The 113777-nt window shown below is 59.5% G+C and carries 110 protein-coding genes and 2 tRNA genes (1 of these 112 only partly in view); 64 read left to right on the top strand and 48 right to left on the bottom strand.

Going from position 1 to position 113777, the window contains the following annotated elements:
• Positions 1-48: 48 nt before the first annotated feature.
• Positions 49-1293, bottom strand: coding sequence for a PQQ-dependent sugar dehydrogenase (locus NLK60_RS03745; protein ID WP_254809554.1), 1245 nt, complete (start codon positions 1291-1293; stop codon positions 49-51).
• A 49-nt stretch (positions 1294-1342) separates the two neighbouring features.
• Here NLK60_RS03745 and NLK60_RS03740 point away from each other — a divergent pair, with 49 nt between their 5' ends.
• Positions 1343-3526, top strand: coding sequence for a thioredoxin domain-containing protein (locus NLK60_RS03740; protein WP_254809553.1), 2184 nt, complete (start codon positions 1343-1345; stop codon positions 3524-3526).
• 60 nt (positions 3527-3586) lie between these two features.
• Here NLK60_RS03740 and NLK60_RS03735 read toward each other — a convergent pair whose 3' ends face one another.
• On the bottom strand, positions 3587-3967 hold the full coding sequence (locus NLK60_RS03735) for a TlpA family protein disulfide reductase (RefSeq protein ID WP_254809552.1): 381 nt from the start codon (positions 3965-3967) through the stop codon (positions 3587-3589).
• 180 nt (positions 3968-4147) lie between these two features.
• Between NLK60_RS03735 and NLK60_RS03730 the strand changes: the two genes are divergently transcribed.
• Positions 4148-5134, top strand: a complete 987-nt coding sequence (locus tag NLK60_RS03730; RefSeq protein ID WP_254809551.1) for a PLP-dependent cysteine synthase family protein — start codon at positions 4148-4150, stop codon at positions 5132-5134.
• Positions 5135-5394: 260 nt separating this feature from the next.
• Here the strand turns inward: NLK60_RS03730 and NLK60_RS03725 are convergent, their stop codons facing one another.
• Both NLK60_RS03725 and NLK60_RS03720 read right to left on the bottom strand, forming a co-directional pair.
• Entirely contained in the window at positions 5395-6255 is an 861-nt protein-coding gene (locus tag NLK60_RS03725; RefSeq protein ID WP_254809550.1) for an alpha/beta fold hydrolase, read from the bottom strand.
• Positions 6252-6896: a DUF5804 family protein gene (locus tag NLK60_RS03720; protein WP_254809549.1), complete on the bottom strand. Its 645-nt coding sequence runs from the start codon at positions 6894-6896 to the stop codon at positions 6252-6254. Before NLK60_RS03720 ends, NLK60_RS03725 begins: the two co-directional genes overlap by 4 nt.
• Positions 6897-7114: 218 nt before the next feature.
• Between NLK60_RS03720 and NLK60_RS03715 the strand changes: the two genes are divergently transcribed.
• From NLK60_RS03715 to NLK60_RS03705, 3 genes are all read left to right on the top strand, one after another.
• Positions 7115-7936 (top strand): hypothetical protein, encoded by an 822-nt coding sequence (locus tag NLK60_RS03715; RefSeq protein ID WP_254809548.1) that lies wholly within the window; start codon positions 7115-7117, stop codon positions 7934-7936.
• A 133-nt stretch (positions 7937-8069) separates the two neighbouring features.
• Complete coding sequence (lwrS, locus tag NLK60_RS03710; protein WP_254809547.1) at positions 8070-8486, top strand: LWR-salt protein; 417 nt, start codon at positions 8070-8072, stop codon at positions 8484-8486.
• A gap of 236 nt (positions 8487-8722) precedes the next feature.
• Positions 8723-9127, top strand: a complete 405-nt coding sequence (locus NLK60_RS03705; protein WP_254809546.1) for a hypothetical protein — start codon at positions 8723-8725, stop codon at positions 9125-9127.
• Between the two features lie 70 nt (positions 9128-9197).
• On the opposite strand, the gene NLK60_RS03700 is transcribed toward NLK60_RS03705, so the two are convergent.
• Positions 9198-10376 carry a tRNA sulfurtransferase gene (locus tag NLK60_RS03700; protein ID WP_254810421.1) on the bottom strand — a complete coding sequence of 393 codons (1179 nt, stop codon included), beginning with the start codon at positions 10374-10376 and terminating at the stop codon, positions 9198-9200.
• A gap of 129 nt (positions 10377-10505) precedes the next feature.
• The gene (locus NLK60_RS03695) at positions 10506-11183 is read right to left on the bottom strand and encodes a glycerophosphodiester phosphodiesterase (RefSeq protein WP_254809545.1); all 678 of its coding nucleotides are present in this window, start codon (positions 11181-11183) and stop codon (positions 10506-10508) included.
• On the opposite strand from NLK60_RS03695, the gene NLK60_RS03690 reads away from it, so the two are divergent.
• Positions 11094-11432, top strand: a complete 339-nt coding sequence (locus NLK60_RS03690; protein WP_254810532.1) for a hypothetical protein — start codon at positions 11094-11096, stop codon at positions 11430-11432. The genes NLK60_RS03695 and NLK60_RS03690 overlap by 90 nt on opposite strands.
• A gap of 212 nt (positions 11433-11644) precedes the next feature.
• Here the strand turns inward: NLK60_RS03690 and NLK60_RS03685 are convergent, their stop codons facing one another.
• The 4 genes from NLK60_RS03685 to NLK60_RS03670 all read right to left on the bottom strand — a co-directional run bounded on the left by NLK60_RS03685 (position 11645) and on the right by NLK60_RS03670 (position 16055).
• Positions 11645-12769, bottom strand: coding sequence for an ABC transporter ATP-binding protein (locus NLK60_RS03685; protein WP_254809544.1), 1125 nt, complete (start codon positions 12767-12769; stop codon positions 11645-11647).
• Positions 12770-12773: 4 nt separating this feature from the next.
• Complete coding sequence (locus NLK60_RS03680) at positions 12774-13652, bottom strand: carbohydrate ABC transporter permease (RefSeq protein ID WP_254809543.1); 879 nt, start codon at positions 13650-13652, stop codon at positions 12774-12776.
• A 3-nt stretch (positions 13653-13655) separates the two neighbouring features.
• Positions 13656-14564 carry a carbohydrate ABC transporter permease gene (locus NLK60_RS03675; protein ID WP_254809542.1) on the bottom strand — a complete coding sequence of 303 codons (909 nt, stop codon included), beginning with the start codon at positions 14562-14564 and terminating at the stop codon, positions 13656-13658.
• Positions 14565-14669: 105 nt separating this feature from the next.
• Complete coding sequence (locus NLK60_RS03670) at positions 14670-16055, bottom strand: ABC transporter substrate-binding protein (RefSeq protein WP_254809541.1); 1386 nt, start codon at positions 16053-16055, stop codon at positions 14670-14672.
• 364 nt (positions 16056-16419) lie between these two features.
• Between NLK60_RS03670 and NLK60_RS03665 the strand changes: the two genes are divergently transcribed.
• From NLK60_RS03665 to NLK60_RS03655, 3 genes are all read left to right on the top strand, one after another.
• Positions 16420-19245: a DEAD/DEAH box helicase gene (locus tag NLK60_RS03665; RefSeq protein ID WP_254809540.1), complete on the top strand. Its 2826-nt coding sequence runs from the start codon at positions 16420-16422 to the stop codon at positions 19243-19245.
• A gap of 91 nt (positions 19246-19336) precedes the next feature.
• Complete coding sequence (locus NLK60_RS03660) at positions 19337-19654, top strand: thiamine-binding protein (protein WP_254810420.1); 318 nt, start codon at positions 19337-19339, stop codon at positions 19652-19654.
• A 78-nt stretch (positions 19655-19732) separates the two neighbouring features.
• Positions 19733-19933, top strand: a complete 201-nt coding sequence (locus NLK60_RS03655) for a dodecin (RefSeq protein WP_254809539.1) — start codon at positions 19733-19735, stop codon at positions 19931-19933.
• A gap of 254 nt (positions 19934-20187) precedes the next feature.
• Here the strand turns inward: NLK60_RS03655 and NLK60_RS03650 are convergent, their stop codons facing one another.
• From NLK60_RS03650 to NLK60_RS03640, 3 genes are all read right to left on the bottom strand, one after another.
• Positions 20188-20556: a HesB/IscA family protein gene (locus tag NLK60_RS03650; RefSeq protein ID WP_254809538.1), complete on the bottom strand. Its 369-nt coding sequence runs from the start codon at positions 20554-20556 to the stop codon at positions 20188-20190.
• An 82-nt stretch (positions 20557-20638) separates the two neighbouring features.
• Positions 20639-21925: a histidinol dehydrogenase gene (gene hisD, locus NLK60_RS03645; RefSeq protein ID WP_254809537.1), complete on the bottom strand. Its 1287-nt coding sequence runs from the start codon at positions 21923-21925 to the stop codon at positions 20639-20641.
• A 79-nt stretch (positions 21926-22004) separates the two neighbouring features.
• A complete protein-coding gene (locus tag NLK60_RS03640; protein WP_254809536.1) occupies positions 22005-22229 on the bottom strand; it encodes a hypothetical protein in 225 nt (74 codons plus the stop codon).
• Between the two features lie 83 nt (positions 22230-22312).
• On the opposite strand from NLK60_RS03640, the gene NLK60_RS03635 reads away from it, so the two are divergent.
• Complete coding sequence (locus NLK60_RS03635) at positions 22313-22774, top strand: MaoC/PaaZ C-terminal domain-containing protein (RefSeq protein WP_254809535.1); 462 nt, start codon at positions 22313-22315, stop codon at positions 22772-22774.
• 124 nt (positions 22775-22898) lie between these two features.
• Positions 22899-23918, top strand: coding sequence for a DHH family phosphoesterase (locus NLK60_RS03630; protein ID WP_254809534.1), 1020 nt, complete (start codon positions 22899-22901; stop codon positions 23916-23918).
• A 15-nt stretch (positions 23919-23933) separates the two neighbouring features.
• Here NLK60_RS03630 and NLK60_RS03625 read toward each other — a convergent pair whose 3' ends face one another.
• Positions 23934-24389 carry an Hsp20/alpha crystallin family protein gene (locus tag NLK60_RS03625; protein WP_254809533.1) on the bottom strand — a complete coding sequence of 152 codons (456 nt, stop codon included), beginning with the start codon at positions 24387-24389 and terminating at the stop codon, positions 23934-23936.
• Between the two features lie 185 nt (positions 24390-24574).
• Between NLK60_RS03625 and NLK60_RS03620 the strand changes: the two genes are divergently transcribed.
• The 3 genes from NLK60_RS03620 to NLK60_RS03610 all read left to right on the top strand — a co-directional run bounded on the left by NLK60_RS03620 (position 24575) and on the right by NLK60_RS03610 (position 27191).
• Positions 24575-24787 carry a DUF1918 domain-containing protein gene (locus NLK60_RS03620; RefSeq protein ID WP_254809532.1) on the top strand — a complete coding sequence of 71 codons (213 nt, stop codon included), beginning with the start codon at positions 24575-24577 and terminating at the stop codon, positions 24785-24787.
• Between the two features lie 61 nt (positions 24788-24848).
• On the top strand, positions 24849-25295 hold the full coding sequence (locus tag NLK60_RS03615; RefSeq protein WP_254809531.1) for an RNA-binding protein: 447 nt from the start codon (positions 24849-24851) through the stop codon (positions 25293-25295).
• Positions 25296-25424: 129 nt separating this feature from the next.
• Positions 25425-27191 (top strand): YcaO-like family protein, encoded by a 1767-nt coding sequence (locus NLK60_RS03610; protein ID WP_254809530.1) that lies wholly within the window; start codon positions 25425-25427, stop codon positions 27189-27191.
• Between the two features lie 94 nt (positions 27192-27285).
• On the opposite strand, the gene NLK60_RS03605 is transcribed toward NLK60_RS03610, so the two are convergent.
• The 6 genes from NLK60_RS03605 to paaA all read right to left on the bottom strand — a co-directional run bounded on the left by NLK60_RS03605 (position 27286) and on the right by paaA (position 30793).
• Positions 27286-27762 (bottom strand): hypothetical protein, encoded by a 477-nt coding sequence (locus tag NLK60_RS03605; protein WP_254809529.1) that lies wholly within the window; start codon positions 27760-27762, stop codon positions 27286-27288.
• 118 nt (positions 27763-27880) lie between these two features.
• Positions 27881-28051: a 1,2-phenylacetyl-CoA epoxidase subunit PaaE gene (gene paaE, locus NLK60_RS03600; RefSeq protein ID WP_254809528.1), complete on the bottom strand. Its 171-nt coding sequence runs from the start codon at positions 28049-28051 to the stop codon at positions 27881-27883.
• A gap of 1 nt (position 28052) precedes the next feature.
• Complete coding sequence (paaD, locus tag NLK60_RS03595; protein WP_254810419.1) at positions 28053-28502, bottom strand: 1,2-phenylacetyl-CoA epoxidase subunit PaaD; 450 nt, start codon at positions 28500-28502, stop codon at positions 28053-28055.
• A gap of 153 nt (positions 28503-28655) precedes the next feature.
• Positions 28656-29513, bottom strand: coding sequence for a 1,2-phenylacetyl-CoA epoxidase subunit PaaC (gene paaC / locus NLK60_RS03590; protein WP_254809527.1), 858 nt, complete (start codon positions 29511-29513; stop codon positions 28656-28658).
• On the bottom strand, positions 29510-29848 hold the full coding sequence (gene paaB / locus NLK60_RS03585; protein WP_254809526.1) for a 1,2-phenylacetyl-CoA epoxidase subunit PaaB: 339 nt from the start codon (positions 29846-29848) through the stop codon (positions 29510-29512). Before paaB ends, paaC begins: the two co-directional genes overlap by 4 nt.
• Before the next feature lie 3 nt (positions 29849-29851).
• Positions 29852-30793: a 1,2-phenylacetyl-CoA epoxidase subunit PaaA gene (paaA, locus tag NLK60_RS03580; RefSeq protein WP_254809525.1), complete on the bottom strand. Its 942-nt coding sequence runs from the start codon at positions 30791-30793 to the stop codon at positions 29852-29854.
• Positions 30794-30878: 85 nt separating this feature from the next.
• On the opposite strand from paaA, the gene NLK60_RS03575 reads away from it, so the two are divergent.
• Positions 30879-31517 carry a helix-turn-helix domain-containing protein gene (locus NLK60_RS03575; protein ID WP_254809524.1) on the top strand — a complete coding sequence of 213 codons (639 nt, stop codon included), beginning with the start codon at positions 30879-30881 and terminating at the stop codon, positions 31515-31517.
• Between the two features lie 152 nt (positions 31518-31669).
• Here NLK60_RS03575 and NLK60_RS03570 read toward each other — a convergent pair whose 3' ends face one another.
• A complete protein-coding gene (locus NLK60_RS03570; RefSeq protein WP_254809523.1) occupies positions 31670-32359 on the bottom strand; it encodes a helix-turn-helix domain-containing protein in 690 nt (229 codons plus the stop codon).
• Positions 32360-32445: 86 nt separating this feature from the next.
• Here NLK60_RS03570 and NLK60_RS03565 point away from each other — a divergent pair, with 86 nt between their 5' ends.
• Positions 32446-33852 (top strand): cytochrome P450, encoded by a 1407-nt coding sequence (locus tag NLK60_RS03565; protein ID WP_254809522.1) that lies wholly within the window; start codon positions 32446-32448, stop codon positions 33850-33852.
• Position 33853: 1 nt separating this feature from the next.
• Here the strand turns inward: NLK60_RS03565 and NLK60_RS03560 are convergent, their stop codons facing one another.
• Together NLK60_RS03560 and guaB are read right to left on the bottom strand one after the other, a co-directional pair.
• Positions 33854-34237, bottom strand: coding sequence for a PaaI family thioesterase (locus NLK60_RS03560; RefSeq protein ID WP_254809521.1), 384 nt, complete (start codon positions 34235-34237; stop codon positions 33854-33856).
• Positions 34238-34430: 193 nt separating this feature from the next.
• Positions 34431-35930: an IMP dehydrogenase gene (gene guaB, locus NLK60_RS03555; protein WP_254809520.1), complete on the bottom strand. Its 1500-nt coding sequence runs from the start codon at positions 35928-35930 to the stop codon at positions 34431-34433.
• An 806-nt stretch (positions 35931-36736) separates the two neighbouring features.
• Between guaB and NLK60_RS03550 the strand changes: the two genes are divergently transcribed.
• Together NLK60_RS03550 and NLK60_RS03545 are read left to right on the top strand one after the other, a co-directional pair.
• Positions 36737-37666: a DUF5794 domain-containing protein gene (locus NLK60_RS03550; protein ID WP_254809519.1), complete on the top strand. Its 930-nt coding sequence runs from the start codon at positions 36737-36739 to the stop codon at positions 37664-37666.
• Positions 37667-37794: 128 nt separating this feature from the next.
• A tRNA-Trp gene (locus NLK60_RS03545) sits at positions 37795-37969 on the top strand.
• 385 nt (positions 37970-38354) lie between these two features.
• Here the strand turns inward: NLK60_RS03545 and NLK60_RS03540 are convergent.
• Positions 38355-38564, bottom strand: a complete 210-nt coding sequence (locus NLK60_RS03540; protein WP_254809518.1) for a ribbon-helix-helix domain-containing protein — start codon at positions 38562-38564, stop codon at positions 38355-38357.
• 134 nt (positions 38565-38698) lie between these two features.
• On the opposite strand from NLK60_RS03540, the gene NLK60_RS03535 reads away from it, so the two are divergent.
• On the top strand, positions 38699-39028 hold the full coding sequence (locus tag NLK60_RS03535) for a DUF5789 family protein (protein ID WP_254809517.1): 330 nt from the start codon (positions 38699-38701) through the stop codon (positions 39026-39028).
• A 216-nt stretch (positions 39029-39244) separates the two neighbouring features.
• Here the strand turns inward: NLK60_RS03535 and aglJ are convergent, their stop codons facing one another.
• Positions 39245-40306 (bottom strand): S-layer glycoprotein N-glycosyltransferase AglJ, encoded by a 1062-nt coding sequence (aglJ, locus tag NLK60_RS03530; RefSeq protein ID WP_254809516.1) that lies wholly within the window; start codon positions 40304-40306, stop codon positions 39245-39247.
• A 330-nt stretch (positions 40307-40636) separates the two neighbouring features.
• The gene (locus tag NLK60_RS03525) at positions 40637-41245 is read right to left on the bottom strand and encodes a DUF7504 family protein (protein WP_254809515.1); all 609 of its coding nucleotides are present in this window, start codon (positions 41243-41245) and stop codon (positions 40637-40639) included.
• A gap of 744 nt (positions 41246-41989) precedes the next feature.
• On the opposite strand from NLK60_RS03525, the gene NLK60_RS03520 reads away from it, so the two are divergent.
• Both NLK60_RS03520 and NLK60_RS03515 read left to right on the top strand, forming a co-directional pair.
• Positions 41990-42349, top strand: coding sequence for a HalOD1 output domain-containing protein (locus NLK60_RS03520; RefSeq protein WP_254809514.1), 360 nt, complete (start codon positions 41990-41992; stop codon positions 42347-42349).
• A 175-nt stretch (positions 42350-42524) separates the two neighbouring features.
• The gene (locus NLK60_RS03515) at positions 42525-43322 is read left to right on the top strand and encodes a protein sorting system archaetidylserine decarboxylase (protein ID WP_254809513.1); all 798 of its coding nucleotides are present in this window, start codon (positions 42525-42527) and stop codon (positions 43320-43322) included.
• 415 nt (positions 43323-43737) lie between these two features.
• Here NLK60_RS03515 and NLK60_RS03510 read toward each other — a convergent pair whose 3' ends face one another.
• Positions 43738-45948, bottom strand: coding sequence for an AAA family ATPase (locus tag NLK60_RS03510; RefSeq protein WP_254809512.1), 2211 nt, complete (start codon positions 45946-45948; stop codon positions 43738-43740).
• Positions 45949-46082: 134 nt separating this feature from the next.
• Here NLK60_RS03510 and NLK60_RS03505 point away from each other — a divergent pair, with 134 nt between their 5' ends.
• The 5 genes from NLK60_RS03505 (at position 46083) to asd (ending at position 50212) form a co-directional block, all read left to right on the top strand.
• Positions 46083-46985 carry a triphosphoribosyl-dephospho-CoA synthase gene (locus tag NLK60_RS03505; RefSeq protein WP_254809511.1) on the top strand — a complete coding sequence of 301 codons (903 nt, stop codon included), beginning with the start codon at positions 46083-46085 and terminating at the stop codon, positions 46983-46985.
• Entirely contained in the window at positions 46982-47635 is a 654-nt protein-coding gene (locus tag NLK60_RS03500) for a DUF447 domain-containing protein (RefSeq protein WP_254809510.1), read from the top strand. Before NLK60_RS03505 ends, NLK60_RS03500 begins: the two co-directional genes overlap by 4 nt.
• 51 nt (positions 47636-47686) lie before the next feature.
• Positions 47687-47878 (top strand): 30S ribosomal protein S17e, encoded by a 192-nt coding sequence (locus NLK60_RS03495; RefSeq protein WP_254809509.1) that lies wholly within the window; start codon positions 47687-47689, stop codon positions 47876-47878.
• A 144-nt stretch (positions 47879-48022) separates the two neighbouring features.
• Positions 48023-49006 (top strand): aldo/keto reductase, encoded by a 984-nt coding sequence (locus NLK60_RS03490; RefSeq protein WP_254809508.1) that lies wholly within the window; start codon positions 48023-48025, stop codon positions 49004-49006.
• Positions 49007-49177: 171 nt separating this feature from the next.
• Positions 49178-50212: an aspartate-semialdehyde dehydrogenase gene (gene asd, locus NLK60_RS03485; RefSeq protein WP_254809507.1), complete on the top strand. Its 1035-nt coding sequence runs from the start codon at positions 49178-49180 to the stop codon at positions 50210-50212.
• A 90-nt stretch (positions 50213-50302) separates the two neighbouring features.
• Here the strand turns inward: asd and NLK60_RS03480 are convergent, their stop codons facing one another.
• From NLK60_RS03480 to NLK60_RS03470, 3 genes are all read right to left on the bottom strand, one after another.
• Positions 50303-50587, bottom strand: a complete 285-nt coding sequence (locus NLK60_RS03480; protein WP_254809506.1) for a hypothetical protein — start codon at positions 50585-50587, stop codon at positions 50303-50305.
• Between the two features lie 206 nt (positions 50588-50793).
• On the bottom strand, positions 50794-51654 hold the full coding sequence (gene pstB, locus NLK60_RS03475; RefSeq protein ID WP_254809505.1) for a phosphate ABC transporter ATP-binding protein PstB: 861 nt from the start codon (positions 51652-51654) through the stop codon (positions 50794-50796).
• A 78-nt stretch (positions 51655-51732) separates the two neighbouring features.
• The gene (locus tag NLK60_RS03470) at positions 51733-52845 is read right to left on the bottom strand and encodes a thiamine pyrophosphate-dependent dehydrogenase E1 component subunit alpha (RefSeq protein ID WP_254809504.1); all 1113 of its coding nucleotides are present in this window, start codon (positions 52843-52845) and stop codon (positions 51733-51735) included.
• A 193-nt stretch (positions 52846-53038) separates the two neighbouring features.
• On the opposite strand from NLK60_RS03470, the gene NLK60_RS03465 reads away from it, so the two are divergent.
• Complete coding sequence (locus tag NLK60_RS03465) at positions 53039-53650, top strand: VOC family protein (protein ID WP_254809503.1); 612 nt, start codon at positions 53039-53041, stop codon at positions 53648-53650.
• A gap of 29 nt (positions 53651-53679) precedes the next feature.
• On the opposite strand, the gene NLK60_RS03460 is transcribed toward NLK60_RS03465, so the two are convergent.
• From NLK60_RS03460 to NLK60_RS03445, 4 genes are all read right to left on the bottom strand, one after another.
• The gene (locus NLK60_RS03460) at positions 53680-55314 is read right to left on the bottom strand and encodes a spermidine synthase (protein ID WP_254809502.1); all 1635 of its coding nucleotides are present in this window, start codon (positions 55312-55314) and stop codon (positions 53680-53682) included.
• 177 nt (positions 55315-55491) lie between these two features.
• Positions 55492-56691: a redox-regulated ATPase YchF gene (locus tag NLK60_RS03455; protein ID WP_254809501.1), complete on the bottom strand. Its 1200-nt coding sequence runs from the start codon at positions 56689-56691 to the stop codon at positions 55492-55494.
• Between the two features lie 153 nt (positions 56692-56844).
• A complete protein-coding gene (locus tag NLK60_RS03450; protein ID WP_254809500.1) occupies positions 56845-57918 on the bottom strand; it encodes a pyridoxal-phosphate-dependent aminotransferase family protein in 1074 nt (357 codons plus the stop codon).
• Positions 57919-58095: 177 nt separating this feature from the next.
• Positions 58096-58764 (bottom strand): class I SAM-dependent methyltransferase, encoded by a 669-nt coding sequence (locus NLK60_RS03445; protein ID WP_254809499.1) that lies wholly within the window; start codon positions 58762-58764, stop codon positions 58096-58098.
• 122 nt (positions 58765-58886) lie between these two features.
• Here NLK60_RS03445 and NLK60_RS03440 point away from each other — a divergent pair, with 122 nt between their 5' ends.
• The 3 genes from NLK60_RS03440 to ppc all read left to right on the top strand — a co-directional run bounded on the left by NLK60_RS03440 (position 58887) and on the right by ppc (position 63302).
• Entirely contained in the window at positions 58887-59513 is a 627-nt protein-coding gene (locus tag NLK60_RS03440; protein WP_254809498.1) for a phosphoribosyltransferase, read from the top strand.
• 590 nt (positions 59514-60103) lie between these two features.
• Positions 60104-60433 carry a transcription factor S gene (locus NLK60_RS03435; RefSeq protein ID WP_254809497.1) on the top strand — a complete coding sequence of 110 codons (330 nt, stop codon included), beginning with the start codon at positions 60104-60106 and terminating at the stop codon, positions 60431-60433.
• Between the two features lie 178 nt (positions 60434-60611).
• On the top strand, positions 60612-63302 hold the full coding sequence (gene ppc, locus NLK60_RS03430; protein ID WP_254809496.1) for a phosphoenolpyruvate carboxylase: 2691 nt from the start codon (positions 60612-60614) through the stop codon (positions 63300-63302).
• Positions 63303-63441: 139 nt separating this feature from the next.
• Here the strand turns inward: ppc and NLK60_RS03425 are convergent, their stop codons facing one another.
• Together NLK60_RS03425 and NLK60_RS03420 are read right to left on the bottom strand one after the other, a co-directional pair.
• Positions 63442-63615 (bottom strand): DUF1059 domain-containing protein, encoded by a 174-nt coding sequence (locus NLK60_RS03425; RefSeq protein ID WP_254809495.1) that lies wholly within the window; start codon positions 63613-63615, stop codon positions 63442-63444.
• Positions 63616-63920: 305 nt separating this feature from the next.
• The gene (locus tag NLK60_RS03420) at positions 63921-64871 is read right to left on the bottom strand and encodes an AAA family ATPase (protein ID WP_254809494.1); all 951 of its coding nucleotides are present in this window, start codon (positions 64869-64871) and stop codon (positions 63921-63923) included.
• 173 nt (positions 64872-65044) lie between these two features.
• Between NLK60_RS03420 and NLK60_RS03415 the strand changes: the two genes are divergently transcribed.
• Positions 65045-65129 (top strand) — tRNA-Ser (locus NLK60_RS03415).
• Positions 65130-65271: 142 nt separating this feature from the next.
• Here the strand turns inward: NLK60_RS03415 and NLK60_RS03410 are convergent.
• Positions 65272-65472 (bottom strand): hypothetical protein, encoded by a 201-nt coding sequence (locus NLK60_RS03410; RefSeq protein WP_254809493.1) that lies wholly within the window; start codon positions 65470-65472, stop codon positions 65272-65274.
• A gap of 57 nt (positions 65473-65529) precedes the next feature.
• Here NLK60_RS03410 and NLK60_RS03405 point away from each other — a divergent pair, with 57 nt between their 5' ends.
• Complete coding sequence (locus NLK60_RS03405; RefSeq protein WP_254809492.1) at positions 65530-65751, top strand: hypothetical protein; 222 nt, start codon at positions 65530-65532, stop codon at positions 65749-65751.
• A gap of 25 nt (positions 65752-65776) precedes the next feature.
• Here NLK60_RS03405 and NLK60_RS03400 read toward each other — a convergent pair whose 3' ends face one another.
• Positions 65777-67261: a (R)-citramalate synthase gene (locus NLK60_RS03400; protein ID WP_254810418.1), complete on the bottom strand. Its 1485-nt coding sequence runs from the start codon at positions 67259-67261 to the stop codon at positions 65777-65779.
• 176 nt (positions 67262-67437) lie between these two features.
• Between NLK60_RS03400 and NLK60_RS19655 the strand changes: the two genes are divergently transcribed.
• Positions 67438-67683, top strand: coding sequence for a PGF-CTERM sorting domain-containing protein (locus tag NLK60_RS19655; RefSeq protein WP_425499063.1), 246 nt, complete (start codon positions 67438-67440; stop codon positions 67681-67683).
• Between the two features lie 45 nt (positions 67684-67728).
• Here NLK60_RS19655 and NLK60_RS03395 read toward each other — a convergent pair whose 3' ends face one another.
• Positions 67729-68076: a DUF192 domain-containing protein gene (locus tag NLK60_RS03395; protein WP_254809491.1), complete on the bottom strand. Its 348-nt coding sequence runs from the start codon at positions 68074-68076 to the stop codon at positions 67729-67731.
• A 135-nt stretch (positions 68077-68211) separates the two neighbouring features.
• Between NLK60_RS03395 and NLK60_RS03390 the strand changes: the two genes are divergently transcribed.
• Complete coding sequence (locus NLK60_RS03390; protein WP_254809490.1) at positions 68212-68787, top strand: DUF7097 family protein; 576 nt, start codon at positions 68212-68214, stop codon at positions 68785-68787.
• 65 nt (positions 68788-68852) lie between these two features.
• On the opposite strand, the gene NLK60_RS03385 is transcribed toward NLK60_RS03390, so the two are convergent.
• Complete coding sequence (locus NLK60_RS03385; protein ID WP_254809489.1) at positions 68853-69050, bottom strand: DUF5800 family protein; 198 nt, start codon at positions 69048-69050, stop codon at positions 68853-68855.
• A gap of 176 nt (positions 69051-69226) precedes the next feature.
• Between NLK60_RS03385 and NLK60_RS03380 the strand changes: the two genes are divergently transcribed.
• The 5 genes from NLK60_RS03380 (at position 69227) to NLK60_RS03360 (ending at position 74689) form a co-directional block, all read left to right on the top strand.
• Entirely contained in the window at positions 69227-70081 is an 855-nt protein-coding gene (locus tag NLK60_RS03380; protein ID WP_254809488.1) for a polymer-forming cytoskeletal protein, read from the top strand.
• Between the two features lie 196 nt (positions 70082-70277).
• On the top strand, positions 70278-71141 hold the full coding sequence (locus NLK60_RS03375; protein WP_254809487.1) for an electron transfer flavoprotein subunit beta/FixA family protein: 864 nt from the start codon (positions 70278-70280) through the stop codon (positions 71139-71141).
• 2 nt (positions 71142-71143) lie between these two features.
• A complete protein-coding gene (locus tag NLK60_RS03370; protein ID WP_254809486.1) occupies positions 71144-72553 on the top strand; it encodes an electron transfer flavoprotein subunit alpha/FixB family protein in 1410 nt (469 codons plus the stop codon).
• Positions 72546-74243: an FAD-dependent oxidoreductase gene (locus NLK60_RS03365; protein WP_254809485.1), complete on the top strand. Its 1698-nt coding sequence runs from the start codon at positions 72546-72548 to the stop codon at positions 74241-74243. Before NLK60_RS03370 ends, NLK60_RS03365 begins: the two co-directional genes overlap by 8 nt.
• A gap of 2 nt (positions 74244-74245) precedes the next feature.
• Positions 74246-74689, top strand: coding sequence for a DUF8055 family protein (locus NLK60_RS03360; RefSeq protein WP_254809484.1), 444 nt, complete (start codon positions 74246-74248; stop codon positions 74687-74689).
• Positions 74690-74700: 11 nt separating this feature from the next.
• On the opposite strand, the gene NLK60_RS03355 is transcribed toward NLK60_RS03360, so the two are convergent.
• Positions 74701-75132: a hypothetical protein gene (locus NLK60_RS03355; RefSeq protein ID WP_254809483.1), complete on the bottom strand. Its 432-nt coding sequence runs from the start codon at positions 75130-75132 to the stop codon at positions 74701-74703.
• 231 nt (positions 75133-75363) lie between these two features.
• Here NLK60_RS03355 and NLK60_RS03350 point away from each other — a divergent pair, with 231 nt between their 5' ends.
• Positions 75364-76095, top strand: a complete 732-nt coding sequence (locus tag NLK60_RS03350; protein WP_254809482.1) for a GNAT family N-acetyltransferase — start codon at positions 75364-75366, stop codon at positions 76093-76095.
• A gap of 1 nt (position 76096) precedes the next feature.
• Here the strand turns inward: NLK60_RS03350 and NLK60_RS03345 are convergent, their stop codons facing one another.
• Entirely contained in the window at positions 76097-76759 is a 663-nt protein-coding gene (locus tag NLK60_RS03345) for an HAD family hydrolase (protein ID WP_254809481.1), read from the bottom strand.
• A 290-nt stretch (positions 76760-77049) separates the two neighbouring features.
• Here NLK60_RS03345 and NLK60_RS03340 point away from each other — a divergent pair, with 290 nt between their 5' ends.
• The 8 genes from NLK60_RS03340 to yqeC all read left to right on the top strand — a co-directional run bounded on the left by NLK60_RS03340 (position 77050) and on the right by yqeC (position 86060).
• A complete protein-coding gene (locus NLK60_RS03340; protein WP_254809480.1) occupies positions 77050-78477 on the top strand; it encodes an ABC transporter substrate-binding protein in 1428 nt (475 codons plus the stop codon).
• Positions 78478-78481: 4 nt separating this feature from the next.
• Entirely contained in the window at positions 78482-79342 is an 861-nt protein-coding gene (locus NLK60_RS03335) for an ABC transporter ATP-binding protein (protein ID WP_254809479.1), read from the top strand.
• A complete protein-coding gene (locus NLK60_RS03330; protein WP_254809478.1) occupies positions 79342-80040 on the top strand; it encodes an ABC transporter ATP-binding protein in 699 nt (232 codons plus the stop codon). Before NLK60_RS03335 ends, NLK60_RS03330 begins: the two co-directional genes overlap by 1 nt.
• The gene (locus tag NLK60_RS03325) at positions 80037-81101 is read left to right on the top strand and encodes a branched-chain amino acid ABC transporter permease (RefSeq protein WP_254809477.1); all 1065 of its coding nucleotides are present in this window, start codon (positions 80037-80039) and stop codon (positions 81099-81101) included. The genes NLK60_RS03330 and NLK60_RS03325 overlap by 4 nt, the downstream gene beginning before the upstream one ends.
• Positions 81091-82446, top strand: coding sequence for a branched-chain amino acid ABC transporter permease (locus NLK60_RS03320; protein ID WP_254809476.1), 1356 nt, complete (start codon positions 81091-81093; stop codon positions 82444-82446). The genes NLK60_RS03325 and NLK60_RS03320 overlap by 11 nt, the downstream gene beginning before the upstream one ends.
• 36 nt (positions 82447-82482) lie before the next feature.
• Positions 82483-84120: an AMP-binding protein gene (locus NLK60_RS03315; protein ID WP_254809475.1), complete on the top strand. Its 1638-nt coding sequence runs from the start codon at positions 82483-82485 to the stop codon at positions 84118-84120.
• Positions 84117-85139, top strand: a complete 1023-nt coding sequence (locus NLK60_RS03310) for a 3-oxoacyl-ACP synthase (RefSeq protein WP_254809474.1) — start codon at positions 84117-84119, stop codon at positions 85137-85139. The genes NLK60_RS03315 and NLK60_RS03310 overlap by 4 nt, the downstream gene beginning before the upstream one ends.
• A gap of 126 nt (positions 85140-85265) precedes the next feature.
• Complete coding sequence (gene yqeC, locus NLK60_RS03305) at positions 85266-86060, top strand: selenium cofactor biosynthesis protein YqeC (protein WP_254809473.1); 795 nt, start codon at positions 85266-85268, stop codon at positions 86058-86060.
• A 35-nt stretch (positions 86061-86095) separates the two neighbouring features.
• Here yqeC and NLK60_RS03300 read toward each other — a convergent pair whose 3' ends face one another.
• On the bottom strand, positions 86096-87112 hold the full coding sequence (locus NLK60_RS03300; protein WP_254809472.1) for an NAD-dependent epimerase/dehydratase family protein: 1017 nt from the start codon (positions 87110-87112) through the stop codon (positions 86096-86098).
• A 383-nt stretch (positions 87113-87495) separates the two neighbouring features.
• On the opposite strand from NLK60_RS03300, the gene NLK60_RS03295 reads away from it, so the two are divergent.
• Positions 87496-88350 carry a hypothetical protein gene (locus NLK60_RS03295; protein WP_254809471.1) on the top strand — a complete coding sequence of 285 codons (855 nt, stop codon included), beginning with the start codon at positions 87496-87498 and terminating at the stop codon, positions 88348-88350.
• Positions 88351-88377: 27 nt separating this feature from the next.
• Here the strand turns inward: NLK60_RS03295 and NLK60_RS03290 are convergent, their stop codons facing one another.
• A complete protein-coding gene (locus tag NLK60_RS03290; protein ID WP_254809470.1) occupies positions 88378-88977 on the bottom strand; it encodes a hypothetical protein in 600 nt (199 codons plus the stop codon).
• A 165-nt stretch (positions 88978-89142) separates the two neighbouring features.
• On the opposite strand from NLK60_RS03290, the gene fdhF reads away from it, so the two are divergent.
• Together fdhF and mobA are read left to right on the top strand one after the other, a co-directional pair.
• Entirely contained in the window at positions 89143-91221 is a 2079-nt protein-coding gene (gene fdhF, locus NLK60_RS03285; RefSeq protein ID WP_254809469.1) for a formate dehydrogenase subunit alpha, read from the top strand.
• Positions 91222-91382: 161 nt separating this feature from the next.
• On the top strand, positions 91383-92036 hold the full coding sequence (gene mobA, locus NLK60_RS03280; protein WP_254809468.1) for a molybdenum cofactor guanylyltransferase: 654 nt from the start codon (positions 91383-91385) through the stop codon (positions 92034-92036).
• Between the two features lie 50 nt (positions 92037-92086).
• Here the strand turns inward: mobA and udk are convergent, their stop codons facing one another.
• Positions 92087-92728 carry a uridine kinase gene (gene udk, locus NLK60_RS03275; protein WP_254809467.1) on the bottom strand — a complete coding sequence of 214 codons (642 nt, stop codon included), beginning with the start codon at positions 92726-92728 and terminating at the stop codon, positions 92087-92089.
• Between the two features lie 103 nt (positions 92729-92831).
• On the opposite strand from udk, the gene NLK60_RS03270 reads away from it, so the two are divergent.
• Entirely contained in the window at positions 92832-93641 is an 810-nt protein-coding gene (locus tag NLK60_RS03270) for an AAC(3) family N-acetyltransferase (RefSeq protein WP_254809466.1), read from the top strand.
• Positions 93642-93707: 66 nt separating this feature from the next.
• Here the strand turns inward: NLK60_RS03270 and glpK are convergent, their stop codons facing one another.
• A complete protein-coding gene (glpK, locus tag NLK60_RS03265; protein ID WP_256530390.1) occupies positions 93708-95246 on the bottom strand; it encodes a glycerol kinase GlpK in 1539 nt (512 codons plus the stop codon).
• 424 nt (positions 95247-95670) lie between these two features.
• On the opposite strand from glpK, the gene glpA reads away from it, so the two are divergent.
• From glpA to NLK60_RS03240, 6 genes are all read left to right on the top strand, one after another.
• Positions 95671-97419, top strand: a complete 1749-nt coding sequence (gene glpA, locus NLK60_RS03260) for an anaerobic glycerol-3-phosphate dehydrogenase subunit GlpA (RefSeq protein WP_254809465.1) — start codon at positions 95671-95673, stop codon at positions 97417-97419.
• 1 nt (position 97420) lies between these two features.
• The gene (gene glpB / locus NLK60_RS03255; protein ID WP_254810416.1) at positions 97421-98701 is read left to right on the top strand and encodes a glycerol-3-phosphate dehydrogenase subunit GlpB; all 1281 of its coding nucleotides are present in this window, start codon (positions 97421-97423) and stop codon (positions 98699-98701) included.
• Positions 98698-98826: a hypothetical protein gene (locus NLK60_RS19480; RefSeq protein ID WP_256530389.1), complete on the top strand. Its 129-nt coding sequence runs from the start codon at positions 98698-98700 to the stop codon at positions 98824-98826. The genes glpB and NLK60_RS19480 overlap by 4 nt, the downstream gene beginning before the upstream one ends.
• Positions 98823-100187, top strand: a complete 1365-nt coding sequence (locus NLK60_RS03250; protein ID WP_254809464.1) for an anaerobic glycerol-3-phosphate dehydrogenase subunit C — start codon at positions 98823-98825, stop codon at positions 100185-100187. Before NLK60_RS19480 ends, NLK60_RS03250 begins: the two co-directional genes overlap by 4 nt.
• A complete protein-coding gene (locus tag NLK60_RS03245) occupies positions 100187-101353 on the top strand; it encodes a Cdc6/Cdc18 family protein (RefSeq protein ID WP_254809463.1) in 1167 nt (388 codons plus the stop codon). Before NLK60_RS03250 ends, NLK60_RS03245 begins: the two co-directional genes overlap by 1 nt.
• A gap of 79 nt (positions 101354-101432) precedes the next feature.
• The gene (locus NLK60_RS03240) at positions 101433-103592 is read left to right on the top strand and encodes a hypothetical protein (RefSeq protein WP_254809462.1); all 2160 of its coding nucleotides are present in this window, start codon (positions 101433-101435) and stop codon (positions 103590-103592) included.
• Positions 103593-103669: 77 nt separating this feature from the next.
• On the opposite strand, the gene NLK60_RS03235 is transcribed toward NLK60_RS03240, so the two are convergent.
• Positions 103670-106570, bottom strand: a complete 2901-nt coding sequence (locus NLK60_RS03235) for an oligosaccharyl transferase, archaeosortase A system-associated (protein WP_254809461.1) — start codon at positions 106568-106570, stop codon at positions 103670-103672.
• A gap of 128 nt (positions 106571-106698) precedes the next feature.
• Between NLK60_RS03235 and aglG the strand changes: the two genes are divergently transcribed.
• Entirely contained in the window at positions 106699-107631 is a 933-nt protein-coding gene (gene aglG, locus NLK60_RS03230; RefSeq protein ID WP_254809460.1) for a glucosyl-dolichyl phosphate glucuronosyltransferase, read from the top strand.
• Here aglG and NLK60_RS03225 read toward each other — a convergent pair.
• Positions 107628-108374 (bottom strand): class I SAM-dependent methyltransferase, encoded by a 747-nt coding sequence (locus tag NLK60_RS03225; protein WP_254809459.1) that lies wholly within the window; start codon positions 108372-108374, stop codon positions 107628-107630. The two genes, aglG and NLK60_RS03225, sit on opposite strands and share 4 nt — an antisense overlap.
• A 143-nt stretch (positions 108375-108517) precedes the next feature.
• On the opposite strand from NLK60_RS03225, the gene NLK60_RS03220 reads away from it, so the two are divergent.
• The 5 genes from NLK60_RS03220 to NLK60_RS03200 form a co-directional block, all read left to right on the top strand.
• Positions 108518-109135, top strand: a complete 618-nt coding sequence (locus NLK60_RS03220; protein ID WP_254809458.1) for an NAD-dependent epimerase/dehydratase family protein — start codon at positions 108518-108520, stop codon at positions 109133-109135.
• Positions 109132-110157 carry a glycosyltransferase gene (locus tag NLK60_RS03215; protein ID WP_254809457.1) on the top strand — a complete coding sequence of 342 codons (1026 nt, stop codon included), beginning with the start codon at positions 109132-109134 and terminating at the stop codon, positions 110155-110157. The genes NLK60_RS03220 and NLK60_RS03215 overlap by 4 nt, the downstream gene beginning before the upstream one ends.
• A 277-nt stretch (positions 110158-110434) precedes the next feature.
• Positions 110435-110881, top strand: coding sequence for a DUF6653 family protein (locus tag NLK60_RS03210; RefSeq protein ID WP_254809456.1), 447 nt, complete (start codon positions 110435-110437; stop codon positions 110879-110881).
• 666 nt (positions 110882-111547) lie between these two features.
• On the top strand, positions 111548-112282 hold the full coding sequence (gene aglF, locus NLK60_RS03205; protein WP_254809455.1) for a UTP--glucose-1-phosphate uridylyltransferase AglF: 735 nt from the start codon (positions 111548-111550) through the stop codon (positions 112280-112282).
• A 1169-nt stretch (positions 112283-113451) separates the two neighbouring features.
• On the top strand, positions 113452-113777 hold the beginning of the coding sequence (locus NLK60_RS03200) for a GTPase family protein (RefSeq protein WP_254809454.1). The gene runs 925 nt beyond the window's last position; 326 of the gene's 1251 nt are visible here — the first part of the coding sequence; the start codon lies at positions 113452-113454; its stop codon lies beyond the right edge, outside the window.

Raw genomic sequence — 113777 nt, 5'->3', positions numbered from 1 at the left:
TAATAATGATTTACTATCCCAATCGTCAAATAAGTTACCCTGTCGAACTCACTCCTGCGGGACGAGGCGAACGAGTGGTCCAGTTTCGTCGTCGACAGCCACGTACAGATACCCGGTTCCGGGCTCTACTTCGACGTCACGGACTCGCCAGCCCCGGCCTTCGAGCAGCGCTTCGACGCCTTCGACGACGGTTCCCTCGAGCGTGAACCGGCCCATGTACTGGCCGGCCAGATTACCAACGAACAGGTCCCCGTGCCAGTCCGGAAACGCCTCGCCATCGTAGATGGTCATACCGGCCGGGGGGAACCCACCGGTACCACACTCCCAGAAATAGACCGGGTCGACGACGTCGTCCAACTCTCTTGGATCCGCCCCGACCGGCTCATCAGTGTTGTATTCACAGCCGGTGTGTGCGATGGGCCATCCATAATTGCCACCCGCTTCGATAACGTTGATTTCATCACCGTCTTCTTCGCCGTGTTCGCTCTGCCAGATGTCGCCAGTCTCTGGGTGGACGACCATCCCCTGTGCGTTTCGATGACCGTAGCTGTAAATTGCGTCGAGGACGTCCTCGTCTTCGACGAACGGGTTGTCGTCCGGGACCGTGCCGTCCGGCTCGAGTCGAAGGGTCGTCCCGATGGCGTTCGTCGTCTCCTGTGAGACGTGGTCAGGGCCGAAGTCTTTGAACCCGCGATCACCACTCGTCAGATACACCATCCCATCGTCGCCGAAGACGACGCGCGAGCCGAAGTGGGCGGTGCTGTCGACGAACGGCTCGACGACGAAGAGCTGTTCGAACGACTCGAGAGCGGGGTCGGATTCCTCAAGGCGGCCACGGCCGAGATGTGTGGCTGACGCGCCGTCGTCATCGCTGGCGGCGTAGGTGAGATACACCCACGTTTCGTCGGGATACGCCGGGTGAAACGTGACATCGAGGAGTCCGCCCTGACCGCTTGCGTAGACGTCTGGCGTCCCGTCAACCGATCGGTGATCGCCGGTATCGCGGTCGACGAGGGAGAGTGTTCCTTCGCGTTCAGTGACCAGTATCGTCGAACCGTCGTCAGAAAAAGCAATTCCCCAGGGATACGCCAGATCGTCGGCGACTATCTCGACATCGAAATCGACTTGCTCACTCGTTTCGGGAGCCGTCTCCTCGACTTCGGCACCGTTCTCCAGCAGCCCGAGACAGCCAGCGAGTGCGAGGAATCCTCCGGTGGCGGTACTCGAGAGAACGGTACGACGATCCGGGAACCGACTCGTGGAGTTGCGTTCAGCTGATGTGCGGGGTGGCATCGGTGTGTCGTACGTGGCCCTTTTACAAATTCCCCCAGTATAAGATACTGTGAGCGATTCAACCCAACGCAACCGACTGGACGAGGAGGCAAGTCCCTACCTGCGCCAGCACGCTGATAATCCCGTCAACTGGCAACCTTGGGACGACAGTGCGCTCGAGGAAGCCCGGGAGCGGGACGTGCCGATCTTTCTGTCGATCGGCTACTCGGCGTGTCACTGGTGTCACGTCATGGAAGACGAGAGTTTCGCCGACGAAGCGGTTGCCGAACGACTCAACGAGGACTTCGTCCCGATAAAAGTCGACCGCGAGGAACGTCCGGACGTCGATAGCATCTATATGACCGTCTGTCAGCTAGTGACAGGTCGGGGCGGCTGGCCGCTCTCAGCCTGGCTCACGCCAGATGGGCGGCCATTCTACGTCGGGACCTACTTTCCGAAGGAACCGAAGCGTGGAATGCCCGGATTTCTCGAGTTACTCGACAACATTGCTAACTCCTGGGAAGAGGACCGCCAGGAGATGGAAAACCGGGCAGATCAGTGGACTGCGGCGGCAAAAGATCAACTCGAAAATACGCCGGACGCCCCGCAGTCCCTCGAGAGCGGCCTGCTCGAGTCGGCGGCCAAAACTGCGCTCCGAGGCGTCGATGATCAACACGGCGGCTGGGGATCGGACGGACCGAAGTTCCCACAGCCAGCCCGGATTCACCTGTTGTTACGGGCTGCAGATCGCACTGGACGCCAGGCGACCCTCGAGGCGGCGACGAAGACGCTCGATGCGATGGCTACCGGTGGACTCTACGACCACGTCGGCGACGGCTTCCATCGTTACTGCGTCGACCGCGACTGGACGGTCCCACACTTCGAGAAGATGCTGTACGACAACGCGGAATTGACTCGCGCGTATCTGGCCGGGTACCAACTCACCGGAGACGCCACGTACGCCGACGTCGCCCGCCGAACGCTCGAGTTCGTCGAACGCGAACTCACCCACGATGCCGGCGGCTTTTTCAGTACGCTCGATGCCCAGAGCGAGACGCCGGATGGCGACCACGAAGAGGGAGCGTTCTACGTCTGGACGCCCGACCAGATCGAGGCAGCCCTCGAGGACGTGGAACTCGAGGAAGCGGACAACGACGCGCCATCGAGCGAGTTCGACACCGAGACGCTCGCGTCGCTCGTTTGTGACCGCTACGGCATCACGTCGAGCGGTAATTTCGAGGGGAAGACTGTCTTGAACGTCACGCAGCCGGTCGACGACCTTGCCGACGCTTACGACTGTTCGAGCGAGGCCGTAGAAAGAGCCCTCGAGGTTGCCCGAACCCGGCTCCGAGCGGTTCGAGAGGAGCGCCCACGTCCACGTCGCGACGAGAAGGTCCTCGCGGGCTGGAACGGGCTGATGATCAGCGCGTTTGCGGAGGGTGCAATTGTCCTGGAGGAAGACCACTATGCCGAAATGGCTGTGGACGCCCTCGAGTTCGTCCGTACCCGTCTGTGGGATGAATCGAACGGATGCTTACGGCGTCGCTACAAAGACGATAGTACCGATGCCATCGGTGGTGCGGAAATCGACGGCTACCTCGAAGATTACGCCTTCCTCGCCCGTGGAGCGCTCAACTGCTACGAAGCCACCGGCGACGTGGAGCACCTGGCGTTCGCCCTCGATCTTGCCCGCGAGATCGAGGACGAATTCTGGGACGACGCCGAGGAGACGCTGTATTTCACCCCCGAGAGCGGCGAATCCCTGGTCACGCGTCCCCAGGAGTTCAGCGATTCGTCCACGCCTTCCTCTATGGGGGTAGCCACAGACGTCTTGCTCGCGCTCGATCATGTCGCGACGGAACCTTTCGGCGACATCGCCGAGGCCGTCATCGAAACCCACGGTGGCCGGCTCAGAGCGAGTCCCGTCGAATACACGAGCCTCTGTCTCGCCGCGGACAGACTCGAGACTGGCTCACTCGAGCTAACGGTCGCAGCCGACTCCGTACCCTCGGCGTGGCGGGCAACGATCGGGGAAACGTATCTTCCAGATCGTTTGTTGAGCCGCCGACCAGCGACCGACGACGGCCTCGATTCCTGGCTCGAGACACTGAACCTCGAGTCCGCTCCACCGCTGTGGGCCGGTCGTGAAGCCCGAGATGGGGAGCCGACCGTCTACGCGTGTCGAAATCGGGCCTGCTCACCGCCGACCCACGACGTCGACGAGGCGCTCGAGTGGTTCGTCGGGAATGCATAGGAATCGGTAGCCGTCGAGACACTCAGTGGGTCTCGAAGTAATCTGTGCCTCTCGGGACGTTCAGTGCGTCTCGAAGGCCTGTTGGACCGCTTCCCCAAGATAGACCGCAGGCGGGAGCTGTTCACTTTCGACGAAGCGAGCGACTTCCTCGCCGTCATCGTTCTCGACGATGATCGTCGGAATGTATTCGATGTCGTACGCATCGACTTTTGGGCCCTGTTTATCGGTATCCACGGCAATCTCTTCGATTCGCTCGTTCGGAACCTCGGCGGCCTCGAGTGCAGCGCCGAAATCCGGCAGCAGCGCTCGGCAGTCCTTACACCAGTCACCACCCCAGACGAGATAGGTTAGCTCGTCGCGATGGGCCGCGAGTACGTCGACGGTATCTTGGTAGGAGGCACTATCCCAGGTCGGGTTGGGTCGCATCGTCTCGAGTGTCATACGTGGTGTTCACGTGGCCAGTCGCTTAACCGGTGCGTTCGTGACAACCGTCTCGAGGGAGTTCGAATCTGCCACCTGCCCGCCGATTGAGGACACCCGCACATTCTGCCGAGAGCAGACGCCGGCACATCCTGCCGTTGCCCGCTATGACTTTCCGTCTCGAGTCCATACCTGTGTCCAATGAAAGCGAGCATTCTGGACACTATCGGCTCGCCACTGGTCCGGATGGAATCGCCCGAAGGGGCGACTGTCGCGGCCAAGATCGAGTCGTTCAACCCCGGCGGCTCCGCGAAGGATCGCCCGGCGCTGGCGATGGTCCGGGAGGCCGAACGCGACGGCCGCCTCGAGCCGGGCCAGCGGATCGTCGAACCGACGAGCGGAAATACGGGCATCGGACTGGCGCTCGTTGCCGCGGCGCGTGGCTACGACCTGACGATCGTGATGCCGGCGTCGAAGTCGAAAGAGCGACGCCAGATCATGGCCGCTTACGGAGCCGACCTCGAACTCGTCGACGGGAATATGGAAACCGCACGTGAACGGGCTGACGAACTCGAGGCCGAGGGAGCCGTCCAGCTCGGACAGTTCGACAATCCGGCGAATCCGGAGGCCCATTATCGAACTACGGGCGAGGAAATCGTCGAACAGGTCGGCGACCGCTCGATCGACACGTTTGTCGCAGGCGTCGGAACCGGTGGAACCCTTTCGGGAATCGGTCGACGACTGCGCGAGGAGTTTCCGGACATCGACATCGTGGCCGTCGAGCCGGAACGGAATCCGGTCCTCTCGACGGGCGAATCCGGAGCCGACGAGTTCCAGGGGATGGGTCCTGGCTTCGTTAGTGATAACCTCGACGTCGAGTTGATCGACCGCGTCGAAACAGTCGCGCTCGAGGACGCCGAAACGGAGTGTCGTCGATTGGCACGGGGGGAAGGGGTGTTAGTCGGCCAGTCGAGCGGGGCCACGAGCCTGGTCGCCCAGGCGGAAGCCACCCGCATCGCCGACCCGGGACAGCCCTGTCCGGAAATCCCGGGCGTGTTCGACGGCGAGGACTCGGCGGTGACGAGCACCGATGGGGGCAACACTGAGGAAGATTGTCCGCTGGTCGTCACCGTCTTCTGGGACAGCGGCGAACGATACCTCTCGACGGGGCTGTTTGACGAACCCTGAAGCGGAGTCATCACTGTCTGGCCAAGTGAACGCAGGTGAACGGTATCGGGCTCGGCGAATCAGTAGCTTTTTGACTCGAATCAACAGCCAGACTCGAGGAACGAACAAAAGCGGAATCAACAGCCAGACTCGAGGAACGAACAAAAGCGGAATCAACAGCCAGACTCGAGGAACGAACAAAAGCGGAATCAACAGCCAGACTCGAGGAACGAACAAAAGCGGAATCAACAGCCAGACTCGAGGAACGAACAAAAGCGGAATCAACAGCCAGACTCGAGGAACGTACCGAGGCGGTCGTTGAACTGCACGGGCTCTTCTATTGGAACCCAGTGGCCACAGTTGTCGAATACGGCGAGCTCTGCCTCTGGTATCGTGCTGGCTGCTCGCCTGGACCACGCGACCGGAAATAGTGGGTCTTCCTCGCCGTGAACGAGAAGTGTTGGGGCCTCGAGCGTCGACAGCTCACCTGTGAAATCGGTTCTGGCCGTTCCCCTGATGCTGATTTCGTTGCGCTGAAACGCTTCGAATGCCTGCCCCGATCCCGCACGTTTTGCACGGGTACGAAAGTCCTCGAGGAACTCGTCCGAAAGGCTCGATGGGGTCGCAACCACCGAACTGAGCCCTAGTAACGCGCTCTCTCGCGTACTGCCGAGTGCGGCCCAGCCAAGGTCGTTCATGCCGGGAATCATCGCGAGTGTCTTCCAGACGGAGCCGACCGGCACTCTCGGTCCAAGTCCGTAACTCCCGACGAGCGCCAGTTTGGCAACCCGATCGGGTTGCTCGAGCGCATATCCCAACGCGGTAGCACCTCCCATCGAGAGACCGACCAGTGTCGCTTCCTCGAGATCGAGCGCGTCGAAAACGGACTCGAGGAGGTCGACGTACGCCGGGATGGTGTGGTCGATGTGACCACGGCTGTCGCCATATCCGGGCCAGTCAATGGCATAGACCTGGTGGGTTCTGGCGAGACGGGGGATCGTTTCGTGCCAGGAGAGCTGTGAATCGTCGATGCCACCACCGTGAAGTAACACGATAGGCGAGCCGTCAGTTCCGGCGCGGCGATACGCGAGCCGGCAGTCATCGACGGTAACCCGGCCGGTGCCACCGACGCGAGACCTCATGGTGAAAACTCGTCCTCGGTGAGACGGACGACCAGCGTCTCGTCGACTGGCCTGAGGTCGTATTCCGGGACGTCGCCGTCGACCCGTTTGACGTACAGCGGTTCGACCAGTCGGGGTGCTGTCTGTGAATCGGTTGCCGTCTCCGTCGATTCAGCTTGCTGTGATTCTTGTTGTACCGTCTGCGCCTGTCTTCCCCCGCCCGATTTATTGGCGGTGGGTGTATCGGTGTCGTCCGTCGGTTGGTCGTCACTCGAGGCGTCTGCTGTGTCAGCACCTGTGGCGTCTACTTTGTCGGAGGTCGGATCAGGACGCTCGAGACCGTATACCTGGAGATACGTGCCGGTGTCGGCTGGCTCGAGGTGACCGTCACGGAGCGCTCTGGCGAGCGAGCGAGACAACCACTCGTCGTCGCTCACGCTTGGCTCCTGGATCAGAACGGTGTCGACGAACCGAACGAGATACCACTGCAGATCGTTACACAGCGAAATCGCCGCACCGAGGCTGATAGTCCGCACCTCGAGGCTGTTCTCGAACGGCCGGCGAAGGTCGTACGTGGCAAGCGCCTCTCGAGACGTTTCTCGGGAGAGCAGTTCGTACTGGAGGTTGACGTCGGGCGAGCCAACGAAGCAGACGCGCGTCACGACTGTTTCTGGGAGCGTCCGGCTAAAGTGGGTTTCGGGTTGGTATTCACCGCAATAGCCTGCGGTTATGGGATGAACAGGCGGAAAACCTCGCGAATTAGCGCGGGAAGAGGTCAATGGCAACACCCGTTTCTCCGGTTGCGCACCCAAAATGTTATATTGCTACTAATTAACTTGCACAAATAACGAGCGCTATGAATAAAAAACAGTCTCGTGGAATGACGCGGCGTGCAGTTCTCGGTGGGATGGGCACGGTAGGTGTCAGTGGATTTGTCGGCGGGGCAACCGCGAACCCGGGGAACGGCTACGGATTTCCACCGCGGGGGCGGACCGATTACAGTGACCCGGAGCAGCTCGGCGACGGCGAAGTGAAAGCCTTCTTGGCTGACCATCCACAGGACAAATGGACGTACCTTGGGGTGGAAATGACCGCCGAGGCAGCCACGATAGACGAGACGGAATATCCCGACCGGGATCTCGTTTCGATCGAATTTCCCGGCGACACCCAATTCGAGTGGCTCGGTCTAAACTGGGAACCGGCGGGACACGGCCCGCCAGACGTATACGGCGTCCCACACTTCGATATCCACTTTTATCTCGAGCCGGAGGATGTCATCAACCAGATCGAACCGGTCAACTACCCGCCCGGGACTGGTGACCCATACGCGGTCGAACTGGCCGACGATCAGTTCCCAACGGGGTACTTCAGAACCAGGGCTGTCGTAGCCAATATGGGTGAACACCTCTTCGATGCGACGTCCCACGAGTGGGAGGCACCCGGCGTGCCAAGCGGAGAGCAGTTCACTGAAACGTTCGTCTGGGGTCACTACGACGGGGATGTTAACTTCTTCGAACCGATGATTACCACCGAGTTCTTCGCGGGCCTCGAGGGCACGGTGACGGAGCCGATCAGTATGCCCGAGCGGATGCCCGAAGCCGGCGAGTATCCGACAGAATATCGGATCGCCTATCACAAAAACCGGGACGCGTACACGGTGACGTTGGCAGCGTTTGAGTCGTTCGAAGAATCTGAGGGGTAGGGACGACTTTTCCCACGTCGAGCCAAACCTCGTCTTTTCTCGCACCCTGTCTGTGTTGTGGCGATGAAACCTCGCATCGTCAGTGGTGTTTAACGGGGCCGTTATTTGCGGATGGGGAGCCAAGTAGACAGGTATGGACGTCAGCGACTCGTCGAAAGGAGGCGCTCGCTACAAACTCCGGGTCCGGTTCCGCATTGAACCCGCACAGCCGGAGGTGTCGGTTGCCCCAGACGAATTCGAGACAACGCTGTATCGGGCGGCTGACCCACCGGGAGCGGACGGTTGGCTCTTTTTCCGCGATCATCTCTGGCGCGGAAACCTCGGTGACGAGACGTACTTTCGAGAGGTTGCAGCGGACGCACTTGGGGTGCCAGTGGTCTCGATATCGTTCAGTGAACTCGAGACGAACCAGGCATATCTAGACGCGTTGCGAGATGCGATTGGGGACCAACTCGGAACGTTCAAAGCGGATACGGTCGATGAGGCGCTAAAAAAGTACTTCGGGAGCTCTATCCACGTCGTTGATTTTGACGACCGTGGTGGGCGGTAGCGGGTGGACGGTACCTGGCCGTTTCACTCTATAGTAGCCAGTGAAAGTCATTGCACACCCTCTCGAAAGCGGGTGTCGCGGTAGGTGTATAAATCGTTTCACTGGTTACTATAGCCAGTGTTCTTCACTACACAAGGTATCGAACAGCCCCATTGCGATATCTGCTCGAGAATATAACAACACCCATATCGTTAGGTAGTCAGTTTAAATATGCTGCTCTCGAGACAACTACTACTATGAGACTCGAGGCACGGGTCAAGAACGGTCGACGCGTGGTGAACCGTTGGAACACTGTTTTCGAAGCTATCACCGCAGAGCCACGCCGACAGCTGGTCGTCTCGCTACTCGACGCCCCCGCTGACCAGGCTGTCCCCCTTCCGGAAAGCGCAGTCAATCCAGACGTTCCTGTCGATTTTGAACGGCTTCGGCAGGAACTGCTCCACGTACACCTTCCCAAACTCGAGGACCAGGGATTCATCCACTGGGACCGGGACCCGTTAACTGCATCCCGTGGGCCCAGATTTGAGGAAGTGGCGGTCGTCTTTTCCGCGCTTCACGCGAACGCGGTCGACATCCCTGATTCGATGGTAATCGGGTGTCACCGCCTCGAGGCAGAGCGACAGGAACGTGCCGAGAGCTGACCGCAGAGCAATCTGACACCATCGATCCACATCTGTTGGTTTCTCCAGCCAGCTATCGTCAACGCCTGGCCTACACTTCGATAATCGTCGCTTCTGCAGCCGCCGTTTTCGCCCGTTCGAACAGGTCGTCGGGTTCGAACTCGAGCAGTCGCTCGAGGTTCGCGTTGGTCTCCGCTCGTTCCGGTGCGATGCGGTTACAGCCCGCGTTAATCGTCGAGTCGTCGAACGTGCCAATAGCTCGAGCCTGGGAGACGATGTCCTGTTTGTCTCGCGTTAGCAGCGGCCGATGAATCGGTAGACGGGTTGCCCGACTCGTAACGCCGATGTTCTGGGCGGTCTGACTCGATTTCTGACCGATGGCCTCGCCGGTGACGATGCCGTGTGCACCGACGGTGCCGGCGATGTGCTCGGCGACGCGATATAGGAACCGACGCATCGACAGCATACGGCCTTCTTCCATCGCTTCGGCGAGTAGCCGCATCGTCTCGCCTCCCGGGACGCGGTACACGCTCATATCCGTGTTTGGAGCATAGGTTGCGAGCGTTCGTACTGTCTCGAGAGCCCGTGCCTCGTGGTCCGGGCCGCCGTAGTCGCCGAGGCCGACGTAGACTGGTATCACGGGCGATCCTCGACGCATGAGTTCGTAGGCCGCGACGGGCGAGTCGATACCGCCGCTGATCAACGCGACCATCGGTGCTTGCGATCGAAGGGGGAGTCCCCCGGGGCCCTGGATACTGTCGGTGTAGATGTAGGCAGCTTCTTCGCGAATCTCGACGCTGAACGTGTAATCCGGCTCCTCGAGGTCGACGCTCGGTTCGAACTCGCCTTCGACGGCCTCCCAGATTGCGGTCCCACCAGCTCTCGCCACGTCCTCGCTCGTGTAGGGGTGTCGTTTGTCCGCCCGACGCGCATCGACGGCGAACGTCCCTTCGGTGTACGTTTCCAGGGCAGTCGTTGCGAGAGCGTCACAGATCGTGTCGAGGTCGGTTTCGACGGTCAGCGCAGGACTGGTCGAGACGATGCCAAAGACGTCTGCGGCGGTTTGGGCCACCTCGAGGACGTCCGCTTCGGACGTGTGAATCAACGGCCGGTTCCAGGCCGACTCGACCGTTCCCGGTACGGACCGGTCTTCGAGAACTGCTTCGAGGTTCTCGACCAGGAGGTCCACCATCTGGCGCTTGACGACGTTGCTCTTGGTGTTGAGGTCCCCGTGGCGAACGAGGACGGTCTGCGCGCCGGGTGGGTGCATGGACATGGATAGATGGTCGGAGCTATAAGGGGGTTACGAGAGTGTTTTCGGAGTTCAGCAACCGTTCACACACCTGCGCCTGCCAGGGGGACGACGGTAAACTGATCGTCGCCGCGAGAAATTTCTTCTTCACAATAGACCGGCACGATCTGCGATCAGTCCGTCGATCCCAACGGCATCGAGTTTATTGGCTGTGTCTCGCTCGGCGATCGTCCAGGCGTTCACCCGGATGTCTGCCTCTCGAGCGCTCTCGAGGAGAGACGTCCGGAGGCATAGTTCGTATCGGGGCAGAATGGCCGTACATCCCAGTTGCTTCGCGTTTGCCACCATCGAATCGACGTCTTCCGGGCCGTACAGCCACGGCAGTGCGCCCGGAATCCACGATCGGAGTCGCCGGTTCACCCACCGCGACTCCCGAACAATGAGACCGGTGGAGACCGCCGTCGGAAGATCGTTTACCGCCTCGATGATAGCTGGATCGAACGCGGTCACGAGCAGTTTGTGATCGAAGGACGTCCCGATCGAAACGGCATCAGACGCGATACCGCGTTCCTTGAGATCGAGCACGATCCCGACCGACTCCGGAGCAGTTTCGAACACCTCTTTGAGGAGCGGGATGCGTTGATCGGTACCCAGCACAGAGAGTTCCGCTAACTGATCGTAGGTTAAGTTTCGAACCTCGCCGTTCCCATCAGTCACGCGGTCAACGGTCGAGTCGTGGATGACAACGAGTTCGCCACTCCCACACCGACGGACGTCGACTTCAACGGCATCGGCAGTGGTGGCAGCAGTGCTAACAGCACGCAACGTGTTTTCGGGAGACTCCAGAGCGTACCCTCGATGACCAATTATACCTGGGGGATCGTTGTTGTATTCAGCTGGTCGACGATCTGCCAGGCGAAATCCGCTATTGATTCCGATCGCCATGCCACCGAAAGCGCCGAATCGGACGGTCTGGCGAAGCACAGATCGCCTGGTTTGGATGGACTCGTCCGCCGATTGGCCGGACTGCTTGTTGTCCATACGCTGTTCGACCGTTCGTTGTCTATTCACTAATCGATTACTGTCAGAACAGTAACTACTGTCAGAAGGCGGCCGTCGGGGGCACCAGTACGAGTGCAGAGGAGGGTTAAAGCAGACTGTTCGCGGATTGTGGGTGTGCAGTACTCCTGCTCGAATAGATTATTAGCATATACTTACTCGAAAAGCGACTGCAGTAGCAACCCGCGACGACTCGAGACGTGACTCCGAGCAATGTTCTCGAACGTTCAGTTCTCTTCTGGCCCGGTCGCTATGGAGGCGTCGGTGGTCTCTTCTGCGTGGTAGAACGCCTCTCCCGTCTCCAGGTCGAACAGGTGGAGCCGTTTCGGGTCGTAGGTCAACTCCACCACGTCGTCCGGACGGATCGAACTGCGTGGTTCGGCCTGCACCTTGAATTCGTTGTCGCCGATGAGACAGTACAGAAGGAGACTGTCACCGAGTGGTTCGGTGACGGTCACCGTCGCGTTAAACGTCGTTTCTCCGAGGGTTGGATTTTCGGTGGCCAAATAAAAGTCCTCAGGACGGACGCCGAGGGTGGCCGTTCGGTCGTTGAGTTCGGCACCACCCGGTAACGGAATAGTGAAATCTTGATGAACCGCCGCGCCGTTCTCGACGGCAACGTCGATCATATTCATCGCCGGGTCACCGATGAACTCCGCGACGAATCGGTTCTTCGGAAAGTCGTACAGATGCTGTGGCGCGTCGACCTGCTGGATCTCCCCCTTATCGATCACGGCGACGCGATCACCGAGCGTCATTGCTTCCGTCTGGTCGTGGGTAACGTAGATCGTCGTGGTCTGCAGTTCGTCGTGGAGCTTCGACAGTTCAGCGCGCATCTGGACGCGAAGTTTCGCGTCGAGATTGCTCAGTGGCTCGTCCATCAGGAACACTTCCGGATCACGACAGATGGCTCGTCCAAGGGCAACCCGCTGACGTTCCCCGCCAGAGAGTGCGGCGGGTTTTCGATCGAGGAGGTCGGTGATGTCGAGCGTTTCGGCGGCCGCCGTAACTCGCTCTTCGATCTCCTCGTCGGTGAAGGATCCCGCCGATTTCATCCCGAACGTCATGTTCCGTTTGGCGGTCATATGCGGGTATAGCGCGTAATTCTGGAAAACCATCGAGATGTTCCGTTCGTTGGGTTCGAGTCCGGTAACATCGCTATCACCGATTTTGATCACCCCGCCACTAACGCGTTCCAGTCCGGATATGAGACGGAGTGTGGTACTTTTTCCACAGCCAGATGGGCCGACGATAACGAGGAATTCCCCGTCGCGTACCATCAGATCGATTCCGTTTACTGCGACGACATCGTCGAAGCGTTTCTCCACGTTACTGAGTTGTATTGTTGCCATATGTCTACTTTTGCTGGAGTCCGAACGTTTCGAGGAGCGGTTTGTGCAAGACGATCAGCACGACGAGCGGTGGAATGAGTGCGATCATCGCACCGGCCATGATGAGTCCCCACTCGATCTGTCCAGCGGCCGCCGTTCCCTCGAGACTCTTCAGTCCAACCTGAACGACCTGCTGATCCTGACTGCTGATGATTGCGAGCGGCCACAGGTACTGGTTCCATGCGTAGATGTACGTAATCACGGAGATACCCGCAATCATCCCTTTCGACATCGGTATTAGCACGAATATCAGGAACTTTAGTCCGCCTACGTCGTCGAGTTTCGCCGCCTCGACGATCGACGCGGGGATCGACATGAAGTGCTGACGGAACAGGAAGACGGCGGTCGCACTTGCCAGATACGGCATGGTGATCGCGAGCATGCTGTTCGTCCAGTCCAGCGTCACCATCAACTCGAACAGCGGGACGATCCGAACCGGAACGGGAAGCATCAACGTAAAGAGAACGAACATGAACATCGCGTTCTTGTACGGGAAGTCGTAGTAAACCAGCGCCAGAGCGGCGAGCAGGGAGAGAACGACCTTCCCGACGACGATCGCGATGGACATGATGAACGAGTTGATCATGAACGTCCACATGTTGTAATCGGTCATGACCCGGTAGTAGTTCTCGTAGGCGTTGCTTCCCGGCGAGAGATCGGTCACGTCGTAAATCTGGGCAACCGACTGGGTACTCATAATCGCGGCGAGAACCAGTGGTAGGGCCATCAGCGAGATGGATACGATGAGGCCGATGTGCATCAGCCACTCGTCGGGGAGGTATTCCTCCAGTGATCGCCGTTTCTCGTGCTCTACGTTCGCCTCGGTGATAGTCGATTCTGCCATGAGTTATCCTCCGTAGTGGGCGTATCTGTCTGAGACTCGTAACTGGACGTACATGAGCACTCCAACGAGAAGGAACAACACGAGCGACTGCGCGGAGGCGTAGCCGAGGTTGAAGTTCTCGAACGCGTCGATATACAGGTTGAAGATCAGGATGTTGGTCGCCCCGCCGGGCCCGCCTTGCGTCATCAGGTCGATCAACGGGAACGTTGCGAAGAACGCGTAGATCGTGTTGATGACGATCAGGAACACCAGCGTCGGCGACATGAGCGGGACGTAGATGCGGAACAGTCGATTGAGCCGACTTACCCCGTCGAGTTCCGCGGCTTCGTGGATCGTTTTTGGGATGTTGTTCAGTGCGGCGATCATGAAGATGATGTTGTAGCCGAGCTGTTTCCAGATCGCAGCGACAGAGACCACGGCGAACGCGAGTGGTCCGTTTCGACGCCAGTTGAACTGGATATCGTAGCCAAATACCGATCCGATCGCCCTAATGTAGTAGGTGAAGATGCCCAGATCCGGCTGCAACAAGAACAGCAAGACCAGCCCTGCAACCGCTGGCGGGAGCGCGTACGGCCAGATCGCGGTGATGAGATACACCGACGTCCCCGTGTTCACCTCGTACATCATGAAGGCGATGATGAGTGAGATGAGCATCGTCCCAAACACGACGACGCCCGCGAATCCGAACGTGACGAAGAGGCTATTACGATAGCTCTCCGACGCGAAGAGTCGCGTATAATTGTACAGACCGGCAAACGATTCGTCGACGAGCGTTGTCTGGTACAGGCTCAAACGGAACGTATCGATGGCTGGATAGTACAGGAACAGTATGCAGACAGCCACCGTCGGCAACAGGAGGAACGCTGCCTCCTTGTTGTTTTTGAAGACGGCTCTCGCTGACGATTCAGACATCGGTTCGGTTTACCCCCAGAAGTATAGTAGGTTTCATGTAAAACTGGTTTGTGTGCCTCTCAATAGCTCGACCGGAACCGGGATGGTGCCGGTCGAACTCCGCACTCAGTTCTGGCGTTCGATATAGTCCTCGAGTGACTCTTCGATGTCATCGGCCGCACCCTGGAGCACTTCTTCTACCGGTTGCCCGTCGAGTACCGAGACGGCCGACTCCGCAACTGTCGTTCGAGCGTCGAGGAACGGCCCCATCAGGGCCCCTCTCGTTGCTGGCGTGTCCTGCCCTTCCTGAAGCTGATCGAGGGCCACTCGGAAGTCGGGATTCTCGTCGTAGAACCCCTCACTCTCGAGGTTTTCGATCGATTCCTCACGAACCGGGAAGTACCCCGTTCCGCGGTGCCAGCGTTCCTGCTGTTCCGGTTCGGTAAGCCAGACCAGGAACTCCGCGGCGGCTTCCTGTTCTGCCTGTTCCTGTCCGTCGGGAATCCAGACCGAACCGCCACCAATGGTGACGCCCGCGCGGTCGCCTCCGGGCGAGGGAATCCGAGCGGCGGCCGCCTCGAAGTCGTTGTCTTCGGCACCCTGTAGCATCGGGTTGATGCTCGAGGTCGAGTAGAGCACCATCGGGGCTTCCTGGGTGAAGAACCCTTGCTGAGCCTCGCCCCACGCCTCGATACCCGTCGACAGATACGCGCCCATCTCGTCGAGTTCTTGCCACCACTCGAAGACGGTCATCCCAGCGTCGCTGTCGATGTACGTCTCAGTCGGGTTGCCATTTCGGCCGTTGCTCTCGTTGACGAATTCTTGATCTTGCAGCGCGAACCACTGCTCAACGAACCACGAGTGGTTCGGCCACGTGATCCCGTAATTATACCCGGCATCCATCAGTTCCTCGGAGTAGTCGATGACGTCCTGGAACGTTTCCGGTGGAGACTCCGGATCGAGACCGGCCTCCTCGAAGGCGGTCTTGTTGTACATCATCAGCGCGTTCGAGGAGTTAAACGGCATCGAGTTCAGCGTTCCGTCGACACGGTAGTAGTCGAGGACAGGATCAACGAAATTATCGAAGTCGATTTGATCTTCAGGAATGATGTCTTCGACCGGAACGAACGCGTCACTGTCGAGCGCCTGTTTGGTTCCAACTTCGAAAATCTGCGAGAGTCCGGGTGGGTTTCCGGCCCGAACTGCGTTGATCGTCTGATTCATCGTCTCCCGGTACGTCCCCTGCTCAATCGCATCGACAGTGATGACGTCTGACTGGTCGCTAAAGTCCTCAGCCAGGTCGGAAACCATCTGTCCGAGGTCGCCTCCCAGACCGTGCCAGAACTCGATTTCGACGCTGTCGACGTCATCGAGCCCTTCGCCATCGTCGTCGCCCAGGCACCCGGCAACTGATGTGAGGCCTGCGACTGACGTAACAACACCAGTCTGTTTAAGCACCCGCCGTCGTGATACCGGCAACCTGTCGGTTACACGGCCACTGTCATTCGACATAGTCAATCAGCCCTTCTTGACTATCATTAATAAATGTACTGAACGACTGGAACAAGAAATGTCTCAAGAGATGAGTGTTGTAACAAGATTAACCCAAACCAGTGACTGTTATCAGTAAAATCACTGTTCGAATTGTTTCGGGCAGACGATGGTGACAGGCGCTGCTTTTAGTATTCGATTGCAACCGTTATCCTCCATAGTTGCAGTGCCAACCGGTGATTGTAACTGATATCGCTGCTTCAGCGTCCAGCGATGTCACGTCTTCCAGTGGTACTGGGGATGAAATGGGAATGTTGATCTATTGGAATGGCACAGTCTCCGACAAGCGAGTGCCTTATCGGATCGTCGTCCGTAACCATGGCTGATGACCGACGGGGACGTCGCCGCGTTTACCCACCTCGGCTCGAGCGTCCGCTCGGCGCTCTCAGAACGCGGGTTTTCGACGCCGACAGCCCCACAGCGACTGGCGATTCCCCCGCTGGCTGCCGGCGAGCACACGCTGGTAATCGCACCCACAGGTAGCGGGAAAACCGAGACGGCGATGTTGCCCGTCTTCGACGGACTGGTGGAAGATCGACCGGACGGATTTGGTGCGTTATATATCACGCCCCTTCGCGCCCTCAACCGCGATATGCGCGACCGCCTCGAGTGGTGGGGCGAGACGCTCGACCTCGAGGTCGACGTCCGCCACGGCGATACGACCCAGTATCGGCGGAGCCAGCAATCCAAAAACCCGCCGGACGTGCTCGTCACCACCCCCGAGACGCTCCAAGCGATGCTCACGGGCGAGCGATTGCGTGAGGGGCTCGAGGACGTGCGCCACGTCGTGGTCGACGAAGTCCACGAACTGGCAGCCTCGAAACGAGGGGCCCAGTTAGCGGTGGGCCTCGAGCGACTACAGGAACTGTCTGGCCCGTTCCAGCGAATCGGCCTCTCGGCAACGGTTGGGGAACCCGAAGCTGTCGGGCAGTTCCTCACCGGTGGCCGGCCATGTACGGTTCGAGAGATCGACGTTGGCAGTCGAATCGACGTCGAAGTGTGTCGGCCGACGATCACCGACGAAGACGAACGCCTCGCCGGGGCTCTCGCAACGGATGCGACCACGGCCAGCCACGTCCGGTGCATTCGCGATATCGTCGACGCCCACGAGTCGACACTGATTTTCGTCAACACCAGACAGACAGCAGAGGCGCTCGGTTCTCGGTTCACCCGCCTCGAGTTGCCCATCGGCGTCCACCACGGTTCACTGTCGAAAGCCGCCCGTATCGAGGTCGAAGACCGGTTCAAAGCGGGTGAACTCGATGCCTTGCTCTGTACCTCCTCGATGGAACTCGGTATCGACGTTGGTCGCATCGATCACGTCGTTCAGTATCAGAGTCCGCGACAGGTGTCACGGTTGCTCCAGCGCATCGGTCGCGCGGGCCACCGCCGCGACGAAATTTCACGCGGAACTATCGTGACGACCAGGCCGGACGACACGCTCGAGGCACTGGCCATCGCCCGCCGGGCGAAAGCGGGTGTGGTCGAACCAGCGGGCATCCACGAGGGGAGTCTCGACGTCGTCGCCAACCAGATTCCGGGCATCGTGCAGTCGACCGGCTCGAGACACGTCGATACCGTTTTCGACCTGCTCCGACGAGCCTACCCGTTTCGGGACCTCGAGGAAGCGGCGTTCAGGGGCGTGCTCGGCGAACTCCATCGGAACCGAATCGTCTGGTTCGACGAGGGGGCTGAGCGGATCGAAACTGCTGGAAGTACCTGGCAGTACGTCTATGCCAACCTCTCGATGATTCCGGACGAGGCGACCTACGAAGTTCACGACATCGCCTCGAGCGGACAGATTGGCACGCTCGACGAGCGATTCGTCACGACGTTCGCCCAACCGGGTGCGGTGTTCATCCAGCGGGGTGAAATGTGGCGAATCGTCGAAATCGACGAGGACGAAACTCGGGTGAAGGTGACACCAATCGAAGACCCTGCGGGGGAAGTACCGTCCTGGACCGGCCAGGAGATACCGGTTCCACAGCCCGTCGCCGAAGAGGTCGGTGCGATACGGGCCATCGTGGGCAGCCAACTCGACGGTGGTGGTGCCGTCGCCGGGATCAGCCGTGACCTCGGGCGGCGATATCCGGGCGATCGTAACGCTCTCCAGCGCGCCTGTCGCCATCTTGGCGACCAGCGGGACGGGGGCGCACCCATGCCGACGGCTGACTGCGTGGTGCTGGAACGCCAGGGCCGAACCGTGGTCCTCAACGCCTGTTTCGGACACCGGACGAACGAGACGCTCGGTCGCGTGCTCTCGGCACTGCTCGGTCAGCAATCCGGCTCCTCCGTCGGACTCGACACGGACCCGTACCGTATCGAACTCGAGGTTCCCACGAGCGTCTCGACGAGTGACATCTGCGAGAAGTTGACCGAAACTGATCCGACACACGTCGAGCCAATTCTCGAACTCGGACTGAAAGGGTCCGATACGCTGGCCTACCGCCTCGCCCAGATCTCGGCGAAGTTCGGGGCGCTCAAACGGTGGCAGGGGTCGGGTCGGCTGTCGAACGAGCGACTCCTGGCCGCCCTCGAGGACACGCCGATGTACGCCGAGTCTGTTCGGTCGGTGTTCCACGAAGATCTGGACGTCGAGGCGGCGAGTGCGGTGTTCGCGGGTATTCAATCGGGCACGATTGCACTCGAGACGGTTCGTGGTCGAACGGCGATCGGGAGTGCGGGGCGTTCGGGCGGCAAGGAACTGCTGGCACCCGAGAACGCCGATGCGAGCGTCATCGAAACGGTCAAAGAGCGGTTACACGACGACCGGGTGACGCTGCTGTGTACGCACTGTCGGGACTGGCTCTCGCGCACGAAAGTGAAACGGGTTGCTGAGCAGCCAGCCTGCCCCGAGTGTGGCTCGACGCGAATCGCGGCCCTGAGTCCGTGGGCCGACGAAGTAGTGCAGGCGGTTCAGGCGGCTGAAAAAGACGACGAACAGGTCGAACAGACCCAGCGAGCGGTTCACAACGCAGGGTTAGTCCAGAGTCACGGAAAACGGGCCGTCGTCGCCATGTCGGCCCGGGGCGTCGGTCCACACAACGCCGCCCAGATCATCAACCGTCATCGCGAAGACGAACAGGAATTTTATCGTGACATCCTCGAGAAAGAACGCCAGTACGCTCGCACGAAATCCTTCTGGGACTGATTGATAGTTCTCATGAGTGAATCGATCGCGTTGGGCGAACGTAAACGTGGCACCCGGGGGTTATTTTGTCGCTGGCGACCTCGAGACAACCATGACCGTCATCGGCTTTCTGAGCACGGCACCAGCCACCGAAGACAGCATGGCAGAAGACGTCGCCAACGCCGTCGACGCACTCGAGGACTTCGACGTCGAGTACGAGACGGGACCGATGGGCACGACCATCGAGGCGGCGGAGATCGGTGAACTGCTCGATGCAGTGCAGGCGGCTCACGAGGCCGTCGACGGCGACCGCGTGAGTACCTTCCTCAAAATCGACGACAAACGCTCGAGCGATGGCGATGCAGCAGCGAAGGTCGAGGCGGTGGAAGCACACCTCGGTCGAAAAGCCAGTAGCGACAGAAGCGAGTAGTGACGGTCCTCGAGGCCGGCCTGTATTGACGATTTCGGGTGCATGTTTAAGTCCCCAAAGGCGGTAGTGTCACTCGCTATGGTGTTCAAAAAGATCACACTGATCGGAACGAGTTCGGAGAGCTTCGACGCCGCCGCAGACGACGCCATCGACCGAGCGGAGGCGACCTTGCAGAACGTCTACTGGGTTGAAGTCGACGAGCTGGGCGTCGAAATCGCGTCGGTCGAAGACCGGGAGTACCAGGCGGAAGTCACAGTCGCGTTCGAACTCGAGGACTAATACGGTCTGCTGTATAGTAGCCAGTGAAAGTCATTGCACACCCTCTCGCAAGCGGGCGTCGCGGTCGGTGTGTAAATCGTTTCACTGGCTACTATAGCTGTTTACCGGTGATTGTCCATACCGGTCGGCAATCACGGGTAAGAGACTACAGTAAACCGTATAATCTCCCGATAACACACCCGTCTCGCCGTTTTTTCAGCGGTAACTAGCCGGTCGAATGCACCAGCGCCGATGTCAGATATCGAGAATTCGTTTCAGGTGCGGAAGGATTCGCCACACCCGCACTCGCTGACGACGTTCGGGTTTTCGACGTGGAAGCCTTCGCCCTGGAGTCCGCGCTCGTAATCGAGCATGCTTCCCTCGATGTATTTCAGGCTGGCCGGATCGACGAACACTCGGAGGTCGTGATGGGTGTAGATCGAATCGTCCTCCTCTGGCGCTTCGTCGAAGCGCATCCCATAAGAGAGGCCGGCACAGCCGCCTTGCTGGACGAACAGTCGAAGACCAGCGATACCCGTGTCAAAGCCTTCGCCTTCGAGGAGATCGAGTGCTTCCTCCGCGGCCACTTCGGTCACCTCGATCCGGGGACGGCCGCCGCCGCCATCCGCACTTTCGGTACTCATAGACTGGTATTGTGTGGCGAGGATGTTAACTGTGACGCCACGGCGGGTTTCGCTGGGTACGTTTACTCGATCCTTGGTGAGTTTACTCGTCTTCGAGACGAACCCGGACGCTTTCGGCGTGTGCCTCGAGGCCTTCGGCCTCAGCAAGTGTCGTGATCGTCGGGCCGAGCGACGCAAGACCGTCCCTAGAGAGGCGCTGGACGGTCGTCGCTCGGAGGAAGTGGTCAACCGAAAGGCCGCCAGTTACTTTCGCTCCGCCGTTGGTAGGCAGGACGTGGTTGGTCCCGCTCGCGTAGTCACCGGCGGCGACCGGTGTATCGGGGCCGAGAAAGACGCTGCCGGCACTGTCGATGCGCTCGAGTACCGATTCGTCGTCGTCGGCGATGATCGAGAGGTGTTCAGGGGCGTACTCCTCGGTGAAGAGGATGGCTTCGCTCATCGATCGGGCGAGCAAGACCGCGCTTGCATCGCTCTCGAGGGCAGCTTCGATGGTATCCGCGCGCTTCCGGTGGGCCAGTTGGGCATCGACGGCTTCCGTAATCGCCTGGGCCGTCCCCTCGTCGTCGGTGACCGCGACGACGGACGCGTTAGGGTCGTGTTCGGCCTGGGCGAGCAGTTCGGCAGCGACGTAGTCCGGGTCGGCCGTTTCGTCGGCTATTACGACGATCTCGCTGGGGCCGGCGAGCAGGTCGATTTCGACGTCGTTGCGAACCAGCGCCTTCGCGGCGGTGACCCAGCGATTTCCGGGACCGACGATTTTCTGGACTCGAGTCACGGTTTCCGTGCCGTACGCGAGGGCGGCAATTCCCTGTGCGCCGCCAACGCTGTAGACCGCGTCTGCCCCCGAGAGGTGGATGGCGGCGAGCGTCACCGGATTGATCGTATCAGCAGGCGGGGTGACGACCGAGACGTGTTCGACGCCGGCGACTACGGCCGGTACGACGCCCATAATCGCACTCGAGGGGTACGCGGCACGGCCACCGGGGACGTAGACGCCGACGCGCTCGAGGGGCCGGAAGCGACGACCGAGTTCTCGCCCGTCATCGAACTCCCGTCGCCAGTCGTCGGGGACCTGTGCCTCGTGAAATTCGCGAACGTTGTCGATGGCGGTTTCGATGGCCGCTCGCACGTCGTCGGGGATTTCCTCGACGGCCCGTTCACAATCGTCCGTAATCTCGAGGTTGCCGACGTCGACGTCGTCGTAGGTTCTACAGAACTCTCGCACGGCGACGTCACCCTCTTCGCGGACGCGCTCGACGATCTCGCGGGCGTCGTTTCTCGCCGCGTCGATCCCGGCGTCGCGGTCGAACAGCGCCGCTCGGGCCTCGAGGCCGAGATCGGCAATTTCGGTGACCGAAAGCGTTGTCATAGAATGGGCTTCGAGCGGGGCGTGAAAAACGGTTTCTTTCGTGACAGCGGTGTCTGTGTGGTGGCGGCCTGGTTTTTTGCTACTCTTCCACCGATTCTTCTATCGGGGCAATCCCCGTTGCTGAGGCCGTTGCGCGGAGAAAGAGGAAGACGACCAGGCCGAACCCGATGACGCCGACGGGCGCGGCGAGCGTCTGGGCGACTCGAAACGGGACGACGAGCCGACTGAATCCGAGGATGACGAAACTCAAAATGACGAGGCCGAACGCGATGAACGCGAGGCGTACGAAATCGTCCTGGTCCATACGCGGGCTACGAGGGGAGCCGATAAGTCATTTGTGAGATGTAACCATCACAATTAAAGGTAGTATACCGTGAACGTGGATATATGCCGTACAGCTACGAGCCACATTACTTCGAAGATTTCGAGGAAGGACAGGAGTTCGAAAGCGTCGGGCGAACGGTCACAGAGACGGATTTCGTCGTCCACTCGATGGTTTCGGGTGACTGGACCGAGTTACACACGAACCGACATTACGCTGACGACGAGTACTTCGGCGAACGCGTCGCTCACGGGCCGATGACGTTCATCTTGGCAACCGGCTTCGTCTACCGCTGTGGATTCCTCGAGCGAACCGTGCTGGCGTTCCTCGGGATGAATTACATGGATATCCCCGCACCGGTCAACATGGGCGACACCATCTCGCTCGATATGGAGGTAATCGAGACCAAAGACCTCTCGAGTCGGGACGACTCGGGGCTCGTGATCATCGATACGACGATGACGAACCAGGAGGGGACGGTCGTCTTCGAAGGTGACATGAAGTTCCTGATCAAGTCTCGAAAGTAATCGGCCACGGTTTTCACTCGTGCACAACCCGATGACCGACATCGGGCGGTGACTGTTTTTGTTCCAGAGCGAACAACGCGAACCTGGGGCTGAAATTCAAGCCTGTCGTCGACGTACTGTAGGTATGTCACGTGCAGCGGCTCTCGTGAGCGTTCTAGAGGCGTGTGATTCGCTCGCGATCGTCTGTCACGATAATCCCGACCCGGATACGCTGGCGAGCGCGCTCGCGCTACAGGAGATCGCCACCTCGAGCGAGGCCGACCTTTCGAACATCGCGATCACCTACGGTGGGTCGATATCTCACCAGCAAAATCGGGCCTTCGTCAACCTGCTCGATATCGATGTCGAACCAATCGGAGCTGTCCCCCTGGATTCGTTCGACTGTATCGCGTTCGTCGACCACTCCAAACAGGGCGTCAATACGAGTTTGACGACCGAACTCGAGCCGTCGATCGTGGTGGACCATCATCCAGGGCCGCCGATCGAAGCCGCGTTTGCCGACGTGCGCACGGATTACGGGGCGACGGCGACCATCTTCGTGGAGTATCTTCAGGAGCTCGAGCTATCAATCCCGCCGCGGCTCGCGACTGCGCTGTTGTTTGCCCTCCATCGCGAACGCCTGGATTACCTGCGCGAGCCCACGCTTCGAGAGTACGAGGCTGCACTTGCCGTGTATCGGGACGCCGACCTCGAGACGCTCGAGCGACTCTACGGGAGCGCGTTCTCTCCGGGGACGATCGACGCGATCGGTCGGGCTATCGTCGACCGAAAACAACGCGGGTCGTCGATGATCGCCAGCGTCGGGCGCACGACGGAGACGGATGCCTTGCCACAGGCTGCTGAATACCTGCTCAACGTCGAAGGCGTCGACACGGTTCTCGCCTACGGGATCATCGACGGGACGATCCGACTCAGCGCCCGGTCGCTCGACCCGCGAGTGAACGTCGGTCAGTTGCTCGGGGCGGCCTTTGGCGACCTCGGTTCGGTTGGGGGTCACCATGACATGGCTGGCGGCTGGATCGAACTGGGACTGTTCGGTGACGACGGCGGGGACGATGACGAAGCACTGCTCTCACTGGTCGACACCCGGATCAGGCGACGGTTTTTCGAAGCGCTCAATCTCGAGGAGGCGTCCTCCACGTAGCGTCAGCTACCTGGTTCACTCGATGTCGATGCCGACTTGCCCTGCTGTCGGCTCTGCCTTTTCGAGGCGAATAGTCAAGACGCCGTTGTTCAGCGTGGCGCTTACGCCGTCGCTGTCGACCGGTTCCGGAATCGAGACGCGCCGGTCGAACGATTGCGTCGTTCGTTCCCGTCTGATGAACGTCTCGTCCGTCGTTTCGTCCGTCTCCGACCGAGTTCCACTGATGTGTAACGTTCCGTTGCTGAGACGACTCTCGAGGTCATCGGCCGCATAGCCCGGAACGTCGGCGGTGACGACGAACGCGTCGCCGTGGTCTGCCAGGTCGATGCTCGGTTCGCGCTCCTCGAGCGACCAGCCGAACCCCCCGCGTGTATCGTCGGGATTCCACGAACGAGCCGCAGTTTCGAACTCTTGACTCAGTCGGTCGACCAACTCTGCGAGGTCTTCGAACGGATTTGATCGTCGGGCCATATCATCCACTCCACCGCACAGCCTCAAAAACGGTATTCTGCACTGGAGTGACTCTCATGTTGGTCGATTTCTCAGTATTCGAGATGATCCATGATGATGGAGCCGACTCCGATCGATTCGACACTCATGATCGAGTTGCATCGACGAATCACGGCCTTTTTACCCGGTGACGGGGAAAGTCGAGTATGAGCTTCGACGAAGACGACCAGGTCGTCTTGCACGACAAACACAGTGAGTTCGACGGCGAAACCGGGACCATCACCCAGACGATGGAGTCGATGTTCGGCGACGTCACCTACACTATCAGCTTCGAGGACGGACAGGAGTCGGGCGTTCCCGAGGACGCACTCGAGGCGGCCCCCGAAGCGGAACCGGCTGACGAAGGCGACGAAGAATAAGGTACGTTAGCTGGCCGTTTCACGATGGCCAGTGGTCGACATACCGATATCGAAATCTCAGATGCCACAGATACCGCTTCATTACGTCGATTTGCGAACGTTCTGCTACGCCACGGAGGACGAAAAACGGGTCCAAGACGCCTTACTCCGCTTTCTCCCCGAGGAATTCGAGATCCAACGTGTCGAAAGTGAGGGCCATTACGGCGACCGCATCCTCGTCCTTTCGGCGCGTGTCGAGAACGCAGACGACGTTCGGCACGTGCTCTCCCAGTTGACTGACCTCGAGGCGTTCGACACTCTCATCGCGGAACTCGACGACCGAGTGACCGAGAACTGTGAACTGTTCCTCCGACTGGACAAACAGGCTGCGTTCGGCGGTGAGGTGGCCCTTGGCGACGGCATCACGTTCCGCGCGAAAGTGGAGGCCTATCCGGCGAAAAAGGCACACGCGGTCGAGAACGCCGAGGAAGTCTTGACGGACCTCGCTGCGGCGGCCCAGGATTCCTGACTGGCCTCATTACCGAGACGTGTCGGTAGCTCTGTCGATGAAACTCGAGTGACGGCACTGGCCGCCTGACGGAGACTCCTGGTCTCCGACGAACGCCGCGCTTTTGCCTTCTGCGTGAGAGCCTCGAGTATGGACGTACACGTCGTTGGAGACGATCCGGTTCGTGCGGCGGTCACCGCTGCATTCGATGATGTCGACTCGATTTCGGTCGTCCCTGCCAGCCCTGCGGACCTGTCGGATGCCCGATTTGGTGTCGTGAGCGACGTCGTCGGGGCCGAGACTTTCACTCGAGCGAACGAGGCGGCGCTCTCCGGGGGGACACCCTGGGTCGCCGTCGAAATCGGCGGCGTCGGTGGCCACGCTCTCGAGGGCGTCGACGCGGCCGTCTCCGGACTGTCGGCGGCGAGTGGTTGTTTCGAGTGTCTCGAGGCGCGCGTGGCCTCGACGACCGCGAACGCCGATGAAAGGCCCCGTGCTAACCGGAGCGCGGCGCGGTTGGCCGGCGCGATTGCCGGCCGCGAGTGCATTCGGCTGTTTAGCGGCGACGAGCCGTCGATTCTGGGACAGGTTCGCGAACTGCCTTATGCGAGACATACGCTCCACCCGGTGCCCGGCTGTTCCTGCCAGGAACCGGCTGAAGATGGCGGTCGTGATCGGACCCTCGACCGCACTGACGACGACTCTCTCTCACTCGAAGCGGCCGTCGACCGGGCCGAACTCGCTATCGACGACCGCGTCGGATTGATCGAGTCCATCGGCGAACTCGAGTCGTTCCCGGCACCGTACTACCTCGCGACGACGGCCGACACCTCGGCCTACAGCGACGTGCAGGCACCCCAACAGTCGGCGGGCGTCGCTACCGACTGGAACGGGGCCCTGATGAAAGCCGTGGGTGAGGGCCTCGAACGCTATTGTGCTGGCACCTATCGAGATAGCGATTTCGTTCACGCCTGCGAGAGTGAGCTCTCGAACGCCGTTTCACCGACGGCACTCGCCCGAAAGGAAGACTCTCCGACCTACGATCCGGAGACAGAAATCCGCTGGGTCGAGGCCACAGCGCTCGAGACTGGCGACCGAACCTACCTTCCGGCTGCCGCGGTGCAGTTTCCACAACCGGGGACGGCTCACGTCCCCTCGATTACGACCGGTCTGGGTCTCGGCTCGTCGACCGTCGACGCCCTGTGTTCGGGCCTGACGGAAGTCCTCGAGCGCGACGCCACCATGCTATCGTGGTACTCCACGTTCGAGCCGTTGGGCCTCGAGGTCGAGGTTGATGCGTTCACGACGCTTCGAAAACGGGCTCGAAGCGAGGGACTGGAGACCACGGCCCTGCTGTGTACGATGGACGTCGACGTGCCAGTCGTCGCGGTGGCCGTTCACCGCGACCTCGAGGTTCCAACCGACGAGTACGACGAGTCCTGGCCACACTTTGCCATCGGGTCGGCTGCCGGACTCGATGCGTCCGCGGCGGCCGTGGGCGCGCTCGAGGAAGCCGTGCAGAACTGGATGGAACTGCGGAGTCTCGGCCCTGAGGGGGCCGACGAAGCTGGTGGTGCAATCGGGCACTACGGTTCGTTTCCGGACGAGGCCCGTCAGTTCGTCGACGTGGAAACGTCGGTCGCCGCCGAGACGGTCGGCCCTGACCCCGTTCCAACCGGTGCGGATCGCCTCGAAGCACTCCTCACGCGGGCAACCGATGCCGGATTGACGCCCTATGCGGCTCGGCTGACCACTCGAGATGTCGAGGGAATCGGGTTCGAAGCGGTTCGTGTCGTGGTTCCGGAGGCCCAACCGCTGTTCACGGGGGACCCGTACTTCAGCGACCGGGCGCGAGAGGTTCCCGAATCGATGGGCTTCAAACCCAGACTCGAGCGAGCGTTCCACCCGTATCCGTAGGCGAAGAGTTGGGCAACGTCTCTCCGAATCGAAACGCTATGTCCAAAATCAGGTCACGAACCAACGGGTGCGGTTTGGGGGCGCATTCGGTGGCTCACTCGGCGGAAGCGGAGTCTCCGTCGGTCCGCTCTTCTCCGTCTGCGGAGCTGTTTGTCTCAGTTTCCGACCTCGAGATGGTCAGGGTCAGATCGTCGTCGGTGATGTGAATGTCTATCTGCTGTGTGTCACGCTCGACGGTTCCCTGTTCGACCAGGTCCTCTCCGGGGCGTCCGCTCAGGTCGTCGTGCCCGAACCGGGTGACTCGAAAGAGTTGGCCGTTCCGTGCCGCGGTCTGAGGAATCACTCGCTCGTTCGGATTGACACTAAAACTCTGGTCGTAGGTTTGTCGTCCGGATTCGGGGTCGATCCCCTCGAGAGCGATGTTGTACGAGCGTTCTGCTGCACTGTATATTTCGATAGGCGCGTTCGTACTGATACTGCCGGTAAAGTGCTCTCTCACGCCGTCGAGACACCCTGCAAGGGCTCCGAGGGACACCACACCTGCTGACTGGAGGACGTGCCGACGATTCACACCCCTGGCTAGGGAATGAAGGGTCCTAAGGCTACTGTTTCACAGACGAATGATCTCCGAAGCTGGTGTTCGATAAATCGGCTCGGAATACCCTGAAAACGCCTGGCTGCAGTCCGTTTTACTCGAACTTCTCGAAGGGCTGTTCACAGCCATTGCAGTAGTGCATCGATCGGCACAGCGAGGGTCCCTTCGGATGCTCTCTGACGGTATTACTCGAGCCGCAGTACGGACACTCGGCACCGCTCGAGTCGCCACCCGTTTCGACGCTTGGATCGGTTGTTCGTCGCATGTTAGACACTCAGGCCGAATTCTCGCAGGTCGGCTTTCCCCTGTTCGGTAACCATATCGAGCGACCAGGAGGGACTCCAGACGAGTTCGAGTTCGGCGGATTCGACCCCATCCGGGGAGGCTGCGGCCTCTCGAACCTCGTCGCTCAGCATTTTCCGGGCCGGACAGCCAGTGTAGGTGAGCGTCATGATTACTCTGACGTGGGCGCCATCGTCGCCCTCCTCGAGTTCGACGCCGTAAATCAGCCCGAGGTCGACGATGGAGACCGGCATTTCGGGGTCTTCAACCGCGTAGAGTGCGTCCCACACGGCTCGCTCGATTCCCACGGCTTCCTCACCGGTCGCCGGGAGGCCTTCGACGTCACCGCGCTCGACGTATCGGGTGTACGCACACGGTGTCTGTTCTGCGTCGCTATCGAACGAGACGTCGACGTCGTGTCGGTCATCGCTCACGTCGGCAGCGAGTTCACTCGAGGGGTCATTCCGTGGAGGCCGGTCACTCTCTCCCTCGGTAGATGAACCTGGATTCTCGCCGCCGATGGGGGTTTTTTCAGTCATAATTTCGGTGTGTTTGCAGTATCGGTTACTCGTTTTGCGTCCGGACAGTTACGCATCGTCCGGGTCCGACATAATCCGGTCGGCGCGGTCCCGGCCGAGTTCGCGGTACGTGTGGGTAAATTCGTCGTAGAGGTCGAACCACTCGTCGGTGTGCGTGCCATCACGGCCGCGAACGTCCGGCAGGTCAGCCGTGGTCACTTCACTCGAGTCCGACACCGGCGTCTCGATGCCCTGGGACTCGAGGAACGGGACGACACGGTCGAGCCAATCGGTGGCCAGTTCGTCGAGGCACCGGGTGCGGATTCCGTACTCGTCGATTCGGCGCTCGACGTCCGGATCGACCGGCTCGAACAGGGTGAGTGCGTGGGGAAACACGCGGTCGACGGCGTTTTGCACCTGTTCTCGCCCGTCGTCGGTCCCGGCCAGTCGCTCGAGCCAGTTGGTCGCGTGTTCGCGATGATAGGTTTCCTCGCCCAGCACCTTGCCGACACGGTCGACGATTCGCGGGTACGATGAGTCCTCGAGCGCCTCGAGTCTGAGCGCTTCGGCCTCGTCGTAGAGGTACGACCGGACGATTGCGTCGGCCCAGTCGCCCGTCTCGAAGGGGAGTTCGACCATCGTCGAGTGTCTGAAATCTGCGGGATCTCGCTCCCAGAGGAGTTCGGCTTCCGTATAGCCGAAGTCCTCGAGGAGGTCGTACCACAGGCGGGCGTGACCCAGTTCGTCCTGGGCGATGTTCGAGAGCGCGAGGTCCGACTCGAGGGTCGGGGAGCGAACCTGCCACTCGGTGTAGCGTTCGGCGATGACGAACTCGTCGTCAGCCAGCCGGTAGAGCAGGGTTTCGACAGCTTCCCGTTCGTCGTCCTCGAGGTCTTCGGGCCCCGAGAGGTGCTCGATGGCGCTCATCGGTTCCCACCTGCGGTTACCTCATCACGTTCACGGTCGGCCGTCTCCTGCTCGCGCTGTGAGTCGGCGACCTCCTCGGCGAACGATTCGTCCACCCGGTTGTACGTCATCGCCCACCGGTAGGATTTGTCCGTCGTGCCGCCAAAGTTCGCCTCCTCGGCGTCGACCTCGGCCACTTCCTGCTGGGGAACGACCCAGAGGCTGTTCGTCGGTTTTCGCCGACCGTGTTGGACCTCGGCGAACAGTTTCGCCATCTGTGCGTCCGGTGCGTGGACGTTCCCACAGTGGGTGTGATAGCCGCCCGGTTTCTCCTGTCTGAAAACTTCCCAGATCATGGTTCAGTCTGCCGCCTGCGGGGCGGTGCCCGTCGTTGTTCGTTCGTTCTCGTCGAGGACGCTGCGCACCCACTCCACTGCTTCCTGGGTGTCCTGGCGTTTCCCGATCTGTTCTTTGCTGCCCGCGGAGTTGTTCTTCGCGATGGTGAAGAACTCGTCCCAGTCGAGGTCGTCTTCGACGACTTTGTACGTACCGTCGTCGCGCTTTTCGATGCGCGGCTCGTCGGGAATCTCGAGGCCGTATTTCTTTGCCTTGGGGACGTACGCCGTGAGGAAGGCGCTTCGAAGTTCGTCGTTGCTCATCAGTTTGAGGCCGACTTCGCTCGAGAAGTCGTGGTGGGTGCTTTTGTCGTCAGTTGGGCCGAAGAACTGGATGATTCGTGGCCACCACTGGTCGAACGCCTCCTGGAGCATCTCCTGTTCTTTTCGCGATCCGGTAGCAAGTTCACGAAGGATGTCTTCGCCGTGTTTGACGTGGAACCCTTCCTCGAAGCAGATTTTGTCCATGGCGTGGGCGTAGGGCTCCCAGCTGACCTTTTTCAGGGTTGCCTGTCGGCGCATCGCGGCTCCGTCGACGAAAAAGCCGATCATCGGCGTTTCGGTCCAGCTCTCCATCGGGTAGTGAAAGCAGTTGAGGAACTTTCCTTCGCCGTTGGCGAGTTCGTCGAGCATTTCGTCTCGGGTTTTGATCCCCAGGGATTCGGCTGCACGGTAGAGCAACTGCCCGTGACCGATTTCGTCTTGCACCTTCGCTGAAAACGCCAGCTTCCGGTCGAGGGAGGGTGCCTGTCGGATGAACGGGCGCTCGAGATATGCGCCCATAATCTCTGAGTTAGCGTGGAACTGGATCATTCGGGTTGCGGCTTTGCGGTACTCCTCCGGCAGATCGTGCTTGGGGCTAAACGCCCGCGGACCCGCACGATCCTTGACGGTCTCGAGGTCCATGAACAATTATTCGGTTTCGTCTTGCCTACCTGTTGGCCCGTCTATGGACGGCATTTATATATGTCGTGGGCACACCCTTAGTATCATGATCGAGGAGTGCCTCGTCGTCGAATTCGCCGTGAGCGGTGACCGCTGTCCGCTCGCAGAGGCGACAGCGGCGACGGGGTTGACGGTCGACGCCGAACCCCCACAACGGCGTGGTGATGGGAACACGCTGTTGCAGTTTAGCAGCCCAGCCGACTCGGGGCTCGCTGCCGTGCTCGATGACGATAGTCGGATACGATATCTCCACGTCGCACGGACGAACGATCGCCAGAATTTTCGCTGTCTGTCCCGGGAACCCTGCGTCGTCCACGAACTGATTGACGCCGGATTTCTCGTCGATTCGATGCAGTACGTCGACGGTGAAGAACGCTACACTGGCGCTGTCGTGGGTCGTGACGTTCTCCAGGGCGTGCTCGAGGCCGCTGGTGAAACCGTTGGCGTCACCCTCCAGCGGATGTACCCGTTGGGGGACGAAGACGACCATGCTGTTGCACACCGATGGGACTTCAGCCCCGCACAGGAAGCAGCGCTTCAGGCAGCCTACGAAATGGGGTATTTCGAAATTCCGAAGGCCGCGACAGCTTCGGAGGTGGCCGCCGAACTCGACATCAGCAAATCGGCGTTTCTGGAGCGATTACGACGGGGGCAGCGTGGTGTATTCGGTCAGTTGTTCGATTGAGCGCCTTTCCGTACTTGTTCCCAGGGAGGGCTCGAGCGCTTTTTATCGAATCCACATTAGTACTGGAGCCGAAGTAACTACGGTCTATGAACAATGTAAATCTTGAGCCAGTAGTAAATTACTATAATATTACTATCAATATGGGTACCCAGCTATCGTTCCTCCAATCCCTTCCGGACGCCATACTGACGTAATGCCGTTTCGACGAGCACCGACTCAGCCCGTCGAAGCGTCACTGAGGCGCTGCTTTCGGCTATCTGGAGGGCATCGGCCACGTCTGTCAGCGTCCCGCTTCGCGGCACGTCGTAGTACCCACGCTCGTAGGCAGTCACAATCGCCTCGAGTTGTCGATCGGTCAGTCGCCGGGCGATAGTGCTCCCGCGGCGGTCGAAGTCACCTATCTGGACGATCTCGACGTCGATGGCCTGGGGCATATCCTCGAGGAGTCCCTGTAAATCAGGGTCCGAACCGACGACCGTGAGCCCCATTCGTGCACTGTCATCGAACCGAACCGGTGGGATGACGACGAGGTCGCGGTCGGTAAACGCGTTGCGCCAGCCGGCGTCTTCGGGTCGTGTTTCCTGGCAAACGTACACGTAAAACGAACCGTCATCGATCGGAGTAATCGTGTGGCGACGGACGGAATCGACCTGCTCCAGCACTGGCCGATACGCTTCGAGGTCACCGTCGACGTAGAACAGTTCGTACTCGAGGTCGGTGCCGGGGTCGACAGTCCACGCCAGCAGTTCTTCGTAGCGCACGGCGTCGGTCCGACGAATAAACGATTGCATCGGGTGCATCATCCACTCCGGTTGCTCGAGCCAGGTCTCGAGATATCGCATTGGGCGAACGAAGTTCCCAGGGTACATAAAAATCATCTAGGTGCTTCGGCCACAGTTCGAAGGTGCGTGCAAGTGTAGTGACACGTATGCCAGTACACTCGGATACCGACTCCAACGGGGAGGCGTCATCCCGGCCCTCAAGTACTGCCTCCGGTTCGAGACGAGAACCGCCTGGTCCGGACGGCTATCCGATTCTCGGGAGCGCTCATCGCATCATCCGAGAACCGCTGGATTTTCTCGAAGAACTGCACAGCTACGGCGACGTGGTTCGATACCAGATCGTGGGGAACACGGCAACAGCGTTGTTCCACCCGGAGCATGTCCAGCGAGTACTCGTCGAGGAACCGCAGTCGTTCGAGCGATATCTGTTTGCCGACCAGGGGTTCGATTTCGCCCCCGAAGGCATTCTGTTCAACGACGGCGAGCAGTGGGCCAACCAACGTCAACGCATGCAGCCAGCGTTTACCGTCGACCGGATACGATCGTACACGGAGACGATGGCGGAGTACGCCGAGGAAACTGCAGACGCCTGGGGGCCGGGTGAGGAAATCGCTCTCAATAGGGCCTTTTCACGGTTGACGCTCCGAATTCTGGCTAAAGCCCTCTTCGATATCGAACTTGAGCCAGGAGAAGACGACGCGGTGACTCGAGCGGCCCAACTGATCAACGATCAGAGCAACTCTCGGAGCGTCATGGGGCTCCTCCCACGATGGCTCCCAACACCGGGGAACCGGCGTTATCGTCGAACTATGGACGCCTATCGAGACCGCGTTGACACCTTGATAGAAACACGACGACGGGAAAACGAATCGGCGTCGAAACCGGGTGACGACCTCCTTTCGTTGTTGTTGCACCAACGCGACACGGATGGCTATCAGCTTTCGGAAGCCGAAATACGAGATAACCTGATCACATTTACCTTCGCCGGCCACGAAACGACGTCGCTCGTGCTCACGTACACGTTCCTCACGCTCACTCAGCATGCGGACGTTCGTACCCGACTCGAGGAGGAACTCGAGGAAGTCCTTGGCGGTCGGGCCCCATCGTTCGAGGACGTGACGCGACTCGAGTACACTGACCGTGTGCTTCGTGAGGTGATGCGACTGTACCCGCCCGCATACATCATCTTCCGGAAACCGACGAGTGACGTAACAATCGGTGGATACGAGATTCCGGAAGGGTCTGTTCTCTCGTTGCCACAGTACCAGATACATCGTGACGCTCGTTTTTACGATGAACCCGAAGCGTTCCGGCCAGATAGGTGGCGTGAGGAAATCGACGACACCCGTCCAGAGTACGCGTACTTCCCCTTCGGCGGCGGTGCACGCCACTGTATCGGGATGCGATTTGCCATGCTCGAACTCACGGTCGTGCTGGCAACGCTCTGGCAACGATTCGACGTCGAACTGTGCAGCGACCCAGAGCCGGAACTCGAGCCAGGCGCGACCCTCCAACCGGCGGAAGACGTTCGTGTTCGGTTACGAGAGCGATAGCTCAACCGGTCTTGTAGACGCCGCGAGCGTCCGCGATGAGTGTCTCGTCCTCGCTGTAGACGTCGACGTCGACGACGCCAACATCCCCGCCACAGCGAACGACGTCAGCTTCGGCATACAGGTCACCCGTTCCGGCGGACAGGTAATCGATTCGCATGTCGATGGTCGGTACGGGTTGATCGACCTCCGAGACGAGGGCCGCTCCACCGACGGTGTCAGCCAGCGTGAACGTGACGCCGCCGTGGGCCATCAACCGGTCGGCGTTCCACGATAGCGATTCCCGCATCTCGAGTCGCCCTTCGGCGTGACCGTCTGCTGCCTCGAGTACTTCGACGCCGAGCAGGTCGGCAAACGGCATCTCCTCGAAGAAGGCTTCGATGTCCATACGGTGACGTGGACGGTCATCCTGCATAAACGATAGGGGTGGACTTCGGTGTGGTGCCCTCCGTATCGAACGGTTGTGTCGCAAAAGCCTTTCAAAATCCGGGTAGACTCGAAACGAAATTGGAACAGATGGCGCGTATCCTTGTGCTTCTCGGCTTCCAGGTACACCTCCCGAGTCTGGACGTGAGTACCCGCTACTCCTGTGGCGAGTAGTTCGGTGCCTCGTCGGTGATCACGACGTCGTGTGCGTGACCTTCGGCCTGTCCGGCAGCGGAGACGCGAACGAACTCGGCGCGCGATTTGAACTCCGGAATGGTCTCTGCACCGACGTAACCCATTCCCGACTGCATCCCGCCAGCGAGCTGGTGGAGTTCCGACTCGAGGGTGCCCTTGTACGGCGTCGCAGCTTCGACGCCTTCCGGGACGTACTCCTCGTCGTCTTCGGGGTCGTCTTTGAGATAGCGGTCGCCATCACCGGATTTCATGGCACCGACCGAGCCCATACCGCGGTACTGCTTGTAGCGTTTGCCGTTCATCGTAACGACGCGGCCCGGTGCCTCGTCTGTGCCAGCGAAGTACGAGCCGAGCATGACCGCATCCGCCCCGGCGGCGATTGCTTTGATCGCGTCGCCGGAGTACCGGATACCGCCGTCTGCGATCACGGGAACGTCGTTTTCGCTAGCGACGTCTGCGACCTGCGAAACGGCCGTGATCTGGGGCATTCCAGCACCGGAGACGACGCGAGTCGTACAGATCGAACCGGGCCCGATACCGACTTTTATCCCGTCGGCAAACCCGACCAGGTCCTCGGCTGCCTCTCGCGTCCCGACGTTGCCTACGACGACGTCAGCGTCGACGGATTCTTTAATTTCTCGAGCGCCGTCGATGACGTTCAGGTTGTGTGCGTGTGCACAGTCGATGAACAGCACGTCCGCACCGGCCTCGTCGGCAGCAGTTGCGCGGTCGGTTTCGAACGGGCCGACAGCGACACCACAGCGCAGGCGACCGTCCTCGTCGCGGGCGGCCTCTTTGTACTCCCGGCGCTGTAAGATACCCTGCATCGTCACGAGCCCCACCAACAGGTTCTCGTCATCCACGACGGGGACGCGCTCGATTTTGTGTTCGTACATCAGGTCGAACGCATCGCGGGCGTCGATATCCTGCGGAGCTGTAATGACCTCGTCGGTCATCGCTGCCGTGACCGGGTCGTTCTCCCCGACCTCGAGGTGTGGACGAATATCTGTGCTCGAGATAATCCCCAGGACTTCACCGTTGGTGTTGACGACCGGGGCGCCGCCAACGCCCTTACGAACCATCATCTCGTCGGCTGCTCGAACGCTCATCTCGGGGTCTGCCGTCACGACGTCCTCGAACGGAATAATGAGTTCGTCGGCACGTTTGACCTGGGTAATCGATTCGACCATCTGGTCGATGTTCATGTTTCGGTGCAACACGCCAAGACCGCCGTGTCGAGCCATCGCGGTTGCCAGGTCGCTCTCGGTGACAGTGTCCATCGCCGCCGACAGAATCGGGACGGAAACCTCGACGTTTTTCGAGACGCGTGAGCGCAAGTCGGCCTCGTCGGGCTCGACTCGACTCTCTTTCGGACGGAGCAATACGTCATCAAAAGTCAACGCTTCCGGTACACGCAACTTCGAAGAATACGGTTCGTTCTCGGGAACGTCGTTCGCCATGTAAACTGTCCGGAACCAGCGTTGAAAAGCGTTGCGAGAACGGCTGACCGTGTGTGAACGTCTCTCCTATACCGTCGGACAAAACGGTTGATAGTTTCGCTGGAGGACGTTCCCGGCGACAGTCTATCAAAGCCTCTGTCCGACGGTATAACAGGCCCGATGTACGGCTCCTAACGAGCTCGGTGCAAGAGTTACACGGAAGCCGGTCAACACACCGGATAAACTCGCTCTGGAGAGGGTTCGTATCCCCCACTCAGACTATCGAACGGACGTCTCTCAGTACTCCGTCAAACGATGACGTGTACGCCGAACCCGACAATCGCTATCGGTTCGCCTTACATATTCAGGCTTGACGAACTACTCAGCCTGTCACTCGAGTCATTGTGATCCGTATTGCACCGATAGTCCACTTGGCTGACCATTTTCGCTCGAGTGAAACGTTCACTGCGAGACCGTCATCTTACTCAATCCATGTGGGTGGATAGCGCATATCGGCACAGATCTGTCGGTCTTTCCCCGGTTTCGATGAAAATCTATAGAATTGTGCCGACCTTTCCCACACAACGTTTAATAACAATCACCCAGTTTATCCTGGTATGCACGCTGTGATTCCCTGCGATACCCGAACTGCTGGCCGGACGAGTGTCGACTCCGACGCCGCATTTTTTATGGGTAAACGCACACTCACAGCACGAGGCCTTCGACTCCGACCGGCACTGGACTGGCTCGCCCCAATCCAGCACCGACAGGAGTACCGCGCTTATCGTTACCCACAGGCCTCGGGTCATGGCCATCGTACCTGATCGATGAGCACTTCACAACACCCAATCGCACTCCGCCTCGAGCGACTGGTCGGCGGTGACACCCGATTACTCGCGCTGGTGATGGCACTCCCGCTGGTCGATGGTATTTTCGTCGCGCTGATACTGGCTGGTGCACTCGATACGACGATGGGCGCGATACAGGTCGGCCTCCTCATCTTCGGTGGCAGTGCAACGCTGGCCGTGATCCTCGCTGAAATGCAGGGGTCGGTGCGCCACCAGGTTCGCGTCGTCCTACTCGTTGGAATTCCGTTGATCGTCGTTGCGGCGATGCAGGCGGCACTGGCACCCGCGATCGGGAGCGTCGTCGATACCGTTATCTTCGAACGATTCGCCGCCCTGGTCATCCTCGCAATTGCGGCAAAAACGGCGAGTGCGACGGTCGGTGAATACTTGCCAGGGCCGGGAGTTATCATCGTCCTGGGATTGTTCGCTAGCCTCGACCCCACGGGCGCTGAACTCGCCCTGATGGAAGACCCTGCGCTGGTCGCCAATGCAACCCTTGCGGCCGTTATCGGTGTCGCGTTCGCCCTGAGCGTTGCGGTGAGTGGACCGTACCTGCGCACCTACATGGACATCAACCGCTTCCGCTTTGGAAGTGCGGTCGCGCTGGGACTGTTGCCCCTCTCGATCATGGGCATGGCGTTCGGACAGGCACCTCTCGCGGCCCTGATCGTCGCCGCAATCTTCGCGCTCGATCCCGATTCGTCGGGCGATAAGTCGCTCCCCGGTGTCGGCTCCGGGACGCGAACCGACGGTGGGACCAGCGATGGCGAACTCGAGGCACTCGAGGAACTGTCTGAAAATCAGTCGGATACCGAGGCAACCGAACCCTACGAGGATACCGACGATGACGACGAACCGTACCCGAGCGACGATACGACGACGACCCAGGGTCGGGCACCCTGGTTGTAACGGGTTGGGTGGCCGTTTTTCGTAATCGATATTCCGATTACTGCCTCGAGATTCCGCCGTGTCTCGAGAGTCGTAAAACCGGACCGAATCGTAACTGCTTTAGGGTGGATAACCCAAGAAGCGGCCACGGGGTTGTGGCCAAGCCAGGCATGGCGACTGACTCCAGAGGTCCCGCGCCCGGGACGACACTCCAGACTGATATACTGATCGGACACCTGATCAGTGTCCGTGTGATGACCCTCTGGAGTTCCGAGGCGCACCGGAGATATCAGTCGATCGGGGGTTCAAATCCCTCCGACCCCATTTTCCCTGCGACCAATTCCGTGAGCAGCAGAAATTACAGGAGGAGGGTTTGAGCCCAGAGGTCGAGCGAGGCGAGATCCTCGTGGTTCAAACATATCTCTCCGTATTAGGCTTGAAAAGCAGGTCTATTATGTAGGTTAGAATATAGATGGGCATATGGAAGAATCTCATTTTGACGTATCGCTCAGGAGTATGATTATGATTATAATTATATGGACCTCTGTTTATAGCTTGTCTGAAATTATCGCCCCATGGCGTCTATCTAACGTGGTCGTTGCAGGGTTTGCAGGAGGTGTCTCATTCGTTCTTTCCGTAGCATATATTCAGTATTTTGATGGTTAAATAATGTGGCCGAGATATGGCTAGCTCGAGACGTTCTCGTTTTTCATTCGAGGTATCCCAATCCCCGCAACTGTTCGGCAATTTCTTCGAACTCGGCTTCGGTCAACTCGCCCGACTTTTGATGTTGGATGACGATACTGCGGAGCAAAAACCGCGTGAGATCACTCGTGCTCTGAAAGCTCGTTCCCTCGATGGTCTCTTCGACGCGTGCGGCGAGGTCCTTGGGGATGGAGACGGTCGTATATTCGGTCATCGTGACTACTGCATGGGTCGCTGGCCGTCCCCAAATGTGTATCGCTCACTGGCTCTCGAGTACTCGATGGGGAGAAACGACGACGACAGTGACGAGTCCATACGATTTTTCACCTTGCGTTCGAACGAGCGAGTATGGGAGTTCGGCCACCGACAAACGGCGGAGATGACGAGCCGGAGAGTATCGAGTTCGGCATCGCGGCTGTCGATGCCCGGTTGAAGCAGACGGATATCGAGTTTCCTGCCACGGAAGCTGACGTCCGGGAGGCCCTCGGTACGACGGCGATTCCGTACGACGTCAAAGGGAACAGTATCGCCCTGGGGAAGGCACTCGAGGCCGTCGACGTCGAGACCTTCGAGAGCCGCCAGGAGTTACTCAACGCCTTGCATCCGGTGTTCGAACACTATCGGGAGGAACGGTCAGGTGGTCTTCTTGGACGCGTTCGGTCACTGTTTGGGCGGTAATCATCTGTGACGGTTTCCACGCGGTAACCAGAAACCAAGTATCGGATTGGCTGTCGCTCACGATGGGAAACGTCAGTGATCTCTCACACGTCGACGTGTGAGCCGAACCGACGGATCGACTCACCTGTTCAGGTTTTGGAAGCCGCTCAGTCGTGTGTTCACAGAGATTACGATGCGGATGCCCATCAATCGAGTCGTGAAATGGTACGGTGGTTTTTATTCGTCGTCGCGCTCGAGTGACTGCGTTCGGGTAAACCGCTCGAATCGGCGTCGTTGTTCGCGATGGAGGGTGACGATCATGTCCGAGAGGACGCCGAACATGACGAGTTGGACGCCGAGTAAAATCGCTGCAGCGGAGACTACCGCGAGGATGTTGTGGCCGACGCTGTATTGAACCCACTGCCAGAGGACGTACACGGCCACCAGTAGCCCGCTGAATATTGCGGTTGCGCCGAGGCTCCCGAAGTAAAACAACGGATTGTTGGTTTTCGCCAGCGAGTACAGAGTCAGGATGATGGTCCCACCATCCCAGACGGGATGAAGATTCGTTTCCGAGTCTTCGGGTCGGGCACGATAGCTGACCGGGACGACGGTCGTTTCGATGCCCTGACGAACGCATTCGACGGCGAGTTCGGTCTCGATCGTGAACCCGTCCGAATCGAGTAGCAGGCGTTCGAACGAGTCGGTCGTGAACGCACGATAGCCGGACAGGATATCTTCGTAATTAGCGCCGTGGATGACGTTGAAAGCTCCATTGATCATTCGGTTCCCGACGCCGTTGAGTCGCTTCATCGCGTCTTCGTCCATCTTGGCGAAGCGATTCCCGATCACGTGCTCGTAGCCACGGGTGAGCGGTTCGAGCATGACTTCGGCTTCGGCCGGGTCGTAGGTCCCGTCGCCATCGAGCATGAGGACGTATGAAACCTCGATATGTTCGAATGCTTCGCGGACGGCCTGCCCTTTTCCCGAACCCGATTGTGTCAGCACCCGAGCGCCTTTTTCACGGGCGATTTCCCGCGTTTCATCGGTCGAGTCGCCGTCGACAACGAGAACGTTTTCGTAGCCTTGCTCGAGGAAACCGTCGATAACGGAGCCGATCGTGGCTGCTTCCTCGAGAGTCGGAATGAGAATGCAGACTTGCTCGGGTGGGAGGGGGTGGGACACTCCCGCCGTTTCAGCCGCGTGTTTCTCAGATGCACCATCGTCTGTGGCAGCCGATTTGTTGGACGCTGTCTCGAGGTCGCGGAACTCAGCTTCGATACCACCGTCCTCGTCCATTGGCACACTCTCAACGCCCAGTGTGGAAAAACGTACTGATCGAACGCGCGGGTATATCCGAGACCAAGATCTGTTACCTGACAACGGTCACGCCACAGTAGCCAGGGAAAGTCAGTACACACACGTTCGAAAGCGTGCGTCGCGGTCGGTGTGTAGATCGTTTCACTGGCACCTATCTCGACTCGTGGGTGCCCTGGCCCGGTCGAACAGGGGCGTCTCTACTCGAGGATTTCGATCGTTCCACGGATCACTATGAGCGAACAAACCTGCAGTGGGCGAGCTCGAATCGGGTGTGTGCTGCTGTGTGGTTGACACCACGTCGCGAGCACGTCACTCGTTCAGAGGTACCGATTCCGTGTCGTACTCGAGGACATCGTCGAAGAGGTGGCCCAGGGTATGAATGGTCTGTTCGTCGTGCTTTTCGGGATCGATGTGGACGTACGCGACGGCACCGGCTTGCCGAACTTCCTCGAGAGTGACGTGCAAAAACCGAAACGTCATTTCGAGTCCTTTTCCCTCGATAAGCGGTGTTAGCGAGTCGAACCAGAGCAGTGGATTGGTGTCGTCTTCCCACCGAAGGAACGCTTCGCCGATTGCGATGCCGATTCCGGTGACATCCTCGGTGCCAATTGTCTGGACGTACGCCTGGGGAAGGTTAACGGCAGTTGACGCTGCGCTCACGGAACGCGTCACCTCGCCGATGGAGACGATGCCTAATCGCTCGGGAAAGGAACCGATCGTCGATTGCCAGTTCTCGAGCAAGGCTTGTGCAGTGTGGGCGCGGGAGACCACGACGGTTGGTTCCGGCCGAGACCGAGACGAACGAAGAGCATCCACGCAGCGGATTGTTTCGTCGGCGGGGAGTGAGGGACAGACGACGAGCGCACTCGAGCCTGGTTCTCGCTCGTCGGCACAAAGCGACTCGTGGACACTGCCCATGGTGTGGGTGACGGGCGAGTACGTAATAAACGACCCGGCCAATGTTCACCTTTCGATAGGTTTTCGATGACCGATGCACTGGATTTGCTGTCGACCGCTCGTTCGCGGGTTAAAAACCGAGGAAGCCGACCGCCAGGATAGCTCCGGCTACAGCGAACAAAATCAGTGCGACGAGTAGTCTTCCGTACAGTATACGAACTCTCATGCTCCCCTCCGCCCGTAGCCCCCCAGCTACCGGCTCTCGACCTGAGCTCTTGTAGCCGTATTAATAAAAGTCGGTGACTGTTCACTTCGCCATCACGCCGGTAGGCACTACGCTGTCACGCCGGTAGGACCGGTATACCACCGGTAAGTGTGGGCTTACCGGCGGGATACCGCACTTCAATTAACGTGCGGTGTAATTACACACCAAATTCTGGCAGATGAACCACGGTCTCGCTCCGTAGGCACGAGTCATCCAATCGGTTGTAACTAGTTACCGGATTCGGCCATCCAGTATAGCGATTAGCTGGAAGAGCCTCCAATCGACCCTGTTACACCCAGAGCAGTAGCCAAGGTGCTGTTGAACCGAGTCATGACCACCACGAAGCGATACGCCCAGCCGGTAAACAGTACTTATGATCGGTTGAGCGTACACTCATTAGTGCAATAATTTCAAGAACCGGTACGAATATTCGAGCCGATTGACTTTTGTGACTTCGCGACCTGTGTATCCATACACGTTTGAACACCTCGTGAACCGACATGCAAACTGAACTATCCACTGCCGAAACGGCACATGATGCGAACTACGACCAGGAAAACGATCGATACGTCTTCGAGTACGATCCGGATGGGGCGGCAACGGTAACGACGACGGTCGTCCACGCGCTCTCGAGTATTGCCAACGTCGACGTGTCCCAGGGGGAATTCTCGCTGTACGACAGCGTCGATCCTGACGCGCTCGAGCGCCTGTTCACAACGAAGGCAGACGGCGAGCCACGGTTGGACGGGCACGTTTGCTTCAGGGCCCTCGATCACGAAGTGTACGTTTTCGCCAACGGTGACGTTTTCATTTATCCACCTGCTGACGAGTGCTCGGTCAGTGGCCCACGGATGCGGTAATCGAGTCGCTCCATCCGAGCACGGTGGCTGTTTCTCGAGCGCATGAACGAAGATAGCGGTCGAAGCTGTAGCTATCGGGCGGAAAATCTCTGCTACTACGGAACGGTTTGAGACGAACGGGGGAGAATCGATTGCTGACACAAACGTCATAACCGCTCGCTTGCGACTGCCAGGTATGAAGGTAGCACCGGGGGCCTGGCGATATACGATCGTTCCCCTCGCCGCTGCGCCGTTCGCCGTCATCTTTAGCGTTGGCGCCAGTATCGCGTTACTCGTCCTCAGCCTTGCGATCATTGCGTTTTTCCGGGATCCGGATCGAACGCCGCCGCCATCGGGTGTCGTCGCTCCGGCTGATGGGACGGTGTCGGTGCTACGCCCGGAGGGCGACCGCTTTCGCGTGGGGACCTTTATGAACGTTCACAACGTCCACGTGGTTCGGTCGCCGTTCGAGGGGACGGTTCGGGAGGTCGAACGCGAACCCGGCGGCTACAAACCGGCCTTTTCGAAGGATTCGGATATGAACGAGAAGGTACACGTCCGACTCGAGGTCAACCCTTCGTCGTTCGAATCCTCGTTCGACGTCACCGGACAAACCAGGGGTGTCAGTGACACGGGAGCGGACGCCCGGTTGGACGACGTTTATCGAGAGCGAGAAGCGGATTCTCGAGAGACAAATGATGTGTCGAGAGACGCGGACGATGCCACTGGCGACACCAAAACTGAGCGCGAACCGGTGACGGCCGACGTAACCTTTATCGCTGGTGCGTTTGCTCGGCGCATCCATCCCTACGTCGAACCCGGTGATACGCTCGAGCGTGGCGAGCGAATCGGCCACATCGCGTTCGGGAGTCGTGTCGACGTACTCTTTCCGCCCGGAATCGACGACGATGATATCGCGGTAGATATGGGTGACTCGATGCGCGCAGGTGAGACAGTCATCCTACAACCGATAGAATACGAGCAGGTTCCTTGACATCCTCCACACGACTGAAGTCGTGGGATTCCTCGCGCTTGGGGTCGGGCGTTCCGACGCCAACGGAGGCAATTTCCCGACCTCGGTTGGTCGGTCTCGGTTTGTAGGTGGTGCGTCGAGTGGTGGGCGTGTGGTGACGCCAGTCCGTTTGGACTACCCTGCTGGCACCCTACAGGCCGTGCCATCGACCCGACTCGAACTCGCGTTCGAGCCTCACTTGGGTAGGGTTGCTTATTGTTGGTGGAGACCCCAATCCAACTCCAATTTTCCCGAGCGAGTTATGCTAACATTCGACCCCAGTCAAGCTAATCGTTCCGATTTTACCGAGGACTCGTCGGATTCATCCCACGACTAAAGTCGTGGGCTTTCTCCTTGATTCTGTAACCGACTCGAGAAAGGATTCTGGAGCGACGATTCACTGGGTCTCTTCGATATCTTCGAGGGCGGTCTCGAGATGCCGTTTCTCGATGATGACTTCCTCGGCCCGTTCGTTTGCGGCGTCGGGTCCGTATTCGGTGGCGACCTCGCGAATTGCACCCATCGAGGCGTTCCGGACGAGGGCTTCGATATCGGCGCCGGTGTATCCCTCGAGTTCACCTGCCAACTCGTCGAGGTCGACGTCGTCTCCCATGGGTTTGCCACGGGTGTGGACCTCGAGGATTTGCTCCCGTGCCTCGAAATCGGGTTCGGGGACGAGAACGTGGGTATCGAGTCGACCGGGTCTGAGGAGGGCAGGATCGATGAACTCCTTTCGATTCGTCGCCGCGAGGACGATAAGATTCGGGTTTTCGCGCATGCCGTCGAGTTCGGTCAACAGCTGTGAGACGACGCGCTCGGTCACCTCGTGACTGTCGTCTCGAGTGGCTGCGATAGCGTCGATTTCGTCGAAAAAGACGATAGACGGGGCGGCCTGTCTGGCTCGCTCGAAAACCTTTCGGATAGCCTTCTCGGATTCGCCCACGTAGCGGTCGACGATTTCTGGCCCGTCGACGCGAACGAAGTTGACGTCGGTTTCACCCGCGAGCGCACGGGCGAGCAGCGTCTTTCCGGTCCCTGGCGGACCGTACAACAACACGCCCGAGGGCGGGTTCGTGTTGGTGACGTCGAACAGTCGCTCGTAGGTCAGGGGCCACTCGACGGACTCGGTGAGCACCTGTTTGGCGTCCTCGAGGCCGCCGACATCGTCGAAGTTGGTGTTTGGGGATTCGGCGACGTACTCACGCATCGCAGAGGGTTCGACGGCAGCGAGAGCGGTGTCGAAATCGGCTCTGGTTACCGACGGGCGTTTGCTCCACTCGGCGCGTTCGGCAGCGTCGGTCGGTCGGCGACGGATTGCCGCCATCGCTGCTTCGGTGACGACGCCGTCGAGATCGGCACCGACGAAGCCGTGTGTTCGACTCGCAATTTTGTCGATATTGACGTCATCGGCGAGCGGCATCCCCCTGGTGTGGACTTCGAGGATCTCTCGCCGGCCGTCCATGTCCGGAACGCCGATCTGAATCTCTCTGTCGAAGCGGCCGCCGCGTCTGAGCGCTGGATCGATCGAGTCGACACGGTTGGTTGCGCCGATGACGATCACCTCTCCGCGAGAATCGAGGCCGTCCATGAGGGTGAGCAACTGACCGACGATCCGGTTTTCGGCGTCACCGTCGTCGTTTCGTGTCCCCGCGATGGAATCGATCTCGTCGAAGAAGATGATCGAAGGGGCGTTCTCGCGCGCTTTTTCGAACGTCTGGCGAAGCTGTTCTTCGGACTCGCCTTTGTACTTCGACATGATCTCCGGCCCGGAGATGGTGATGAAGTTGGCCTCAACTTCGTTGGCAACTGCTCGAGCGATCAGCGTCTTGCCCGTTCCTGGCGGTCCGTACAGCAAAACACCCGACGGTGGATCGACGCCCAACCGTTTGAACAGCTCCGGCTCCGAGAGGGGCAACTCGATCATCTCTCTGACTTGCTCGAGTTCCTCGTCGAGCCCGCCGATGTCCTCGTAGGTGACTCCCGACGGTGGCTCGCTTGTGGCCCCCTTGGTCGAAGGCGTATCCGGTGACGTTTTCTGTTGAGCGGGGTCCGATTGTCGTTTCGAACTCGAGGTTCCCGAAGCTGCGGCACCCGTTTCGTCGAATACGAGGACGGTGGTCGAACTGGTTATCCGGACGTCACCTGCGGGCTCCGTCTCGACGACGGTGAACGGCTCCGTAGCGACGCCCTCGATGCGGACCTGTTCGCCCGCTCGAATCGGTCGGTTTCGCAATTTTTGGTTCGCGACGCGTTCGGCCAGTCGCGATTCGGTGTCGTTCAGGGTCGGTGGTGGCGACAGCGTGACGGTTTCTGCTTCCCGGATCGTGGACTTGTCTTTGGCAGACACTCGTACCGAATCGCCAACGGTCACGCCGGCGTTGGCGCGCGTATCGCCGTCGATCTGGACGACCTGCTCCGGGATCGATGGGTCGGCGGGCCACATCTTGGCGACGGTCCGTTCGGTTCCTTCGATGACGACGGTATCACCGCTCAAAACGCCGAGTTTTCGGCGAGCTAACTCCGGAATCCGTGCCACGCCCCGACCCGCATCGCGCTTTTCGGCCGCTCGCACGGTGAGGGTAACACCGCCATCGTCCGACTCACTCATACCCATCGCTTGCAGGCGAACTACCTTGAGAATTGCCCAGTGATTGGGCCTGTTGTCACGCTGGATCGGACAGACACTCGAGCGAGATCCAATCGAACCAAGGTACTCGAGTGCCTTTCTGTACACGACACTGCATGGTAACGCCAGACCAGGAGGAGACGACACCCAAGGGCCCCCGGTCGCCTGCAGAGAATGCCGAACTCGCCCTCTTGCTCGAGGTGGCCGGTACCCCGAAACCGGGAAACGTCGACCGCGAGCGCGACCTCGAGGAGCTTTGGTTCGAACACTTTCTGGCAGGCGCAGTGGGTTCGCGACGGGGGCTCGAGCGGGCAGAAGCTGGCGCACCTGTCGGTGCTGCGTTCGAAACCGCTGTCGCCGGGATGGCTAACCAGCGAGGTGGGAACACGCAGTTCGGCTGTCTTCTCTTGCTGGTTCCGCTCGTTCGGACGGCAGCTGCCGAGGGGTCGGTGCGTCCAGCACTCACCACCGATACCGTCGAGGCGACGACGATCGAGGATGCGGCTGGCTTTTATCGTGCGTTCGACCACGTCGACGTCTTCGTGGATGATCCGCCTGCCGACCTCGAACCGCTCGATGTCCGTCGCGGAGCAGCCGCAATTCCAACCCTCGAAGAGCGAGGCGTCACGATGTACGAGGTGATGGACGCGAGCGTTCCCGGTGACGACGTCGCCCGCGAGTGGCTGACCGGGTTCGAACGGTCGTTTCGCGCTGCGCAGTGGCTCGAATCGCTCGAGACCCAGCGGTCGGCTACGGACCGCATCGCCGAAGTGTTCTTGCGCCTGCTCGGAGAGCGACCGGATACTCTTATCGCGAGTAAACACGGCGACACAGTCGCTCAGGAGGTGTGTGAGTGCGCGACCGACCTCGCTGCTGCAGGTGCCTTCAGGACTGACCGTGAACGGGTCGATACCTTCGCTGATGACCTCTGTGAACGTGGAATCAACCCGGGAACGACGGCAGACATCACCGCAGCCGGGATTTTCATCGCCCTTGAGCGTGGAGGCCTCGAGGTATGACCGAACGCCCTTCGGATAGTGGTGAGACGGAAGTCACGGACGCGAGTTGGCCCGTCGACCTCACCGGGGTGACCGAATCGGTCGTGACAACGCTCGGCCCTAATGGACTGTGGAACGTGGCCGTCCTGGGCCTGTTCGCCGAGGACCCATCGGGGGGCTGTTCGCCGAGGAACCATTCGACCCTCGTGCGAGCGCGGACGTGGGGCAACACACGAACTAAACGGAACTTTCACCGACAGGGTTGTGGCTACGTGCAGTTCACTCGCGATCCGGTCGATTTCGTCGACGGCGCGCTGTCAATTACGGAGCGGGACGACCCACTCCTCGAGTCCGCAGACGCCTGGGTTCGCGTCCAGGCCACCCCGGAGGGAACGGGAACCGAGGGTGGGACCGAGTGGGAGGACTGGACGCTCGAGCCACTCGAGTCGGCCGTCCGGAATCGAACGGTGACGCCGATCAACCGTGGATTCGGCGCGGTGATCGAGGCGACCGTCGTCGCCTCTCGGCTCGACGTCGAGGGATACGACAGAGCGGAACTCGAGGGACGCCTCGAACACTGTCTGGACGTGGTGAACCGTGCGGGTGGACCACGCGAACAGGAGGCGTTCGCCAATCTGTGTCGGTACAGCGGCTGGTTTCCGAGGCGCTAACGGTCAGGCCAGAACGAATGCCTTTAGAAGCCCCTCGGATAAGAACCGGGTATGGCAATCAAACCGGCCTACATCAAAAAGACCGGAACCATCCTCCTGGAGCAGTACCCGGAGGCGTTCACCACCGACTTCGAACAGAACAAAGACAGCGTCACGAAACTGACGAACATCGAATCCAAGGGTGTTCGAAACCGAATCGCTGGCTACGTCACCCGGAAGAAAGGCGCGGCCGTTCCCGCGTAAATCGAGTCGAGTTCTCGAAGTTTGTCGGTTCTCGAGTTACTGCTACCTTTTCGACAGTATTCTATTCAGCCCTCGAGTTTCTTCGTCAGCGCCAACACCCTCGGCGTTCCGAACATCTACGTTCCCGAGTAGTCAGTGTCCAGCATGGACACGCGACCGCTGGGAACGACCGGACACGAGGTCACCGAAATCGGAATGGGTACCTGGAACGTCGGCTCCGACTGGGGGGACGTCTCTCCGGCTGAGGGCCGGGACGCCATTCGGGCTGCACTCGATGCGGGCGTTACGTTTCTCGACACTGCGGACGTCTACGGTGGCGGTCAGAGCGAGGAACTGATCGCCGACGTGGTAGCCGAACACGAGGCCTCCCCCATCATCGCCACGAAAGCCGGACGCGGTCTCGAGCAACACACCGCCGGTGGCTATACTCGCGAGAACATCGAACGATTTATCGATGACAGTCGCGCCCGGTTGGGCGTCGACGCGCTCGACCTGTTGCAGCTACACTGCCCGCCCACGGACGTCTACTACCGCCCCGAGGTAATCGAGGCACTCGAGTCGCTCGTAGCGGCTGGAAAAATCGATGCCTACGGGGCGAGTGTCGCTCGCGTCGAGGAAGGGTTGAAAGCCATCGAGTATCCCGGACTCGAGACGGTCCAGATTATATTCAACCCGTTCCGCCAGCGTCCAGCTGAGTTGTTCCTCGAGGAGGCGGCCAGACGAGACATCGGCGTCATCGTCCGGGTTCCGCTGGCTTCCGGATTGCTGGCGGATGCGCTCGACAGCGAGAGCACGTTCCCGGAGAACGACCACCGAAACTACAACCGCGAGGGCGATGCGTTCGACGTCGGTGAAACCTTCGCCGGCGTTCCGTTCGAACGGGGACTCGAGGCCGTCGACGCGCTTCGGCCTGCCGTTCCTGACGACTGGACCATGGCACAGTTCACGCTGCGGTGGATTCTCGACCACGACGCGGTGTCGACTGTCATCCCTGGTTCGACGAATCCTGCACACGTTCGTCAGAACGTCGAGGTATCCTCACTTTCGTCACTGAATTCCACACAGCGTCAGATCGTAGACGACGTCTACGAGGGCCACATTCGGGACGAGGTCCACCATCGCTGGTAGCCACCGCGAGGAAGTCGAAGCGAGCGCCAGCAACTCAGAGCATCTCGAAAATTTTGGTCATCCGCACGTACTCATACCTCGAGAGTAATTTCACTCGACCCAACACGACGAAACCCTGCAAACCGTGACTCCATCCAAACGGTTTTAGAGGCAGGGTTCCGAGACGGGACAATGGCAGTACGCGTAGGTATTCTCGGCGCAACCGGTGCCGTCGGACAACGACTGATTCAACTCCTCGAGCCACATCCTGACTTCGATATCGCAGCCCTGACAGCGAGCGACTCGAGTGCTGGCAAGTCGTATCGTGAGGCAGCCAAATGGCGAGCGGATTCCCCAATTCCAGCCGACATCGCAGACATTACCGTCGGCTCAACCGAACCCGATGCCGTTCCCAGTGACGTCGACCTGTTGTTCTCTTCACTCCCCTCGAGCGTCGGTGCAGCCGTCGAACCGGACTTCTGTGAGGCAGGCTACGTCGTCTCCTCGAACTCTTCGAACGCACGGATGGCCGAGGACGTCCCCCTCGTCATCCCCGAAGTCAACCCCGAGCACATCGACCTGCTCGAGGTCCAGCGCGACGAACGCGGCTGGGACGGAGCGCTCGTAAAGAACCCCAACTGCTCGACGATCACGTTCGTGCCGACGCTGGCAGCACTGGCCGAGTTCGGCCTCGAGAAAGTTCACGTCGCAACCCTCCAGGCTGTTTCCGGAGCGGGCTACGATGGCGTGACCTCGATGGAAATCATCGACAACGCGATTCCGCACATCGGCAGCGAAGAAGAGAAACTCGAGACGGAGTCGAAGAAACTGCTGGGCGAATTCGATGGCGCGGGCCTCCAGCTGAACGATGTCGAGGTTGCCGCCTCCTGTAACCGCATTCCGACTATCGACGGCCACCTCGAGAACGTCTGGCTCGAGGCGGCTGACGAACTGTCGCCCGAAGACGCCGCGAAGGCGCTCGAGGCGTACCCATCCGCCGACCTGCCTTCCTCACCCGACCCACTGATTCACGTGTTCGAGGATCTCGAACGACCACAGCCACGACTCGACCGGAATCTCGGAGACGGCATGGCAATTTCGGTCGGCGGCATTCGCGAGTCGACGTTCGGCCTCCAGTACAACTGCCTGGCACACAACACGATTCGTGGGGCCGCCGGAGCGAGCGTGCTGAACGGGGAACTGCTGCTCGAAAACGGCTACCTCTGATACGGCTGCTGTAACTTTTTCTCGGTGTAGGCGACCCGGTACGGCCAATCTCCGGGAAGCGCCTTGTCTCGATAGTTCCAGGTATCGCTCTCACCCGTATTTCGAAACGATTCGCGAGAGGAGCGATTCGCCTTCATCCGCCGTCGTCTCTTCACGACGTGAGAGCTGTCGATCCTTTTCCTCGAGTAAGCGTTCGTAGCGGGTGATGATGACCTGCAGGCGACGCTCGGTGTGCTCGAGTTCGGCCTCGAGGCGGTCGACTCGCTGCTGGGCGTTCGTCGCCTGTGCTCGCGAGCCATCCACACTTTCGCGTTCGCCGTTCCACGCTTTTCGTGCGTCTTCGGCCCGTTCTTCGATGAGACACTCGGTACTCATGATGGGGACTAACACATAGCACAATCGAGTACAAAAAGGTCAGTCAGACGGGCGTCGTGCATCCGCAACCGCTTTTCAATTCGCTTCCTCTCACGCGTCGACACCCGGGTCCAATCGAACGGTCGGACATGGCTTTCGGGGATGAACGGTTGGGAAGCCACTAACCAGTCGCTTCTCTCGAGTGGGGTCGGATGACCGGTAACGGGCTACCCGAACTTGCCCGTAATGTAATCTTCGACGCGTTGGCTCTCTGGGTTCTCGAAGATTTTCGAGGTGGTGTCGAACTCCGCGAGTTCACCACCCGTGAGAAAGACCGCGGTTTTGTCCGAAATACGGGCCGCCTGTTGCATGTTGTGGGTGACGATGACTACCGTGTACTCCTCTGCCAGGTCTTCGACAAGGTCTTCGATCTTCGAGGTTGCGACGGGGTCGAGTGCCGACGCTGGCTCGTCCATCAGAATAACTTCGGGGTCGGTGGCAATCGCACGGGCGATACACAGTCGCTGTTGTTGGCCACCCGAGAGGTCGAGACCGCTCGAGTCGAGTTGGTCTTCGACCTCCTCGAGGATGGCTGCTCGCTCGAGTGCTGAGTGTACTTTCTCTTCGACGTTCTCGTCTTTGCCCTGGACACGGAGTCCGTAGGCGACGTTGTCGAAGATGCTCTTGGGGAACGGGTTCGGTTTCTGGAACACCATCCCGATCTTTCGACGGAGTGCAACCGGGTCGACGTCGTCGTCGTAGACGTTTTTCCCGTGAAAGCGCATGTCTCCCTCGACGCGACAGACGTCGATCAGGTCGTTCATGCGGTTGATCGATCGCAAGAACGTGGACTTTCCACAGCCCGATGGGCCGATCAGTGCCGTCACCTGTTTCTCGGGAATGTCCATGTCGATTCCCCGCAGTGCCTGGGTGTCGCCGTAAAAGACGTCGAGGTTACGTGACTGAATAACAGCGTCTTCGACCCCTGTTGAGAGTGTGTCTGATGGCCCGGTCCTCGAGACAGACGCGTCGGAGTCCTCGGCTACGGACCCCGAATACGCCCCCGTTCCGGCTCGGTTGGCGGTCATGCTCGTTACCAGTCAATTGTCCCTGCGGTAGTTACCTGTTGCGGAATTCGGTTCCCATATGACCCCCATTTGACCGCTTCATCGTTCTTCCTCGAGCAATGCCTCGTCACCATGCTCCGCTCGAAGCCGCTCGAGGTGTGCTTGTTGTGCGGCAATTCGCTCGGTTTGGCTTTCGTAGACGTGTTCGAACATGGTCCGCGGGTCCGCACTTTCGGGTTCGGCGCGGTCGATCAGCCCGCCAATCCACGCGTCGATTTCGTCGTCCATAGCTGCGAGACCCTCGTCGTCGAGTAGCGAGCAGTTTCGGAGAAAGGTCTCGAGTCGCTCGAGTGGATCACGCCGTTTCCAGTACTCGACGTCGACCTCATCTCGGTAGGCGGTTGGATCGTCGGCAGTCGTGTGGGCACCGTAGCGATACTGAACCGCCTCGATGAGCGTCGGCCGTGGGGTCCCATCATCGGAGACTGCCTTCTCGCGGGCGGCTTCGACCGCAGTGTAGGTCGCCAGGGGATCCATCCCATCGACACGAATCCCCTCGAAACCGTAGGCGATCGCTTTCTGTGCGTAGGTGTCGGCGGCCGTCTGAGCACCTGCCGGTGTCGAAATCGCCCAGCCATTGTTGTGACAACAAAAGATCGTCGGCGTGTCGTACACCCCGGCAAAATTGAGGCCCTCGTGAAAATCACCCTCGGAGGTCGACCCATCGCCGAAGTGGACTACCGTTACCCCCTCGTCGCCAGCGAGTTTCGCGGCCCACGACCAGCCGACTGCGTGGGGGATGTGGTCGCCGATCGTGATGTTCAACGGGAAGACGTTCGCCTCCTCGAGTGCTGCGTTCCCGCGTTCGTGGCCCATCCAGTACAGCAGGTACTCCCAGGGCATCCCCCGTGCGACGAGTGCGCCGTGTTCGCGGTACTGATAGAACAGTTGATCCGTTTCGTCGACGGCGTAGGTCGAACCGATCTGTGCGCCCTCCTGTCCGGCAAGCGAGGCGTAGGTGCCCATTCGACCCTGTCGCTGGAGGCTGATCAGCCGTTCGTCGAGGCGGCGTGACGCCCGCATGTCACGGTACATCGACATCAGTTCCTCGTCCTCGAGGTCGGGAAACAACGCCGGCGAGACGATCTCACCGTGTCGGTCGAGTACCTGCACCACGTCATCCGGCTCCCGGTCGAAGAGAGGTCGCGTCATCCACCTGCTTCGAGGTACGGATGGGGTATAAATGGTCAGTTGGTCGCAAGTCGTGTCGGTGACGGTCAAACTCGTATCGGTGGCTGGTAACTCGTGTATGGGGGCTGCTCAAACTCGAGGGCCCGCTTCGCACATCGGCCGGTGACACGAGTGTTAGCGCGGAGATATGAGTCCGGAGTTCCTATCGGCTACTATGGCAGAAACACCCGAAATCACCGCCGATCGACCCGACAGCCCGATTCATACCTCCGGTACCGATCACATCACACTGATCGGCTCGAACGAGGAAGACACCATCGCCTACTACCGTGACGTGCTGGGAATGCCACTCGTTTTGCGCCAGCCGAATCTGGACGACCCGAACTCGACGCACCTGTTTTTCGATACCGGAGACGGCAGAATCATCACGTTCTTCGTTAGCGATGATCGGCAATCGAATCCTGCTCCCTTGCGTCATCAGATCGGATCCGTTCACCATCTCTCGTTTTCGATCGAACCGGAACGTTTCGTCGAGGTCCGTGAAGCCCTCGAAGCCGAAGGGTACGGCTACAACGAGTTCGACCGCGGCATCTTCCACTCGCTGTATACCCGTGACAACAACGGGCTGACGATCGAACTCTCGACGGACAAATTCTCGATTCCAGACGACCGTCGGGGTGAGGTACTCGCGACCGCCCAGCGACTTCGCGAGGAAGATGGCGTCGAGTTCGCCGAAGAGCGACACCTCGAGGCCGCTCTCGAGGAACTGGGGCTCGAAACCGAGAAACACGAGTTGCCGGACGCACCAACCGGTGCGGGCGTCTGAGCCTTCGTCGAGTGACTCGAGGCCGGGCCTTATCGTTTGGTATCGATTTCCGGGACGCGGATGTATCGTTCCTCAGTCCGGTCGCTACTGCTCGAGTTTGTTTCTCCGACGCTACCGGATGATTCGGTCTCCTCGATGACGTACTGTTGACCGAGCATCGGGTCGAGCAGGGCGTCGACGGCCGCCTGATCGTCTCGGAGGACGGGCACGTCGTCAGTCGCCGGTTGCTCGAGGGCGTTATCGATCTCTTTCGACAGGTCAGTGTCGATGTGTCCCGCTTCGTTTCGAGCCTCGAGGTCATGTACGGAGTGGCGCGTCTCGTCTTTCGTCGCGATGACCTGCACGTTCTGGACGGCGGGTGTACTCGAGGTTTTGAAACTGTAGACCTGTTCGAACACCTCGTCCATGGTGGCGTACTGGGCGCGGTAGAACTCCGATGCGGAACCTTCGGGAGCAGAGACGACGTTTGCCAGGACGACTCCATCGTCGCTGAGGCGGTCGTCGACAAGTGTCATGAACTCGACCGTCGTCAGTTGGAACGGCACCTGATCGCGTTTGAACGCGTCGAGAACGATGACGTCGTAGGTGTGGTCTGTCTCGTAGAGGAACTGTCGGCCATCGTGTTCGTGTGCCTGTAGGGAATCCGACTGCTCCAGTCCGAAGTACGTTTCTGCGGCGCGGGTGACCTCACCGTCGATTTCGACGACGTCGATGGTGACGTCGTAGTGCTCTTCGAAATCCTGCGGACCGGTGTAACCGCCACCACCGATGAACAGCACGCGGTCGACGGATTCGGGTTCCTCTTGTAATAACATTGTCAGGTGAAAATATCGCGTGTAGGCGAAGACGTGTCTATCTGCGTCCTCGAGGTCGAGAGCGCTGTGGCGAGCGCCGTCGAGATACATCGTTCGAACGTTGTCGTTATCGATGACCTCGAGTTGCTGATGTGGGGTCTGTGTCTGGTAAACGACCTCACCGCGCGGGTCGAGACCGAGGGCGGCACTGCTCGAGGCGGTAAAGAGGACGAGTGTGACGACGACGAGCGTGACGGCAACTGCCTTCGAAGGCCGGGGGAGACTGAGGACGAGCGCCGTCCCGACGAGAATCAGGCCAAAGAGGAGCCCGATCTCGTCGATCGTGAGCGAGGGAATCAACAGGTAGGTCGTCGCACCAGCGCCGAGAATGCTGCCGATGGTGCCGAGGGCATAGACGTGTCCGGATGCCTCGCCGACCCCCTCCTTTGCTGAGAGTTCGGCTGCATACGGGCTGATAAAACCGAGGAGATACGTCGGTGGACCGAACAGGATGACGATCGATGGCAACGCGGCGTAGCGCGGTCCGAGTGGTATCGTCGCGGTGTAATACAAGAGCATATCGCTCGCATAGATGACGACGGCGATGTAGACTGCCGTTGCGAGTAAAATCCACGTCATCTGGCGATTCGAAGCCGTTTTGGCCAGCTTCCCACCTTGCCAGTAGCCTAGACTCAGTGCGGCGAGGAAGACGGTCAGTAGGCCGCCGACGGTGTAGATGTGACTCCCGAACTGTGGTGCGACGATGCGCACGGCGAGAATCTCGAGGCCCATACTCGTGATTCCGGAGACGAACACGGCCAGTTCCGCCTTCGTCAGTCGCCCGGACTCGAGGGCCCGCTGGACGTCCATTACCGGGACAGAGCGGGTCCACCCGTGAGTACCTGTTGGATTTTATCGCCGACTCGAGTGCCTGTACCGTTCTCGTGGCAAGCTTCGACTATCACAACTGAATCAATTTGGTTCGTGCGTAATACTAAATGATATGGATGATGAAGTAATGGAGAGGGGGCGATGCGAACCGTCCGATCAGTTCGTCGTGACGACTTCGATCACGTCTCGAGGCTCGACCTCGTAATCTTTGCCCAGCTGGCGGTTGCTCCGACAGTCGATGGCATAGAGAAAGCCGTCGCCGATGTCAGAGTGCAGACTGTAAGCGAAGTCCTCGGCGGTCGACTCCGACGGGATAAGATAGCAGTCGGGGAGGACCTCACCGCGCTCGTTGCCCAGACCGTTCGCGCCACCTGGGAACACCGGCACGACGCCCAGCACGTCGAAGAGTGCGGTCTCGAGGGCAGCCTGAACGCCAGTCGCGCCGTACTCGGACACGAACTCGCGAATCTGCTCGAGGCCCTGTTCCTGCTCGGGAGAGATATCGCCCACGATTTCGAAGTCATCGTCGCCGGGTCGGTACTCGACGACGCCCGCCTCGCCGGCCGTCTTGAGTGCTTTTTCCGCATGTGCGCTGCAGGGGACCATCGTGAGGTGTTCGTACTCGGGGTCGGCAGCGATTTCCTGGAAGTTCTCCTGTGCCTGTGGCGTGTCCATTTTGTTGGCCGCAATCACCATCGGTTTGGTCGCTTTGCGAATCTCACGAGCCAACTCGAGGCGGTCGTCGTCGTCCCACTCATCGGGGTCGAATCCGATACCGACCCGACGAATCAGGAGTTTGATCTCGTCTTCGCTAATCTTGAACGCGCTCATCTGCTCGGCAAGGTCCTCCTCGATATCGTCCTCTTCGGTGACGTAGCCCGAGGCGTACCGGTTGATCCCTTTCTCGAGGACGCCCAGGTACCACTGATCGAGTTCCTCCTCGAGGAAGTCGATGTCCTTGCGTGGGTCGTGCCCCTCGGTTGGTTCGCCCTCGAGGTCCGTCTCTCCCGAGAAGTCGACGACGTGGATCAGGACGTCCGTCTCGTTCAGGTCGGTCAGGAACTGATTGCCGAGGCCGTTCCCCTCGTGTGCGCCGGGAATCAATCCCGCGACATCGACCAGTTTCGTCGGAACGAATCGAACGTCGCCTTCGAGATAGCCCACGCTGGGTGTCGACACTTCGTCGAATTCAGGGGCGGCGTCTTCGACGCGGACGTACGCTTCACCAACGCTGGGATCGATTGTCGTGAACGGGTAGGCCCCCTCGGGAACGTCGTTCATCGTGGCCGCATTGAAAAAGGAGGACTTGCCGACAGAGGGTTTGCCGACGAGTCCGATTCGGTGACTCTTACTCATTATCCCTCCTGTGAGCGGCCCGACTAAACGGGTTTTGGTCTGTCGCTGGAGTGGTATGTTTGGGCCTGACACAGTCCTCTGGCATACGAGAAGAACCGTTACAGTCCTGAAAACTCTCCTCCACTCGATCGTTTCAACCCGTAGACTGGCCCCTTATAACACGTCCTCGAGCGCGTCCATCGTCCGATCGACCCACTCGAGACGCGCGTTGTAGCCCATGTGGCCGATTCTGATGATGTCGTCCGAGAGGTCGCCAAGTCCCGTCGCGAGCACGATATCGTGCTCGTCCCGAATCCGTCGTTGCAGTGCGGTCGCTTGCCCGTCCACAGCGAGCGCCGTCACTGTCGGCGATGCGAGGGCATCACTCGAGGGATACACTTCGAGGCCCATCGAATCGACTCGCTGTCGACAGCGGTTCGCCACTCGTTCGTGGCGTTTGTAGACGTCCTCGACCCCCTCCTCGAGCAACAGGTCGGTTGCCTCGTCGAGTGCAAGTAGGTTCGAAGAGAGGTGCGTATAGGGGAACCAGCGGTCCTCGATGACGGTCCGCCAGGGCTCGAGGCTGGCGTAAAACGAGCGGGTCTCGACGCGTTCGATTCGCTCCCAGGCACGGTCGCTGATCGCACACACCGTCAGACCAGGCGGGGCACTGAAACACTTCTGGCTCGCACCGAGGACGACGTCGATCAGTTCTGTTGAGACGGCCGTCCCACCGAGCGAGGAAACGGCGTCGACCACGCTGAGCACGTCGTGTGCTTCGAGGAGTTCCAGTACCGGCTCGAGGTCGTTCAGGACGCCCGTTGGCGTCTCACAGTGGACCATCGTCGCAACGTCGTACGTTCCGGTCTCGAGTTCCCGTTCGACGGACGCGATATCGAGTGGCTCTCGCCAGTCACCGCCACAGACGGTCGCCTCTCCGCCGTACATATCGACGAAATCGGCGAACCCCTCGCCGTAGAGGCCGTTGGCGATACACAGCACCTCCGTTCCCGGTTCGACCAGTGAGGCGATGGCTGCCTCGAGTCCCAGGATGCCTTCCCCACCGAGGATGGCGATGTCACCGTCGCCGTACACTGGCTCGAGTTTGGCCGTCAATGCAGCATAGAAGTCGACGAACTCGGATTCGACGTCGGGATTCCAGGCTGGCTCAGCCATTCGCTCTCGGACGCGCTGGGGCACAGTCGTCGGCCCTGGCGTCATGCGCAGGATTTCGTCTGGGTGCTCCATACACGGTCGTCGTGTTCGATGGTAAAAGAGAGACGGGTCCTGGGGCGTATCGGGGTCGTTCGACGCGTGATGACTCAGGCGCGTGTTCCACGTTCTGGCAGGGGAGACGAGATCTCGAGTGACCAGCGAGCACTCTGTGACTACCGACCACCGAAGCGTCGCTACTCGACAATCGCCTCATCGCCGTCGACGAAGGGTCCCCCGAACGAACGGGGTTGCCGGGAACACACCGAACCGGATCCGTTCGATCTCGAGGACGTCGAAGGCGTCGTGAGAGACGAACAGGTCCACGGTGTCCCGATTGACGTGACAGCCACCGGCAAGCCGAGTCCAGAGTGGATCGACGATGTCCTGGCCCGTTTCACGCCAGCCATCGGCGCGAACGTGCTCGAAAAATCGAAACTCGCCACCGGGTTTGAGTACTCGAGCAACCTCCTCGAGGGCGGCTTCGGGATCGGCAATTGTACAGAAGACCACGCTCGCGAGGACGACGTCGAACGCATCGTCGGGGTACGGAAGGGCTTCGGCTCGAGCGTCTCGGAGATCGACCGGAAAGCCGAGTTCTCTGGCCTGTGTTGCGGCCTGCTCGCGCATCGTCTCGTCGGGTTCGATGGCGTGATACTCGAGATCGGAATCGACTGCCGTCTGAACCGGTTCGAACATGCCGCCGGTTCCGGCACCGAGATCGAGAACCCGTCCGGAGAGGTCCGCCGCGAGATAGCGACGATGTGGCGCGAACACCCACTCCATCGGTGTGAGCGATCCGTACAGACGGGCGACCAACGGATGGTCTATCTCGTCTGTAGCGCTCGAGTCGTCGTCGCTACTGGTATCCCGACGGAGCATTTGTGTTCGTAGAATCGTGACGGAATCCGGTATATATTCCGGTGGACGATCGATTCGATATCCGTGTTTCTGTGGAACGAGCAGGGCCAATAATCAATGTCTTCGAGGTTGTACGCTGTGTTATGTTCGCTGACAGAACGGACGCCGGTGAGCGACTGGCCGACGAACTCGAGCACCAGGGTGTCGAAGCCGACGTTGTGCTCGGAATTCCCCGTGGGGCATTACCCGTCGCCCGACCGGTCGCGGACGCGCTCGATGCCACACTGGACGTGGTCGTTGCGCGAAAACTCGGTGCGCCGATGAATCCAGAACTCGCACTGGGTGCTGTCGGTAGCGATGGCACCGTCTGGCTCAACGACCGACTGGTTTCCCAGTTGAACGTCTCCGAGGACTACCTCGAGGACGTTCGCCAGGAGGAAGCCGAGAACGCAGCGAAGAAAGCCGACCGATATCGTGACGGCGATGCGGTCTCGCTCACGGATGCTCACGTGGTGGTCGTCGACGACGGCGTCGCGACGGGGGCTACGGCGACTGCGTGCCTTCGTCAGGTTCGGGAAGCCGGTGCGTCGTCGGTTATCCTCGCGGTTCCGGTGAGTTCGCCGGACTCCTTCCGTACACTCAAGGAGGAGGCAGACGAGGTTATCGCCCTCCAGACGCCGCCTGATTTCCGCGCAGTGGGACAGTACTACCGCAACTTCGGCCAGGTTTCAGACGAGGAAGCGATGGCCTATCTCGATCAGTCGTCGTAAGTACAGAGACGGTTGGCCATCGTGGTGTGTCCGTTTTCGATTGCCACCTCGAGTGAACACGTCGATTCTCACCGATCACCAGTGCAAGAAAGGCAGTTCGTCGGCCTCCGAAAATGGCGGCCGAACGAGCAGTGGGCGACCACACAGCCACGAATGGTCGCAAATGGATTGTTGAGCATGAGTGATCCACCATGACACGGGTTTCGCGTCATTGAGTAGGCGAACAGTGGGACGTTCGCATACCACCGGCACTCACAGGGTCGTTTGTTTGCCAATGCGTCGCGTCGTCGGGAGTTCCCGTCGACATCACAGTGTAGTGTTCGTCCAATAATAAAGCTAACTGTTGGTGTAAGTACGGTGGGTTGTGCCCGTTCAGGTGCACAATCTAAAATAATACGAAGATTTGTGAGCACTTGTCCACCCTCGAGTAGAAAATCCGATTATACACGCGTCAATCGGTCACCACCTCGGTCTATGGGGTGTCCCGGTAACGCTGTCATACTCGTTCATCGGCAGTTCGCCCGTTCAACATAACAGTGCGAAAAAGGGATGAACGTATACCTTTTCAGGGCCGACCCAGTAGTCCGGATATGCAGTTCTGTGATGCCTGCGGTTCGATGATGAAAGCCGATGGGGACCACATGGTTTGTACGAACGACGACTGTGGCCACTCGAGTGTCCGAGATCGCGACCAGGAGGCCGCGTTCGTGACGACCGAATCACAGACCTTCGACGACGTCATCGAATCCGACGAGTCCGCCAATTTCGAAGGTAAACCCATTGCGACCGACGTACGCTGTGACGAGTGCGGAACTGAGGAAGCGTGGTACACGATCAAACAAACCGCCTCGGCGGACGAACCACCGACCCGGTTCTTCAAGTGCACCGAGTGTGGCTATCGGTGGCGTGAATACAATTGAGCGAATTCTCGAGTTTCCACAACCCATCTGCGCTCACCAGCGGATTTCGCGTACGAACCGATAGCGGGGCCGACGTTCTTCTTCATCCGACCATCGACTAACGTAACGAAAAACGATGCACGTGGCAAACTTTCGCGAGGTACTGAGTTTTTTGCAGTAGGCCGCATACGGAGTAGGTATGCCACTGCACAACAGGGAAGTCAGACAGGACGTGCGGGAACTCGGGGCGTTGCTCGGCAACGTCCTCGAGGACCAAACGTCTCGACGCGCGTTCGAAACAGTCGAATCGTGTCGGACGGCCGCGATCGATTACCGGTCGGGCGAACTCGACTCACGGAAATCGCTAATCACCGAACTCGAGAACCTTTCGACGCACAAACAGCGAACTGTTGCACGAGCATTTACTACCTATTTCGAACTGATAAATCTCGCCGAAGAGCGCGAACGGGTGCGGACGATTCGACAGGATTCACACGAGGGGACGCTGGAAGACAGTCTCGAAACGGCCGCTGCAGAACTCGCAGAAGTCGACGACGAAACGGTCGAGGGGATTCTCGACGACGTCCTCATCGAACCGACGTTTACGGCACACCCAACCGAAGCACGACGAAAGACGGTCAAAGCGAAGCTTCGCTCGGTCGCCAACCACCTCGAGACCCTGGACGAGCGGCTTTTGACCGACAAAGAGCGCAAACAGGTTTGGCGCGATATCGACGCCGAAGTGACGAGCCTCTGGCAGACGCCCCAGGTCAGAAAGCGTCAACCAGAACCGGAGGACGAAGCCAGAAACGTGCAGTGGTATCTTGAGAACACACTTTTCGACGTCGTCGGAGAGGTGTACGACGAACTGGCCGACGCACTGGATGACGAACTCGATGGGCCGACCGACGTTCCTAAACTATTCGAGTTTCGCTCGTGGGCCGGCAGCGACCGTGACGGCAACCCCTACGTCACACCCGAAGTGACTGCGAACACCCTCGAGCGCCAGCGGGCAGTCGTTCTCGAGCGCTATCGCGAACAACTCAAACGCCTCTCGGGTGTCCTGAGCCAGGATGGGAGCCGAATCACCACGGGCAGTGCGTTCGATAGCTCGCTGGAAGCAGACCGCGAGCGGCTCCCAGGGGTGGCGCGCACCGCAGAAGACCGTTATCCGGGCGAACCCTACCGACAGAAACTCAAGTTGATGCGCGAGCGCCTCGCGCGGGTCGGCGACGTACGACCGGGCGGCTACGACGACGCCGACCAACTTACCACTGACCTCGAGGTCATCGCGGAGAGTCTCCGTGACAACGATGCGGAAACGGTCGTCGAAGCCCACGTGGACCCGCTCCGCCGTCAGGTCGCGACGTTCGGCCTCTCGCTGGCTAGCCTCGACCTTCGGGACCATCGCCAGAACCACACCGACGCGATCACCGAAACTCTCGAACGGGAGGGAATCGATTACGCGGCACTGGACGAAGACGAGCGCGTCGAACTGCTGACTGAGGCCGTCTTACAGGACGAGCCACTGATCGATCTCTCGAAAACCGACGACCTGACGGATACCTCGAGCCGCGTCGTCACCCTCTTTGACACGCTCGCCGAGTGGCAGCGTGAGTACGGCGTCGAGGCCATCGACACCTACTGCATCTCGATGAACAACGAGCCATCCCACGTCCTCGAGGTGCTGTTCCTCGCCGACCAGGCTGGGATCGTCTCGCTCCCCGAACACTGTGGGTTGGACATCGTTCCGCTGCTCGAAACCGAGTACGCGCTCTCGGGCGCCCGTCGTATCATGGGGACGCTGTTCGAGAACGAAGCCTATGCCCAGGCGCTCGAGGCCCGCGGTCGCACGCAAGAAATCATGTTGGGGTACTCCGACTCGAACAAAGAAAACGGCTTCCTGGCAGCGAACTGGTCGTTGTACAAGAACCAGCGCCGGCTCGGGGAGATCTGTGATGATTACGACGTGACGATGCGGCTGTTCCACGGTCGTGGTGGCTCCATCTCACGCGGTGGTGGCCCGATGAGCGAAGCATTGCTCGCGCTGCCAAACAGCACGGTCACCGGCCAGGTGAAGTTCACCGAACAGGGGGAAGCCATCGCCGAGAAGTACGGTAATCCACGCATCGCCGAGCGAAACATCGAACAGATGCTCAATGCCCAGCTCCGGGCGCGAAAACAGGCTATCGAACAGCCAAAAGAGCGTATCGAAGACGAGTGGATCGACGCCATGGATACGATGGCCGACGCCGCCCGCCAGGAGTATCGCGACCTCCTCGAGAGTGAGGGTTTCGTCCAGTACTTCGAACAAGCGACACCGATCACCGTCATCGAAGATCTGGACCTGGGTTCGCGGCCGGCCTCGCGAAGCGGCGAGCGGACGGTCGAGGACCTCAGGGCTATTCCGTGGGTGTTCTCCTGGACTCAATCGCGCTGTATTCTTCCCGGCTGGTACGCGCTGGCTGCGGGACTCGACGCCTACCTCGAGGACGGTGGCGACGTCGAAACGCTCCAGACGATGTACGACGAGTGGGCCTTCTTCCGGTCCACGCTCGATAACGCGGCGCTCTCGCTCTCACGAACCGAACTCGAGATTGCCGAACAGTACGCGGACCTTGCAGAGGCCGACCTCCGTGAAACGTACTTCCCGCGAATCACCGATGAGTACGAACGAGCCGTCGAGTTGGTGACGACGGTGGGGCAACGAGAGGAGTTACACACTCGGGACTGGCTGGGCGAGAACCTCGAGCGTCGAAACCCGTACGTCGACCCGCTCAATCTGTTGCAGACGCACTTGCTTGGGCAGACCCACCGGACCGACGTCGAAGAACGGACGCTTCGGCTAACGGTCAAAGGAATCGCTGCCGGGATGAAAAATACCGGATAGCATTCCTGCTTTACTGCGTCGTATATTCAGACTTGCAACGCAACGTCGGTGACATCGCGGGTTCTGTTTCCGAGGATCAGTTCGATCAAAATCGAAAAAGGAAAACGAATCCCTTCTCACAGAACGACAGGCCTGCAGATTACACAATCTGCAGATACTCATCCTGGAGTTCGTCGTCGGAGAACTCCTTGCCGTGTACCTCGTGCATGTGGTTTCGCGCCAGTTCGATCGCCTCTTCCTCGTTTTCGGATTGGATAATAAAACGACAGCCGGATTCCGCCGCTTCACAATCCAGTTTGTGTGCTCGTGCCATGTCTCTCCCCTGTGTTCGGTGGTTAGGCCATGCGAATTGTCACCAACCACCAAGGTACCTACCCTCTCAACCCACATAGACGTTTTCGACAGCGAAAATGAATACGTGAAACAGACGCTCACTGGCGACACTTCGACCGAACGGTGGCGCTCTCTCGAGGCCTTTCGTGGGCGCTCCTTCGAAAGTCGACGTGGCTTCTCTGGCAGCCGCTGTCCGCGATGGGCTGGAATACCGTATTTCGGAGTGTTGAGACAGAACGCCAGGGGGGTTACGACAAACCGCCGTTGGTGACCAAAACGCTCCTCTCAATCGACGGTCGGTACCGGAACCGAATCGAGCACGGCGTCGACGATCTGGGACTTTTTGACCTCGTTGACGGTCGCATCAGGGGTCAAGACGAGTCGGTGAGCCATCACCGGCTGGGCAACGCGTTTGATATCATCTGGCGTGACGTACTCTCGCCCGGAGAGCGTCGCATACGCTCGAGCGGCTTCGAACAGGCGCTGTGTCCCACGGGGAGAGACGCCGACGGAGACGCGGCCATCGTTTCGAGTCTCTCGAGCCAGTGCGACGACGTACTCGAGGAGGTCCTCGTCGACAGTGATGGATTCGGGGACCTGTCGAAGGGCTTCGACGTGTTCGGGTTCGAACACGGTGTCGACACTCGGGCTCATCTCGTCGCGGGCAGCTCGACGTCTAAGGAGTTCGACCTCGCCGAGTTCGTCCGGATATCCCATCGAGGTTTTGACGAGGAATCGGTCGACCTGCGCTTCGGGCAGCGGGAAGGTTCCTTCCTGTTCGACCGGGTTCTGCGTGGCGATGACGAAAAACGGCTGTGGGAGCTGACGGGTTTCGCCGTCGGTCGTCACCTGGCCTTCTTCCATCGCCTCGAGCAGCGCCGCCTGGGTTTTCGGCGGAGCACGGTTGATTTCGTCGGCGAGGACGATGTTGGCGAAAATCGGCCCTTCGTTGAACTCGAACGACCGATCCTGTTCGTTGAAAATGTGCGTTCCGGTGACGTCGGCGGGCAACAGATCGGGCGTGAACTGAATCCGAGAGAACGAGAGCCCGAGCGCGCTGGCAAAACTGCGTGCAGTCAGCGTTTTCCCGGTCCCGGGTACTTCTTCTAAGAGGACGTGTCCACGGCCGACGACGCCGAGTAACACGGTCTCGAGGAATTCTCGTTCGGAGATAACCGCTTCGCTGATGGCATCGAGGACCGCTTCACACTCCTCGCTCGCCTGAGTGACGTCCATGGGCGGTGACTCGAGATGGCCGGCCATATTTCTTCTGTTTCTGTCACGTTTGTGGCGTCATCGTCGCGATCGAATTTGACAGACTGGCTCGAGGGAGGACCGCTACGTGGGTCACCCACACGGAGGCGACGAACCGAAACGGCTAAAATCATAACCCTGGTACTGTGAGGTGAGCCGAGATAGCCTAGCCCGGCCAAGGCGGCAGATTCGAAATCTGCTGTCCCCACGGACACGGGAGTTCAAATCTCCCTCTCGGCGTTTTTCGACGACTACCCGGTGAGCGAGGCATACCCGCTGTTCTCGATAGTCAACCAGCAAATTTGCTGCAGAAAATTCTCAATCTCAACCTTCGAAAGATGAGTGCAACCGTTCGACAGAATCGAAACGTCTACTCGAGCGATTAGATCCCGAGGTCGACACCGAGGACGTCGGTCAACAAATAGTAAGCCCCAGCCAGCAACAGGGCGACGATCACGATAGAGACGAGGAGGCTAATGGCCCAGGTGAGAAAGCCAAGCACCAGCGACACGATCTCGAGGACGACCCAGAGTGCGATAAGCGCCAGCAGGGCGAGCCCGCCGATTCGGAGCCATTCGGTCATACGAGAACTGCGAGCGCCAGACGTATCAGTCTTATACATTCACCTAGAAGCAACGGTATGGACAGTCGTCAACGAACCGTACTAACGCTCCTCTGGCTTGCGGTCGCCATCGTGATGGCCACGACGCTCGAGCCAACGATACCGAGCACACTCGGTGACATGGCACGAGTAGCAGTGGTGGTGTTAGCGCTCTTTCTCGCCACGTTATACGGTCTCGACCCAGCCAATCTTATCACACGGACCCACGGTCTCGAGGCGGACGAGGAAGAAACGGAGTAGCTGGACAAAGCGTGTTTTTATCCGATCAGTCGTCTGCCGGGGCAAACGCCTGGGCGTCTGCCTCGAGCAAGCGGTCCAATGCGTCGACCATTGCCTCGACACTGGCGCGAGTAATGTCGGCTTCACTTCGGGCAACGGTAACGCTTCGGTCGTCTCGAGACATCGTCACTTCGACGGTGACGAGTGCGTCGGTGCCACCGGTGACGGCGTCGACGTGGTAGGCCTCGAGTTCGGCATCGGCTCCCGAACCCAGTGCGGCGCGGACGGCGGAAACGGCTGCGTCGACGGGCCCTGATCCGGTCCCGGATGCGACGCGTTCGTCGCCGGCAACGAGCAACCGAACGCTCGCCGTTGGGACCGAGCCCCCGCTGATGGCGTTCAGGTCGAGCAGTTCGACCGTTCGCTCGCGGTCGGCACCCGTGACGTCTTCGGCGATTGCGAGGAGGTCGGCATCGGTGACTCGTCGGCCGCGATCACCGAGTTCGGTTACTCGGTTGGCGATCTCTGCGACCGCATCTTCGGAAACCTCGACGTCGTGTTCTTCGAGAGCGGCCCGGACACCGGCGCGACCGGTGTGTTTACCGAGCGCCAATCGTCGTTCGCGACCGACAGTTTCCGGCGGGTACGGCTCGTACATCTTGTCGTCTTTGAGCGTCCCGTCGGTGTGGATACCGCTCTCGTGGGTGAAGGCGTTCTGCCCGACGACGGCCTTGTTCGGCGGCAGTTCGACGCCCGTAGCACGTGCCACGAGCTGTGCGAGATCGTACAACTGGGTGAGCTCGACGGTGTCGATATCGTAGACGTGCGAGAGCGCGATGGCGACTTCCTCGAGGGCGACGTTTCCAGCCCGTTCGCCGAGGCCGTTGACGGTACAGTGGATCAAGTCTGCGCCGGCATCGACGGCGGCCAGAGCGTTGGCGACGCCGAGACCGAGGTCATCGTGCGTGTGTGCGCTCACGGGGCCAAGTTCGGCCAGTCGGCCGACGACTTCGGCCGTTCGCTCGGGGCCCGTGTGTCCGACGGTGTCGGCAAAGCAGGTGCGGTTTGCACCGGCATCGAGCGCTGTCGCCATCAGCGTCTCGAGGTACTCGAGGTCAGCGCGAGAGCCGTCCTCGCCGATGACTTCGACCCAGAGACCGTGGGATTTGGCGTACTCGACGAGTTCGGCCGTTCGTTCGAGGTTATCCTCGCGCGTACTGCCGACTTTCCCTTCGACGTGGCGGTCACTCGAGGGGACGACGAGATGGATGCCGTCGACGTCACACTCGAGGGCGAGGTCGATGTCGGTGTGGATCCCTCTGCAGAAACTCGTCACGCGGGCGTCGAGATCGAGGTCGGTTACCCTGGAGATCGCCTCGCGTTCGCCAGCGCCCGTACAGGCGCTGCCGGCTTCGATTACGGAGACGCCAGTGCGCTCGAGCGCACGGGCGATTTCGACCTTTTCGTCTGGGGAGAGCGAAACGCCTGGCGCTTGCTCACCGTCGCGGAGTGTTGTATCAAGTAGTTTCACGGTGTCACCTACAGCCTGCCCGCCATCGGCTCGAAGGCGAGAGTCTGTATAGTCGGCTTCGAAAACGGTATCGACGTCGGTCTCGGCTCGAGTCCGAGAGTCAGTGTTGGCGGTGAATTTCACGCCCAGCCGGGTTGCCCCGACTTCCTCTATCCTCGGACGCCGGCGTTGAGAGTGTGTCTCGTGCCATTGTATCTCGGAGGTGGCCCTACCGGTCATTAAGGACGCCGGTATCGGCACTACCTGCCACACACTCAGTCACTGTCATATTCCGGATTGTTGTCACAGTAGACCGGTCGGTGGTGAATCGTGGTGGTCTCCCACTGCGACTCGGTGACGATGTCGACGGTCAGCCAGGATTCACCGCGATTGGTGCGCTCGTTGCCCTGCTCTCGATTGCGCTACTGGCCCGGCGTCGATAAGTAAGCGGTTCGTTACTCGAGTCGCTTCGACCGGCACGAATACGATTAGTCCTCGAGTCTGATTTCATCGCCCGCTTCGACTCCGTCAGCCCCACCAGCGGGGAGTTCGAGTATCAGGTCTGCTCGTGCACGAGCGAAACCGAGCCACGGTCGAAGCGTTTCGACACGGCTGACGGTGCCATCTTCGACCCAGATAACGTCGAGCGAGGTGAAGACGAACAGCATGTGGATGTCCCGCATTTTCGCCGTGTCGAACCGAAATGCGAGGGCGTAGTCGTCAGGGATAGAGCGACGGAACATGAGCCCACGAGTCTGTTGAATTAGTGAATCGGCCGTCTCGACGTTCGTGGCCAGTGGTGTCTCCGCACCGTCCGAATCGTACACGAGTCGCACGAAGGCGTCTGGGTGCCCGGAAGGTAAATAATCGATGGCCAGTAACTGGCCGCGTCTTTCGCCTGCCCGCAGCACCCGGTGCCGGGCAAACGCTCGTGGGCAGTCTACTTGTATCTCGAGGCTAACGTTCACTCGATGGAAAAGACGCCACGAGGAACGTCGGTCGGCGTCGACGACCCCTATTCGTTCGTTGGGGTTTGCGATTACCTCACCGGCGAAGGAAAATGCCGCTACGCCTACGACCACTACCAGCACGACCCCGAGTTTGCTCGCGAACGCGCACACGCCGACTACGCCTGTTTCGTGGTCGATCCGGAGAGCGAACAGGGTGACGCCGCCGGTAGCTGTACTGGTTGTAGCGGCGCGGACGCCGACCCGGAGTGGGCAGACTGTCCGCACTTTCGCTCACGGAACCACGACCACGAATGCGTACGCTGTGGCCTCGAGGAACGGCGAATGGGACAGTCGGACGAGCGTCCCCTGCTCGAGGAACATCACCTGTCCTATGCGAGCGATGGACGAACCCTGAGTCACGAAATCACGGTCTATCTCTGTCGGTGGTGTCACGCGAAAGTGCACTCCTCGTGGGCCAGAATTACCGACGACGTTGCACCCGACCCGGAAGCGATTGGGGCCCGTGAAGGTCGTCGAGACCGCGAACTCGAGGAACTGGGGTTTCAGACGGCGGCCGAACGGACGGACCGGGAGTGAGCGACCCACTCGAGCGTCGTTGTAGTGTCCTGAAAATGGCGAGCGAAGCTGATTGCCCGATGGTGTTATCGAATGATATCGGCAATGCGCCGCGGTTCGCCGGAAAGTGAGGGTTGTTCGGCGACCATCTTGAGGACTTCGTGGTCGGTCACTTCGGGATAGGGTTTGCCAATAGCCTCTTCGATCAGGTCTCGTTCGAGGCGAAATTCGGTTCCTTCGTAGACGACGTCGACGCCGGCGTCGTCGAAAGCGAGCGTGGTCATACCCACACTCTCGGGGTGCCGGTGGAAAAATGAAGCGACTTGCACCGGTCCTCGAGGCCGAGACACGGCTCCCTCGAGATGAGAACCGAGAAATCGGATACTCGATGCACTACTGTCTGCCACGCGTCTGACGTTCGCGCGGGGTTTATTACCCGGCAGTGACTCTGCCACAGAGTGTGGCGTTCAGTACCGATCCGCTCGACGAACTCGTCGTCCCGTCCGGAACCGAAGCAGAAGAGCACGATCTCGTGACCGACGGTGATGTGCTCGTCGGTGGTCGGGCGACCGTCGAATTCGGCGTTCGCGGCCGGAACGTTCTCGCGGGCGAGGGCGCAACCTTTGGCGGGTCGATAGAGGCCGACGGAGATTGCCGACTGGACATGTGGTGTGACGTCGCCGACAACGTCCTCGTCGGCGAGGACGCGTATCTGGGTGAACGAGTCCACGTCGGTGGCCAGCTCAAAGTAGCTGGCGACCTCGATATCGGGGACGACGTCGACATCGAGGAGGGGTTCGAGGCGAACGGCTGGATCGTCATCCGGAACCCGATGCCGACGATCATTTTCCTGTTTATGTACCTCAAACACCTGCTGGTTATCGGCGAGGAAGACGCCGCCCAGCAGCTCATTTCGGAGGTCGTCGATGACGACCTCGAGAGGGGCGCAGAACCGCTCGTTATCCCGGCTAACGCAACTGTCAGCGACGATGCTTGGCGAGTATCGACACCTGCCAGAATCGGTGACGAGTGTCGACTCCACGGCAACGTTCGCGCCGAAACGGTTTCGATCGGGAGCGATGGGAACGTCTTCGGTAGTGTTCGCGCTCGAGGCGACATCACCATCGGTGAGAAAACACGAATCCACGGCGATGTGACGACCCGTGACGGTGCGGTTGCGCTGGGTCCTGACGTGCGTATATTGGGGGACGTTTCCTGTAGCGACCTCGACCTTGGGCCAGGTGCTGAGGTTGACGGCTCAATTCGCGCTAGCGGTGAGATCACGATGGAGACGACTAATCGCGACATCGAGTAGGCGCGGCCAGATTCAGGAAAAGTCATAGGGAGCAGGACTATCTTGGATACGGACTGATCGATATCTGTGACAATCCTCACAGCGTGAACTCCACCGTTGCGCACTCGGATTTTACCCCACATCCTTAATAACTAATGTTGCGAAACGCCCAGATGAGTATGCTACGAACAATCATAACACACTCGAGGTGGGAGTTGTGAGATCGATCGTCTTGACAAAAGGGGTCCCCGACTTCTCTGAGGGTGCGGTATCATTCGACGAGGACGGGCACCTCGAGCGCGGGAAGACACCGACGGTAATGAACCCGAACGACCACTTCGCGTTGCGCGCGGCCCTCCAGACGCGAGTTCGTCACGGTGGACACGTGAGTGGGATGAGTATGGGGCCGCCGAGTTATTCGAGCGTGCTCGAGGAGGCGATGGGCGAGATTTATTCGGATGACAGCTATCTGCTCTCGGACCGAGAACTCGCGGCCTCGGACACCTGGGCCACTGCGATCACGCTCTCAGCAGCAATCGAAAAGTACCAGGAGGAAGTCACAGACGTCGATCTGGTGTTTGCGGGGTTCAAAACAGCCGACGGCGAGACCGGTCACACAGGGCCCCAGACCGCCTGGTGTCTGGAGTGGCCGATCGTCACGCACGTCATCGCACTGGATATCGACCCCGACGAACGCGTCCTCCGGGCCAAAAGACTGGTCGAGGGTGACGTTGACGAGATCGAGACGGTCGAAGCCCCACTTCCGTGTTTCGTTGTCACCGACCCCGAGTTCGAACCGACCTACCGGAAGGCGGCCCACCGACTCGAGCACAAGCGGTTGCGCGCGGCCACGGAAGAACGCGTCGAGGACTTCGACGACCATCTGACGACCTGGGACCACGAGGACCTGCGTCTGGACTCCGAATACATCGGTCTCGATGGCTCACCGACGATCGTTTCCTCGGTTGACCCCATTCCGAAAGCGCCCTCCGAACGGGAGGCGACGATGATCGATCCGGGCGACAGTGGCGGGATGGAACAGGTACTCGAGGAACTACAGCCGTATGCAGGAGGTGACTGAGCATGACACTCGACCCGGACGACTACACGGTTGACGAACTGCGAGAGGAACTGGACGGAATCGACGACGTCGAGGAAGTACGTGAAGCGCTCGAGACAGAGCGCTCGGGAGCGGAGCGAAAGACCGCCCTGGAAGCTCTCGAGGAGCGATTGGATACACTCGACGCTGACAGTAGCGATGACGAGCCAACTCGAGACAAAAAGCACGTTCGAGCCCTGGTCGGTGGAGACTACGCCGACATGTGGGTGTTCTGTGAGACACAACACGGCGAACTGCTCGACGTCTCGAAGGAGATGCTCGGGAAGGCCCGTGAGCTGATGGACGGGTATGCCGAGGATTTCGGCGACGAAGAGGATGTCGTGGCCTTCCTGATAGGTGACGGCTGTGCAGACCTCGCTGAGGAGTGTATCGCCTACGGAGCGGACGTCGCCGTCTATCACGATGACGACCGACTCGAGCGCTTCTTGCACAAGCCCTACACCGAAATTTCGGCCCACATGGCTCGCGGGCAGGGGACGACCGAAAGCACTGACTGGCGGTCGTACGACGAACCACGATACACGTTGTTCCCGGCGACGAACAACGGCCGTGATCTCTCGGCACTCGTGCAGGCCGAACTCGATTCCGGCCTCGCATCTGACTGCTCTGATCTGTTTATTCAGCCGGAGGAAGTTTCGAACCCAGTCAAAACAGGCGAGCCAGGGGTGAAAAAGACGTTCGAACGCACCTTGCACATGAAGCGACCGGACTTCTCGGGGTTCGAGTACTCGACGATCCTCTGTCTGGACAACCCCGACCGGGATTTTCACCCACAGGGTGCCTCGGTTATCCCCGGCGCGTTCGACGTTCCCGAACCCGATTACGACCGGGAGGGACTCGTCGTCGAACACGACATGGAACTCGAGGACGAGTGGTTTAGCGTCGACATCGAATCCCACGATACGCTCGAAGCGGGCGTCGACCTGACTGGACACGAGGTCGTCGTCTGTCTGGGTCGTGGCATCGGTGATGATCCGACGCTTGGCATGGAACTTGGACTCGAACTGGTCGATGCCTTCGACGACGCTGCCCTTGGTATCACCCGCGGGATCGTTACCTCGTCGTACCAGTTCGACGGGCACGTCGAGCAGTACTCGAAAGAAGAACGCCAGATCGGAGAAACCGGCCAGGAGGTAGAACCGCCGCTGTACATCGCAGCGGGGGTCTCCGGAGCGGTCCAGCACAAAGTCGGCGTCGACGAGTCGGAGACGATCGTCTCGATCAACACAGACCCCGATGCGACGATTCGTGATTTCAGCGATTACTTCATCGAGGGTGATCTCTTCGACGTGCTCCCGATGCTCACCGACGCGGTGAAATCCGGCGAACTGACGGTTGAGGCCGTAGCTGATGGAGGTGAACCCGATGAGTGAAACACGAACCGATGGTGGCAGCGAGGACTACGAACACTACGAAGCGGTCGTCGTCGGCTGTGGCCCAGGTGGGGCTGCCGCCGCGGCTCGCCTGGCCGAACACGGTATCGAGACGCTCGTCCTCGAGCGCGGCGTCGAGGCCGGGTCGAAGAACGTTTCGGGCGGATTGATTTACGCGGAGGATTCGGCACCGTACACGATCGACGACCTGTTCCCCGACTTCCGGGAGGAAGCGGCAGAACGGCCGGTCACCGACTATCACATCCACAATATCGACGGTCGGCAGGTCACGACCTACGACCTGACCGACCTGCACGAACACGACACGGACTGGTGTGACGCGGTCTTGCGCCGGACGATGGACAGTTGGCTCGAACAACGTGTCCACGAGAAAACGAGTGAGACCGGCGGCGGGGTTCTGACCGGCGTACGCGTCAACGGCTTGCTCCGGGAGAACGGAGAGATCGTCGGCGTGACCTGTGACGAACTCGACCCGATCAGGGCCGACTACATCGTCGCCGCCGATGGCGTCAACTCCGAGTTAGCGCGCGCCGCGGATCTGATGGACTGGGACGAACCGGACGAGTGGTTCCAGGGCGTCAAAGCCGTCGTCGACATGGACGCCGACGTCATCAACGATCGGTTTTCCATCGAGGAGGGCGAAGGTGTCGCGCACCTGTTCTCGGGCGATCTGTTCGAGGATGTCCGGGGCGGTGGCTTCCTCTATACGAACGAAGACACCCTCTCGATTGGGACCGTTTTCCACCTCGATAGCCTCGTCGCCGAAGAGGCCGAACCGCACGAACTGCTCGATGCGTTGTTGACCCACCCCCTGTTGGCACAGTGGTTCGACGGCGAGTACAACGAACTCGAGTACTCGGCCAAACTGGTTCCCGACTCGAAGAAGGTGGCTCACCGCGAACCCTACGCCGACAACCTCGTCCTCGTCGGCGACGCTGGCGGCCAGATGCAAGCTCAGGGACCGATCATCAAGGGAATGAATCACGCTGTCACCGCCGGTGCGCTGGCCGCTGACGCTTACGCACTCACTCGGGGCAACGCTGACCCCGAGGCCGCCGGTCGTCGGTACACCACGATGCTCGAGCAGTCGGGCACTATGGGCAAACTGCGGCCACGCCGCTACGAACTCACGAGCACCGTCGGCGAACACGATCTGGTCACCAAAGCAGTCGAAGGCGTGTTGAACTCGCCCGTCGGCTCGATCGCCGTCGGCAATCCGATTGCGAAACGGTTGTTGCCCAAAGCGTACAACTCCCCGTTCCTCGTGGGAATGCTTCCGGATACGTCGATGGCGTACACGACGTTACCGTCGCTCATCGGCGAAAAACACGGCCGGACCGTCCACTGGGAGAACGAAATCGAGCCACCATCGCTCGAGGAACGCATCGGTGATCTGACGTACAACACGGACGTCGGCAATCCACACATCCTGTTGCAGGACGAATCGTTCGAGGCCAGCGGGGCCGCCGTCTACGCCTGTCCGGTCAGTGCTGAAGACTTCGGTGGCGGCTGTTACCGGGCTGAGACGGTCAAGACCAACGGGAGCGAGGAGAAACTGGTGAGTCTCGACACACAACCCTGTGTCGAATGTGGGACGTGTGCTATTGTCGCCGATACCGAGTGGACACACCCGCGCGGTGAGAAAGGCGTCGAGTACAAACAGGGCTAGCAATGAGCGAGTACGGGCCACAGATTGCTGCCCTCGAGCGGCGTGCCGAACGGGACCGGGAAGCCCTCGAGCAGTCGTCACATGACTGTCCGTCCGGCGAGGCGGTGCCGACGGGTGTCTCTGTGCCAGAGGGCGTCCAAACGGATGAGGAAGATGAATCTGACAACGATTGCGGACTCGAGTACCTCAGACACGGTGTTGGCCCGGCCGTCTGGGTGTACGTCGAGGGACGCAGTGGTGGTGACCTGAGTCGCTTTTCGGCGGCAGAGATGGCGGCGCTCGAGCGGGCGATGAACCTCTGGTTCGAGTGCTATGCTGCCTGCCACGGCGTCGACCTCGAGGCCGAGTTTACCGTCCGTGAAGTGGCCGAACTCCTGCTCAAGACACACAATATCCACGACGTGGGGGTATTGTTGACCGGCGTGCCCGAACGCTCGAGTGAGTGATTTGCACGTTTTCACTCTGGTGAGGTGAAATCCTCGAGCACGCTGTGTGCGTAAAACGCGACGGAGAAATCCTGTGGTGATGGAATAGCACACGCGAGAGTGGCCAACAGTATCGCTGTCACTGCAGGATGGGCGGGTACAATGACGAAGTCGGTCGCGACGGTAAGTGTGGGGAGTGCCAGGAGGAGCGGGCTCATTGCAGCGACTCGAAGGTGCCAGGCAGGTTCCTCGCCCGTCGGTTCGGGGTGGACGACAGCCCAGGGATGACTGAGCATTCCGGAGAGGACGCCGGGTGTTCGCTCGCCGCCGAAGACGATGGTGTACTCGATACCGACGAGTCGAAGCACAAGTGCGTGCAACCACTCGTGGAGCACCAACCCGACCGCCACCGAAGGGAGCAAAATGACGACGGCAAGCAGTCGGTCGGGTGTGAGCTCGATCATATCGGAGTGTACGTTTCTGGATTCGATGACGGCATTATCAATCCGTCGAAGGGCGCGTTCGGTATCTGTGTGGCTTCGTCGCTCGAGGCAAAGGCCCAAGCCTGTACTGATTGGTCTGTTATAACGGGAGGCTACACTCGAGTCGCTATTCGTCGGCATTCTCCTCGAGTCGCTGTTCGAAGACCTGGTGCCTGAACAATCATTAAGTACTTTGGTGAGAGATAGCATGGCATGGCATTCGCCGAGGAAATCGAGTTTGGGCACGAGGACCGCAAACGCATTTACGAACACGTCGAGCGCCACGGGGCAGTCGATCCGGACGAAGTCAGACGCAGATTACAGATCGACCCCGGTGGATTCAGACACCACGTCGCCATCCTCAAACGGGACGGCCGTCTCGACGACCGGGACGGAACGCTCCGGGTAACGATCGATGCGGGTGCTGAGGAAGAGTACCAAAGCGACGACCTCGAGTTCCACATTCGGCCGGCCAGACAGGAAGATCTGGCGGGTATCGTCGGCGCGATTCGACAGGTCGCCGAGGAGAAGACCTACATCGTCGCCGAGTCCGTCGCCGACGAGGTCGACCATCAGGACGCACTGTTGCGGTACAACGAACTCGAGGCCCGGATGTTCTTCGTCGCGACGGTCAACGACGAAGTCGTCGGCTGGGTCCACATCCACGGGCAGGAACTGGACAAACTCAGTCACACCGCGCAGTTGACCGTCGGCGTCATCGAGGAGTACCGAGAACACGGCATCGGCTCGCACCTGCTCTCGCGTGGCCTCGAGTGGTCCGGTTCGAACGGATACGAAAAGGTCTACAACAGCGTTCCCTCCACGAACGAAGAGGCAATCGACTTCCTCGAGACCCACGGCTGGGAGATCGAAGCGGTCCGGGCGGATCACTACAAACTCAACGGCGAGTACGTCGACGAAGTGATGATGGCACTCAAACTCTGAGTCAGCTATTCACGATGTCCGTGATGGCATGGAGACTCTCTACCTCGTAGGTCGGTGTCGCTGAGAGTGCCACGTCTGTGCTATGGGGTCTTCTGACGAAAACCGAATCCATCCCTGCGCGGTGGGCCGCGATCACATCGCTCTCGCTATCACCAATGTACAGTGCAGATTCTCCCTCGAGGTCCGCGAGGGCTTTCTCGAGGTAATGCGTGTTCGGCTTTTTCAGGTCGAGACTTTCGATCGTTTTTTCCCGTCCATAATAGACCTCGAACAGCGGAGCTAGCTCGAAATGCTCCAGAACGTAGGCGATTGTACTGTGGTGATTGTTGCTAACGACTCCACAGGGATGCGGAAGGGCTGTGATAGCCGCTACGTCGTCATATAGATCCCGAGAACCGGCTTCGAATTTCTCGAACTGGGATAGTTCGTCGTGACGTTCTCGAGCTTCCCAGAACGTCTCTGGATCGATATCGTATACGCTACAGATTTCCTGGAGCCGGCCAACAGTAGTGCCGTTCACGATGTCGTCAATATGTCGCTGGTCCACTGTTGTAACGCCCACTGCTTCGAAGGCTTTCACTGTGGCTTCGACCTGGGTCTCGTAAGCAGGTGGGTCGACCAGAACGCCATCACTGTCGAAGAGCGCGATATCGTATTCTGTCACCTTCTGTCAATTGTAAATATAGTATATGAGGGTTACGATTCTGTGGCCTTGCCAGACCACCACTCGTGATTTTCCCCAGAACTGAAGTCGGTGTTTTTCCTATAGTAGCATCTCTGTAAGTGGGTTCAGGCCGTCTCTCGAGCGGTATGGTGGACACGAATGGAGGATAGTAACCGAATTCGTCGAGCGAAACCACCTGCTGTGTCCTCCCCAACGGTAGTCACCCAACCCTCGAGGTTTGTATACCAACCTTCGGCGTTTAGGACCCCTAGTCCATCTAGAGAATTAGTATGCCACGAGATACCAACCGGCGTACGGTGCTCCGACGGACGGGAACACTGGCAGCGCTCGGGACGGCTGGACTGGCAGGGTGTATCGCAGACGAGAACGGCGACGACAGTGGGAACGGTGCTGACGATGGGAACGGCGATGATGGCACCGGAAACGGGGGCGACGGGAGCGAGGACGTTGCTGATGAGACGATCAGAATCGGGGCGATGCAACCCGTTTCAGGCGACCTCGAGTACTACGGACAGATCAGCCTGATGGGCTTTTACTCGGGAATCGCCTACAAGTACGACCTCGACCCGATCGAGGAGATGACAACCGGGACGTATACGCTCGACCCGGACGACGGGCCGACCTTCGAGTTCATCGTCCAGGATACCGTTTTCACCCCGGATACGGCCCAGCAGGTGGCCGAGGATCTGGTTGTCGACGAGGATGTCGACGTCCTGTTCGGGGCCTCGAGTTCCGATTCGGCGCGCCGCATTTCGGCGAACATTCTCGACGATGCCGGGATCCCCTACATCGCAGGGCCAGCGGCAGACGCCGACATCACGGTGTCATCCGACCACTGTCACGAGTTGCTGTTCCGTGCTAGTGAGCACACCGCGATGGACGCCCGAGCGGGTGGTCGATACGTCGCCGAGCAGGGGGACGTCTCGACTGTCGCCATCTTCGCTGCAGAAGGGGCGTTCGGTGAGGGTGTCGCGAACAATTACCGCGAAGTCCTGGAAGGACAGGGTGTGGAAGTCCTGGACCCACGGTTCGTCGAACCCGGTTACAGCGAGTTCGAAGGGCTGTTCGACGAGGCTATCGATCAGGGTGCAGACGGCGTGGTCGGTGGGTTCACTTTCATCACGTTGCCGGAGTTCCTCCCGACGGCGATGGCCTACGACGAGATCCAGGCGTTCGGTGGCTTTGCCGAACTGGTGACGACACAGGTCACCGGCCAGACCGTCGAGGCCACACTCGGCGAAGGCTTTACGGCCGAAGATATCCAGGATGCCGGACTGGGTCCGTTCACGACCCGCTATCACTGGAACCAGTACGACAACTCGATCAACGACGCCTTCATCGACATGCACACTGAGACGTACGGGCTGATGCCGGACCTGTTCAGTGCCGGGACGTTCGTCGGCGGGTCGGCGCTCGTCCAGGCCATCGACGAGACCGGTTCGGTCGACGGCGGCGACATCGCCCAGGCGATGCGGGGGATGACGGTCATCGATACGCCGAAAGGCGAGAACGCCTACACCTTCCAGGAACACAACAACCAGGCTGCGTCGGCCATGACCGTCGCCTGGCCTGTCCCGACCGACGACGATGTTGCCGAGTACTGGGACGCGTCGGTGATGCCCGGCGAACCCATCGAGACGTTCGAACCCGAGGAGGTCATGGTGCCAGCAGACGAGGCTAGCTGCTCGCTCAACTGATCTCATGGTACTCTGGACGTCGAATTTGACGAAACGGTTTGGCGGCGTGACCGCCGTCGATAGCGTCGACTTCAGCCTCGAGCGGGGCGAACTCTGTTCGGTCATCGGGCCGAACGGTGCGGGGAAGACGACGTTTTTCAACCTGTTGACCGGGGTACTCGAGCCGACGGCGGGTTCGATCGAGTTTGCGCCGACCGGGAATGGTGGTGTTGGGGACGCGGATGGCGACACCGTCAGGGATGGGAGACAGGACGGTCGAATCGATATAACGGACGCACAACCACACGAGACAGCACTGATGGGACTCCACCGTTCGTACCAGATCACCAACATTTTCCCGACGGTGTCCGTCCTCGAGAACGTTCGCGTAGCGGTCCAGGCACACCGGGGGAGCGACTCCTGGCAGTTCTGGCGCAACGTCAACGCGTTCGATGATCACTACACAGAGGCGGAAGCGATTCTCGACCGAATCGGCCTGACCGAGTACGCCGACCGAACCGCACAGAACCTCAGTCACGGCGAAAAACGCAACCTCGAGATCGGTATTGCGCTTGCAGGCAATCCGGACGTGCTTTTGCTCGACGAACCGACGGCCGGCGTCTCGAGCGAGGACGTCGGACAGGTCACCGACATCATCGAAGACGTCGCGGCCGATCACGCCGTGATGTTGATCGAACACAACATGGATGTGGTGATGGGGATCAGTGACCGGATCGCCGTGTTGAACCGCGGCGAGTTGATCGCCGATGGCGACCCCGAAACCGTCAGAAATAGCGAAGCCGTCCAGCGTGCGTATCTCGGCGGCTACGATGGTACCGAAGAGACCACCGACGGTGACGACGCCGCAACCGGGGTGAGTGCTTGATGGCGTTGCTCGAACTCGAGGGCGTTCACACCTACTACGGCGAGAGCCACATCTTACAGGGTGTCGACCTTCACGTCGAGGAGAACGAAGTCGTCGCGCTCATCGGCCGCAATGGCGTCGGGAAGACGACGACCCTTCGAACGATCATGCAGTTGACGCCGCCTCGAGAGGGGATCGTTCGATACGATGGTGTCGACGTGACTGGACGGCCGACACACGAAGTGGCTACGAACGGAATCGGCTGGGTTCCCGAAGAACGACGAATGTTCGGCTATCTCACCGTCGAGGAGAACATCCGCGTCGCGGTGCCGCCGGAGGATGACTTCGAACGCCTTCGAGACGAGATGTTCGAACTGTTTCCGGACCTCGAGCGATTTCGGGAGAAAGAAGCGCGAAATTTGAGCGGCGGCCAACAGCAGATGCTCGCCATCGCTCGCGGTATGGTCGGTGACAACGATCTATTGCTCGTCGACGAACCGAGTGAGGGGCTGGCTCCACTGATCGTCGAACAGGTCGTAGAGGTACTCCGTGAAGCCTCGACCGAGACGACGATGGTCCTGGTCGAACAGAACTTCCCGCTCGCGATGGACCTCGCGGACCGGTTCTATCTGCTCGATCACGGCACGGTCGTCGAGTCTGGCTCGACGGAAGGCGTTACCGCTGATGACGAACGCATTCGGAGGTATCTCTCTGCATGATTGGGTCACTTACCCCAGCGCTCGAGGTACTGTTCGCAAGCGATACACTCACACCCCTGTTTACTGACGGGGTTCGCAGTTTCTTCCGACCCGATACGTTGGCTCGTATCTTTATCGAAGGACTCGGCAAGGCGGCCATCTACTTCATTATCGCCATCGGATTGACCCTCGTCTTCGGGCTGATGGGCATCCTCAACTTCGCCCACGGCGCGTTCGCGATGGTCGGCGCGTATCTCGGTGGCATCCTGATGGTAGTCGGCCTCTCGTCCGGGTCGGGAACGTTTACACGAATCGCGTTTTTCGTCGTGGTCGTCGCCGTCATCTTCGCCCTATTGACTGCCGTCGGCGCTGCCCTCGAGATCGGTCTGGTTCGACCAATCTACGACCGCACGCCGATGTACCAGATTCTGCTGACTTTCGGTGTCGGCTTGATCCTCGAGGAACTCGCGCGGATAATCGCATCTGCCCGTGGTATCCAGCCGGAGCCCACGTGGGCTGCTGCGCAGGCGACCATTCCGACGGTCCTCGGGACGCCATCGGAGATTCTGCTGAACCTCTTCGGTGCCCGAATCAGGGGCTTCTATCTGTTCGCCATCGTCGCCGGTGCGATACTGGCGGCTATCGTCTGGGCGTTCCTCACGAAAACGCTCTACGGCCTGTACATCCGAGCGGGCAGCGAGGATCCGGAGATGGTCGAAGCCCTCGGGATCGACGTTCGGAAGGCGTTCACCGTCGTCTTCGGCCTCGGAATCGGATTAGCTGCAGTCGGGGGCGTCTTCCTCATGTGGGATCCCACGGAGGGACCCAGTGTGATGCTCAACCTCGACGTCTTGTTGTACGCGTTCGTCGTCGTCGTGATCGGTGGCCTCGGCTCGTTCAAAGGCACACTCGTGGCGGCGATCATCGTCGGAATGGCCGACTCGTTTACCACCTGGGTGTTCGCTCGAGGCATCATCGACTTCTCGGGACTCCCGGAGGTCACCATCTTCCTGTTGCTCGTGATCGCACTGATCGTGCGCCCACAGGGCCTTTACGGCGTCGAGGAGGTGGGTGGCCATTAGCTCCCCTGATAGCGATCTGGCGCAGGCAACGGACGAGAAGCCCGCCGCGAGCGACGCCACTGACGCCGACGAAGCCGAGTCGACACACTGGGCTCGAGGCTACGTGCACGATCATCTCGCTCACGTGCTCGTCATCGGCTTCTTCATCGTCTATCCACCTCTCTACAGCGTCTTGACTGGACTTCCGGCACTCGATATCGGTGTTGGGACCGTCGATCCCGGCGCGTTCTTCAACGCCTTCTTGCCGGCGACGACGTTCCTCATCGGGATGTTGTTCCTGGGCTTGTTTGCGATGAGCTTCGACTTCATCAGCGGCTACACCGGCTACCTGTCGTTCGGCCATGCGGCCTTCTACGGCATCGGTGCTTACACCATCGTACTGGCCGCTAATGGCCAAATTCCGGGAGTGCCGGGCGGTACACCGTTCATGCTGACGATGGTACTTGGCGGCGTTATCGCGATTATCGCCGCCCTCGCCATCGGCGCCGTTTCGTTCCGGCTGACGGGCGTCTACTTCGCCATGTTGACCCTCGGGTTCGCACAGGTGCTTTACGAACTGATCCGAAACTGGGGATACGTCGGTTCGAACCCACTCGAGGGGCCAAACCACGCGGGCCCAACTCCCGAAATCGGCGTGCCGTTCGTCGACTCGCTCTCGGTTGGACTCGGTCGACTGTCGGGTGACAGCTTCAACAACGTCCTGGGTACCGGCATCGACATCTCGGCAACGCTCACGTCCTACTACGCTATCGGGGTCATCGTCGTCATCTGTTATTTCGCGATGCAGCGAATCATCCACTCGCCGTTCGGCCGCGTGATGATCGCCATCCGCGAGAACGAAGAGCGCGCAGAAGCGGTCGGCTACAACGTGTTCTGGTACAAGATGGGCGCGTTCGCCATGAGCGCCTTCTTCGCTGCCATCGCCGGTGCGTTGTTCGCCGCCTACACCGGCAGCGCGTCACCGGACAGCACGTTCTACTTCCTCGTGACTGCCGACGCGCTGATCGTGACCATCATCGGTGGTATCGGAACGCTGGCTGGGCCGCTATTCGGCTCGTTCCTCTTCGAGTGGCTCGAGGACATCCTCTCTTCACAACAGGGCGGTCTCGCCCCGTACCTCCGCGAAACCCTCCCGGAGGGCCTGTTGAGTGTGGATGTTGCAGGGTTGACGTTCCTCGAGTTGATCAATACGCTCATCGACGGACGCGCGCCGTTGTATCTCGGTATCGTGTTCGTGTTGTTCGTGCTGTTCGTCCCCAACGGCTTGCTCGGGTCGGTCCGTGATCGACTCGGCGGCACCGTTGCGAAATGTCTCCCTGCCCACCTCGAGCGGTATCGGCGCTAGCTCGGATCGGGGCAGGGCTGCGATTTGACTGAGTTCATGACACTTTCAATTCACGACCGATCAGCACAGTATGGCTCGCGGGTCGCCGTCGTCGACCGGGGGATGGCCCCCGGCCCCGAGGCGGCTGGCGACCGGGCGAGTGACGACCAGTACACCTACGGCGACCTCGCCGCAGCGACTCGAGCCTGTAATCGTCGGCTCGCAGCCAATGCGGTCGGCGAGGGCGATGTGATCGCGGTACTCGCTCGAAACCGGGTCGAACTCCTGATCCTGTTTTTCGCCGCCGTCGACCGTGGCGCTATCGTCGCACCGATCTCGTATCGGCTGTCAGCCGAATCGGTGTGCACCCTCCACGAACGAATCGACCCGGCCCTCACACTGTATGAACCACAGTTCGAGGCACTGCTCGAAACCGGTACCGAGGAATCGACGGGGGGCGAAACTGCCGACGAGAAGACGACCTATCGGACCCTCGAGCGTTTCTTCGACCTGTCGGTCGCGGACGCTTCCGCTGAGAGTGTCGCCGATGACGTCGACCTGGACGCCCGTACCGTCGACACCGTTCCACGGGATCCGGACCGACCGGTGTTGTATCTGCACACCGGCGGCACGACCGGCGTGCCGAAAGTCGTCGTCTGTCCGTACCGGCAACTCGAGTGGAACTGCATCACCGAACTGGCTGCCTGGGGGTTGGGCAAAACCGATGTTTCGCCCGTGTTCTTGCCCCTCTTTCACACCGGTGGCTGGAACCTCCTGACGGTCCCGACGCTGTACGTCGGCGGGCAGGTGGTCCTTCACCGCGAGTTCGAGCCAGGTTTCGCACTCGACACTATCGAGCGGTACGGGGCAACCCACGCTTTTGGCGTCGCCGCCATCTTTCGAGCGATGGCCGACCACCCCGACTTCGGGGCCACCGACTTCTCGAGCGTCGACTGGTTCATGAGCGGCGGTGGTCCGACCAGTGAGGCGGTCATGGACGCCTATCGCGACCGTGGTCAGCGATTTTCACAGGGATACGGCCTCACCGAAGGCGGGCCGAACAACCTGTACCTCGACCCCGAGCGAACGGTCGGCCTGGAGAAGTCCATCTCGAGTGTCGGGCGACCGTTCCCCGACTGCGAGGCACGGGTCGTCGACGACGATGTCACGGTGCTCGGGGCAAACGAAATCGGCGAACTCGAGGTTCGTGGCCCGATGACTGCGGCAGGGTACCTCGAGACCGAGGACGGCACGTTTACGGGCGAGTGGGTGTCGACGGGTGACCTGGCCAGACGGGACGACGCCGGAGATTACACGATTACCGGGCGAACCGACAATATGTTCGTCAGCGGCGGAGAGAACGTCTATCCCGAGGAGATTGAAGCCGCCCTCGAGGACCATCCAGCGGTCGATTCGGTTGGCGTCGTCGGAATCCCACACGACCGTTGGGGAACCGTTCCGAAAGCTATCGTGACCGGTTCACTCGAGAATTCATCGACGCTCGAGGCGTTTGCCCGTGACACACTCGCGGATTTCCAGGTGCCACACGAGATTCAGGTGGTCGAGGCCGTGCCACGCAGCGGAGCGGGTAAACTCGACCGGGGCACACTCGAGGACCAGTACGGTCCGTCGGCTGAAGAGGCGGTGGGACGAGCGGGAGAGGGTACCGATAACAGCGAGGGTGGGGGGCGATGACGACCGTTGGCCTCACCGGTTTCGGTCGGTACCTCCCCGACAAAACGCTATCGGGGAGTGAGATCGCCGCCGAAAGCGGTATTCCTGAATCAGTGGTCGTCGATAAGATGGGCGTTCGTCGGAAACACGTCTGTCCGCCAGCTGAAGATCACGTTACGGATATGTGTGTCGCCGCTGCCCAAGACGCCCTCGAGATGGCCGATCGCTCACCGACGGATATCGACATGGTCCTCTATCACGGCAGCGAGTACAAAGATCACGTCGTCTGGTCGGCTGCCGCAAACATTACGGAGCAATTAGGGGCCGAGAGCGCGTTCGCCACGGAAAGTCACACACTCTGTGCCAGCGCGCCGATTGCGATTCGACAGGCCCGTGCGCAACTCCAGGTCGACCACGTCGACACGGCGTTGCTGGTCGCTGCAAGTCGTGAAGAGGACCTGATCGACTACGAAAACGAGCGGTCGTCGTTCATGTTCAACTTCGGCTCTGGAGCCAGTGCGATGGTTCTCGAGGCAGACCCCGGAAGCCGTTCTCGAGCCATCGTTCACGAAAGCGCAGCCCTCACGGATGGCTCGTTCGCACACGACGTCGTCATGCCAGCGGGCGGTTCACTCGAGCCACCATCCTCCGAGACCGTCGCGGCTGACCGCCACCGTCTCGACGTTCCCGACCCGGACGGGATGAAAGAACGCCTCGCACCGGTTTCTTTGCCGAACTATCTGACCGTGGCCGATACTGCCCTCGAGCGCTCCGGCTACGAACGGGCCGACCTCGATTTCGTCGCGGTTACCCACATGAAACGCTCGTTCCACGAGGTAGTGTTCGACGAACTCGGACTCGATCACGAGACCGACGGTGTCTATCTCGACACCTACGGCCACGTCCAGAGCGCCGACCAGATTCTCGCACTCGGGGACGCACTCGAGGACGGGTTGCTCGAGGCAGGTGACCTGGTGTGTTTCCTCGCTGCGGGAACGGGCTACACCTGGGCCGCTACGGTGTTGACCTGGCAGGGCTGATACGGTTTCCTGTATCTTTGTATTGGTGATCGGGATTTCATGGCGGCATCGTGGATAAGAGATGACGGTAAATCGTATGCCACTCCGTTGCGCGTATTTTTAGGGACAGAGCCAGAAGACCCTGCTATGGCAGACTCGTCGGACACTTCTCGGTCGAACGGTCTCGTACACACACTCGAGGCCGGCACAGGCGTCGTCTGTGTCGTCGGCGCTGGGGGAAAGAAATCTACTCTGTACGAACTGGCCGGTCGCCTCGAGCGGTGCGTCCTGACGGCAACCGTTCGGATTCCAATTTTCGACGAGCAGGTAGCGAAGGTCGACGTCGTTTCGGATCCCGTTAGGACGCTCGAGCAGGTGATTCAGCGGGAGGACAGCGGTTCGGAAGAATTCTGGCCGCTCGGCGTCGTTCCTGAACGCGATGGGACCGACAGATATCGTGGCTACGATCCGGAAACCGTGGACCGTATCGCGGCTCTCGACGGTATCGATCAGGTCCTAGTGAAAGCCGATGGAGCCAGAACGCGGCTGTTGAAAGCGCCGAACGACCGCGAACCACAACTCCCGCGGTCGGCGGATACCGTCCTCGCGATTGCGAGCTGTCACGCGGTTGGCCGTTCGCTCGAGGCCGACGTCGTTCACCGCCCGGAACGGGTCGCCGCGCTCACTGGTCGTTCGGTGGGCGACGTCCTCGAGCCAGCGGACATCGCGACCGTGTTGACTCACAGCGACGGTGGGATGAAGGGGATTCCTCCATCGGCGACTCCCATCCCCGTTATCAACATGGTCGACGACGAAGCCGACCTCGAGGTCGCTCGCGAGATTGGCCGACTCGTGCTCGATGACGGTGGTGACGACCGAATCGAAAAAGTCGTCCTCACGAGTATGATCGAACAGGACCCGCTGGTCGACGTTCTCGAGTGAGACAATCGGTCCACCATTGCTGGAGAAACTGATGGTTAACGCTGCGCTACGGCTAGCCCCTCTCCCTGGATTCCAAGCTGATCCATCTCCCACTCCAGGTAGTCACGCAGTCCATTCTCGAGCGGTCTGTGTACGATGCCAAGTTCTTCGGTTGCTTTGCTGTTATCGACTGGCCATTGCGGGCCGGCGAGAAACCTGAGGGTTTCAGCTTCTAAGCCCTCGGGAGGCGTAACGAATCGTTCTACTGCACCCATTAGTTTGGCGACCCCTCCAATCACCTTCGGTGAGACGATTCGGGGGACCGGAATTCCGGTTATGTTTTCGGCACACCGGAGTACGTCGACAATCTCTCTCGATGGTCCTGAAATGATGTACGTTTCTCCGGGGGTACCCTGCTCCATTGCGCGTACGTGCCCGTCTGCGATATCTCCGACGTGGTCCCAGGGTGCGTAGTGGACGCGCGGTATCATCGGAATCTCACCTTGGAGATAGCCCCGAAACAGGCCCCGAATCGACCCGTACACCTTGTCTCCCGGACCGTAGACGATGCCCGGTTGCACGACGACGAGCGAAAGCCCGTCGTCGATCATGGGTTTAGCGACCTCGTAATGAGCCTCCCATTTCGTCCGGTAATACACGGCCGATTCCGGGCACCTCGGCGCAATCGTTTCATCGATATATTCTAACTCTCGGAGGGGATACACACCTATCGTACTGGTGTAAACTCCCTTTTGGATGGCCAGTTCGTCCATCAATTCGAGCACATTTCGGGTTCCCGTTACGTTGATCTGTTCGGCCTTTTCGACATTGCCAGGCCCGGGCCCGACATAAAACCACGCGGCGATATGAAACACTCCGTCCACACCCTTCATCGAATTCCGCATACTTTCTTTCTCGGTGATGTCTCCTTCCACCACTGTGGCCCCTTCCGGGAGGTGATCCGCATTTGCCCTCGAGCGGGTCAGCGCAACAACCTCGTGACCATGTTCGAGGAGTTTGGTTACGACGTGTGAGCCAATTAACCCGGTCGAACCCGTGACAAAGTATCTCATCGAATGTCATATGTCACCAACCCACAAATAGGTTTCAGAGGACCGAACCTATTGTGAACCGATTCGGGGCAGTTAGCCTGCTTTTTTGTAGAACCAGCCGGCCCCGATGCGATAGCGGCTTTTTGACGGCCTTCCGTCCATAGATTCTCTAAACAGTACAGAGGTGTTTGGTGAACTGATCCAAATCACAGAAACGATTATATCATACCATAGCATTGGAATCTCATGGATCTGTTAATTGTTAGCAGCGGACATAACCAGTGCGAGCTAGCACTACTTGAAGGCCACGTACTGCTTGCTGTAACTGTTACGATAGAAGAAGCGAAATCGACTGTCGAAAAGCGGTATCACCGTCCGGGTGATACCAGTAAGGACCAGGACGAATGAGCCAACTGAGAAGATTTCTCGGCATTGATGAACAGGCTTTGACTCGAGAGGATCAAGTCCTTCCCGTTACTCGATGGGTCGGTCGGATTCTCGTCCCAGTACTTGCCGTTGCGGCGGTCATACTCTATGGGTTTCCAGACCGAACAACCGAACTCTTCGCGTGGACCATCAGGCCGGACATGACGCCGATTCTGATGGGGGCTGGGTATGGGGTGGGTGCGTACTTTTTCTACCGAGTCGCAACCCACAATCACTGGCACGAAGTAGCCCTCATCTTTCCCGGCATCTCAGTTTTCACCTGGTTTATGCTCCTCGCTACGCTCCTTCACTGGGAGAACTTCAATCACGACCACGTGACGTTCTGGATTTGGGTATTCATCTACGTAGTGGCCCCGTTTCTGGTGCCGGCAATCTGGCTCCTCAACAGGCGAACCGATCCACGCGTACAAAACCGAAAGGATCCATCGCTGCCCAAAATCGTCCGACAGTTGAGCGGGCTAACCGGTCTCCTCATTACCGGGACAGCGATTGTCCTGTTTTTCTTCCCGAGTGTGTTGATAGCCTACTGGCCCTGGGACGTTTCCCCGTTGACCGCACGTATTCTGTTGGGATGGTTCGCGTTATTCGGCGTGGTTAACCTCGCTGTTGCGTTCGAGTCTCGGTTGAGTGCTGTTCAAATCGTCGTGCAGACACAAGTGATCGGGTTTGGGTTAGTGCTCCTTGGTGCCGGTCTCGCGTGGAACGATTTTGACGTGACCAATCCATTGACCTGGGGATTTATCGGCGGCTTCGTCATCTACCTGGTGGTGATAGTTTCGGTATTCTACAAGATCCGAAGTCCAAAATGGTGACTGCCCGAGCGCTGCAGTTGTCGCCTGTTATTCGGACCCAGATATTCGCCACAATGCCCGGTACAGACCAACCATGGTGATATCGTGTTCCGTACGGAGTTCGTGACAGGCCTCGAGGTATTGATGATACGACACGGCATCGAACGGGTCTGGAGTGCTCGAGACCGCCTCGAGGGCGCCAGCGCTCACCAGCGCTTCCCACAGGCGATCATCGACCACGAGATACCGATCCGGATCGGCATAAAACAGCAGCGCCGACGCGACCGGCACGTCGAACCCCTCGAGATCGGCCAGCGCCTCTAGCGCCTGCTCGATTTCAGTTTGTGGGGGTGGGATCCGCTCAGCGTCATCGGTGTGCTCCATCGCCTCGAGTGTCGCCCCAATCGCGTCTTGGACGTCGCCCCAGTCGTTCGTCCGAAAGGCTTCCTCAGCTGGATGGACGGCACTCGTGCGTCGACGTCTTCCAAACCAGCGGACAACCCACTCCACGTCCTTCCAGTTGTACGAACCGTCCGCAAACGCCTCCGGCATCGACTCGAGGCGTTCGGCTTCGACGGTCGCGAACGGTTCTTGCCGTTCGTATTCGATGACGGCATCCTCGAGTTCGGCCGTGGTGAGCGCTGTCATTGGATGGGTTGAATGGGGCGAGGGGCAAAAACGTGGCTCAGTTCGGTGGCAATCCAGTACTCGCCATCCAGAATCGGTAATCACGGGGAAGCGATGGCAGTAGACTATTGGCTAGCTGCCAGTTTCGGCCAAAGACTCAAATGGTTCTTGGTAGCAAGTATCCATATGGCAACCGAGGACGACGGCGTGCACACCATCTGCCCCTACTGTGGGGTCGGCTGTGGTCTCAAACTCAAACCGGGTGAAGAAGACGGCGACGTGTCGCTTCAGCCGTGGTTCGACGCTCCGGTCAACGAGGGCGCGCTGTGCATCAAAGGCGGCGCCTCTCCGCAGGTCGTCAACCACGAAGATCGGCTCACCGAGCCGCTGATCAGGGACGACGACGGCGAGTTCCGAACCGCTACCTGGGACGAGGCGTTGACGGTAATCGTCGACGAACTCGAGCGACTCGCCGAAACGTACGGTCCCGATGCGACCGGCTTTTTCGCCTCCTCGAAGGTGATGAACGAGGAGAACTACCTGTTACAGAAACTCGCCCGACGGTACGGGACGAACAACGTCGACAACTGCACGCGAATGTGTCACGCCTCGACCGTCTACACGCTCCGCCAGAGCCTGGGTGCGGGAGCGATGACCAACAGCATGGTCGACCTCGAGGACCACGGCGAGGTTTACTGGGTGCAGGGGGCAAATCCGGCCGAACAGCACGTCATCGCCCACAGCAACTACTTTCGGCAGGCGACGAGAGACGGCGCGACCCTTATTCAGGTCGACCCACACGCGAACAAGACGACGCGTGACGCCGACATCCACCTCCAACTCGAGCCAGGGACCGACATTCCCTTGCTCAACGTCGTGTTGAAGACCATCATCGACGAAGAACTGTACGACGAGGCGTTTATCCAGGAACGGACGAGGGGCTTCGACCATCTCGAGGCGACGCTCGAGGGCTTCGACGTTGAGGAAGCAGCCGAACGGTGTGGCGTCCCGCTGAAGGATATTCAGGAGGCTGCGCGGATCTACGCCGAAGCTGACAACGCGGCTATTTTCACCGGAATGGGCATGAGCCAGCACGCCTGTGGTGTGGACAACGTTCAGAACGAGGTCAACCTCGCGCTGCTCACGGGGAACCTCGGCCGACCGGGAACGGGCGTCAATCCGCTGCGCGGGCAGAACAACGTGCAGGGAACCTGTGACGTCGGGGCGATGCCGAACGTCTTGCCCGGCTACCTGGAAGTCGACGACGACGAAGCCCGCGAATCAGTCGAGGACGTGTGGGGCTTCGACATCCCGCCCGAACCGGGCCTGACGAACGTCGAAGTCTCGAACGCCATCGGCGACGCTATTCACGGACTCTACGTCATGGGTGAGAACCCGGTAATGAGCGAACCGGACGCCCTCGAGGTCGAAAACCGGATGAAGGACCTCGAATTCCTCGTCGTACAGGACATCTTCATGACCGAAACGGCCGAGTTCGCAGACGTGGTGCTCCCGGCAACGTCGTGGGCCGAACGCGGCGGGACGGTGACGAACACGGACCGACGCGTCCAGCGTATGCGCAAAGTGACGGATGTCCCCGGAAACACCCGTCACGATCTGGATATTCTCTGTGAAGTCGGGACCAGATTGTTCGGCGACGGCTTCGACTTCGATGGCCCGGAAGCCGTCTTCGAAGAGCTTCGGGAGGTCTGCCCGATCTATCACGGGATGACCTACGAGAGCATCGGCTTCGAGGGAATCCAGTGGCCGTGCTACGAGGAAGGCGACGAAGGCGACCAGTACCTCTACGAGGAGACGTTCGACACCGAGGACGGACTGGGCGTGATTCGCGGCGTTCGTCACCAGGACCCAAAAGAAGTACCTGACGACGAGTTCCCGCTCGTGTTGACGACGGCCCGACTCGAGGAACACTACAACACGGGCACGATGAGTACCCGCTCGCCGACACTCAGACGGAAAACGCCCGATAACTTCGTCGACATTCATCCAGCAGACGCGGAAAAACGTGGCATCGAGGACGAGGATTACGTCACGCTTCGCTCCCGGCGCGGTGAAATCGTCCTCGAGGCACACGTCACCGAAGACATCAAAGAGGGCGTGGTCTGGACGACGCCACACTTCTCTGACGCTCGAGCGAACACGCTCACGAACGACGTGTTGGACCCGCTGGCGAAGATTCCGGAGTACAAAGCGGCCGCTGCCGAGGTCGAACCCGTCGGCTCCGAAGCATCGGCTGACGACTGATCGGACCAGGGTCATTGTGCACCTGTCTTCCTCCCCCATTCCGTCGCAAACGTCGAAGAGACGACAACACTGAGGCGGTCGAGCCTGATCCGCTCGAGGCTGGATCGCTCGAGTCAGAGCCCTCATACGTGGCCCCGAGGTAGTAGCAATATACCGAAGGTATGACGCCTACTTCCAGAGACCACCCCTCGTTTTCGGCCGTAATCCTCGCTGGCGGCTACGCCACTCGGTTCGGTGAGGACGACAAAGCCGTCGCCGACCTCGCGGGCAAGCCGATGATCCGACGCGTCGTCGAGCGTCTGTCTGTGAGTGTCGATACGATCGTGGTGAACTGTCGGGCTGAACAACAGTCGCCAATCGAATCTGCACTCGAGTCGCTGTCAGGAGATCCCACCGTGACCATCGAGTTCGCGTTTGACCCGGTTCCGGACCAGGGACCTGTCGGTGGCATCAAGACGGGCCTCGAGGCGGTCTCGAACGAGTATGCGGCCGTAGTGGCCTGTGATATGCCATTTTGTTCGCCAGCGCTTCTCGAGGAGTTGGCCGCGCGTGCGGCCGGTCATAACGGCGCGGTCGTCCGCCTCGAGGATGGCTGGTATCAGCCGACCCATGCCGTCTATCGGGCCCAACCTATGGCCACTGCCTGTAGCGCCGTGCTCGAGAGCGACGATAAACGGATCGTTCGAGCGCTCGAGGCCATCGACTGTATCGTCGTCGAAGAAAGCGACCTCGAAACGCCGGTTGGAACTGCCTTCGAGAGCATTGATACGAAAGAGGCGTTACTCGAGGCCGAACGACGGCTAACGAGTGAGTGACCGCGCCACGAGACACACCCGAGTCGACAGGGTATTTTCTCCAGGTCGGTTCACTCGAGGTCCGTCTCGACATCTCTGTCTGCGACCTCGACTTCGATTTTGTCCGTCAGCAAGTCGACTGCAATGCGGTTTGCCCCCTCCGGAATAATGATATCTGCCTCTTTTTTCGTCGGCGCGACGAACTGCTCGTGCATCGGTTTGACCGTCTCGAGGTACTGATCGATGACGCCCTCGAGGGCACGGCCCCGGTCGATGACGTCGCGCTGAATGCGACGCAGGATACGGACGTCGGCGTCGGTCATCACGTACACCCGGAGATCGAGCATATCGAGGATAGCGTCGTCGTAGAGGCCAAAGATACCCTCGATGACGATGACGTCTGTCGGTTCGACGCTCACGGTTTCGTCGGTTCGGTTGTGCCGTTCGAAATCGTACTGGGGCATCTCGATCGGTTGCCCCATAGAGAGATTGTCGAGGTGCTCTCGAATCAGTTCCCACTCGAAGGCCGAGGGGTGATCGTAGTTGATCTCTTTCCGGTCTTCGTACTCGAGATGTGAGAGGTCTTTGTAGTAGTTGTCCAGTGGTATCCTGGTGACGGCTTCGCCAACGGCTCCCGCAACCTCGCGGGCAACCGTCGTCTTGCCGGCACCGGTCCCACCCGCGATGCCGACGACGAACGAGGGAATACTCATTGGTCGACTCTCGGAACGGACCCAAAAGAAGGCCCCGATACGCTCACGCGGTCTGGTAGCACGCTTCATTAAAACCATTATAGGTGGCTCTCGAGCCTTCCGTATGGCAGAAGCAGATGCAATCGCGGCTGTCGATGAGCCAGTTACTGTCTCGTCGCTCGTCGACGATTTTCAGGATCTGGGGCTCGCTCGAGGCGACACGATACTGGTCCACGCCTCCCTGCAGGAACTCGGGTGGGTCTGTGTCGACGCGCAGGTAGTCGTCGATGCGTTGATGCAAACGATTACCCCTGCAGGAACCATCGTGATGCCGACTCACAGCGCTCAGTACAGCGACCCGGCGAACTGGTCGAACCCACCCGTGCCCGAGTCCTGGATCGAAACCGTGCGTGAAAACAGACCGCCGTATCGACCGGAGACGACCCCGACCCGGGGAATGGGGGCCATCGCTGAGTGTTTCCGAACCTATCCTGACGTGCAGCGTAGTGCACACCCCGTCTACTCGTTTGCCGCCTGGGGACAGGATGCCGACTCGATCGTTGCTGACCATGCGTTCGACGACGGACTGGGAGAGCAATCACCGCTCTCGAGAGTTTACGATCACGATGGCTCGGTCCTCTTGCTCGGCGTCGGCTACGAACCGAACACGTCGTTGCATCTCGCCGAATCACGTGCGGATATCGACCTCCCGTCGTTCGAAACGTGTGCTCCCGTCCTCGAGGACGGTGAACGGGTGTTACGACACTACATCGACCTCGAGTACGACGACAGCGATTTCGGGACTATCGGTGAAGCGTTCGAAGCCGCTCACGAGGTTGGCCGTGGGACGGTCGGTGCGGCGACTGCGATCACCTTTTCACAGCCCGAAATGGTCGAGTTCGGTGTCGAGTGGCTCGAAAAACACCGGGAGTAGTTATAGAGAGAGATACTCGAGTCAGCCTGTTTCCGCCAGAGCCTCTCGAGGCGATCAGACGGGTTTTTACTCGGCGTCGTCGGTCGCCCAGCCCCGTGACCGCTCGATCGCGTCTCCCCATCGGCTGTACATGGCGTCCGCTCGTTTCTCGTCCATCTGTGGCGTGAACTCCCGATCGACCTGCCAGTTGTGTTGGAGTTCGTCGAGGTCGTTCCAGTACCCGACTGCGAGACCAGCAGCATATGCCGCACCCAGAGCGGTCGTCTCGTCGACGACCGGCCGAATAATTTCTGATCCGATGATGTCGGACTGTAGCTGACAGAGGAAGTTGTTTTTCACCGCACCGCCATCCACTTTCAGGCTCTGCATCTCGATGCCCGAATCGGCCTCCATCGCTTCGGCCACGTCGCGAGTCTGGTAGGCGATTGACTCGAGTGTCGCGCGGACGACGTGTTCTCTGCGCGTTCCTCGTGTCATCCCGACGATGGTACCGCGTGCGCGCTGATCCCAGTGGGGTGCACCGAGGCCGGTGAACGCGGGGACGACGTACACACCGTCGGTCGAATTTACGCTCCGAGCCAATTCAGCGGTTTCTACGGGATCGTCGATCAGTGACATATCTTCGAGCCACTCGATCGCCGCTCCGGTGATGAAGATCGACCCCTCGAGGGCGTACTGGACGGGTTCACCAGAGCGCTGGAACCCGATGGTCGTGAGCAAGCCGTGTTCTGATTCGACGGCTTCCTCGCCGGTGTTCATGAGGAAGAACGATCCGGTACCGTAGGTGTTCTTGGCTTCCCCTGCATCGTAACAGGTCTGGCCGAATAGTGCGGCTTGCTGGTCACCAAGCGCGCCGGCGACCGGAACCGCTGCTTCGAGGAACCCATCGGGATGGGTCGACCCGTACGTGGCTTCGTCACTCGAGGGCCGGACTTCGGGCAACATCGCGCGGGGAACGTCGAACTCCTCGAGGAGTTCGTCGTCCCAGTCTAGGTCGTGGATGTTGTAGAGCATCGTCCGGGAGGCGTTGGATACGTCGGTGATGTGATTCCCGGTCAGGTTGTAGATGATCCAGGTGTCGATCGTCCCGAAGAGGATGTCGCCGCGTTCGGCCCGGTCCTGGATGTCGTCTGGCCGGGTGCGCTCCATCTTGATCGGGTCTGCGTTCTCGAGGAGCCACTCTGCTTTGGTCGCCGAGAAATAGGCGTCCGCCTCGAGGCCCGTTTTCTCTCGGATCGACTCGACGAGTCCGTCTTCCTCGAGCGCTTCGATCCGATTTGTCGTCCGCCGGTCTTGCCAGACGAGTGCGTTGTGGACGGGTTTGCCCGAATCGGCGTCCCAGAGCAGCGTCGTTTCGCGCTGGTTCGTCACGCCGATCGCCTCGAGTTTGTCCGGACTGATGCCGGCCTGTCCGAGTGCCGTCGTGATGACCGACTTCGTGTTTTCCCAGATTTCTATCGGGTCGTGTTCGACCCAGCCCGGTTCCGGATAGATCTGTTCGTGCTTCTCGTATGCGTTTGCGACGACCTGGCCGGCATGGTCGAATACCATAAACCGCGTTCCAGTCGTCCCCTGGTCTACTGCGCCAACATATGTGTCTGTCACTACTGGTCACCCCTGGTGTGGTGTCTCCGTGTTTACCGACGGTTGCTATGCAATAATAAACAATCCGCACATTCGTTATAAACATTCCCCAAATCGACGTGCCACGTGTCCAGGTCGGACGACACGAGAGGAAACCTCCGCGCTGGTCGCTATACCCAACTTCTGGGCGTCTACGACGTCTTGATAGGGGTCGTGACGAAACTCGAGTAAATTGAGGTTTCGATAGCGCTCGAGTGCCGTTGTTATTCGAACGAATTCATTGACTAACACTGCCGTAGCGGCGATCAGCGATTTGCAGTCGGCCGCTGGCCCGGATAGCGAAGCGATTTGTGACCGACAGAACAGTGTAAAAATAGCGATAGTTACGGCTGTTCCCCAAGCGTCGATAAAATAAAGGTACGCGACTACTATGTTTCACCAAAGGATGGCATACGACACGACGGTTCTCGTCCTCGGCGGTGGCTCAACGGGCTGTGGGATCGCCAGAGATCTCGCAATGCGGGGAGTCGAGGTAACGCTCGTCGAGCGAGGGAATCTGACACACGGAACGACGGGACGGATGCACGGACTGTTACACAGTGGGGGTCGCTACGCTGTTTCCGATCAGGCCAGTGCCCGGGAGTGCATCGACGAAAACATCATCTTGCGTGATATCGCTGGCCACTGCGTCGAGATGACAGGTGGGTTGTTCGTCCAGCGACCGGAGGACCCCGACGACTACTTTCAGCAGAAACTATCGGGGTGTAAAGAGTGCGATATTCCCGCACGCGTGTTGTCCGGCGGCGAGGCTCGAGAGATCGAACCCTATCTCGCGAAGGACATTAAGCGGGCCATCGAGGTGCCTGACGGAGCCATCGACCCGTTCCGACTCTGTGTTGCGAACGCGATCGATGCCGAACGTCACGGGGCACGGATCGAGACCCACGCAGAGGTCATTGACCTGCTCAGAGATGGTGACGACATTTACGGCGTCACCGTCAGGCACGACTCCGGCCCGGGCAAACGCACACACAAAACGCCCGGGACGACCGAGGACATCACCGCCGAGTACGTGGTCAATGCGACGGGCGCGTGGGCGGGACAGATCGGCGATATGGCAGACCTCGAGGTCGCTGTTCGTCCGTCGAAAGGTGTGATGACGATTATGAACGTCCGACAAGTCGATACGGTAATCAACCGGTGTCGACCGAAAGGGGATGCCGACATCATCGTGCCTCACGAAACGACGGCGATTCTCGGGACCACGGACGAGGAGGTGAGCGACCCCGACGACTACCCCGAAGAACAGTGGGAAGTCGACATGATGATCGACACGCTGTCCGAACTCGTCCCGATTTTGCGAGACGCTCGCACGATACGCTCGTTCTGGGGCGTCAGGCCACTGTACGAGCCACCGGGAACCGGTACCGAAGACCCTACTGACATCACTCGAGATTTCTTCTTGCTCGATCACGCCGAGCGCGATGGCGTCACCGGAATGGCCAGTATCGTCGGCGGGAAGCTTACTACCTACCGCTTGATGGCCGAACAGATCGCCGACCACGTTTGTGCTCAACTCGGGCATCAGGCATCCTGTGCCACGGCCGACGAACCGTTACCCGGAAGCGAAAATCTCGAGACACTCGAGACCGCGATGGACGACTTCGGTCTCCGCTCGCCAGTTGCACGACGGAGCAAACAGCGCCTCGGGAGTCGGTCACAGGAAGTGCTCGACACGAACGAGCCAAACCCCGTGATCTGTAACTGCGAGAGCGTCACGCGCGCGGAGATTCGAGACGCCATCGAGCAATCCGGCTCGGACCTCAACGCCGTTCGTATTCGCACGCGTGCCTCGATGGGGAACTGCCAGGGTGGCTTTTGCACCCATCAGATCGCGAACGAACTCGCCGACGAATACGACGAACCAACGGCTCGAGCGGCCTACGACGAACTCTTGCAGGAACGCTGGAAGGGACAGCGTCACGCCCTGTGGGGCGAACAGCTCTCCCAGGCGATGCTCAGTTACGCCCTGCACGCGACGACGTTCAACGCCGATGGGGATGTTGCGCGCTCGGGCACGTCTCTCGATTTCGCGGCGTTCGACGGCGGACAATCCGACTCGGATGGAGGGACGCCAGGGAGGGCGACCACTGATGGCGGGAAACGGGTCGGTACTCGAGGAGGTGACCGCTGAGATGGCGATCACCGACGACGTGCTGGTTATCGGCGGTGGACTCGCCGGCGTCACGGCTGCTCTGTCCGCCGCGGAGTACGACAGGCAGGTACGCCTCATTTCGTACAAACAGAGTACACTCAGACACGCGAGCGGATTGATCGACGTGCTCGGCTACACTCCGGAGGGCGAAGGACCGCTGGAAGATCCGTTCGCTGTACTCGAGGACCTACCGGAAGGACACCCGTACGAACGGGTCGGAACGGACGCGGTGCGAGAAGCACTGTTGTTTTTCGACGCGGTGGCAGACGATGCGTACGCGGGTAACCACACGGACGCGAACGCTCTGGTTCCGACCAGCAGTGGCGCGGTCAAGCCGACTGCCAGGTATCCCGTCGGCGTCGCCCCCGGGCTGGCAAGCGTTCCTCGAGACACGCTCCTGGTCGGATTCGAACGACTCCCGGAGTTCAACGCACCGCTCGCGGCGGCCCACCTCGGAGCAACTGGCGTTCCGTTCGACGTTCGCGGCGTCACGCTGGATTTTCCCGGAATCCGACGAGACGACGCCAAGGTCATCCGCTATGCCCACATCCTCGATTACGACGAACGAGTCGACATCGGACACGGCGAAACCGCAGCCAGGCCCGCACTGGCCACGACAGTGTCTGCCCACCTCGAGGGAGAATCTCGCATCGGGTTCCCACCGGTGCTTGGCGACGACAATCACGACGTCGTTCGCCGTGACCTCGAAGAACGACTCGGCGTCGACGTGTTCGAGGTCCCCTCTGGCCCACCGAGTTTGCCCGGGCTCAGACTCGAGGACCTGTTGTACGAGGCGCTCGAGGAAGCCGGCGTCCGAGTGACGACAGGTGTCGAGGTGGTCGACTACGAATCCTCGAACGGCCACATCGATCACGTCATCGTCGACCGAACGGGTCAGCGAGTTCCCTACCAGGCCGAGGAATACGTCCTCGCGACGGGCGGTCTCGTCGGAAAGGGTATCGACTCCGAACGTGAGCGCGTGTTCGAGCCACTTTTCGACTGTTACGTCGAGCACGCCGGCGACCGATACGAGTGGTTCGACGGCGACGCTTTCGGACACCATCCGTTCGCTCGTTACGGCCTTACCGTCGACGCCGAGTTACGGCCTCAAAAAGCGAATGGGGCGATCGAGTTCGAAAACCTCCGGGCCGCCGGCTCGGTGCTTGGGGGCTACGACTTCGCCGCGGAGAAGTCCGGAAGCGGTGTCTCTATCGCGACCGGTTTCGTCGCCGGCGCTCGTGCCGGCGAGGTGGTCAAATGACCAACTCACGCACGACTCGAGGGACAACGGTCTCAGGCGTGGAGTACACTCGATTCGGTTCCCCGGTAGGGGATGCAGCGACGAACGATGCGGGCGGTCACGGAGCCAACCAGGTGATTCGATGAGCGACGCAGCACACACACCAGACGACGGCGTATCGACCGACGACGAATTCGAGCCGATTCAGGTGTTCCCGGAGTCGACCGAAATGGACCTCCGTCCTGGCGCTGATGACTGTTACAAGTGCTCGACGTGTGACACTAACTGTCCGGTCGCCGAAGTCGACGACGATTTCCCTGGTCCGAAGTTCCAGGGACCGGAGCAGTGGCGACTCAAGCGAACCGAGGACCACGACATCGACGACTCAATTTTGAAGTGTTCGAACTGCATGCGGTGTGACAATGCCTGCCCCTCGGCAGTCCCGCTCTCACAGATGCACAACACGGCTCGCGGGGCGTACGTCGACGAGCAGATGAACAAACTGTCGCGTGAGTACTGGCGAAACCGACTCCTGTCGAACTATCGAATTATGGCACACCTCGGGAGCAAGGTTCCGCGGCTTACGAACTTCGTGATGGGACTGAGTGTGACTCGAGTCTTCAACGAGAAAGTCCTCGGTATCACGAGCGAACGCGAGTTCCCCGACTTCGCGACCGAAACCTTCCGTGAATGGTGGCACAAACGAGGGGGTGCTGCCGCCTCGAGAGACCGTGCGCAAGCGGCTCGGACCTCCCGCGGTATCGACGGCGACGAGCCAAAACGAATCGCGTACTTCCACGGCTGTTACTCGAATTACAACACCCCGGAGGTGGGGAAAGCCCTCGTCCGTGTCTACGAACACTTCGGGTACGAAGTGCTGGTTCCCAAACAGCGCTGTTCGGGGACGCCGATGTACGCAAACGGGATGTTGCAGGATGCAAAGCGGGCTGCAGACACCAACGTTCCCGAACTCGCTGCCGCCATCGACGAAGGAGCAGACATTATCGCCTCCTGTACCTCGTGTTCGATGTCGCTGCGCCAGGAGTACCCCGAACTGTTCGACATCGAAGACGTCGAACGCGTTTCGAACAACACCTGGGAGGGCCTCGAGTTCCTGCGCGTCCACGAGGACCTCGAGTCCGAACTCGAGGGGACGACAGCCGATGTTCCCGGACTAGCCTATCACGCGCCCTGTCACGCGAGAAATCAGGGCCTCGATGGGCAGGCTGTCGAGGTACTCTCGGTCATCAACGGCGTCGAAGTCGAAGACGTGGGCGATTCCTGCTCGGGCATCTCCGGCACCTACGGGTGGAAAGAAGAGAATTACGACACCTCTATGAAAATCGGCGAGGATATGTTCCATCATATGGAGGGAGCCTCGGGCGAGACGGGCATGACGGAGTGCCCAACCTGTTCGATGCAGATGGAACACGGAACCGGATACGAAATCCGACATCCACTCGAGATTCTGGAGGTGGCATTACTCGAGGGGCCGGAGGCGGCCTGATGGATCTCGAGGAACGAATCACTCGCCGACTCGGTGTTCGTGGCGGGAGTGGTATCTTCACCGACCGAGAGGCACTCAACCCGACGGGCCATCGACCCGAACCGATCGGTCGTGGCTCGGTGCTCGAACGGTTGCTCGACAAACTCGAGCCAGCGTTTGCCGATAGCCTTCCGGAGCCGTTTGCCGTCTCTGGTCCGGCCGGCTCGGGCACGTCTGCCGTCATCACCGCGCTATTTAGCGCACTGACGAGGCAGCTGGGGACGACGGCCCGAACTATCGGCACGACGACGCGGACGGGTGCCCCCGACCCCACGACCTGGTTCGTCTACGTCGATGGTCGGCGAGTGACGAGCGCGTTCGGATTCTACCGAGCCGTCCTTTCGACGGTGTCTGCCGAGCCTGTCCCGGCCAGCGGCGTCGGAACGGATGCGTTACGAGAGCGGCTCACACAGCAACTTTCCCGCCCGGACCGTCGGGCCGTCATCGCCATCGATCATCACGACGAACCCGAGACGCTCACCTTCGATCGCGTGGGGACCTTGCTCGAACCGATAGCAAACGGGACGACGACGGTTCCCGTTGGACAGCAGCCACCCACAGACTGGCACGGAGCCGTCGTCGAGGTTCCGCACTATCGTCGCCACGAACTCGTCGACATTCTAACCGCCCGTTCGTCTGTCGGGTTGGCTGCCGGTGCGATCGAACATCACGAATTACGTCGTATTGCCGAGTGGGCAGATGGGAGCGCCCACGATGCGTTGACTGCGCTGTTCAGCGCCGCCCTGTTGGCGTCCGAAGCCGACCGCGACTCCATTTCATCCGCAGATATTCGTCAGGCCCAGGCTGCCGTCCCAACAGATGGCGTCCATCTCGACCGGGTCCTGGCGCTTCCCGAGACCAGACAGCGCGTTCTCCTTGCACTGCTCGAACTCGAGTGTGCGGACAACCTGCTTCCAATCCGTGAACTCGCCGCCGAAATTGCAAGCGACTCGTCGCTTACGACTGGGACTGTCAAACGATTTCTCTACGAACTGGCCGACAAGCAAATCCTTGCCAGAGTCCCGCTCGAGCGCCCCGGAAGCGGTCGCCGCCCCAGCACGCTCGAGCCCCGTTTTCCACAGCTAGCGTTTCGGGCGTTGAGTCCGGAAGCGATGGAGCGTCGGTAACCTGAATCGCCTAACAGTTGCGATCGATCGTCTTGAACCGGCCGCCGGGCTTATATCAACGCGACAATAGTATCCGGTAGTGGTCGATACGGACTCCGATTGGATTGCCTTCGAACGGGGGGACCAAGCAACCGAGTGGACGATACGTGACACAATCGAAAATCGCTTCGTCACGCTGCAAACTGCGGAACCGACGACGCTCGTGCCAATCGAGCACGAGCCATTTGCGTATCCAGTCGACGCCGTAAGGCGATTTACGACGACGTCGTTCAGTCTCGATAAGCGGTTTCACGTTCGGATTCACGACCAGGACGGGACGACGGCAAAGCGGATCGTTCCCGGTGATCACCACCACCTCGAGCACTCGACCGAGACGGTTGGCCTCAACGGACAACCTATTCTGTACGTGGCCGCCGACCATCCCGGTACGGTTACACTGGGACACCACGACGTCTCGATTAATTTCGAACAACCGACAATCGTCACGCTCGGTGTTCGCTCGACGCACACGACACCGGCGACGACGATAACCACGACTGAAGACCCCGGTTCCATCATGAACGCCGTATCGATGGCTACCACGGCGATGAAAACGATGACGCCCGACCGTTCGTGGCCAACCCTCCGGGGCCATCCGCCGCTGATCGAGCGAGGGAACGCGCTCGAGATTCCCGACTCGTTGTCGAAACCGAATACAGAAATCACGATCACGGTCCCGCCAACGCTCGAGGCCGTGTATACGGTCGCACCGTTGGCCTATTATCTCGGAGCCGACCTCGTTTCGGGGTCGAGTGCAGCCATCGATACGCCTCGAGAACGATATCCTCTCGGAACCAGCCGTCCCCTGGAGGCCGCCGTCGAACGGCTCTTACAACACGTGTTCGTCCTCGATTGTTTCGTTCGGTCTGCTGGGATCGTCAAAGATCGGCTCAACGGGGCCGACGCCCTCGAGGAAGCGGCACCGTTCGATTTCGAAACTATCTACGCCGCACCGATCGCCACGCAACTCGAGAGGTATCTCGAGGTCCCGTTCGAGATGGTCGAACCGCACATCCCGCCGTGGCCAGCAACAGCTTTCGTTCCGGAAACCCCTGAGACCGCCGAGCTCGTGCCGCTGTTACTCGACCAGTTTGCCCTGATCAAACCACTCACGGCCGCCACCGGATTTGGCCAGTCGTCCGAGACGTCAGCTGTCGATTCCAGCCTCTCGGTACCGGAATCCACCCTCTCGATACCTGAATCCATCCTCACAAAGAGAACTGCTTCTCCGTCTGCGGACCAGGGTGAGGCTGTTTCGTCCAATCCAGGGGGTGCACAGCGACTCGAGGGGGTCTTCCCACATTCGCTCGAACACATCTGGTTCGGACCGGGTATTCCAGCCGGAATGAGCCGCGCTACGGTAGCGTCGTATCGACGCCGACTCGACCGAGAACCAGCGAGCGAGGAAACGAGAGTGCAAGTCGTCTGCAACGAGGCTGAAATGCTCTCGGAAGTCGAACACCTCGAGGACCTATACGCCGACCGAGATGTCCATCCGTTCGACGTTCAGGTCGAATATGGCGTCTCGACGGACCGGCTGACGACGCTATTGACGAGTTCGGCCATCGATCTGTTTCATTTTATCGGTCACGCTAGCCCCGACGGCCTCACCTGCCACGATGGCCTCCTGGATGTTCGAACGCTCGAGGCGGTCTCTATCGACGCGTTCATACTGAACGCCTGTCGATCCGCCCAGCAAGGATTGGCGCTCGTCGACGGTGGCGCACACGGCGGTCTGGCCACCCACAGCGACCTTCTCAACGAACGGGCGATACGCGCAGGTGAAACGCTCTCACGGTTTCTCAGCAGGGGGCTTCGGTTGCACGACGCTGTGCAGTTTACGGCGCTCGTCGAATCGGTTGGCGAATACAGCATCATCGGCGATGGAACGATCACGATCGCACAGTCGGATGGGAGTTCCTCTGCGCTCTATCTCATCGATTCGTTCACCGATCCGGTTTCTCTCTGTTCGTTCGAACTCCCGTTATTAAATCGAAACCTCGGCTCGACGGCCCACACCGGGTTTCCAGAGTACGACGGCAGTACCCTCGCCCCTGTCGCACATTGCCTCCCGGCGGTTCCGTTATCGGCGTTGAAAGAAGATCTGCAGTGGTCGACTACGCCAGTCATCTACGATGGGAAGGTACACTGGCCACCAGCGATCGGCCTCCCGGAGGAGCTCCACCCACAACTGGGCTAACGCAGAATCGAGTTTCGGATATCGACCCCCACGATGCAGCAAACCTCCCGTCGCCGCTCGAAAAACCTGGCCTATCGTTACTCGTCTTCTATTTCTTCGTCATCGACATCTTCATCATCAACCTCTTCGCCTTCTACCGCTTCACCGTCGAAATCCGGCTCTGCATCCGGATCCGGAACGACCTCACCGTCTCCTTCCTCGAGCGTGACCTCGAGTGTCTCGCCTTCCACGACGGCGAGTTCTGACACGTCGGTCGTCGTGATGTACTCGCGTTCGATCTCACCGTCTTCCGGGCTACCCACGAAGATCGTATACTCGTCATCCAGTGCTTCGACAGCACTGTCACTGTAGCCATCTTCCGGCCCGAGTTCGTTGTCAGTTGCGTACGGAACCGTCAGCTCGAATGCCTCGTTTTCGACGGTCGCCTGCTGGGTGTAGGTGAACGTCCGACCGGGCTCGGTCTCGAGTTCCACCTGTGCGTAGACCGTTTCGCCGTCAGCAACGCCCGGTGCGCTTCCGGTGATAGTCGCCCCCTCGACTCGCTCGAAGGTTTTGACTGCGGACACTACCTGTGCGTTGTGGACGTACTGCTGGGTCATGAAGCCCTGGAACGGATACTGACTGTTGAGCAACAGTGCCTGGTCCGTCGCTTCTGCCATCTCGAATTGCTGTTCGGCTTCCGCGACTGCATCGGTGTAGCCGCCCGCGGCGAATCGCTCCGAACCGGTCGAAATATCGACAGCCTGGCCGTCTGGCAACACCAGAATCTGACTGCCAACGATGGAGTACGTACTCGACTCGTGTACCAGCCGGTAGTGTTCCATCCCCTCGGCGTCCTCGAGATACAGCGAGGCGAGCATCGTGTCCTCGTAGGCTTCGTTCGTCGTGGTCGCCTCGATCTCGGTTCCCATCACCGAGACTGGTTCAGCGGTTTCGTAGGCGCTCATCCCGGGACCGGACCACGTCGCAATCGCACTGAACTTCCCACCAGCCATCTGGTCGTCGATCATCACGTACTGGACGTCTTCGTGGCCCGGTTCGTCGATATCGCTCCGAATCTCGTCTGCCGAACGGTCGGTGACGGACACGCCGGCGGAAATGCCATCGAGGATAGCCTCACCGTGTGCTTCATCGCCCGCCTGGAGATACCACGAGGAGGACCGAGCATTGGACTGGAACGGGTTCGAATGCGGCATCCGTTCGGCGTTCGTCGTTATCAGGTGGCCATAATCCCACCACGACATCACGCCGTAGGCTCCCTCTGGGTAGTCATAGTCGCCACCCTCGGGGTACTCGTAGGTGCCGTAGTACTCGAGGTCGTCCTGATGGCCCGCACCTGCCCAGTTACCGGGTTCGGGCGTGCTCTCGAGCATCCAGTCGGTGGACTCCTGCCAGACCATCGCGTCGCCGCTCGGGCCGGCCTGCGCACCGCGTTCCCAGGCGGTCGACCCCTGGGCAGCGATGGGTGGCAACAACGGCATGAAGAGCATCATGACGACGAGGAAGATAGCGATCACCTGGTAGGTCTCGACGTCGCGGATGGACTGTGCACTGCGCTGGAAATCGAGATTGAGCAGTCGAGCGATGTCGGCGACGAACACGGCGTTGAGGACGGCGACCGCGAGCACGAGATAGTACGCGAATCGAATCTGCGTGGCCGCCATGCTCGTGAGAAACAGTGCCCAGACGATGATAAGGGTGTGTTCGGCGCGGAACTCACGACCGAACAGCGGTCGAAGGAGGAGGAACGCGAGACCGCCGAGCATGGTAAAGAAGGCTGCACCGAACTCGTTGAAAACGTGTTGGCCGAAGTTGTCGGGTGGTTGTGCTTCAGACACTGTCAGTGCTGTCTCACTTACATTGATCGGGATCAATCGCCCGGTCAAGTTCCCGATAAGGGTGCTGTACAGATCGGGGAGTACCAACGACATCACGATCAACGACCCGATAATTGAACCGGCTATTGCGACTGGATAATACTGTCGCTCGAGTCCGTGCCCCTCCCACTGTCGAGCGAGCCAGGCCATGAATACACAGCCGGCACCGACGAGGAACGCAACAGTCGGCTGGAGTAAACCGAAGCTCGTGACACTGCTAAAGGTCCAAACCTCGAGCATCAGGAGCATGAATGCGCCCGGGATAACCATGGACACGATGCCCACGAATGCGACGTGGTCGGGGGAACGTCCACGGACGAAATCGAGTGAGAGTTGGACGACAAAGAAAACGCCGAGAATACCCAGCAGCACGACACCCGGTGGCCACGACCAGAGATACAACGAGAGGGCGACGCCCGTGAGGGCGCTGTAGAGAGCTGGTTCGCGCAGCCCGTCCCAGTCCCCATCCAGAACGAGTTCCCAGATCGGTTGCTCACGTTCGGCAACGCGGAGGGCCGCCATCATCGCAAGTATCGCGATGGCCATGAAAAGGACCTCAGCAACGTGATGTTGAAGTTGCCCTACGGTCGTCCGCGAGAGGAACTGACCTGGAGCGAGTGCCAGGAGAATAACTGAGACGAGACCGCCGATCTGTCCGCCGAGACGACGGCCGATGAAATAGACCGGAATCGCGACGAGAGCGGCGAGTACTGGTACCATCACGATAGCGACGGTGTATAGTTGGTGGGTCGATGGATCGCCGAGGCCGACGATAAATGCCACCGTCACGAGGATCTGATCGAACAGCGTCCCGAACTGACCGACGTACTGTCCCGTAGGAAAACTCGTCCAGATCTCGTACGGCATCGTATACGGATAATTCTCGGCCGTCCACTGGACGCTTCGCCAGTGATACCAGGAGTCGACCGCGGAGAGCCTCGCCTGGCCATCGCGCATCGCCACTTCGCTATACTCCTGCATCCGGACCCAGAACATAAACGCCATCGCAACCGCGATAATAGGGACGTGATACCACCGTTGGACCGCCTCAAGTGTGGATTCGGTGGTATCCTCACCGATGCGTTCGGTTTCCGTACTCATTAGCTCTCACCAGTGGCAAGCGGCGAATAAACTTTGTTATTTACGTAGCAGGTCTTGATCGCCTCAAAGGAAGGTTTGCGGTCTTGCATTCACAATGGTTATTCTATAGGCGTTGAATAGCTCCTTTGATGAAGGTCTCTGTCGTCTTGTGTACGTATTCGCTGGATACCTTCGACGCCTGTCGTGAGGCAATCGAGAGCGTGCTCGCACAGACTTACGAAGCCCTCGAACTCGTGGTGGTTGTCGACGGCAACGAGGAGTTGTACGACCGTCTCATAAAGCGGTACGACTCGATGACGGTGCACCTGAACGAGGAGAATCTGGGCCTCTCGAGGAGCCGAAATCGTGGCGTTTCACTCGCGACTGGTGACGTCATCGCCTTTCTGGACGACGACGCGGTTGCCGACGAACGATGGGTCGAAGAGCTGGTTTCGGTCTACGAAGCTGAGGATGCGATTGCCGTCGGCGGGAAGATGTGCGGCGAGTGGTTGGCCGGAAAACCGTCATTTCTCCCCGAAGAGTTCTACTGGCTCGTGGGCGTGACACATCGCGGCTTTGCCGAGCCAGGTGAGGAAGTTCGGAATACGTTCGGGTCGAACATCTCGTTTCGTCGGGAGGTGTTCGAAGAGATTGGGACGTTTGACCCGGAACTTGGGCGTCGTGGGTCGTTGAATGTCCAGGCCGAAGAGACGGTGTTCTGTGTCAGGATGCAGGAAAAGTTCGGTCGTGGCGTGGTGTATAATCCCGACGCGGTGGTCGCACACAAGGTGTTCGACTATCGAAGGGAGCCGACCTGGTTGCTGGAGCGAGCATTCTGGCAGGGTTATTCGAAACATGTTCTCGGAACGCTCGTGCCCGAGGCGTCCGGTGAGAACGAGTCGGCATATCTGCGCGATTTACTGCTGGTATTCGTTCCCGAGCGGATTCGTAGGCTAGTCGAGTCTCCGTCGAAGGACGAGACGTTGCAACTGGGAGCAATCTTCGTGTTTACTGCCGTTGTTGGGTTCGGGTACGTCTACAGTGTGGTCCGGTCGTTGATTGCAGATGTTCGCAGGAACTAGCGTTGAGAGGCGAGAACACTCACTCGACGGCTCCAGGATAGACGAACGCTGAACAGTGTATCGAGCAGTTTGGCTGTCATCGACCGTTGATAGGGATACAGTGGAACACTCGTCCGTGGTTCAAACTTGTAGTGTTCGAGCAACTCTATCAAGGCAGCGTAGGTAGGGGCGTGGACATGGTTGATTGGTTGGGGTCTCTTGTAGATTGGGAGCACGCCGGGAGTGTATTCTCGTGAGACTTCGACGTTGCGTGGCTGGTGGCCGCTAAGTAGAGCGAACCGGTTGACCCAACTCGCCAGGTTTGGCGTCGCAATCCAGAACCAGCCGTCTCGAAGGACCCGATTCACTTGTTCGAAGAGATTGTCATAGTATCGAAGGTGCTCGACGAGTCCGAACGAGAGTACAAGGTCGATAGAATCATCACTGAGTGGAATCGGTTCAGTTTCGACATCAATCCCGAAAGTCGAGACACCTCGCTCTGATGCCTGTTCCCTCATGTTCTTGTCGATATCGATTCCATAGACTGTATCTGCATCGAGATGATCTCCCAGTGCAGTGACGAATCCTCCACGGTTACAGCCTACGTCGAGAATCGAATCGATAGAATCGCGGTGATTATCGAGAATCCTTAGTTGTGTCCGGATGCTATCGAACGACTGGAGGGTCGAATTTTTATTGAGGTCTCTTTCGGAGAGATGGCGACGGAATGCAAGCGGTAGGTCATCCAGAGCGGGAGCACCCATGCTAAGGTATCCTGATGTCTCGTGCGTATATCTTTCGTCTTCTTCGTTCCGGTATTTTCTCGCTCCATATCGTGATGCTTCTCAAGTGGTCACGACACATGTTCGACAGCTATTAACACCCGTTGAATGCACGTTTTGAGTAGATGGATACCGCACAGGTCACCGGTGCAGCCGGATTTGCTGGGTCGCATCTCGTTGAGAAACCTATCCAAGGAGGGTTGATTGTCCGCTGCCTGGATGACTTCTCGACAGGTGGACGAGAGAATCTCGAATCTGTACCCGAAAACGCCAAACAGGTTGGCTTACAAATTAGTGAGCGGAGTGGCACGGCAGTTATCATACTTCGGTATTTCAACGTCTTCGGTTCCCGACAAGATTCAAGTGGACAGTATGCCGCTGTGATTCCCAAGTTCATCGAATTGATGGCTAGTGGCGAGCGGCCCGTGGTTTTCGGTGACGGCGAACAGTCTCGTGATTTTGTCTACGTTTCTGACGTAGTGGAGACGAATATGCTGACAGCAGAATCAGAGTTTGCCGGAGTGTTGAACGTTGTGTGGGGTAAACAAAAGACTATAAACAAATTCATCGAACTGGTGAACAACATTCTCGCTATCGACCTCGAACCAGTGTACGACGACCCGAGACCAGGAGAAATACGTCACTCGGTGGGGGACATTTCGAAATCGGTCGATCGTATCGGATACGAACCGGACGTTGAGTTGAAAGAGGAGTTGAAACGAACAGTCGACTATTTCCAATGAAAGTACTCTGGCTTCGCCCCTCGACGGGCGAGAACATCAGCGTCCGGCGAGAGCGCATCGCCGAGGAACTTCGCGAGAGAGGGTACGAGATAGATATTCATGACGCATCAGGGCTTGACGCCTTTGAAGCAATCAAACAGGCACTTGTCGGAGATTACGACGTCATCGCGGGAAACGTCCGTGTCGGACTCTATCTCGGTTTCCCACTCGCGCGGCTGTTGCGAACGCCGTTCCTGGGGGACGTCAGCGACCCAATCTCAGACATTGACTACCTCGCTTCCCCCCTGTTTCGCTTTTTCGAATGGTACGAGTGGCAGGTCCTCGAACGTGCTGACGCGACCGTGTTCGTGTACGAGTCAACGTATCAAGAGGCTCTGAACCGCGGCATCGACGACGCCGTGAAGCTTCCCAACGCGGTCAACTACGACCAGTTCTCGAATCCGGAGCCGGAAGCCGTGGAGAGGGCGCGGGGTATCCTCGAAGACGAGGGCATCGACCTGAAGAAGCCACTCGCCATCTATATCGGCATCTTCTCACCGCGGTACTGTACCGAGGAGATGCTCGCGACCGCTGCTCACGCGCCCGAATGGGAGTTCGTCTTCGTCGGCGAAGGGGGGCTCGAAGAGCACGTTCGGGGGGTCGCACGTGAGGTTGAGAATGTTCACTACCCGGGTTCGTTTCCCTACCACCTGATGCCGGGCTTTTTGGCGCATGCTGAGGTCGGGTTCTGTTTCAAGGACGCCGAACAGCCACTGAAGCTCAAGGAGTACGGTGCCGCGGGCTTACCGATCGTCGTCCGGCCCGGCGAGCTGTCAAAATGGCACGACGAAAACGAACTGATTTTCGTCGAGCCCGAACCCGAAGCGATTGCTGAGCGGCTGGAGGAGTTACGGAATGGTGAGGTGGAGTACAGGAGTTATAGTGAGGCCGGCCGCGAGATCGCGAACGAGTGGAGCTGGGCGGAGATTGCAGATGGGTACGACAAATTATTCAGGCAGTTGCACGCCAACGACCGACGATAATCAGGATCGACCGATTCGGGTGTTTGCCTACAATCGATTCGACGTGGACGGCGTAAGAGTGTCCTACGTTGGAGAAGGTGGAATGTATCGAGACGAGCGTTCCGTCCGGACTCCAGCGTAGGTTAAGGTCATATCTAGTCGTTCCTTTGTATCGGCTCTGTTAAAATCCTCAGTAAGTGATATTTTCTGCCCCGGTTGCAGTCAGTACAGAGACTGTAGTCATCATCTGTGTTCACTACCGACAACGTTTATTCTCGAGAAACTCGTACTGTTAGCTATGGCTTCCGGTGATTCTGATGAGGTTGAGGAGTGGTTTTGGAGGCGCCATTCGAACCCAAAAAGCGTCTGGACGCGAATCCCGATTGCTCCTGCTGTTGCGTATGCTATTTACCGGCGTTCTTGGCGTCTCTTGTTACTCTCGATACTGTGGGGAGTAGTCAACCCGATCTCATTCTCTCCTCCCAAGGATGAAGAAGCATGGATGACGCGGGGCGTTCTCGCTCAACAGTGGTGGGTTCGAGAAGAAGGCCACGGTATCCTCGGGGTATCCAAGCCAAACATTTTCAGTACGGCAGCTGTGCTGACAAGCATCTACACGCTGTATGCTGCGTGGCGTCAGCACCCGCTGAAGACTGCTCTTGGAACCGTTCTGACCGTCGTGCTGAACTTCTGGTGGTTACGACATCTGGTTGATCTTTATGACAGACATGTTATGTGGCAATAATCGTCGCGCTGAATATGCACTCTTCGGCGACCGGCTGTTTCAGACGATAATGTATCCGAAGAATAGGATTTCAACAAAGCCTTTGTATCATGTCAAAACGCGTATTAGCCCCTATCCATGGTCTGCCCGGTGAAAATAATAGATGAATTTTATATAGTTCGGTGAGGGCGCTGACTGACGAGATGTCGCCTGTCGTTATATTTCGGATACAATATTCGTGGCAGTGACGGTCCGTGCTACCCCATATGAAGAGTCGCTCGACGTCAAGCCAGCAGAAGGGCGAAATATACCGGCTCTCGAGCAAACAATCGGCCTCACCGGTCGTATCCGAGACGGCCAATTTGGTGTGTCGAATGCCGTCCCGTATCCAGCGGTGGAGGAAGACAAAACGGTTCAATCCGGCGAGTAGAGCAGTTAATGGATGTAATGCCGATCTGGGAGACGGGGTACATCAGCCTCGGCTATCAACTCTTCGAAGGGGCGACGAGTAGATACCGGCCATTACCGAGTGTCGGCAATAAGGCCTTGTTTCACTTCTTGATTATTAGGTGGCTTACAGGGGGTTCAGCATTAATCGCAACGTGCTACTGCTTCGGTTGTACGACGAAAGCACGACAGAGGGTTCGCTCACAAAGTATATGGCAAAAGACCCAAGTCATGCTAACAATGCAAGCTGTCGTCCTCGCCGCCGGCAAAGGCACGCGGCTCGAGCCGCTCACCGATGACAAGCCGAAGGCGCTCGTGGAAGTCGACGACAAGCCTCTCCTCGAGGACGTCTTCGACAACCTCATCGAGATTGGCGTCACCGAGTTCGTGGTCGTCGTCGGTCATCTCAAAGAGCAGATCATCGAGCGCTACGGCGATGCTTACGAAGACATACCGATCACCTATGCCCACCAGCGCGAACAGCTGGGTCTCGCACACGCTATCCTCCAGGCAGAACCCCACATCGACGACGATTTCGTGCTGATGCTCGGGGACAACGTCTTCCGCGGAAACCTCGGCGACGTGATCAATCGCCAGCAAGAAGAGCGTGCTGACGCAGCCTTCCTCGTCGAAGAAGTCCCCTGGGAGGAAGCCTCCCGGTACGGGGTCCTCGACACGAACGAGTACGGCGAGATCGTCGAGGTGATGGAGAAGCCCGATGAGCCACCATCTAACCTCGTGATGACTGGCTTTTACACGTTTACGCCGGCCATCTTCCACGCGTGTCACCTCGTCCAGCCCTCCGACCGCGGCGAGTACGAGCTCCCTGACGCAATCGACCTGTTGATCCAGTCCGGGCGAACTATCGACGCGATCCGGATGGATGGCTGGCGAATCGACGTGGGATACCCAGAAGACAGAGATGAGGCCGAGGAACGGCTCAGTGACGAACCCGAACTTGCAATTACAGACTGACCCACTTTCGAAAGCTACCCAAACCGGTCACCATTCATAATTGGATTCCAATCCGCAAGAATAGATCTGAGTGAGACAGTGGTGTAATCTAGGAGCCGTATAGGCGTTTTTCGAGTCGCTCGAGAGTGCGTCACGTTGGTAACGAAGTAGCTGCTGTGTATGGTCACAGAATCGCTGTTTTGCAGTTTCCTCGTTCTACAGGCGAGGTGCCCTCTATTCAGTGACGTTCAGCCGTCTCGAGAGCGACTCACGGTGATTGGTTAGTCCGCAAAAGAGGGTATCTCATGAGAACGAGGTCGATGACCATCTCGAGGGGGCTCAAAATCAGAAATATTGGCACTCGAATATGCCACCAAAAGCGCTAGCCTGCGACCGATTATGAAAATCTGGACGACGATGGGATTGCACCTCAATGTGACGTGAATCCCGCGTTGAGATCTAACGCGACAGCCCCTCAAACACCGATATTCTCTTTTCGGAGATCGCCTCGAGCGGACATCACCCCTCGATTGAAACCCGGCCATGTTTGAGAACGGAAACCGCAAGACGAAGGCCGATTATGAAGTTTCTCGAGTGGGCAAAATTCAAAGAGGTCGCCTCTCTTGTTCGTTTACGCCCCATCACAGACTGCCTCAGTATTCTGTTTCTCATCACGGCTCGAGTGGCGTGAACACCACGGAGGGTCCCTCGTAATGCTTTCGTCTATCGAGACGGATCCCTCGGCTCTCGAGGTTGGGACTGTGACCAGTCCCGTTCTATGAATCCTAGTTTCGGTCGCTTCGTTATTGGGATACTCCCTTGCGGAGGTAGGCAGTCGTTATGACTCCTGAATAGCCATACAAATCCAATTAGCAGGCGTGTTAGTGCTGTGAGGGCCACTGAAATGGCGTATGAACGCACTGGCATAACCGAAAAGCGTCGATAGGGTGAGAGCGTTCATCGTGTAGGTATCGTAGTCACCAGAGGCGGTTCACAGGCGCTCGAGGATGCCCGACCTCGAGGACGGAGGTGTCGACCAGCGTTCCGATCGGTGATCTCGGACGATTAACTGACGGGTGTTTGTCTAGCCTCTCCGAGCGGGTTGAACCGATGACAATCTGTGAGTTCGGCGCTCGCGTCGACGCTTAACGGAGTACTAGCTTTTTCTGTATTGATGAGATTATTCTCCTATGGCAGTCGACCCGGACAAATTCAAACGATTTCGGGAGCAGGTGGACGATATCGTGGCGATGGCTCCCGGCGGCAAACGAACCGTGGGGCGACTGATGGACACGGCGTTTGGCGACGCGCTCCGGGAAACGGAGCGATTGATCGACGATTCACGGCCGCCTCGACTGTACGTGTTCGGCCGGTCCGGGGCCGGAAAATCATCACTGATCAACGCGCTGGCGAACAAGCCGGTCGCCGATGTCGGGTCCGTCGAGCCGACGACCGTCGACTCCGAACTGTACCACGTCTCCTTTCCAGACCGCTACGCCAGCTGGGACGTCGTCGA

Source organism: Natronosalvus amylolyticus, assembly GCF_024298845.1.
GTDB classification, from domain to species: domain Archaea; phylum Halobacteriota; class Halobacteria; order Halobacteriales; family Natrialbaceae; genus Natronosalvus; species Natronosalvus amylolyticus.
Note: the sequence above shows the minus strand (reverse complement) of the source record. Positions and strands in the feature narration are given on the sequence as shown.

Excerpts from the sequence above, each read along its gene's own strand:
- NLK60_RS03670 (WP_254809541.1), bottom strand. The coding sequence starts at position 16,055 with ATGTCGAATGACAGTGGCCGTGTAACCGACAGGTTGCCGGTATCACGA.
- NLK60_RS03525 (WP_254809515.1), bottom strand. The coding sequence starts at position 41,245 with ATGGGCAGTGTCCACGAGTCGCTTTGTGCCGACGAGCGAGAACCAGGC.
- aglG (WP_254809460.1), top strand. The coding sequence starts at position 106,699 with ATGAAGGTCTCTGTCGTCTTGTGTACGTATTCGCTGGATACCTTCGAC.
- NLK60_RS03435 (WP_254809497.1), top strand. The coding sequence starts at position 60,104 with ATGCAGTTCTGTGATGCCTGCGGTTCGATGATGAAAGCCGATGGGGAC.
- paaE (WP_254809528.1), bottom strand. The coding sequence starts at position 28,051 with ATGCGACGAACAACCGATCCAAGCGTCGAAACGGGTGGCGACTCGAGC.
- NLK60_RS03615 (WP_254809531.1), top strand. The coding sequence starts at position 24,849 with ATGCCACAGATACCGCTTCATTACGTCGATTTGCGAACGTTCTGCTAC.
- NLK60_RS03470 (WP_254809504.1), bottom strand. The coding sequence starts at position 52,845 with ATGACGCGACCTCTCTTCGACCGGGAGCCGGATGACGTGGTGCAGGTA.
- NLK60_RS03465 (WP_254809503.1), top strand. The coding sequence starts at position 53,039 with ATGGCAGAAACACCCGAAATCACCGCCGATCGACCCGACAGCCCGATT.
- NLK60_RS03490 (WP_254809508.1), top strand. The coding sequence starts at position 48,023 with ATGGACACGCGACCGCTGGGAACGACCGGACACGAGGTCACCGAAATC.
- NLK60_RS03495 (WP_254809509.1), top strand. The coding sequence starts at position 47,687 with ATGGCAATCAAACCGGCCTACATCAAAAAGACCGGAACCATCCTCCTG.
- NLK60_RS03620 (WP_254809532.1), top strand. The coding sequence starts at position 24,575 with ATGAGCTTCGACGAAGACGACCAGGTCGTCTTGCACGACAAACACAGT.
- NLK60_RS03355 (WP_254809483.1), bottom strand. The coding sequence starts at position 75,132 with ATGATCGAGCTCACACCCGACCGACTGCTTGCCGTCGTCATTTTGCTC.
- NLK60_RS03295 (WP_254809471.1), top strand. The coding sequence starts at position 87,496 with ATGAGCCAACTGAGAAGATTTCTCGGCATTGATGAACAGGCTTTGACT.
- yqeC (WP_254809473.1), top strand. The coding sequence starts at position 85,266 with ATGGCAGACTCGTCGGACACTTCTCGGTCGAACGGTCTCGTACACACA.
- NLK60_RS03420 (WP_254809494.1), bottom strand. The coding sequence starts at position 64,871 with ATGGACGTCACTCAGGCGAGCGAGGAGTGTGAAGCGGTCCTCGATGCC.
- NLK60_RS03745 (WP_254809554.1), bottom strand. The coding sequence starts at position 1,293 with ATGCCACCCCGCACATCAGCTGAACGCAACTCCACGAGTCGGTTCCCG.
- NLK60_RS03220 (WP_254809458.1), top strand. The coding sequence starts at position 108,518 with ATGGATACCGCACAGGTCACCGGTGCAGCCGGATTTGCTGGGTCGCAT.
- NLK60_RS03510 (WP_254809512.1), bottom strand. The coding sequence starts at position 45,948 with ATGAGTGAGTCGGACGATGGCGGTGTTACCCTCACCGTGCGAGCGGCC.
- NLK60_RS03685 (WP_254809544.1), bottom strand. The coding sequence starts at position 12,769 with ATGGCAACAATACAACTCAGTAACGTGGAGAAACGCTTCGACGATGTC.
- NLK60_RS03215 (WP_254809457.1), top strand. The coding sequence starts at position 109,132 with ATGAAAGTACTCTGGCTTCGCCCCTCGACGGGCGAGAACATCAGCGTC.
- NLK60_RS03460 (WP_254809502.1), bottom strand. The coding sequence starts at position 55,314 with ATGGACGTCCAGCGGGCCCTCGAGTCCGGGCGACTGACGAAGGCGGAA.
- NLK60_RS03225 (WP_254809459.1), bottom strand. The coding sequence starts at position 108,374 with ATGGGTGCTCCCGCTCTGGATGACCTACCGCTTGCATTCCGTCGCCAT.
- NLK60_RS03650 (WP_254809538.1), bottom strand. The coding sequence starts at position 20,556 with ATGAGTACCGAAAGTGCGGATGGCGGCGGCGGCCGTCCCCGGATCGAG.
- NLK60_RS03560 (WP_254809521.1), bottom strand. The coding sequence starts at position 34,237 with ATGGACATCGAAGCCTTCTTCGAGGAGATGCCGTTTGCCGACCTGCTC.
- NLK60_RS03500 (WP_254809510.1), top strand. The coding sequence starts at position 46,982 with ATGACCGAACGCCCTTCGGATAGTGGTGAGACGGAAGTCACGGACGCG.
- NLK60_RS03365 (WP_254809485.1), top strand. The coding sequence starts at position 72,546 with ATGAGTGAAACACGAACCGATGGTGGCAGCGAGGACTACGAACACTAC.
- NLK60_RS03455 (WP_254809501.1), bottom strand. The coding sequence starts at position 56,691 with ATGAGTAAGAGTCACCGAATCGGACTCGTCGGCAAACCCTCTGTCGGC.
- NLK60_RS03640 (WP_254809536.1), bottom strand. The coding sequence starts at position 22,229 with ATGGACCAGGACGATTTCGTACGCCTCGCGTTCATCGCGTTCGGCCTC.
- lwrS (WP_254809547.1), top strand. The coding sequence starts at position 8,070 with ATGGACGTCAGCGACTCGTCGAAAGGAGGCGCTCGCTACAAACTCCGG.
- NLK60_RS03570 (WP_254809523.1), bottom strand. The coding sequence starts at position 32,359 with ATGCGATATCTCGAGACCTGGCTCGAGCAACCGGAGTGGATGATGCAC.
- NLK60_RS03350 (WP_254809482.1), top strand. The coding sequence starts at position 75,364 with ATGGCATTCGCCGAGGAAATCGAGTTTGGGCACGAGGACCGCAAACGC.
- NLK60_RS03675 (WP_254809542.1), bottom strand. The coding sequence starts at position 14,564 with ATGTCTGAATCGTCAGCGAGAGCCGTCTTCAAAAACAACAAGGAGGCA.
- udk (WP_254809467.1), bottom strand. The coding sequence starts at position 92,728 with ATGAGTATTCCCTCGTTCGTCGTCGGCATCGCGGGTGGGACCGGTGCC.
- NLK60_RS03235 (WP_254809461.1), bottom strand. The coding sequence starts at position 106,570 with ATGAGTACGGAAACCGAACGCATCGGTGAGGATACCACCGAATCCACA.
- NLK60_RS03290 (WP_254809470.1), bottom strand. The coding sequence starts at position 88,977 with ATGACAGCGCTCACCACGGCCGAACTCGAGGATGCCGTCATCGAATAC.
- NLK60_RS19480 (WP_256530389.1), top strand. The coding sequence starts at position 98,698 with ATGACCAACTCACGCACGACTCGAGGGACAACGGTCTCAGGCGTGGAG.
- NLK60_RS03535 (WP_254809517.1), top strand. The coding sequence starts at position 38,699 with ATGGGAGTTCGGCCACCGACAAACGGCGGAGATGACGAGCCGGAGAGT.
- NLK60_RS03425 (WP_254809495.1), bottom strand. The coding sequence starts at position 63,615 with ATGGCACGAGCACACAAACTGGATTGTGAAGCGGCGGAATCCGGCTGT.
- NLK60_RS03330 (WP_254809478.1), top strand. The coding sequence starts at position 79,342 with ATGGCGTTGCTCGAACTCGAGGGCGTTCACACCTACTACGGCGAGAGC.
- NLK60_RS03310 (WP_254809474.1), top strand. The coding sequence starts at position 84,117 with ATGACGACCGTTGGCCTCACCGGTTTCGGTCGGTACCTCCCCGACAAA.
- NLK60_RS03730 (WP_254809551.1), top strand. The coding sequence starts at position 4,148 with ATGAAAGCGAGCATTCTGGACACTATCGGCTCGCCACTGGTCCGGATG.
- NLK60_RS03370 (WP_254809486.1), top strand. The coding sequence starts at position 71,144 with ATGACACTCGACCCGGACGACTACACGGTTGACGAACTGCGAGAGGAA.
- NLK60_RS03630 (WP_254809534.1), top strand. The coding sequence starts at position 22,899 with ATGTCACGTGCAGCGGCTCTCGTGAGCGTTCTAGAGGCGTGTGATTCG.
- hisD (WP_254809537.1), bottom strand. The coding sequence starts at position 21,925 with ATGACAACGCTTTCGGTCACCGAAATTGCCGATCTCGGCCTCGAGGCC.
- NLK60_RS03705 (WP_254809546.1), top strand. The coding sequence starts at position 8,723 with ATGAGACTCGAGGCACGGGTCAAGAACGGTCGACGCGTGGTGAACCGT.
- NLK60_RS03660 (WP_254810420.1), top strand. The coding sequence starts at position 19,337 with ATGACCGTCATCGGCTTTCTGAGCACGGCACCAGCCACCGAAGACAGC.
- NLK60_RS03335 (WP_254809479.1), top strand. The coding sequence starts at position 78,482 with ATGGTACTCTGGACGTCGAATTTGACGAAACGGTTTGGCGGCGTGACC.
- paaC (WP_254809527.1), bottom strand. The coding sequence starts at position 29,513 with ATGAGCGCCATCGAGCACCTCTCGGGGCCCGAAGACCTCGAGGACGAC.
- pstB (WP_254809505.1), bottom strand. The coding sequence starts at position 51,654 with ATGACCGCCAACCGAGCCGGAACGGGGGCGTATTCGGGGTCCGTAGCC.
- NLK60_RS03325 (WP_254809477.1), top strand. The coding sequence starts at position 80,037 with ATGATTGGGTCACTTACCCCAGCGCTCGAGGTACTGTTCGCAAGCGAT.
- NLK60_RS03360 (WP_254809484.1), top strand. The coding sequence starts at position 74,246 with ATGAGCGAGTACGGGCCACAGATTGCTGCCCTCGAGCGGCGTGCCGAA.
- NLK60_RS03520 (WP_254809514.1), top strand. The coding sequence starts at position 41,990 with ATGCAAACTGAACTATCCACTGCCGAAACGGCACATGATGCGAACTAC.
- NLK60_RS03540 (WP_254809518.1), bottom strand. The coding sequence starts at position 38,564 with ATGACCGAATATACGACCGTCTCCATCCCCAAGGACCTCGCCGCACGC.
- NLK60_RS03445 (WP_254809499.1), bottom strand. The coding sequence starts at position 58,764 with ATGCTCCGTCGGGATACCAGTAGCGACGACGACTCGAGCGCTACAGAC.
- NLK60_RS03410 (WP_254809493.1), bottom strand. The coding sequence starts at position 65,472 with ATGACCGAATGGCTCCGAATCGGCGGGCTCGCCCTGCTGGCGCTTATC.
- NLK60_RS03210 (WP_254809456.1), top strand. The coding sequence starts at position 110,435 with ATGGCTTCCGGTGATTCTGATGAGGTTGAGGAGTGGTTTTGGAGGCGC.
- NLK60_RS03245 (WP_254809463.1), top strand. The coding sequence starts at position 100,187 with ATGGATCTCGAGGAACGAATCACTCGCCGACTCGGTGTTCGTGGCGGG.
- paaA (WP_254809525.1), bottom strand. The coding sequence starts at position 30,793 with ATGGACCTCGAGACCGTCAAGGATCGTGCGGGTCCGCGGGCGTTTAGC.
- NLK60_RS03655 (WP_254809539.1), top strand. The coding sequence starts at position 19,733 with ATGGTGTTCAAAAAGATCACACTGATCGGAACGAGTTCGGAGAGCTTC.
- NLK60_RS03635 (WP_254809535.1), top strand. The coding sequence starts at position 22,313 with ATGCCGTACAGCTACGAGCCACATTACTTCGAAGATTTCGAGGAAGGA.
- NLK60_RS03700 (WP_254810421.1), bottom strand. The coding sequence starts at position 10,376 with ATGCACCCACCCGGCGCGCAGACCGTCCTCGTTCGCCACGGGGACCTC.
- NLK60_RS03725 (WP_254809550.1), bottom strand. The coding sequence starts at position 6,255 with ATGAGGTCTCGCGTCGGTGGCACCGGCCGGGTTACCGTCGATGACTGC.
- NLK60_RS03340 (WP_254809480.1), top strand. The coding sequence starts at position 77,050 with ATGCCACGAGATACCAACCGGCGTACGGTGCTCCGACGGACGGGAACA.
- NLK60_RS03565 (WP_254809522.1), top strand. The coding sequence starts at position 32,446 with ATGCCAGTACACTCGGATACCGACTCCAACGGGGAGGCGTCATCCCGG.
- NLK60_RS03315 (WP_254809475.1), top strand. The coding sequence starts at position 82,483 with ATGACACTTTCAATTCACGACCGATCAGCACAGTATGGCTCGCGGGTC.
- glpB (WP_254810416.1), top strand. The coding sequence starts at position 97,421 with ATGGCGATCACCGACGACGTGCTGGTTATCGGCGGTGGACTCGCCGGC.
- aglJ (WP_254809516.1), bottom strand. The coding sequence starts at position 40,306 with ATGGACGAGGACGGTGGTATCGAAGCTGAGTTCCGCGACCTCGAGACA.
- NLK60_RS03625 (WP_254809533.1), bottom strand. The coding sequence starts at position 24,389 with ATGGCCCGACGATCAAATCCGTTCGAAGACCTCGCAGAGTTGGTCGAC.
- guaB (WP_254809520.1), bottom strand. The coding sequence starts at position 35,930 with ATGGCGAACGACGTTCCCGAGAACGAACCGTATTCTTCGAAGTTGCGT.
- NLK60_RS03715 (WP_254809548.1), top strand. The coding sequence starts at position 7,115 with ATGACGCGGCGTGCAGTTCTCGGTGGGATGGGCACGGTAGGTGTCAGT.
- NLK60_RS03665 (WP_254809540.1), top strand. The coding sequence starts at position 16,420 with ATGACCGACGGGGACGTCGCCGCGTTTACCCACCTCGGCTCGAGCGTC.
- aglF (WP_254809455.1), top strand. The coding sequence starts at position 111,548 with ATGCAAGCTGTCGTCCTCGCCGCCGGCAAAGGCACGCGGCTCGAGCCG.
- NLK60_RS03390 (WP_254809490.1), top strand. The coding sequence starts at position 68,212 with ATGGAAAAGACGCCACGAGGAACGTCGGTCGGCGTCGACGACCCCTAT.
- ppc (WP_254809496.1), top strand. The coding sequence starts at position 60,612 with ATGCCACTGCACAACAGGGAAGTCAGACAGGACGTGCGGGAACTCGGG.
- NLK60_RS03405 (WP_254809492.1), top strand. The coding sequence starts at position 65,530 with ATGGACAGTCGTCAACGAACCGTACTAACGCTCCTCTGGCTTGCGGTC.
- NLK60_RS03440 (WP_254809498.1), top strand. The coding sequence starts at position 58,887 with ATGTTCGCTGACAGAACGGACGCCGGTGAGCGACTGGCCGACGAACTC.
- NLK60_RS03250 (WP_254809464.1), top strand. The coding sequence starts at position 98,823 with ATGAGCGACGCAGCACACACACCAGACGACGGCGTATCGACCGACGAC.
- NLK60_RS03575 (WP_254809524.1), top strand. The coding sequence starts at position 30,879 with ATGATCGAGGAGTGCCTCGTCGTCGAATTCGCCGTGAGCGGTGACCGC.
- fdhF (WP_254809469.1), top strand. The coding sequence starts at position 89,143 with ATGGCAACCGAGGACGACGGCGTGCACACCATCTGCCCCTACTGTGGG.
- NLK60_RS03515 (WP_254809513.1), top strand. The coding sequence starts at position 42,525 with ATGAAGGTAGCACCGGGGGCCTGGCGATATACGATCGTTCCCCTCGCC.
- NLK60_RS03680 (WP_254809543.1), bottom strand. The coding sequence starts at position 13,652 with ATGGCAGAATCGACTATCACCGAGGCGAACGTAGAGCACGAGAAACGG.
- NLK60_RS03735 (WP_254809552.1), bottom strand. The coding sequence starts at position 3,967 with ATGACACTCGAGACGATGCGACCCAACCCGACCTGGGATAGTGCCTCC.
- NLK60_RS03385 (WP_254809489.1), bottom strand. The coding sequence starts at position 69,050 with ATGACCACGCTCGCTTTCGACGACGCCGGCGTCGACGTCGTCTACGAA.
- NLK60_RS03480 (WP_254809506.1), bottom strand. The coding sequence starts at position 50,587 with ATGAGTACCGAGTGTCTCATCGAAGAACGGGCCGAAGACGCACGAAAA.
- NLK60_RS03450 (WP_254809500.1), bottom strand. The coding sequence starts at position 57,918 with ATGGAGCACCCAGACGAAATCCTGCGCATGACGCCAGGGCCGACGACT.
- paaB (WP_254809526.1), bottom strand. The coding sequence starts at position 29,848 with ATGATCTGGGAAGTTTTCAGACAGGAGAAACCGGGCGGCTATCACACC.
- NLK60_RS03550 (WP_254809519.1), top strand. The coding sequence starts at position 36,737 with ATGAGCACTTCACAACACCCAATCGCACTCCGCCTCGAGCGACTGGTC.
- asd (WP_254809507.1), top strand. The coding sequence starts at position 49,178 with ATGGCAGTACGCGTAGGTATTCTCGGCGCAACCGGTGCCGTCGGACAA.
- glpA (WP_254809465.1), top strand. The coding sequence starts at position 95,671 with ATGGCATACGACACGACGGTTCTCGTCCTCGGCGGTGGCTCAACGGGC.
- NLK60_RS03610 (WP_254809530.1), top strand. The coding sequence starts at position 25,425 with ATGGACGTACACGTCGTTGGAGACGATCCGGTTCGTGCGGCGGTCACC.
- NLK60_RS03270 (WP_254809466.1), top strand. The coding sequence starts at position 92,832 with ATGGCAGAAGCAGATGCAATCGCGGCTGTCGATGAGCCAGTTACTGTC.
- NLK60_RS03300 (WP_254809472.1), bottom strand. The coding sequence starts at position 87,112 with ATGAGATACTTTGTCACGGGTTCGACCGGGTTAATTGGCTCACACGTC.
- mobA (WP_254809468.1), top strand. The coding sequence starts at position 91,383 with ATGACGCCTACTTCCAGAGACCACCCCTCGTTTTCGGCCGTAATCCTC.
- NLK60_RS03505 (WP_254809511.1), top strand. The coding sequence starts at position 46,083 with ATGGTAACGCCAGACCAGGAGGAGACGACACCCAAGGGCCCCCGGTCG.